General features: G+C 57.6%; 97 protein-coding genes and 4 tRNA genes (2 of these 101 cut by a window edge). 75 read left to right on the plus strand and 26 right to left on the minus strand.

The features are described from left to right. A protein-coding gene (locus HCG46_RS15300; RefSeq protein ID WP_168686742.1) for a pyridoxal phosphate-dependent aminotransferase crosses the window boundary here: on the plus strand, positions 1-218 show its final stretch. Its footprint begins 952 nt before the window's first position; the window shows 218 of its 1170 coding nt (coding positions 953-1170); the start codon falls outside the window, past its left edge; its stop codon occupies positions 216-218. Positions 219-296: 78 nt separating this feature from the next. Here HCG46_RS15300 and HCG46_RS15305 read toward each other — a convergent pair whose 3' ends face one another. Continuing rightward, a complete protein-coding gene (locus HCG46_RS15305) occupies positions 297-3119 on the minus strand; it encodes a ribonuclease E/G (protein ID WP_168686743.1) in 2823 nt (940 codons plus the stop codon). Positions 3120-3807: 688 nt separating this feature from the next. Here HCG46_RS15305 and HCG46_RS15310 point away from each other — a divergent pair. The 3 genes from HCG46_RS15310 to prfB all read left to right on the plus strand — a co-directional run bounded on the left by HCG46_RS15310 (position 3808) and on the right by prfB (position 9037). Beyond that, a complete protein-coding gene (locus HCG46_RS15310) occupies positions 3808-5085 on the plus strand; it encodes an N-acetylmuramoyl-L-alanine amidase (protein WP_152506449.1) in 1278 nt (425 codons plus the stop codon). Between the two features lie 188 nt (positions 5086-5273). Further along, complete coding sequence (locus HCG46_RS15315; protein ID WP_209009534.1) at positions 5274-7745, plus strand: penicillin-binding protein 1A; 2472 nt, start codon at positions 5274-5276, stop codon at positions 7743-7745. A 160-nt stretch (positions 7746-7905) separates the two neighbouring features. Next, a protein-coding gene (gene prfB / locus HCG46_RS15320; RefSeq protein ID WP_139314079.1) for a peptide chain release factor 2 occupies positions 7906-9037 on the plus strand; the annotation gives its coding sequence in 2 pieces (ribosomal slippage) (positions 7906-7971 and positions 7973-9037; 1131 coding nt in all). 72 nt (positions 9038-9109) lie between these two features. On the opposite strand, the gene HCG46_RS15325 is transcribed toward prfB, so the two are convergent. The 3 genes from HCG46_RS15325 to bcp form a co-directional block, all read right to left on the minus strand. Then, on the minus strand, positions 9110-10462 hold the full coding sequence (locus tag HCG46_RS15325; RefSeq protein WP_168686746.1) for a M23 family metallopeptidase: 1353 nt from the start codon (positions 10460-10462) through the stop codon (positions 9110-9112). 90 nt (positions 10463-10552) lie between these two features. Further along, the gene (locus HCG46_RS15330; RefSeq protein WP_055654549.1) at positions 10553-11386 is read right to left on the minus strand and encodes a ferritin-like domain-containing protein; all 834 of its coding nucleotides are present in this window, start codon (positions 11384-11386) and stop codon (positions 10553-10555) included. 35 nt (positions 11387-11421) lie between these two features. After that, entirely contained in the window at positions 11422-11889 is a 468-nt protein-coding gene (gene bcp, locus HCG46_RS15335; RefSeq protein ID WP_031268401.1) for a thioredoxin-dependent thiol peroxidase, read from the minus strand. 245 nt (positions 11890-12134) lie between these two features. Between bcp and HCG46_RS15340 the strand changes: the two genes are divergently transcribed. Further along, positions 12135-15380 (plus strand): AsmA-like C-terminal domain-containing protein, encoded by a 3246-nt coding sequence (locus HCG46_RS15340; protein WP_209009494.1) that lies wholly within the window; start codon positions 12135-12137, stop codon positions 15378-15380. 126 nt (positions 15381-15506) lie between these two features. On the opposite strand, the gene tyrS is transcribed toward HCG46_RS15340, so the two are convergent. Next, on the minus strand, positions 15507-16760 hold the full coding sequence (tyrS, locus tag HCG46_RS15345; protein ID WP_168686747.1) for a tyrosine--tRNA ligase: 1254 nt from the start codon (positions 16758-16760) through the stop codon (positions 15507-15509). Between the two features lie 123 nt (positions 16761-16883). After that, positions 16884-17102 (minus strand): hypothetical protein, encoded by a 219-nt coding sequence (locus HCG46_RS15350; RefSeq protein ID WP_022998411.1) that lies wholly within the window; start codon positions 17100-17102, stop codon positions 16884-16886. A gap of 183 nt (positions 17103-17285) precedes the next feature. On the opposite strand from HCG46_RS15350, the gene HCG46_RS15355 reads away from it, so the two are divergent. Next, positions 17286-17558: a hypothetical protein gene (locus HCG46_RS15355; RefSeq protein WP_031268405.1), complete on the plus strand. Its 273-nt coding sequence runs from the start codon at positions 17286-17288 to the stop codon at positions 17556-17558. 110 nt (positions 17559-17668) lie between these two features. Continuing rightward, on the plus strand, positions 17669-18715 hold the full coding sequence (locus HCG46_RS15360) for a P1 family peptidase (RefSeq protein ID WP_168686748.1): 1047 nt from the start codon (positions 17669-17671) through the stop codon (positions 18713-18715). Between the two features lie 167 nt (positions 18716-18882). Here the strand turns inward: HCG46_RS15360 and glnA are convergent, their stop codons facing one another. Both glnA and HCG46_RS15370 read right to left on the minus strand, forming a co-directional pair. Beyond that, entirely contained in the window at positions 18883-20292 is a 1410-nt protein-coding gene (glnA, locus tag HCG46_RS15365) for a type I glutamate--ammonia ligase (RefSeq protein ID WP_055656579.1), read from the minus strand. Between the two features lie 127 nt (positions 20293-20419). Next, positions 20420-20758, minus strand: coding sequence for a P-II family nitrogen regulator (locus HCG46_RS15370; protein ID WP_168686749.1), 339 nt, complete (start codon positions 20756-20758; stop codon positions 20420-20422). Between the two features lie 466 nt (positions 20759-21224). Between HCG46_RS15370 and HCG46_RS15375 the strand changes: the two genes are divergently transcribed. The 11 genes from HCG46_RS15375 to HCG46_RS15425 all read left to right on the plus strand — a co-directional run bounded on the left by HCG46_RS15375 (position 21225) and on the right by HCG46_RS15425 (position 34497). Then, the gene (locus tag HCG46_RS15375; RefSeq protein ID WP_031268407.1) at positions 21225-21386 is read left to right on the plus strand and encodes a DUF1328 family protein; all 162 of its coding nucleotides are present in this window, start codon (positions 21225-21227) and stop codon (positions 21384-21386) included. 69 nt (positions 21387-21455) lie between these two features. After that, positions 21456-22502 carry a sensor histidine kinase gene (locus tag HCG46_RS15380; protein WP_168686750.1) on the plus strand — a complete coding sequence of 349 codons (1047 nt, stop codon included), beginning with the start codon at positions 21456-21458 and terminating at the stop codon, positions 22500-22502. A 234-nt stretch (positions 22503-22736) separates the two neighbouring features. Further along, a complete protein-coding gene (locus HCG46_RS15385; protein ID WP_055654539.1) occupies positions 22737-24356 on the plus strand; it encodes a CHASE domain-containing protein in 1620 nt (539 codons plus the stop codon). 75 nt (positions 24357-24431) lie between these two features. Continuing rightward, complete coding sequence (locus tag HCG46_RS15390) at positions 24432-25967, plus strand: NAD(P)H-hydrate dehydratase (RefSeq protein ID WP_168686751.1); 1536 nt, start codon at positions 24432-24434, stop codon at positions 25965-25967. Positions 25968-26058: 91 nt separating this feature from the next. Beyond that, a tRNA-Leu gene (locus tag HCG46_RS15395) sits at positions 26059-26143 on the plus strand. 570 nt (positions 26144-26713) lie between these two features. After that, complete coding sequence (gene tig / locus HCG46_RS15400) at positions 26714-28063, plus strand: trigger factor (RefSeq protein ID WP_168686752.1); 1350 nt, start codon at positions 26714-26716, stop codon at positions 28061-28063. A 252-nt stretch (positions 28064-28315) separates the two neighbouring features. Beyond that, the gene (locus HCG46_RS15405; RefSeq protein WP_022998420.1) at positions 28316-28951 is read left to right on the plus strand and encodes an ATP-dependent Clp protease proteolytic subunit; all 636 of its coding nucleotides are present in this window, start codon (positions 28316-28318) and stop codon (positions 28949-28951) included. Positions 28952-29187: 236 nt separating this feature from the next. After that, a complete protein-coding gene (gene clpX / locus HCG46_RS15410; RefSeq protein ID WP_022998421.1) occupies positions 29188-30453 on the plus strand; it encodes an ATP-dependent Clp protease ATP-binding subunit ClpX in 1266 nt (421 codons plus the stop codon). A gap of 332 nt (positions 30454-30785) precedes the next feature. Further along, positions 30786-33215, plus strand: coding sequence for an endopeptidase La (gene lon, locus HCG46_RS15415; RefSeq protein WP_168686753.1), 2430 nt, complete (start codon positions 30786-30788; stop codon positions 33213-33215). Between the two features lie 187 nt (positions 33216-33402). Then, on the plus strand, positions 33403-33678 hold the full coding sequence (locus tag HCG46_RS15420; RefSeq protein ID WP_031268410.1) for an HU family DNA-binding protein: 276 nt from the start codon (positions 33403-33405) through the stop codon (positions 33676-33678). A gap of 162 nt (positions 33679-33840) precedes the next feature. After that, positions 33841-34497 (plus strand): hypothetical protein, encoded by a 657-nt coding sequence (locus tag HCG46_RS15425; protein ID WP_168686754.1) that lies wholly within the window; start codon positions 33841-33843, stop codon positions 34495-34497. Between the two features lie 2 nt (positions 34498-34499). On the opposite strand, the gene HCG46_RS15430 is transcribed toward HCG46_RS15425, so the two are convergent. Then, positions 34500-35864: an FAD-dependent oxidoreductase gene (locus HCG46_RS15430; protein WP_168686755.1), complete on the minus strand. Its 1365-nt coding sequence runs from the start codon at positions 35862-35864 to the stop codon at positions 34500-34502. A 146-nt stretch (positions 35865-36010) separates the two neighbouring features. Between HCG46_RS15430 and HCG46_RS15435 the strand changes: the two genes are divergently transcribed. From HCG46_RS15435 to dnaE, 28 genes are all read left to right on the plus strand, one after another. After that, positions 36011-36086: transfer RNA gene (locus HCG46_RS15435), tRNA-Val, on the plus strand. A gap of 268 nt (positions 36087-36354) precedes the next feature. Then, entirely contained in the window at positions 36355-38013 is a 1659-nt protein-coding gene (locus tag HCG46_RS15440) for a Na/Pi cotransporter family protein (protein WP_168686756.1), read from the plus strand. A 285-nt stretch (positions 38014-38298) separates the two neighbouring features. Then, a tRNA-Asp gene (locus tag HCG46_RS15445) sits at positions 38299-38375 on the plus strand. 55 nt (positions 38376-38430) lie between these two features. Continuing rightward, positions 38431-38507: transfer RNA gene (locus HCG46_RS15450), tRNA-Asp, on the plus strand. Positions 38508-39017: 510 nt separating this feature from the next. Next, entirely contained in the window at positions 39018-39383 is a 366-nt protein-coding gene (locus HCG46_RS15455) for an NADH-quinone oxidoreductase subunit A (RefSeq protein WP_006934719.1), read from the plus strand. Then, the gene (locus HCG46_RS15460) at positions 39374-39952 is read left to right on the plus strand and encodes an NADH-quinone oxidoreductase subunit B (protein WP_006934718.1); all 579 of its coding nucleotides are present in this window, start codon (positions 39374-39376) and stop codon (positions 39950-39952) included. Before HCG46_RS15455 ends, HCG46_RS15460 begins: the two co-directional genes overlap by 10 nt. Positions 39953-40133: 181 nt before the next feature. After that, a complete protein-coding gene (locus HCG46_RS15465) occupies positions 40134-40739 on the plus strand; it encodes an NADH-quinone oxidoreductase subunit C (RefSeq protein WP_022998427.1) in 606 nt (201 codons plus the stop codon). A 14-nt stretch (positions 40740-40753) separates the two neighbouring features. Beyond that, complete coding sequence (locus HCG46_RS15470; RefSeq protein WP_077292762.1) at positions 40754-41197, plus strand: GFA family protein; 444 nt, start codon at positions 40754-40756, stop codon at positions 41195-41197. Beyond that, positions 41190-42374 (plus strand): NADH-quinone oxidoreductase subunit D, encoded by a 1185-nt coding sequence (locus HCG46_RS15475; RefSeq protein ID WP_022998429.1) that lies wholly within the window; start codon positions 41190-41192, stop codon positions 42372-42374. The genes HCG46_RS15470 and HCG46_RS15475 overlap by 8 nt, the downstream gene beginning before the upstream one ends. 81 nt (positions 42375-42455) lie before the next feature. After that, on the plus strand, positions 42456-43730 hold the full coding sequence (locus tag HCG46_RS15480; protein WP_168686757.1) for an NADH-quinone oxidoreductase subunit E: 1275 nt from the start codon (positions 42456-42458) through the stop codon (positions 43728-43730). Positions 43731-43739: 9 nt separating this feature from the next. Continuing rightward, positions 43740-45041, plus strand: coding sequence for an NADH-quinone oxidoreductase subunit NuoF (nuoF, locus tag HCG46_RS15485; RefSeq protein ID WP_022998431.1), 1302 nt, complete (start codon positions 43740-43742; stop codon positions 45039-45041). Positions 45042-45067: 26 nt separating this feature from the next. Continuing rightward, a complete protein-coding gene (gene nuoG / locus HCG46_RS15490) occupies positions 45068-47131 on the plus strand; it encodes an NADH-quinone oxidoreductase subunit NuoG (RefSeq protein ID WP_062488657.1) in 2064 nt (687 codons plus the stop codon). 16 nt (positions 47132-47147) lie between these two features. After that, complete coding sequence (gene nuoH, locus HCG46_RS15495; RefSeq protein WP_168686758.1) at positions 47148-48206, plus strand: NADH-quinone oxidoreductase subunit NuoH; 1059 nt, start codon at positions 47148-47150, stop codon at positions 48204-48206. Continuing rightward, on the plus strand, positions 48203-48439 hold the full coding sequence (locus HCG46_RS15500; RefSeq protein WP_006934710.1) for a hypothetical protein: 237 nt from the start codon (positions 48203-48205) through the stop codon (positions 48437-48439). Before nuoH ends, HCG46_RS15500 begins: the two co-directional genes overlap by 4 nt. 20 nt (positions 48440-48459) lie before the next feature. Continuing rightward, on the plus strand, positions 48460-48948 hold the full coding sequence (nuoI, locus tag HCG46_RS15505; protein ID WP_006934709.1) for an NADH-quinone oxidoreductase subunit NuoI: 489 nt from the start codon (positions 48460-48462) through the stop codon (positions 48946-48948). Positions 48949-49037: 89 nt separating this feature from the next. Then, entirely contained in the window at positions 49038-49652 is a 615-nt protein-coding gene (locus HCG46_RS15510) for an NADH-quinone oxidoreductase subunit J (protein WP_031268414.1), read from the plus strand. Positions 49653-49749: 97 nt separating this feature from the next. Then, the gene (gene nuoK, locus HCG46_RS15515) at positions 49750-50058 is read left to right on the plus strand and encodes an NADH-quinone oxidoreductase subunit NuoK (protein ID WP_006934707.1); all 309 of its coding nucleotides are present in this window, start codon (positions 49750-49752) and stop codon (positions 50056-50058) included. 6 nt (positions 50059-50064) lie between these two features. After that, positions 50065-52068, plus strand: a complete 2004-nt coding sequence (nuoL, locus tag HCG46_RS15520; protein WP_055654518.1) for an NADH-quinone oxidoreductase subunit L — start codon at positions 50065-50067, stop codon at positions 52066-52068. Further along, a complete protein-coding gene (locus tag HCG46_RS15525; protein WP_022998436.1) occupies positions 52068-53594 on the plus strand; it encodes an NADH-quinone oxidoreductase subunit M in 1527 nt (508 codons plus the stop codon). Before nuoL ends, HCG46_RS15525 begins: the two co-directional genes overlap by 1 nt. Positions 53595-53616: 22 nt before the next feature. After that, complete coding sequence (nuoN, locus tag HCG46_RS15530) at positions 53617-55056, plus strand: NADH-quinone oxidoreductase subunit NuoN (RefSeq protein ID WP_062488658.1); 1440 nt, start codon at positions 53617-53619, stop codon at positions 55054-55056. Between the two features lie 8 nt (positions 55057-55064). Further along, positions 55065-55838 carry a biotin--[acetyl-CoA-carboxylase] ligase gene (locus tag HCG46_RS15535; protein ID WP_075282115.1) on the plus strand — a complete coding sequence of 258 codons (774 nt, stop codon included), beginning with the start codon at positions 55065-55067 and terminating at the stop codon, positions 55836-55838. 42 nt (positions 55839-55880) lie between these two features. Continuing rightward, positions 55881-57566, plus strand: a complete 1686-nt coding sequence (locus HCG46_RS15540; protein WP_055654514.1) for a ribonuclease J — start codon at positions 55881-55883, stop codon at positions 57564-57566. Between the two features lie 44 nt (positions 57567-57610). Next, on the plus strand, positions 57611-58015 hold the full coding sequence (gene mce, locus HCG46_RS15545) for a methylmalonyl-CoA epimerase (RefSeq protein WP_006934701.1): 405 nt from the start codon (positions 57611-57613) through the stop codon (positions 58013-58015). A gap of 3 nt (positions 58016-58018) precedes the next feature. Then, positions 58019-58309 carry a DUF1467 family protein gene (locus tag HCG46_RS15550; RefSeq protein ID WP_168686759.1) on the plus strand — a complete coding sequence of 97 codons (291 nt, stop codon included), beginning with the start codon at positions 58019-58021 and terminating at the stop codon, positions 58307-58309. A gap of 561 nt (positions 58310-58870) precedes the next feature. After that, positions 58871-60199, plus strand: coding sequence for a proline--tRNA ligase (proS, locus tag HCG46_RS15555; protein WP_031268416.1), 1329 nt, complete (start codon positions 58871-58873; stop codon positions 60197-60199). Between the two features lie 124 nt (positions 60200-60323). Continuing rightward, the gene (locus tag HCG46_RS15560) at positions 60324-61628 is read left to right on the plus strand and encodes a lipoprotein-releasing ABC transporter permease subunit (protein WP_022998442.1); all 1305 of its coding nucleotides are present in this window, start codon (positions 60324-60326) and stop codon (positions 61626-61628) included. An 11-nt stretch (positions 61629-61639) separates the two neighbouring features. Next, on the plus strand, positions 61640-62356 hold the full coding sequence (locus HCG46_RS15565; RefSeq protein WP_022998443.1) for an ABC transporter ATP-binding protein: 717 nt from the start codon (positions 61640-61642) through the stop codon (positions 62354-62356). Positions 62357-62892: 536 nt separating this feature from the next. Beyond that, the gene (dnaE, locus tag HCG46_RS15570; RefSeq protein ID WP_168687183.1) at positions 62893-66369 is read left to right on the plus strand and encodes a DNA polymerase III subunit alpha; all 3477 of its coding nucleotides are present in this window, start codon (positions 62893-62895) and stop codon (positions 66367-66369) included. An 84-nt stretch (positions 66370-66453) separates the two neighbouring features. On the opposite strand, the gene HCG46_RS15575 is transcribed toward dnaE, so the two are convergent. Beyond that, a complete protein-coding gene (locus tag HCG46_RS15575) occupies positions 66454-67368 on the minus strand; it encodes a LysR family transcriptional regulator (RefSeq protein WP_022998446.1) in 915 nt (304 codons plus the stop codon). A 123-nt stretch (positions 67369-67491) separates the two neighbouring features. Here HCG46_RS15575 and HCG46_RS15580 point away from each other — a divergent pair, with 123 nt between their 5' ends. The 5 genes from HCG46_RS15580 to atzF are packed head-to-tail and all read left to right on the plus strand — an operon-like array spanning position 67492 to position 74515. After that, positions 67492-69096 (plus strand): ABC transporter substrate-binding protein, encoded by a 1605-nt coding sequence (locus tag HCG46_RS15580; RefSeq protein ID WP_168686760.1) that lies wholly within the window; start codon positions 67492-67494, stop codon positions 69094-69096. A gap of 3 nt (positions 69097-69099) precedes the next feature. Next, positions 69100-70125: an ABC transporter permease gene (locus HCG46_RS15585; protein WP_022998448.1), complete on the plus strand. Its 1026-nt coding sequence runs from the start codon at positions 69100-69102 to the stop codon at positions 70123-70125. Then, complete coding sequence (locus HCG46_RS15590) at positions 70122-71012, plus strand: ABC transporter permease (protein WP_055654508.1); 891 nt, start codon at positions 70122-70124, stop codon at positions 71010-71012. The genes HCG46_RS15585 and HCG46_RS15590 overlap by 4 nt, the downstream gene beginning before the upstream one ends. Positions 71013-71023: 11 nt before the next feature. Then, positions 71024-72655, plus strand: a complete 1632-nt coding sequence (locus HCG46_RS15595) for an ABC transporter ATP-binding protein (protein ID WP_168686761.1) — start codon at positions 71024-71026, stop codon at positions 72653-72655. 21 nt (positions 72656-72676) lie between these two features. Continuing rightward, the gene (gene atzF / locus HCG46_RS15600; protein ID WP_168686762.1) at positions 72677-74515 is read left to right on the plus strand and encodes an allophanate hydrolase; all 1839 of its coding nucleotides are present in this window, start codon (positions 72677-72679) and stop codon (positions 74513-74515) included. A gap of 19 nt (positions 74516-74534) precedes the next feature. Here the strand turns inward: atzF and HCG46_RS15605 are convergent, their stop codons facing one another. Further along, positions 74535-76004, minus strand: coding sequence for a PLP-dependent aminotransferase family protein (locus HCG46_RS15605; protein ID WP_168686763.1), 1470 nt, complete (start codon positions 76002-76004; stop codon positions 74535-74537). A 105-nt stretch (positions 76005-76109) separates the two neighbouring features. Here HCG46_RS15605 and HCG46_RS15610 point away from each other — a divergent pair, with 105 nt between their 5' ends. Then, on the plus strand, positions 76110-76472 hold the full coding sequence (locus HCG46_RS15610; RefSeq protein WP_168687184.1) for a cupin domain-containing protein: 363 nt from the start codon (positions 76110-76112) through the stop codon (positions 76470-76472). A gap of 67 nt (positions 76473-76539) precedes the next feature. Here the strand turns inward: HCG46_RS15610 and HCG46_RS15615 are convergent, their stop codons facing one another. Further along, positions 76540-76941 carry a VOC family protein gene (locus tag HCG46_RS15615; RefSeq protein ID WP_197923265.1) on the minus strand — a complete coding sequence of 134 codons (402 nt, stop codon included), beginning with the start codon at positions 76939-76941 and terminating at the stop codon, positions 76540-76542. A gap of 321 nt (positions 76942-77262) precedes the next feature. Here HCG46_RS15615 and rpsB point away from each other — a divergent pair, with 321 nt between their 5' ends. The 14 genes from rpsB to lpxB all read left to right on the plus strand — a co-directional run bounded on the left by rpsB (position 77263) and on the right by lpxB (position 91790). Further along, positions 77263-78063, plus strand: coding sequence for a 30S ribosomal protein S2 (rpsB, locus tag HCG46_RS15620; RefSeq protein WP_031268422.1), 801 nt, complete (start codon positions 77263-77265; stop codon positions 78061-78063). Between the two features lie 144 nt (positions 78064-78207). Then, on the plus strand, positions 78208-79125 hold the full coding sequence (gene tsf, locus HCG46_RS15625; protein WP_062488667.1) for a translation elongation factor Ts: 918 nt from the start codon (positions 78208-78210) through the stop codon (positions 79123-79125). Between the two features lie 68 nt (positions 79126-79193). After that, positions 79194-79913: a UMP kinase gene (gene pyrH / locus HCG46_RS15630; protein WP_022998459.1), complete on the plus strand. Its 720-nt coding sequence runs from the start codon at positions 79194-79196 to the stop codon at positions 79911-79913. Between the two features lie 111 nt (positions 79914-80024). Beyond that, positions 80025-80588 (plus strand): ribosome recycling factor, encoded by a 564-nt coding sequence (gene frr / locus HCG46_RS15635; protein ID WP_022998460.1) that lies wholly within the window; start codon positions 80025-80027, stop codon positions 80586-80588. A gap of 31 nt (positions 80589-80619) precedes the next feature. Beyond that, entirely contained in the window at positions 80620-81387 is a 768-nt protein-coding gene (locus tag HCG46_RS15640) for an isoprenyl transferase (RefSeq protein ID WP_168686764.1), read from the plus strand. A gap of 15 nt (positions 81388-81402) precedes the next feature. Beyond that, positions 81403-82245: a phosphatidate cytidylyltransferase gene (locus tag HCG46_RS15645; RefSeq protein WP_055654495.1), complete on the plus strand. Its 843-nt coding sequence runs from the start codon at positions 81403-81405 to the stop codon at positions 82243-82245. Between the two features lie 16 nt (positions 82246-82261). Beyond that, positions 82262-83461 (plus strand): 1-deoxy-D-xylulose-5-phosphate reductoisomerase, encoded by a 1200-nt coding sequence (locus HCG46_RS15650; RefSeq protein ID WP_168686765.1) that lies wholly within the window; start codon positions 82262-82264, stop codon positions 83459-83461. Between the two features lie 112 nt (positions 83462-83573). After that, entirely contained in the window at positions 83574-84716 is a 1143-nt protein-coding gene (gene rseP, locus HCG46_RS15655; protein WP_168686766.1) for an RIP metalloprotease RseP, read from the plus strand. Positions 84717-84880: 164 nt separating this feature from the next. Further along, positions 84881-87262, plus strand: a complete 2382-nt coding sequence (gene bamA / locus HCG46_RS15660; protein ID WP_031268423.1) for an outer membrane protein assembly factor BamA — start codon at positions 84881-84883, stop codon at positions 87260-87262. A 79-nt stretch (positions 87263-87341) separates the two neighbouring features. Beyond that, the gene (gene lpxD / locus HCG46_RS15665; protein ID WP_168686767.1) at positions 87342-88379 is read left to right on the plus strand and encodes a UDP-3-O-(3-hydroxymyristoyl)glucosamine N-acyltransferase; all 1038 of its coding nucleotides are present in this window, start codon (positions 87342-87344) and stop codon (positions 88377-88379) included. 49 nt (positions 88380-88428) lie between these two features. Further along, positions 88429-88893: a 3-hydroxyacyl-ACP dehydratase FabZ gene (gene fabZ, locus HCG46_RS15670; protein WP_022998467.1), complete on the plus strand. Its 465-nt coding sequence runs from the start codon at positions 88429-88431 to the stop codon at positions 88891-88893. 6 nt (positions 88894-88899) lie between these two features. Continuing rightward, on the plus strand, positions 88900-89697 hold the full coding sequence (lpxA, locus tag HCG46_RS15675; RefSeq protein WP_031268426.1) for an acyl-ACP--UDP-N-acetylglucosamine O-acyltransferase: 798 nt from the start codon (positions 88900-88902) through the stop codon (positions 89695-89697). Positions 89698-89700: 3 nt separating this feature from the next. Next, complete coding sequence (lpxI, locus tag HCG46_RS15680) at positions 89701-90606, plus strand: UDP-2,3-diacylglucosamine diphosphatase LpxI (protein ID WP_168686768.1); 906 nt, start codon at positions 89701-89703, stop codon at positions 90604-90606. Positions 90607-90617: 11 nt separating this feature from the next. After that, complete coding sequence (gene lpxB / locus HCG46_RS15685) at positions 90618-91790, plus strand: lipid-A-disaccharide synthase (RefSeq protein ID WP_286185405.1); 1173 nt, start codon at positions 90618-90620, stop codon at positions 91788-91790. On the opposite strand, the gene HCG46_RS15690 is transcribed toward lpxB, so the two are convergent. The 7 genes from HCG46_RS15690 to gltX form a co-directional block, all read right to left on the minus strand. Beyond that, a complete protein-coding gene (locus HCG46_RS15690) occupies positions 91771-92820 on the minus strand; it encodes an aminotransferase class I/II-fold pyridoxal phosphate-dependent enzyme (RefSeq protein ID WP_168686769.1) in 1050 nt (349 codons plus the stop codon). The two genes, lpxB and HCG46_RS15690, sit on opposite strands and share 20 nt — an antisense overlap. Then, positions 92795-93127 (minus strand): hypothetical protein, encoded by a 333-nt coding sequence (locus tag HCG46_RS15695; RefSeq protein WP_077292780.1) that lies wholly within the window; start codon positions 93125-93127, stop codon positions 92795-92797. The genes HCG46_RS15690 and HCG46_RS15695 overlap by 26 nt, the downstream gene beginning before the upstream one ends. Positions 93128-93213: 86 nt before the next feature. Beyond that, positions 93214-93375: a hypothetical protein gene (locus HCG46_RS15700; protein WP_156912487.1), complete on the minus strand. Its 162-nt coding sequence runs from the start codon at positions 93373-93375 to the stop codon at positions 93214-93216. 68 nt (positions 93376-93443) lie between these two features. Further along, on the minus strand, positions 93444-93860 hold the full coding sequence (locus HCG46_RS15705) for a hypothetical protein (protein ID WP_168686770.1): 417 nt from the start codon (positions 93858-93860) through the stop codon (positions 93444-93446). 399 nt (positions 93861-94259) lie between these two features. Further along, positions 94260-96686, minus strand: coding sequence for a methyl-accepting chemotaxis protein (locus HCG46_RS15710; RefSeq protein WP_168686771.1), 2427 nt, complete (start codon positions 96684-96686; stop codon positions 94260-94262). Between the two features lie 436 nt (positions 96687-97122). After that, on the minus strand, positions 97123-98415 hold the full coding sequence (gene gltA, locus HCG46_RS15715) for a citrate synthase (RefSeq protein WP_022998477.1): 1293 nt from the start codon (positions 98413-98415) through the stop codon (positions 97123-97125). A gap of 236 nt (positions 98416-98651) precedes the next feature. Then, complete coding sequence (gene gltX, locus HCG46_RS15720; protein ID WP_168686772.1) at positions 98652-100076, minus strand: glutamate--tRNA ligase; 1425 nt, start codon at positions 100074-100076, stop codon at positions 98652-98654. A gap of 221 nt (positions 100077-100297) precedes the next feature. Between gltX and HCG46_RS15725 the strand changes: the two genes are divergently transcribed. Next, on the plus strand, positions 100298-102616 hold the full coding sequence (locus HCG46_RS15725) for a ComEC/Rec2 family competence protein (RefSeq protein ID WP_353621826.1): 2319 nt from the start codon (positions 100298-100300) through the stop codon (positions 102614-102616). Between the two features lie 4 nt (positions 102617-102620). Here the strand turns inward: HCG46_RS15725 and lexA are convergent, their stop codons facing one another. The 3 genes from lexA to HCG46_RS15740 all read right to left on the minus strand — a co-directional run bounded on the left by lexA (position 102621) and on the right by HCG46_RS15740 (position 105929). Next, positions 102621-103331: a transcriptional repressor LexA gene (lexA, locus tag HCG46_RS15730; protein WP_022998485.1), complete on the minus strand. Its 711-nt coding sequence runs from the start codon at positions 103329-103331 to the stop codon at positions 102621-102623. Positions 103332-103452: 121 nt separating this feature from the next. Then, a complete protein-coding gene (locus tag HCG46_RS15735; RefSeq protein WP_209009496.1) occupies positions 103453-104256 on the minus strand; it encodes a hypothetical protein in 804 nt (267 codons plus the stop codon). A gap of 92 nt (positions 104257-104348) precedes the next feature. Next, a complete protein-coding gene (locus HCG46_RS15740; protein ID WP_168686774.1) occupies positions 104349-105929 on the minus strand; it encodes an acyl-CoA synthetase in 1581 nt (526 codons plus the stop codon). A 153-nt stretch (positions 105930-106082) separates the two neighbouring features. Here HCG46_RS15740 and HCG46_RS15745 point away from each other — a divergent pair, with 153 nt between their 5' ends. Both HCG46_RS15745 and fumC read left to right on the plus strand, forming a co-directional pair. Continuing rightward, on the plus strand, positions 106083-106892 hold the full coding sequence (locus HCG46_RS15745) for an alpha/beta hydrolase (protein WP_205838566.1): 810 nt from the start codon (positions 106083-106085) through the stop codon (positions 106890-106892). A gap of 21 nt (positions 106893-106913) precedes the next feature. Further along, positions 106914-108299: a class II fumarate hydratase gene (gene fumC, locus HCG46_RS15750; RefSeq protein WP_168686775.1), complete on the plus strand. Its 1386-nt coding sequence runs from the start codon at positions 106914-106916 to the stop codon at positions 108297-108299. Positions 108300-108358: 59 nt separating this feature from the next. Here fumC and HCG46_RS15755 read toward each other — a convergent pair whose 3' ends face one another. The 4 genes from HCG46_RS15755 to HCG46_RS15770 form a co-directional block, all read right to left on the minus strand. Further along, the gene (locus tag HCG46_RS15755) at positions 108359-109510 is read right to left on the minus strand and encodes a fumarylacetoacetate hydrolase family protein (RefSeq protein ID WP_168686776.1); all 1152 of its coding nucleotides are present in this window, start codon (positions 109508-109510) and stop codon (positions 108359-108361) included. Positions 109511-109706: 196 nt separating this feature from the next. Next, positions 109707-110465, minus strand: a complete 759-nt coding sequence (locus HCG46_RS15760) for an FCD domain-containing protein (RefSeq protein WP_168686777.1) — start codon at positions 110463-110465, stop codon at positions 109707-109709. 243 nt (positions 110466-110708) lie between these two features. Then, complete coding sequence (locus HCG46_RS15765; RefSeq protein WP_022998492.1) at positions 110709-111077, minus strand: PilZ domain-containing protein; 369 nt, start codon at positions 111075-111077, stop codon at positions 110709-110711. A gap of 9 nt (positions 111078-111086) precedes the next feature. Beyond that, positions 111087-111632: a hypothetical protein gene (locus HCG46_RS15770; RefSeq protein WP_168686778.1), complete on the minus strand. Its 546-nt coding sequence runs from the start codon at positions 111630-111632 to the stop codon at positions 111087-111089. A gap of 190 nt (positions 111633-111822) precedes the next feature. Here HCG46_RS15770 and flgB point away from each other — a divergent pair, with 190 nt between their 5' ends. The 6 genes in view from flgB to flgI are tightly spaced (at most 48 nt apart) and all read left to right on the plus strand, a layout consistent with a single transcriptional unit that may run on beyond the window. Further along, positions 111823-112203 carry a flagellar basal body rod protein FlgB gene (gene flgB / locus HCG46_RS15775; RefSeq protein WP_022998493.1) on the plus strand — a complete coding sequence of 127 codons (381 nt, stop codon included), beginning with the start codon at positions 111823-111825 and terminating at the stop codon, positions 112201-112203. 12 nt (positions 112204-112215) lie between these two features. Beyond that, a complete protein-coding gene (gene flgC / locus HCG46_RS15780) occupies positions 112216-112632 on the plus strand; it encodes a flagellar basal body rod protein FlgC (protein ID WP_022998494.1) in 417 nt (138 codons plus the stop codon). Positions 112633-112634: 2 nt separating this feature from the next. Then, entirely contained in the window at positions 112635-112967 is a 333-nt protein-coding gene (locus HCG46_RS15785; protein ID WP_022998495.1) for a flagellar hook-basal body complex protein FliE, read from the plus strand. A 48-nt stretch (positions 112968-113015) separates the two neighbouring features. Continuing rightward, the gene (flgG, locus tag HCG46_RS15790; protein ID WP_022998496.1) at positions 113016-113804 is read left to right on the plus strand and encodes a flagellar basal-body rod protein FlgG; all 789 of its coding nucleotides are present in this window, start codon (positions 113016-113018) and stop codon (positions 113802-113804) included. A 13-nt stretch (positions 113805-113817) separates the two neighbouring features. After that, the gene (flgA, locus tag HCG46_RS15795; RefSeq protein ID WP_055654468.1) at positions 113818-114273 is read left to right on the plus strand and encodes a flagellar basal body P-ring formation chaperone FlgA; all 456 of its coding nucleotides are present in this window, start codon (positions 113818-113820) and stop codon (positions 114271-114273) included. Positions 114274-114277: 4 nt separating this feature from the next. After that, on the plus strand, positions 114278-115343 hold the 5' portion of the coding sequence (gene flgI, locus HCG46_RS15800) for a flagellar basal body P-ring protein FlgI (protein WP_055654466.1). It continues 41 nt past the right edge of the window; 1066 of the gene's 1107 nt are visible here — the first part of the coding sequence; it begins with the start codon at positions 114278-114280; the stop codon falls past the right edge of the window.

Raw genomic sequence — 115343 nt, forward strand, 5'->3', positions numbered from 1 at the left:
ATGGGGCCTTTTACATCTATGCAGATATAAGCCAGTTCAGCTCGGACAGTCTCGATTTCGCCAGGAGTATGCTGCTCGAGGCAGGTGTCGCGGCAACGCCCGGTGTCGATTTCGATCCCGTGCACGGTCATGAGTTCTTGCGTTTTTCCTTTGCAGGTGCGCATGACGATATGAAGTTGGCGCTTGAGAAGCTCAGGGGTTTTCTCAAAGCAGTCTGAGCATCGATCGCATCGGACAACAAAAAAGGCGGCACACTGGCCGCCTTTTCCATTTCAAAGCTGGTTGATGTTACCGGTTCAGAAGAACGACCGGCCACGCTGCCACCAGCCGCCGCGTTTCGGCTTGTCTTCCTTGTCGTCGTCTCCAGATGTTTCGCTGGTTACGACAGGCTCGGCCGGCGCCTTGCGCGCAGGTGCTTCTTCTTCGGCATCGGCATCGGCTTCGCTGGCAATCGGCTGTTCGGAAGTTGGCGTTTCGACCACGATGGTGTCAGCTTCAGCCATCACCGGTGTCTCATCTGCCGCATCGGCCTCTACAGGAACGGCGGCACCGTCCTGCTGCGCAGTTTCTTCCGCAGGGCTTTCGCCGCTAGTGTCCGAAACCGTGTCGCCATCGACGGCCTTTGCCTCATCGGCCTGGGCACCATCCTGTGATGCGGCACCCGCAGCTTCTGTTTCCTGACCGCTTTCGGCGACGGCTACGGCTTCAGAACCGGTCTGATCGTCCTGCTGGTCTTCAGAGGAAGCGGCTTCCCGAGTTTCGTCATTGGTCTCGCCGTCGTTTTCAGCGCCACCTTCGGCCTGCATATCTTCACCGTTGCGACGGCCGCGGCGACCACCACGGCGTCCACGGCGGCGCTTGCGACGCGGTTCATCGTCACCGTCCTCATCACCACCGGAACGGGCTTCCTGCGGCTGCTCGTCATCGCCGTCGGCGTCGTCTGCCTCGGCGTTGACCTGACGCGATTCGCCATCGTCCTGCTGGTTATCGGAACCACCCCTCCGGCGCTTGCGCCGGCGGCGCCGGCGGCGGCCGTCATTGTCGTCTTCCTGGGCGAATTCCTCGATGTCCGGCTGTTCGGTGTCTTCGTCGATGATCTCGATCGTATCCGGCTGGACAATCGCAGGAACCGGCATCGGCACACGGTCGCGATCGACCGGTGCACCGCGCTCCAGAACGTAGAGCTGGCCATTGACCATGTCGTCCGCATGCACTTCGACATCGATGGCGAAGCGGGTTTCCAGATCGACCAGGTTCGAACGTTTCTGGTTGAGGATATAGAGCGCTACCTGCGTAGTGGTGCGAATGATCAGGTTGTGGGACGCGCCTTTCAGAAGGTTGTCCTCAACCGAACGCAGCACGTGCAGGGCAACGGATTCCACAGACCGGATCATGCCGGTGCCCTGGCAATGCGGGCAAGGCGTGGTCGAGCTTTCCAGAACGCCGGTGCGGATGCGCTGACGCGACATTTCCAGCAGGCCGAAGTGCGAGATCCGGCCAACCTGGATGCGGGCGCGGTCGTTCTTCAGACAATCCTTCAGCTTGCGTTCGACCGACCGATTGTTCTTCGACTCTTCCATGTCGATGAAGTCGATGACGATCAGGCCGGCAAGATCGCGCAGGCGTAGCTGTCGGGTCACTTCTTCCGCCGCTTCCAGGTTCGTCTGGAGCGCGGTGTCCTCGATATTGTGTTCGCGGGTTGACTTGCCGGAGTTCACGTCGATCGAGACCAGAGCTTCGGTCTGGTTGATGACGATATAACCACCGGACTTCAGCGTTACCTGCGGCGAGAACATTGCATCGAGCTGCGGTTCGACACCGTAGCGGATAAATAGCGGCGAAGGGTCGCGGTAGGGCTGGACGTTCTTCGCATGGCTCGGCATGAGCATGCGCATGAAGTCCTTGGCCTCACGGTAGCCTTCTTCGCCCGCAACAAGGACCTCGTTGATGTCCTTGTTGTAGAGGTCGCGGATCGATCGCTTGACCAGACTGCCTTCCTCGTAGACGAGGCTTGGAGCACTGGATTTCAAGGTCAGCTCGCGAACGTTTTCCCAAAGCCGCATCAGGTATTCGAAGTCGCGCTTGATCTCGGCCTTCGTCCGGCTTGCACCGGCGGTGCGCAGGATCACGCCCATGCCTTCCGGCACATCCAGTTCGGAGGCGATCTTCTTCAGGCGCTTGCGGTCAGTCGGCTGGGTAATTTTGCGCGAAATGCCGCCGCCACGGGCGGTGTTCGGCATCAGCACGGAATAGCGGCCTGCGAGCGACAGGTAGGTCGTCAGTGCGGCGCCCTTGTTGCCGCGCTCTTCCTTGACCACCTGCACCAGAATGATCTGGCGGCGCTTGATGACTTCCTGAATCTTGTATTGCTTGCGCAGCGGGATAATGCGCTCAGGAACTTCTTCCATCGCATCTTCCGCGCCGACGGATTCGACGGCATCGACATCATTGTCGGCATCATCGTCATCGTCGTTCTGACGCTGGCGGCGACGGCCGCGCCCGCGGCCACGCGAGCGAACCGGAGCCTCTTCTTCTTCGTCTGCTTCTTCCTCGGAAGAGGATGCTTCGTCTTCTTCTTCGTCGGAGGCGTCTCCGTCTGTGCTGCGCGCCGATACGCCTTCGCCATCCGTTTCGTCGGCAGAGGTCTCTTCGGAAACTGCGTCAGTATCTTCTGTGGCCTTTACGGCCTCTTCGTCGCCTTCTGCGGTGTCTTCGGAGGCATCCGCCTCAACCTTGTCGCTGGCAACGGTTTCAGCAGCCTCGTTTCGTGCTGCACGGGAGCGGCGGCGGCGCTTTGGTTTTTCTTCACCGTCCGAATCATCACGCTGTCTGTCGGCTGCTTCCGCAGCCAGAAGTGCTTCCCGGTCGGCAACAGGGATCTGATAGTAGTCAGGGTGAATTTCGCTGAAAGCGAGGAACCCGTGGCGATTTCCGCCATATTCGACGAATGCGGCCTGCAGGGACGGTTCGACCCGGGTTACCTTGGCAAGATATATGTTTCCGCGCAGTTGCTTCCGATTAGCTGCTTCAAAGTCGAATTCTTCAACCCGATTGCCACGCACGACGACGACCCGGGTCTCTTCCGGGTGGCCCGCGTCGATCAGCATTTTGTTTGCCATTATTGAACTTCTCCACGGCAGCACTCATGGGCGCATGTGCGAAACGCGCATCGCGCAGCAGGAGGATGTCTGCCGTATTTGTTTTGCTAAGATGAGAAAGAGCGTCTGCGCCCGGCGCGGTCGTATGATCAACGAAGGCAGCCGCTGAAGCGGTACCTTGCTGTATGTTGATCACCATGTGCATCGCGCGGGTCCTTCAGGCAACGCAGGCCCTTTAGTTAAGTCGTTGTACCTTCTGCCGGTATGCAGCCTGGCTTCGCCAATGGGCCTGCATCCGGTTCCGGAATGGGTCCGCTCCTAACGGCCGCCGAAAACCTCGCCGGGGAAACTGCCGTTTTGTAAGGGCAACACGTCGCGAGGCGGGGCGGTCTCAAAGAGGTGCCGATACCAGATCCACTGTCTTCCAGGGCTTGTCTTTAAGCGACAGAACGGCCTCTGTTCTGTCGTTAGAAGGCCTGGGAATGCGATAGCGTTGTGGATAGACACCCATGTCAGCTATCTGGAAAGGTATCGGTTTCAAACCGAAATCCGTAAGGTACTTTTACGTTCCGTCGCAGCGCATTGCAAGCAATGTGAATTGGATATGGCATTTTCCTTGCGTGGCGGATGGCGTATGACAGGGCTGACGGGGGCTCAACACGCGAAGTTTTCGAGCGACATGGCCGAAATAATTGAGTTCAAGGACAGAATGAAACCGCAAGTAGACCAGGGACCGGGCACTGTTTTGAGACTGGCGACGTCTTTCGCAGTGGTTTTGAGCATCTGCGTTGCTGCGATTGCCGGACTGACTTGCGCCGCATCTGCCGAACCGGAAAAGGCCCGGGTAACCGGAGCGCGCGTGGCGGGAGACGAGGCGCGCACGCGATTCGTTCTTGATATGAACCGTCAGGTGACACCGACCATCTCCGGCCTTGCCAATCCGGCCCGGCTGATCATTGACCTTCCTGAAGTGACATTTTCGCTGCCGGCCGATTCTGGCGAGAGCGGGAGAGGGCTTGTCACCGACTGGCGCTTCGGCCTCTTTGCGGTTGGAAGATCCCGTGTGGTGATGGACCTGACGGGACCGGTGAAGGTCGACAAGACATTTTTCCTGCCGGCTGTAGATGACCAGCCTGCGCGGCTTGTTGTTGACCTTGTCAGCGCGACAGCCGACGAATTCGACACCTTTGTCGAGACCTCAAGGCCCAAGCGCGTCGTCGCCGGGAGTGATTCCGCACCGAAAAGTGACCGTTTGACCGCTCCAAAGAACAGAGACAAGCCGCTAATCGTCCTCGATCCGGGGCATGGCGGTATTGACACCGGGGCGACAGGCGTCCACGGAACTCTCGAAAAGGCGATCGTTCTCGACTTCGCTCAGCTGCTCAAGGAAAAGCTGGACGAAAGCGGGCTCTACAACGTTCAACTTACCCGGGATGATGACACATTCATCCCGCTGGGGCGCCGAGTTGAAATCGGTCATGAACTTGAAGCCGATCTCTTCGTCTCCATTCACGCCGATTCTGTCCGGCGCGGGCAGAAATTGGCGCGTGGCGCGACCGTCTACACAATTTCAGACAGGGCGTCGGACCAACTGGCCGAAGATCTGGCCCAATCGGAAAACATGTCGGACGTCATCGCCGGTGTGGATCTGACGGAAGAGCCAACAGAGGTGACAGATATCCTGATCGATCTTGCGCGACGCGAAACGAGGTCGTTTTCGGTCTATTTCGCCAGGTCGCTGGTGGACGAACTCAAAAGCGCTGTCCGGCTGATCAACAATCCGCATCGTTCTGCGGGTTTCCGGGTGTTGAAGGCCCATGATGTGCCCTCGGTGCTGGTCGAGCTCGGCTATCTCTCCAACGAACATGACGAGAAGCTTCTGATTTCCGACGAATGGCGTGAACGCATGGCGAATGCCATGACCGAGGCTGTTCACGGATTTTTCCGGCCGCGGCTTGCGCGGCAACAAGCAGCACCGTCACAGTAAAAATCCTTGCATTGCTTTCAAAATGGCAGGTTAGCACTGGCGATTGCCTCAGCATCGCCATATTGGTGCACGAGGAAGGCAGACAAGTTTGTGCGACTGTCGGCATCGGTGATGCTGAGCAAATGTTTCCGTGTTAAAAAGCTGGAAGCGCTAAGAACGGGGAAAGACGAGCCCGCGGTATGAAATTTTTGGTGAAGTTTTTTGGCTACCTGTTCGGAATCGGCGCGATCTTTGCGCTGCTGATTGCCGCCGGGGTCTGGATGTACCTGCAGGACCTGACGAAGGATCTGCCGGATTATACGGCCCTGAAGAACTATGAGCCACCGGTCATGACGCGTGTGCATGCCGCTGACGGTAGTCTTATGGCCGAATACGCGACTCAGAGGCGCATGTTCCTGCCGATCCAGGCAATCCCGGATCGCGTCAAGCAGGCGTTTGTCGCAGCCGAAGACAAGAATTTCTACACCCACATCGGTGTCGACCCGGAAGGCATTGCCCGTGCGGCGGTGCGTTTCATCCAGAACTATGGGTCCGGCCGTCGTCCGGAAGGTGCTTCGACCATCACGCAGCAGGTCGCAAAGAACTTCCTCTTGTCCGATCTCGTGAGCGAAGAGCGTGAACGCCGTTCCGCCGCGTATGAGCGCAAGGTGAAGGAAGCGGTCCTTTCCCTGCGCATCGAGCAGGCCTACACCAAGGACGAAATTCTCGAGCTTTATCTCAACGAGATCTATTTCGGCTTCGGGGCCTACGGCGTCGCAGCCGCTTCGCTGATCTATTTCGACAAGTCGGTTCACGAACTGTCGCTTGAAGAAATCGCCTATATGGCCGCGCTGCCGAAAGGTCCGAGCAACTATCATCCTTACAGGAAGACAGAAGCCGCCATTGCGCGCCGCAACTACGTGATCGATCGTATGATCGCAGATGGTTACGTAAGCGCTCAGGACGGCGAGGAAGCCAAACAGAAACCGATTGTCGTCAAGCCGCGTGAAACCGGTTCTCGCCTGTTTGCCGCAGAATACTTCACTGAAGAAGTCCGCCGCGAAGTGGCCGACATCTTCGGCGACAAGCGCCTGTACGAAGGCGGGCTTTCGGTGCGGTCGACGCTTGACCCCGAAATGCAGAAACTGGCCCGCAAGTCGTTGATGGACGGCTTGATTGCCTTCGACCACCAACGCGGCAGCTGGAATGGCCCTGTCGACAAGATCACCCTTGGTGCCGACTGGGGCATCGATCTTGCCAAGGTGGAAGCCCTGAGCGATCTGCCGGAGTGGAAGCTCGCAGTGGTTCTGGAAGCCGGTGGTGAAGAGGCCAAGATTGGCGTTCAGCCGGAACGGCAGGTCAGTGGCCAGCTTTCCGATGAACGCAAGACCGGCCCGATGTTCCTGAGCACCATGAAATGGGCCCGGGTCAAGGGCAGGGCACCGAGCGCCGTTTCCGATGTGCTGACGCCTGGCGATGTTGTTTATGTCCAGGAAAGCCCGGTTGCGCCGGGAACCTATGAACTTCGTCAGATCCCGAAGGTGTCGGGCGCTCTGGTGGCGATGGATCCCTATACCGGCCGTGTCCTTGCACTTGTCGGTGGTTTCAGCTTTGCACAGAGTGAATTCAACCGTGCAACGCAGGCCTACCGGCAGCCTGGTTCGTCCTTCAAGCCATTCCTTTACGCTGCCGCTCTCGACAACGGTTACACGCCGTCTTCCGTGATCATGGACGCGCCTCTGGAAATCAGCCAGGGCCCGGGTCTCGGTACATGGCGCCCGCAGAACTACGGCGGCAAATTCTACGGTCCGTCGACCCTGCGCACAGGCATCGAGCTGTCACGGAACGTCATGACTGTTCGGCTCGCTCAGGACATGGGCATGCCGCTGGTCGCAGAATATGCGAAGCGTTTCGGCATCTACGACAACATGCTTCCGGTTCTGTCGATGTCACTTGGTGCGGGGGAAACCACCGTGCTGCGGCTGACAACCGCCTATGCGACCATCGCAAATGGCGGCAGGAAAGTTCGACCGACCCTGATCGACCGTATTCAGGACCGTTACGGCCGTACCATCTACAAGCATGACAGCCGTATCTGTGACGGCTGTACGCAGGATGTGTGGGAAGGCCAGGACGAACCGACCCTGATCGACGACCGCGAGCAGGTACTCGACCCGATGACTGCCTATCAGATCACATCGATGATGGAAGGCGTGGTTCAGCGCGGTACGGCAACGTCCGTTCGTGCGGTTGGTCGTCCGGTCGCCGGCAAGACAGGTACCACCAACGACGAAAAAGACGCCTGGTTCATGGGCTTTACGCCGGATCTTGCGGTCGGCGTGTTTGTGGGGTTCGACAATCCGAAACCGATGGGCCGCGGAGCAACGGGCGGTCAGGTGGCGGCGCCGATCTTCACCGAGTTCGTCAAGACTGCTCTGGCCGACAAGCCGCCGGTGGAATTCCGTGTACCCAAGGGTCTTCAGCTGATCCCGATCAACCGCCGCACCGGTCTTAGAACCGCTGCCGGTGATCCGGGTTCGATCCTGGAAGCCTTCAAGCCTGGCATGGCCCCGCCGGACAGTTACTCCGTCATCGGGTTCCAGGACACAATGGGAGTTCCGACTGCGGTTTCTCCGGAAGCGCAGCAGGCCGTTACGGTCGGCACAGGCGGTCTTTACTGACCCGCCTGGCCTGGCAGGGGCTGGCTGACTGTCAGGTCATCGCGAGATCCTTTTCGACGGTTTACAGCGAAGTCCTGCTTGGGTAATGTCCCGCTCCAATTCTCGGCCCGGTGCCTCTTGCAGGAGACCGGGCCGCTTCACATCAAAAGCGAGGTATCCGATGCGCGCCGAAATGGAAGCGATCGTCGATGAAATCAAGCAGGCCATAAGCCTGCTGAGGAGGCATCTTTGACTGGGATCAGGCCGTTGTCCGACTGGAAGAGCTGAACGCCCTTTCCGAAGACCCGAACCTCTGGAATGAGCCGTCCAAGGCCCAGAAGCTGATGCGCGAGCGTCAGCAGCTTGATGACAGCATTGGTGGCATCAAGTCGCTGGAGCAGGACCTTTCCGACAATATCGAACTGATCGAACTCGGCGAGATGGAAGACGACAAGTCCGTCATTACCGATGCCGAGGAAGCGCTTCGTGGTCTCAAGGGCAAGGTCAACCAGCTGCAGCTCAATTCGCTGCTGTCCGGTGAGGCCGATGCGAACGACACGTACCTGGAAATCAACTCCGGTGCCGGTGGTACCGAGAGCCAGGACTGGGCGTCCATGTTGCTTCGCATGTACCGCCGGTGGGCGGAAAAGCGGGGCTTCAAGGTCGAAGTGCTGGAATATCATGACGGTGAAGAAGCGGGCATCAAGTCTGCGACCTTACTGATCAAGGGCGAAAATGCCTATGGCTGGCTGAAGACCGAATCGGGCGTGCATCGCCTCGTACGGATTTCGCCCTATGACAGCAACGCCCGCCGCCACACCAGCTTTTCCAGTGCCTGGGTCTATCCGGTGATTGACGATTCCATCGAGATCGACATCAACGAGAGTGATTGCCGCATTGATACCTACCGCGCCTCCGGTGCAGGTGGTCAGCACGTCAACACGACCGATTCCGCCGTGCGTATCACGCATCAGCCAACCGGTATCGTGGTGCAGTGTCAGTCCGAGCGCTCACAGCACAAGAACCGGGCAACGGCCTGGTCGATGCTGAAGGCCCGCCTTTATGAAGCGGAGTTGAAGAAGCGCGAAGAAGCGGCCAACGCCGAAGCTGCCTCGAAAACCGACATCGGCTGGGGGCACCAGATCCGCTCTTACGTGCTTCAGCCCTATCAGTTGGTCAAGGATCTGCGCACGGGTGTTGAGAGCACGTCTCCAGGCGATGTTCTCGATGGCGATCTGGATGAATTCATGGAAGCTGCGCTGGCACAGCGCGTCTTTGGTGGAGATCCGGTCGAAGTCGCCGATATCGACTAAAAGCACAGTGGAAAATACAAATGAAAGCGGGGCCATTCGGCCCCGTTTTTTTGTTTCGGCCTTGTTCACCCTTCAAAGGTCGAGTGCCGAGAAGCGATCGCCTGCCGCCAGGAAAGCTGCCGGATTGCCGGGCTTGTCATGCCGGCGGATCTCGTAGTGGAGATGTGGACCTGTGGAGCGACCGGTGGAGCCGACATTGCCGACGAGATCGCCCGCCAGAACATGGTCACCTTCCGATACCTGGATGCGGCTCATATGAGCATAGCGGGTGACGAAGCCGTTCGCATGACGGATCTCCACCATCTTGCCGTAGCCACCGTTACGTCCGGCGCTGATCACTGTGCCGGGCGCCGTTGCGAATACGCGTGCGCCGTAAGGGGCCTTGAAGTCGATGCCAGTGTGCATGGCCAGCCGGCCCAGGAACGGATCAACCCGAGGACCGTAGGTGCTTGACACAGAGCCGTTCCGGACGGGCCGTTTGATCGGCAGACGCAGTGCGGTAAATTTCACGCGACGCAGAGTGTCCAGGGCTGTGTTTGCGCGGTCCAGGCGGTCTGGAAAGTTCTCGTCGTTGATCGGCTGGAACGGGCCGCCGAGGGAGGTCTTTTCACGCAGTGTGGCGTTGAGTCCGGGCGTGATAGAGCGCGTGATGCGGAGGATGTCCTCAATACGGCCTTCCGTCGCGATGGTGATCGCATCGACGGCCGCCGTACTTTCTTCGTCCATCATGGAGATGTCGGCCTTTACCGCGTCGAGGGCAGCCTGTTTCTCAGAGTTTTTTTTTACGTCGGTATCCGGCGTTGCGGTATCGGTTGCCGGCTGCTGCAGAATAGCCAGTGGATCGAAGGACCTTGTGGAACCGTCGCGCAATCCCAAGGCTTTTACCGGTTCCTCGATCAACTCGCTTTCGCCGCCGATTGCAGACTTGTCGCTACCATCCAGGGAAGCGAGGTTGCGCTCGTCGAGCGAAGGTTTCTCCGGGGGCAGGGGCTTGTCGTTGCTGAGGTAGATACCGACGCTTTCCGCCCTGGCAACCAGGTCGGCCACGATGGCATGGCGCTGATTGAGGTCTTGCTGCCGGCGCAGAACGTCCATTACCTGGATCTCGACGGTTTCCCTGTCGACCATCTGGCGGCTCGTCAGATTTGCAATCTCGGTACGCAGGCGGTCGATGTGGTCCTGATACTCCAGCACCAGCTCGGTTCTTTCAGCGCTGGCCTCGGCCATCATGTCACTGCGCAGGGCGTAGTAGCCAATTGTGCCTGCAACCGCCAAGGTTGCCGTCACGCAGCCGATTGCACCGCAAATAAGATGAACCGGCCTTACACTGTACGTGGTCGTCTTCTCGCCCTTTTCCAGAACCGGACGATGTGGCTCTGTCCGGGGGGCTTGATAGGTCCGCGTCGATTCTTGGCGCTGTTGCATTGTCACTCAGTCACTGCCTGCATTCTGCAAAAGATCTGAGCCTGATTAGAATTTGGTAAGGTTAATAATTCGTCTTCACGGTTGTGAAATTTATCCGATGAGAGGCGCAAGAGGCTTGTAAAAACCGGGAGTTAGTCCGGCTTCGGACCGCGCGCGATCGTTGAAGGGAGGTTTTAACGGACCCCTGAAGTGACGGCGCACGTAGGTGTGGAATGCCGACTCAGGCCTGATTCCCTGCCGGTCACACAGAAACCGGAACCACTTTGCGCCAAAGGCGACATGGTTTTTCTCGTCCCGATAGATGATGTCGAGACATTTGGCGGTGTCTTCGTCATCGATTTCGCGGGCTTTTTCGATCATCGGTGGCGTGATGTCGAGGCCTCTTGCCTCGAGTACCAACGGGATGATGGCAAGGCGGGCAGCAAGGTCGTGTCCGGTGTCCTGCGCTGCCTGCCAGAGACCGTCGTGGGCAGGCAGGTCTCCATAAGTGGCGTCCAGTTTCGCCAGGCGCTCCTGCAGCATGGCAAAATGCTTGGCTTCCTCAAGCCCGACTCGCACCCAGTCGTCATAGTAGGACCTGGGCAGCCTGACGTGCGCGAAGCGTCCGATCAGGTCCCATGTCAGGTCCACTGCATTGAGCTCGATGTGTGCCAGGGAGTGAATCAGGGCAAGGCGGCCCGCCTTGCCCTTCAAGCTGCGTTTTGGCATGTCTCGCGGTGCAAGCAGAACAGGTTTTTCCGGCCGGCCCGGCCGATCCGGCATCGCACCATCTCTCGAGGGAGATCCGAGAGCGAGTTCACGCTGAAACCAGGCCCTGGAAACAGCATAGGCAAGCCGCACTTTTTCGGCTGTATCGGAAGCGCACACGATCGCTCGCGCTCCGGCAACCAGAGTGTGCGGCAAGTTGTCCCTTCCGGTCACCATCCTGGTGCTGCCGGTTGCCGTTTCCAGTGGGGAACTCACAGGGCCCGCGCAGCCTCAAGAACGGCATCCGCGTGCCCTGGAACTTTCACCTTGCGCCAGACTTCGGCGATCTTGCCGTCTGCACCGACGAGAAAGGTGGTGCGTTCCACACCCATGTATTTCTTGCCGTACATGGATTTTTCCACCCAGACCCCGTAGGCCTCCGCGACTTCCTTTTCCGTGTCCGCCCCCAGTCTGATCGCCAGATTGTGCTTGGCGATGAACTTGTCGTGTTTGGCGGCTGTGTCAGGCGAGAGCCCGATAATGGTCACGCCAAGTTTGGCGAATGCATCGGACTGTTCAGTGAAGGCAATAGCCTCCTTTGTGCAGCCCGGCGTGTCATCCTTGGGATAAAAATACACTACGACGGGTTTTCCTTTGAGGGCGCTCAGCGACACCCTGTTGCCGCCATCACCTTCCAGTTCGAAATCCGGTGCGACATCCCCGACGGCCAATTCGCTCATCATGCCTTCCTTCTGTCAAAGTTTGTGCGTTAATGCCGGTTTCCGGCTGCGTCTACAATGGCTGCGGTCGCTTTTAGCAAAGCTTTCGCAGTATCATCAATCGCTCAGCGACTCGTCCGGAGCTGTAGTGAGGTAACCCGGCGCTTTGCTCCGAACCCGAACCCAAGCGCCTGTCTTACGCATGCAGGCGAAAGATTGGATTGACGTATTTGCCTAAAACCGGCGGATCTCAGGACACGGCCAAAGTGACGCCGAAAAAACGCAAGCGCTTGCGCTACGTCGTCGCCGCCGTTCTGGTTGGTCTTGTTGCCGGCATCGCCATTCTGTTTGCAACCGGGCCGGTGCACATTCCGCTTCTAGGCAGCCTGCTGGCCTATCAAGGCACCCGAGGGCAGGTCGAACTTTCCATCGGCAGCGCAAGTGTCGATTTTACTGCGCCGGACGGCATCAATATCCTGATTTCGGATGCCAGGGCGGAGATCGCCGGTGGGTCACCTGTAAGCATCAGTCTTCCTGAACTGACTGCGCCGCTGAACCGGGATGCACTGCTCTCCGGCAAGCTTCATTTTTCGTCTCTAATCCTGACAAGGCCCCATGTGCGGATTGTCCTGGCTGGCGGGCCGGCGAAGTTTCCGGAAATGGGGCCGCTCATGGAAGCCGTCGACAGGGTCAGCGATGTAGTGGACGACCAGTTTGCCCGCCGAGGCCTCAGCTTCGTCAAGATCCGTGACGCTTCTTTCGAGTTGGCCGGTTCCATCCCCAGACGATACCGAGGCATTGACGCGGATATCCTGCGTGACGACAACCGTTCGATACGGGCGTTCGCGCGAGTTGCCGGCAATATCTCCACCTGGAGACTGGAGCTGGCGCGCAACGCCCCGCCGGGTGCGAATGCCAAGAGCATCGGGGTCGTGGTCAACGGAATCACCCTTGCCGAACTGCTGGGGCCGAGCGCGAAATCGGTGCAGGGCAAGGGGCTGGGACTTCCGGCCTCCGCCAAAATCGAGAGCAGACTGACAGGCGATGGCAAGTTCGTCTCCGCCAATGCGGTTGCGCGTGTGCGTAACGGCTGGTTCCAGCTTGGCAAGACACTGGTCGCTTTTGACGATGCAGCACTGTCCCTGTTGTTCGAGGCGGGACAAAACGCAATTGAAATTACCAGTTCGCATGTCATTCGCGGCAATTCACGCATCTTCTTCACGGGGTCTGTTTCGCCGGTTGCTGGGGATAGTCCCGAGTGGCAGATCAAGCTGGATTCGGAATATCCGCAGTTCGGTTCAGCCGATGTTCCCGAGGAGCCGCATATGCTGGACGGCGTCCAGATTCGTGCGCGTTTCGATCCGCTTGAAAAATTGCTCTCCGTCGACCGCTTCACGGCTCGCTCTGGCAAGGCCGTCGTGCATGGTGTCGCCTCGCTGCAGATTACACCGGAAGGACCTTATCTGGCGCTGGCCGCTGATGGGGAGTTGATACCGGTTGCAGTGGCAAAGCAGCTCTGGCCGATCACGCTTGTGCCGCCGGCGCGCCGCTGGATCATCGAGCGCCTGAAAGGCGGCTTGATCGAGACCGTTTCCTATACGGGCGCGCTCCGCCCGCCGGCATTTGATCCGCGGGATCCGGACCCGGGCTGGGCGGGGGACGACATGCGCCTGGACATGACGTTTTCCGATGGTGCAGTCACGCCTGTTGGGGACGTTCCGCAGATTGATGGCCTCGACGGTACGCTCACAATTGAAAACGAGACACTGACCGTGACTGCGACAGGCGGAACGGCGACGGCCTCAAGTGGTGGCGAGGTTACTCTGCCGGATGGTGTCTTCGCGATCCAGAACCTGCCTTTGCGGGACGGCAAGATGGCAAGCGTGAAGACCCGCATTGAGGGATCGGCGAGCGACCTTGGTGCGATGGTCAACAGTGCGCCTTTCCGCGTGCTGGACCGGGCTGATCTCAAGAATGATGGCGTCGAAGGGGCGGGAGAACTTGAAATCACGGCTTCGTTTCCCTTGGGCAATGAAATCGATCTTGCCGATATCGACTGGCAGGCGACAGGCCGTCTGACGAATTTCTCGGACAGCAATCCGATCATGGGGCACACGGTGCGCAAGTCGGATGTTGCGCTGGAGGCCAACAAGGATCAGGTCGCGATTACCGGCAAGGGGATACTCGACGGATTGCAGGCCGATATCGACCTTGTGGTGCCCTTGGGCGAATCCGGTGTTGCGGCACGACAGGATGTTGTTGTTGCGCTCAACGCGAAGCAGCTGAAAGAGAAGGGGGTGGATCTGACCGCCTTTCTCCAAGGCAACATGACGTTGAGCGTTGCAAAGGTCAGCGACGGACAGGAATTCGTCATCGACCTGAAACAGACGGATGTCCGGCTGCAGGCGCTCGGCTGGCAAAAAGCCAAGGGTGTTCCCGCAACGGCGTCTTTCAAGCTGGTTGAGACGGACACACAGCGCCGTGTGAAGGACTTCAAGCTGGTATCAGAGGGCGTCGATGTTGCCGGTTCGATGCAACTGTCGATGGCCGGCGATCTTGTCAGCGCATCGTTCAATACATTCAAGCTGCGCCCGGGCGACAATGTCGAAGTCGATATCCAGAAGGCGACGGACGGACGCTATGACATCATCTTCGCCGGATCTTCCTTTGACGGACGCGGCCTGATCAAGAGCATGCGGAGCCCCGGTGGCAGCAAGGGAGCCGGTGATTTTTCGGGCGGTGCAAGAATTGCCGCCAATATTGACCGTGTCACCGGGTTCAATAATCAGGCGATCGAGAAATTCTCGGGCAAGATCGATACCGGTGCCAAGGGACTGGTCTCTGCGGACTTGAAGGGACTTGTGAACGGCCGTGCGAATTTCGAATTCACGGTGACGGACCAGGGCGGCACGCAGGCGGCAATCGGCCGTTTTGCAAACACAGGCGCAACACTGCGTTTCCTTGACCTCTACAAGCGTATGCGCGGTGGAACCGGGGTCCTGAATGTGGCGATGGCCGACGAGAACAGCTGGGTCGGCGATTTCAACGTGCGCTCACTGCGGATCACGGAAGATCCGGCCATTCAGCGTATTCGCGAGCAGAACCGCTCAAATCGCATCCCGGACGGGCGTGCGATCAATACCAACGAAGCTGCGGACACCGCCAGTTTCGAAACGCTGGATATCAATTTCTCACGGGAAGGCGAATTGCTGACCATCAGTCGCGGGGCTCTCCAAGGCAACGCACTGGGAGGAACTGTCAGTGGCTCGGTGGATCTGTCGCAGCAGACGCTCAACCTTACCGGTACCTTCGTGCCGATCTACGCTCTCAACAATTTCTTCGCCAAGATCCCGCTGTTGGGCTTTGCGCTCGGCGGCAATTCCGGAGAAGGCCTGATCGGTGTGACCTATCGCTTGTCTGGTTCGGTGTCCGACCCGGTGCTCTCGGTCAACCCGATTTCGGCGATAGCGCCGGGCATTTTCCGCAAGATGTTCGAGTTTCAGGCGAACTGAGCAATCGCACTAGCCAATGTCTGGCGGACCAGGTTGCTGCCGAAGGCCTTTGTTCCTGTCACTCTTATTGCCGAACAAAAAAGCCGGGCGGTGCCCGGCTTTTTATCAGTTCTGGAGTGCTTCAACTCAGACCGGCTTCAGGAGCACGTGCTTTTTCTTGCCGAGCGACAGTTTGACGATGCCGTCACCGGTCAGGTCAGCAAGCGTGATCTGGCGCTTGTCGTCCTGCTCGCCCTTGTCGTTGATCTTGACCGCGCCACCCTTGATGTTGCGGCGGACGTCTCCATTCGAGGCGCACAGGCCTGCGTTCACGAATGCGGAAAGCACACCGATACCGGCTTCCAGTTCGGCCTTGGCAATTTCCACCGTCGGCAGGCCTTCGGCGGATTGGCCTTCTTCAAATGCCTTGCGGGCGGTCTCGGCAGCAGCTTCAGCGTTTTCCCGACCATGGATCAGGGCAGTCGCTTCCGTAGCCAGTATCTTCTTGGCCTCGTTGATCTCCGAGCCTTGCAGTGCCGCAAGACGGGCGATTTCGTCCATTGGAAGAACTGTGAAGAGCTTCATGAAACGCTCCACATCGGCGTCTTCCGTGTTGCGCCAATACTGCCAGTAGTCATAGGCGGAAAGCTGCTCTTCGTTGAGCCACACAGCGCCTGCGGCAGTCTTGCCCATCTTTGCACCCGACGACGTGGTCAGAAGCGGAGAGGTGAGGGCAAAGGCTTCGACTTCTGCCAGACGGCGAACGAGATCGGTGCCGGACAGGATGTTGCCCCACTGGTCGGAGCCGCCCATCTGTAGCCGGCAACCGGTGCGACGGTAAATCTCCAGATAGTCGTAGCCCTGCAGGAGCATGTAGTTGAATTCGAGGAAGGACAGATGCTGTTCGCGTTCCAGACGCAGGCGCACGCTGTCGCGCTGGATCATCTGGTTGACCGAGAAGTGCCGGCCGATGTCGCGAAGGAAGTCAACGTAATTGAGCTTCAGAAGCCAGTCCGCATTGTCCAGCATGATGGCGTCTGTCGGGCCGTCACCGAAGGTGAGAAGTTTTTCGAAGACCTTGCGGATGCCGGCCTTGTTTTCCTCGATCAGCTCTTCGGTGAGCATCTTGCGGGATTCGTCCTTGCCGGACGGATCACCGACGCGCGTGGTGCCGCCGCCCATGAGGGCAATCGGCCGGTGGCCGGTCTTCTGGAACCAGTGCAGCATCATGATCGGCACGAGAGACCCGGCATGAAGGCTCGGTGCGGTGCAATCGAAACCAATGTAGGCCGTTACGGTTTCTTTCGCGCAAAGCTCGTCCAGGCCCTTCGGGTCCGAGATTTGATGAATGAAACCGCGTTCTGAAAGAACGTTTAGAAAGTCCGATTTGAACTCGCTCATAGTCGCCTGTCCGTCCGTCTTGTGTGCCTGCCGGCATTCCTGCGGTCGTGCTCTAGCGCGTGCCGCAGGACTTGTAAATTGCGCCTGCCGGAAAATCAGGACGCTGCTGCGCTCTGCCGCTGGTTAGTTGCCGACCTGGCCGTTGGCGCGCACCTTCACGCAGACGAATTTCAATTCGCCCCCCTCCCAGGCAAGGCGCATGCCTTCCGAGAGTGTCCGTGGAACGGCTTCGCTCAATGCAGCCTGACATTCCGCTTCATCCTGAAAAGTGCCTTCATCGGCGACCGGCCAGACATTGGGACCGCTCAAAAGCTGAATGGATACGGCCATAATCACCCACATGGATAACTCCTACTTTCTTGTGAGACCCCAGGTCCCCAACGTTTTCCCAACACACTCCGGCACACACTCTGGCGAAAGTGACGCAGCGTGATCACAGTCACAGCCAACATAGCAGGCGGCGCCTACATTCAATTCATCAGCAGCGCAACGAAAGCCGCTGTTCAACAATTGAAAGGAGCCGTCATGTTTCGCAAGTTTGCAATAGCCGCCGTCGCAGTCGCCACCATGGCAACCGCTGCCGTCACCATTACCCCGAACGAAGCTCATGCCAAGAACCGTCATGGTGGCGCGATTGCCGCAGGTGCCATCATCGGCCTTGCTGCCGGCGCTATCATCGCCTCCCAGGCTCAGCCGCGCTACTACCAGCCGGTCCGTTGCCAGAACCGGCCCGTGACCCGGTGGAGCCCTTACCATGGTCGGTACATCGTCGTCGGATACCAGCGCGTCTGTTACTGATCCCATCCACAGCACAAGCGAATGGCCTCCTTCGGGAGGCTTTTTCGTCTTGAGATTTGGTTGAACCTCCTTTTCAACACGGGACAGTGAAATTATTCGTCCGGTGTTCCATGTCTTCCTTTCCCTCGCTCTCTCCCACTCGCGTTCATGGCCTCATATGCGGCACTCTGGAACCCGGCCCCCTGAATACCCTTGCGGACATCGATGGTATTGCGGTTGGGCACAGAACCACGTGCGAGGGCGACCTCAGAACCGGTTTCACGGCAATCGTGCCGCACCCGGGCAATCTCTTTCGCGAGAAACTTCCTGCCGCCGTCGAGGTGATCAACGGCTTCGGAAAGAGTGCTGGTTTGATACAGGTCGATGAACTCGGGACACTGGAAACGCCGATCCTTCTGACCAACACCTTTTGCGTTGGAACCGGTGTGAACGCGCTCATCCGCAGGGCAATTGCCGAAAATCCTGAAATAGGCCGGTCCACAGGCACCATTAATCCTGTGGTGATGGAGTGCAATGACGGCTACCTGAGCGATATTCAGGCAATGGCCTTGAGTGAAGCCGATGCGGAAGCGGCTCTGAAGGCTGCAGGTTCGACGGTGGAGCAGGGCAGTGTCGGGGCAGGGACGGGCATGAGCGCGTTCGGCTTCAAAGGCGGTATCGGTTCGGCCTCCCGCCTCTTTGAGCTAGGAGGCCGTCAGCACAGACTTGCCGCCCTGGTGCTTGCCAATTTCGGTCGCCCCGGAGACCTTGTCCTGCCGGATGGACGCAGACCGCATCCCAAGGAGGCGCGCCAAAGCGAAGAACGCGGTTCGGTCATCGTTGTTCTGGCGACAGATGTGCCTCTTGAAAGCCGGCAATTGAAACGCATTGCCCGCAGGGCCGGGGCGGGTTTGGCGCGGCTGGGTGCCTATTATGGCAATGGAAGCGGCGATATCGCACTTGCTTTTTCAACTGCCTGCAAGATTGCCCATTTCGAGGAGGGCGATTTCATCGTTCGCGATATTCTCAAGGAAGACAAGATCGATGTCCTGTTTCAGGCAGCAGCTGAAACGACGCAGGAGGCTGTACTCAATGCGATGATTGCGTCTCCCGCCATGCGTGGGCGGGGGCGTAGCAAACGGCCGTCTCTTGCCGATTGGCTTGACGGGCATGCCTAGGTCGCTCGCGATTTTCTCGTGGGGCTTGTCAGGCTGGCCAAGGCTGCTTGTGGAATTGTCGGTGGTAACCAACTCACTCTTGCGCTGAGACATGGAAAGCGGGGTGCTTGGAAAACAAAAAGGCCGGGCAAATGCCCGGCCTTTCCGCATGTTTGAACCCGAAGGGATCAGACAGAGTAGTACATGTCGAATTCGACCGGGTGCGGGGTCATTTCGAAACGCTCGACTTCTTCCATCTTCAGTTCGATGTAAGCGTCGATCTGGTCGTCGTCGAACACGCCGCCGGCTTTCAGGAACTCACGGTCTGCATCGACTGCTTCCAGTGCTTCGCGCAGGGAGCCGCAAACGGTCGGGATTTCTGCAAGCTCTTCGGCCGGAAGGTCGTAGAGGTTCTTGTCCATCGCGTCGCCCGGGTGGATCTTGTTCTTGATCCCGTCGAGGCCGGCCATCAGCAGGGCGGAGAAGCAGAGGTACGGGTTCGCGGACGGATCCGGGAAGCGAACTTCAACGCGCTTAGCCTTCGGAGAGGCGGTGAACGGAATACGGCAGGAAGCCGAACGGTTACGCGAGGAATAAGCCAGCAGAACCGGTGCTTCGTAGCCCGGGACCAGACGCTTGTAAGAGTTGGTCGACGGGTTGGTGAAGGCGTTCAGGGCCTTGGCGTGCTTCAGGATACCACCGATGAAGTACAGGCAGCTTTCCGAAAGGTCGGCATACTGGTTGCCGGCAAAGGTCGGCTCGCCGTTGTTCCAGATGGACAGGTGGCAGTGCATGCCGGTGCCGTTGTCACCGAATACCGGCTTCGGCATGAAGGTGGACGTCTTGCCGTAAGCATGTGCGACCTGGTGGACGACATACTTGTACTTCTGCATGTTGTCGGCGCAACGGGTCAGGTGGTCGAACTTCATGCCGAGTTCGTGCTGTGCAGCAGCCACTTCGTGGTGATGCTTTTCTGTCGGAACGCCCATTTCGGCCATGACGGACAGCATTTCGGAACGGATGTCCTGCGCGCTGTCGATCGGCGGAACCGGGAAGTAGCCGCCCTTCGTGCGCGGACGGTGGCCCAGGTTGCCCGTTTCGTACTCGGAACCCATGTTGGACGGCAGTTCGGAGCTGTCGAGCATGAAGCCGGTGTTGTACGGGTCTGCAGTGAAGCGGACGTCGTCGAACATGAAGAATTCAGCTTCCGGGCCGACGAAAATGGTGTCGCCGAAGCCGCCGGACTTCACGTAGGCTTCTGCCTTCTTCGCGGTCATGCGCGGATCGCGGTTGTAGCCTTCACCGGTGACCGGGTCGACGATGTCGCAGAAGATCGCCATGGTGGACTGTGCGAAGAACGGGTCGATGTGTGCGGATTCCGGATCCAGGATCAGCATCATGTCGGACTCGTTGATGGCCTTCCAGCCTGCGATTGACGAACCGTCGAAAGCGACGCCTTCAGCGAACATGTCTTCGTCAACGAGTACTACGTCCATGGTGACGTGCTGCATTTTACCCTTAGGATCGGTAAAGCGCAGGTCGACGAATTTCACGTCTTTTTCCTGAATCTCCTTAAGGATTTCAGCGGCAGTGGTCATAATGTCCATCCCTTTAGTTTTTCATGTGAACGGTTGGGTACTGTTCCGGCCCGGCAGAGTGTCTTAAATTTGGCTCCGTTGCGTGGGACCGGAATTCGGATTGCCGGCGAATGCCGGAATGGGTGGGTCAGATAGCGTCTATGCCGGATTCACCGGTACGGATACGGACTGCTTCTTCGATATTTGAAACGAAAATCTTGCCGTCGCCAATGCGGCCTGTTTGCGCAGCGGCTCTGATTGCGTCAACGGCTTTCTCGACCATGTCGTCGCCAAGTACAATTTCCACTTTCACCTTCGGCAGGAAATCCACGACATATTCAGCGCCGCGATAGAGTTCCGTGTGGCCTTTCTGACGGCCGAAGCCCTTGGCTTCCGTAACGGTGATGCCCTGGAGACCGACCTCTTGCAGAGCTTCTTTGACCTCGTCCAATTTGAAGGGTTTGATGATCGCTTCGATCTTTTTCATCACCTTGTGTCTCTCTCCACTTTTAAGGCCGGATAATTTCGGCGTGCCCTTTTCCGATCCTGCGGGACAAAACGACCCGGTCGGGCCCGGAAGGGACCGTTGCAAGCTATAAAGCACGATGTGTGCCAAACGGCCATGACAACCCGTAAATTTTACCCGCGCTGGGAAATCCGCCACTAAAAGCGGCAAATTCTATCAGCGGGGTGGTGGTCAGTCGCCTATCCCATTTGTCATATGATCACAAAATAAGCAAAGAGCCTAAAAAATAGGCTGAATTTTAGCAATCGGATGAGATTGCCCTGCTCAGTGGTTGCATGATTTTGCACAATCTCAAGTCAATCGACAGTTCCAGCCGGCGCTGCCGGGGGCGTTGCTCCGATGTACGGGCGGTTCCTGGCTGATTTCCGGAATGAGGAACCATCCCCGCCCTTACGCGTTGCAGAAGAACTGGAATATGGAGACGGCTATGCTTTTCTACGCTTTGGCTGTGGTGGCCATTGCTCTCGTCGCAGGTTTGTTCGGGTTTTTTGGAATGGCGGGCATGTCGGCTTCGATTGCACAAATCTTGATCGGGCTGTTCCTTGCAGTTTTTGTGCTTTCCCTGATTGCGGGCATGCTACGAAGGTAGCAACGAATATCCTGGACCCACGAAACGCCATAGGGGTTCGCTTCTTTTGAGTTTAATGTGAGGTTATCCGTGCGCAGGCTCACATGGCACAACGCCAGCCAGTCTGATGAGCAGCTTCGAGAATATCTCATTCTCGCATTGCTTCGTTCGCGTGCCTGCGTCACCTTGCAGGACGACGCGCTTCAATACCTTTATATCGCGAACCTGCCTCACATATGGTCGGTGCCCGAGGGAGAGACCCCGAAGGACGAAACGGTCTTCGGTCATTCCGTGGGCAGGCAGCTCGATGACGCCAAGAAGACAGTGCTGGAGACGGGGCGTTCGGAGAAGCTCGAGGTGATGGCTGAAGGTGGCCACGTTTTCGAGATCCACATCGAAACGATTTCCGGTGTTGAAGGCATCACCCAGGTGCTGACAACCGTTGTCGATGTTACGGAAAGCCGTCGACGAGAGCAGGCGCTCAAGGATTTGCTGCTGGAAGTCAGTCACAGATCGAAGAACCTTTTGGCTGTCATCCAAAGCCTGGCAGGCCAGTCCGCTCGCTACGCCGGGTCGCTCGAGCAGTTTCTTGCCGAGTTTCAGGGGCGGATCTTTTCCCTTTCAAATTCACAGGATCTTGTGACGGAAGCTGACTGGTTCGGTGTTCGCCTGTTCGATCTTGCCCGAGCTCAACGCACGCTGTTTGATTCAAAGCGGGTCATTCCCATCTCCATGACGGGCGAAAACCCTTTGCTGACCCCCAATGCTGCGCTTTACATCGGCCTGGGCTTGCATGAATTGATCGCCGCAACACTGGACGTCGGCTGGGCTTCGACTGACCAGGGAATATTGCTCACCTGCAAATCGGTGATGAGGCAGGGCCGGTTGTGCCTCGTTCTCAACTGGAATGCAGGAGAGAGGGGCAGGTTAGACACCAAAAAGGCGCTTGCCGCAGGTGAAGCAGATGGTGACAGAACCGCATTTTCCGCCTTGCTGCTCGAAACCGTGCTGCCGCAATCCTTGAGCGGGTCTGCCGAATTGAGGATCTCCCCTGACGGAATAGATTACAGCATGGTGTTTCCGAAAACTGAGTACAACGTTCGGCGGGAAGTGGGTGAAGACCTGCTTCGGGCTTAACTTCTGCGTTCAAATTCTTCACTGCTTGCAGTAACTCATTCGGCTGGTCGGCGGTTGTAGAGCGTTCTCGGAATGGTTGTTTTTAAATACTTCAATGAATATTGAAATTAACAAATGTTATGATGATATTTTGAAATTTGTTGTTGGTTCTACAAGTGATTTTTGTTGCTTGCATCGTGAAAACTTCCTAATTCTGTTGTCCCCATACCTTCTTCCCGGATCAGGCCCGCGGCGATGAAAAGACACATTCCCCTTCTTGTGTTCGTGATAAGTGCCGCTATCGGCCTGTCGCTGACCTACGTCATTCTGGACAGGGAGCGAGCGGTTGAACGGCGGGAATTCGAAATACTCGCAGAAGAGGCTGTCGACCGGATCCGCGGGCGCACCGAGCAGAACTTTTCTCTCATTGCTGCGACGCATTCGTTTTTCGAAGCGGATGGCGGAGCCATGTCGAGGGCCAAATTCCAGAGCTTTGCCCTTGGCCTGTTCCTGAAGGGGCATTTGTCCGGCATGCAGGGTATCGGCTTTGCCAAGCTGATGCAGACCGGCAGGGAAGATGAAGCAAGCCTGGCATTGCAGCAGAATTACGAACTGGAACGTCAGGTCTGGCCCGAGACGGACCAGGCGCATCGTACCCCCATCATACTTCTTGAGCCGCTGGACCTGCGAAACAAGGCTGCACTCGGCTTCGACATGTTCAGCGACGAAACCCGCCGCAAGGCCATGCTGGCGTCCGCAGACACCTTCACAGTCAAGGTATCAGCCCCTGTCATGCTGGTTCAGGAAATCACGGAGGAGAAGCAGACGGGGTTCCTGGCGTATCTCCCGCTGGCAAGTGAAGAGGAAGCTGCCGGAGAAAAACTGAACGGCGAAGAAAGCATCCAAGGCTTTGTCTATGCGCCTTTCCGTGCCGGGGACCTGCACAAGGCTGCCCTGACTTCTCCGACCCCGGTACCGGTTCTTGTCAACACGACCGACGTGACGGATGAGCAGCCGGAGCACCTGTACACCTCTGAAGACTATGAGGCGCGTGCCGCGGAAGCTGAAAATCTCGTGACACGGCAGATCGAAGTCGGTGGACGGATTTGGGAAATCTCCGTTATCGAAGCCGCTTCAAAGGACAACGCCTTTCTTTATTGGCGTACCTTCATGCTCGGGTCGATATCTCTGCTTTTCTCCGCTGCGCTCGCGGTTTCGATTCGCTCCCGCCTGCGGGCGAGAGAGGCCAATCAGCGCCTGAAGGAAATGTCTGAAAAGACGATCCAGGAAAAGGATCTGATGCTTCAGGAAATGAAGCACCGGATCAAGAATTCAATTGCCCGCATTCTCGCGATTGCTCGCCAGACCGCCGGTGCCTCCGAAAGCCTGGAGGAATTCAATGATTCGTTCAGCTCTCGCCTGCAGGCCATGGCGAATGCGCAGGATCTGTTGACCCGGTCCAGGTGGTCGAAGGCGGACTTGAAAGCATTGCTTCTGCAGGAACTGGAGCAGGTCTTTGGTGAGGGGGCAAAGGGCATCAAGCTTGCAGGCCCGGCCGTTCAACTGAACGAGACCGGCACCCATGCGCTCGGTCTGGTGTTTCACGAGCTTGCGACGAACGCGATGAAATATTCCGATGTCTTTGCTGATGACGGACGCTTCGAGGTTATCTGGAAGGTCTTGCCGGCCAAAAAAGGCAAGCAGCTTGAGCTCGACTGGCTTGAGGAGACCGGAAAAGTGATTGAAGCTCCGAAAAATTTTGGCTTCGGCAGCAGGCTCATGGAAGCGCTGGTGGCTGGTGAGATGAATGGCAAGATCGATCGGCAGTTCACCGAGAAGGGTGTTGCCATCCGGATTTCCGTGCCTCTGGTCTGAGAATCGGCTGCTGGGCCATGATTTGCCCGAGTGCATTCTCAAGCGCCGTTTGAACATGGAAGGGACTGCCTAAAAATGAGCCAGCATGGCACGGCCCTGGATTATGTGTTGCTGACCCCGCAGGAGATGGCGAAAGCCGATCGACTGACCATCGAGGGTGGTGTTCCAGGTATCGAACTCATGGAGCGGGCCGGCCAGGCTGTGGCACGTGCTGCGGCGCGGATGGTTCCGGCTTCAGGTCGGATAGTCATTCTATGCGGTCCCGGCAACAATGGCGGTGACGGTTTCATTGCGGCGCGTTGTCTGGCGGCAGCCGGATACGGCGTTGATGTCAGGTTGCTCAAAGCGCCCGATTCTCTGAAGGGGGATGCGCTTGAAGCCTTTCGGCGCATGGGGCTTTCTTATGCACTTGCTATTGAGGGCGATCATATCGCGAGCGATCTAGGCGCTTTATTGGATGGCGCCGATCTGATCGTGGATGCTCTCTTTGGGGCAGGGCTGGACCGCGCTTTAGGCGGAGCCGCCGAAGCTTTGGTGAAAGCTGTCAACAAGTGCGGCGCACCTGTTCTTGCGGTCGATCTTCCTTCCGGAGTTCAAGGCGCAGACGGTGTTGTTTGTGGTGAAGCAGTCAGTGCGCAAGAGACGGTCACGTTCTTTCGGCAAAAGCCTGGGCATTTGCTTTATCCCGGTCGTCAAGCCTGCGGCCGGGTTACAGTTGCGCAGATTGGCATCGATGTAACCGTTCTCGATCAAATCGCGCCCGATACTTTTATCAATGGGCCGGACCTCTGGCTTGACCATTGGCCACAAGTCGCGCCGACCGGTCACAAATATTCCAAAGGGCATGCGGTTGTCTTTGGCGGTCCGGTCACGGCAACCGGCGCTGCGCGGTTGTCGGCTGGCGCTGCGCTGCGGGCGGGGGCGGGGCTCGTAACATTGGCGTCACCACCGGATGCGCTCCTGGTCTATGCAAGCCATCTGACGGCGGTAATGCTGAAGAAGATTGCCTCTGAAAACGGTATTCGCGATCTCTTGTCGGACAAGCGCCTCAACGCGGTACTGATCGGTCCGGGTTATGGTGTTGGTGAAAAGACCCGATCTGCGGTAGCGGAGATCCTGGACTGTAACCGGGCAAGCGTGTTCGATGCCGATGGTCTGACGAGTTGCGCCGTTGATCGCGCTCCGTTTTTCGAAAGCATCAGGTCGCATAAGGCGCCGGTCGTTCTGACGCCGCATGAGGGAGAGTTTGCTCGCCTTTTCCCGGAACTTGCAGGTAGCAAGCTGACCCGTGCCAGGGAGGCAGCACGAATGTCCGGCGCTGTCGTGATTCTGAAGGGGCCGGACAGCGTTGTCGCTGCGCCGGATGGGCGTGCGGCAATCAATTGCAACGCACCTCCATGGCTTGCAACGGCCGGGTCTGGTGATGTGCTTGCCGGAATTGTAGTCGGTCTGCTTGCGCAGGGTGTTTACGGCTTCGAGGCGGCTGCCATGGCCGTTTGGCTACATGGCGAAGCAGGCCGGGAGGCCGGGCCGGGGCTGGTCGCAGAAGATCTTGAGAGTGCCCTGAAACCCGCGCTTCGCGCACTTGTGGAGAAATCCAATTTACGGTGAGGCAGGGCAATGCTTTTTCCTTTGACGGGAAAATCAGCGATGCTATAGAGGCCCCGCTTCAATCGCAGGGTGGTTTGCCACTTGTTGCGACGCGGATGTGGTGAAATTGGTAGACACGCCAGATTTAGGTTCTGGTGCCGCAAGGCGTGGGGGTTCAAGTCCCTCCATCCGCACCATTCTTCAAAGTGATTTCCATCCTGTGCGCATTCGGCGCTTGTCGTTCGAACTTACGCTTTTTGTCGAGAACCCTCGTATTTGGTCGCCGGGTTTTGATCACCAAGTGTCAGGCCTGGTGGGGCACCGATGACTGAGCGGAGTTGTTGCGCAGCGCAAATTTGCGTTCCGTGTGGCTTCAGCAGTGCGGGCCGGTCTGGTCAAGTTCTGGTCAAGCTCTGGTTTAGCGTGGTCTGGCATCAGGCTGTCAACATCAGTGACGGGGAGCGGTTCTTTACTGCAGGCCGGCGAGGTTGGCGGAATTGGCTTCCGGCTCCTGGAAGAGACCAAATCCCTTGGTCGAAAGAGCTGATTTTAGGCGATTTACGCCAGCAAAACCCCGCTCTCCCCTTGACACTTTCGGGCCTACGCAGTATCGCGCTCCCATCGTGCGTCTTGGAGTCTCTTCAAGGCGATGCATGGCCGTTTGAACGCTCCCGGCAAAAGGGGGGTGCAGGCGATGTGGCACACGGGATTTTAAAAACGAAACCTCCGGGGCGGATTGCCGCTCGGGACCGAGGACGACAAAACCCATGCAGGTAACCGAAACCCTCTCCGAGGGCCTCAAGCGTGAGCTGAAAATCGACATTCCGGCTGGTGATCTCGCCGCCAAGCTCGACGATTACATGGCCGACCTGAAATCCAAGGCCAACATCAAGGGCTTCCGCCCTGGCAAGGTTCCGCTCGCCCATCTGAAAAAGATGTATGGCCGTCAGGCCATGGCCGAGATCCTGTCGAACACCATCCAGGAAACCACCCAGAAGGCTGTTGAGGAGCGCTCCGAGCGCCCGGCTCTGACCCCGGAAATCGATCTGCCGGAAGAAGATGCTGAAAAGATCATGGCTGGCGACGCCGATCTTTCCTTCAAGATGACCTACGACATTCTGCCGAGCTTCGAGATCGTTGATTTCGCCGGTATCGAAATCGAGCGTCCGGTCGTTGAAATCGCTGAAGAAGAAGTCGACGAGCAAGTTTCCCAGATCGCCAAGAACAACGCACCGTTCGATGCGAAAGACGGCGCGGCTGCAGACGGCGACCGCGTGACCATGTCCTACCTGGGCAAGATCGACGGCGAGCCTTTTGAGGGCGGTGCCGACGAGAACGGCATGCTGGTTCTGGGTTCCGGTCAGTTCATCCCGGGCTTCGAAGAGCAGCTTGTTGGCGTCAAGGCTGGCGACGAGAAGGTCATCGAAGTGTCCTTCCCGGAAGAATATCCGGCTGCACATCTGGCCGGCAAGGCTGCCACCTTCGACATCGTCGTCAAGGAAGTTGCCGCACCGGGTGAAGCCAAGGTCGACGAAGAGTTCGCTAAGAACCTCGGCCTTGAGTCTCTCGACAAGCTGAAGGAAATCGTCCGCGGCCAGATCGAAGGCCAGTTCGGTCAGATGACCCGCCAGCGCGTGAAGCGTCAGCTGCTCGACAAGCTGGACGAGCACTATTCGTTCGATCTCCCGGAAAAACTGCTGAACTCCGAGTTCGACGTTGTCTGGCGTCAGGTCGAAGAAGACATGAAGCGCAACGAGAAGACCTTCGAAGACGAAGAGACCACGGAAGAAGAAGCGAAGGCGGAATACCGCAAGATCGCTGAGCGCCGTGTTCGTCTCGGCCTGGTTCTGTCCGAAATCGGTGAGCAGAACAACATTCAGGTGACCGACGAAGAACTGCAGCGCGCTCTTTACGACCGCGTCCGTCAGTTCCCGGGCCAGGAACAGCAGGTGTTCGAATTCTACAAGAACAACCAGCAGGCTCTGGCTTCCCTGCGTGCGCCGATCTACGAAGAAAAGGTCGTCGACTTCATGCTGGAACTCGCCAAGGTGACCGACAAGACGGTGACCAAGGAAGAGCTGGAGAAGCTGGTCGCCGAGGAAGAAGACGAGGCTTAAGGTCAATCCGCTTTCGGGGGAATGCTCTCGAAAGCGGCCAGATTGGCCGGTTGGTTTTCCCGTCTATCCCCAGATGTGGCCGCAGATTTAACCTTGCATTCACGCCGCATCTGTCATGACTTTGCGTTGAGGGCGACATCCCATATATACGGGGTGTCGCTTTTTTCGAGTCAGGCCCTGAATCGATGCGCTTCATGGCCTGTTTCCTGCCCGGAGACCCTCCGGGCAACATCTCAAGCATATGGATGAGGTATGAAGGATCCTGTCGATATCTACATGAACACTCTCGTGCCGATGGTTGTCGAGCAGACCAACCGGGGAGAGCGGGCCTTCGATATCTATTCGCGCCTGCTGAAGGAGCGCATCATCTTCCTGACCGGCCCGGTCGAGGATCACGTGGCAACCCTGGTAAGCGCACAGCTTCTGTATCTGGAAGCTGAAAACCCGACCAAAGAGATCGCGATCTATATCAATTCGCCGGGAGGTCTCGTGACCTCCGGTCTTGCGATCTATGACACCATGCAGTTCATCCGCCCGGCTGTGTCGACGCTCTGCATCGGCCAGGCAGCCTCCATGGGCTCGCTTCTGCTTGCCGCAGGCGAGAAAGACATGCGCTATATCCTGCCGAACGCGCGGGTCATGGTGCATCAGCCGTCCGGCGGGTTCCGCGGTCAGGCTGCCGACATCATGCTTCATGCACAGGAAATCCTGGCCATGAAGCGCCGGCTGAATGAAATCTACGTGAAGCACACCGGACGCACCCTCGACCAGGTCGAGGAGGCACTGGAACGTGACAACTTCATGACCGCTGACAAAGCTAAGGAATTCGGGATCGTCGACAAGGTGATCACCGACCGCAACACGCTTGGCGGCGACGAAGAGAAGTGAGGGACTTACCCGGCTTTAATCATGGATTGAATTTCCACGCTTAAAGCCGGAAAATCCCCAGGTGATGCCGGGTTTTCATCTTCGCCTTAAACCTATATTGATTTTTAATGGCGAAGCATGATGACATTACATGGTGAGGTGGCGACTGTGCGCCGCTTCAGAACCGGTTCAGTCATAATTTGGCCGCAACCGGAGAGATAAGGGGAAACACTCCCCGTAAACGCGAGGTTGACTACATGACCAAGGCCAGCGGCAGCGATTCCAAGAATACGCTTTACTGCTCCTTCTGCGGCAAGAGCCAGCATGAGGTTCGCAAGCTGATCGCCGGCCCGACTGTTTTCATTTGCGATGAATGTGTCGAGCTGTGCATGGATATCATTCGCGAGGAGAACAAATCCTCGCTGGTGAAGTCACGGGACGGGATCCCGACCCCTCAGGAAATTCGCGACGTTCTGGATGACTATGTCATCGGGCAGGGCAGCGCGAAGAAGGTTCTATCGGTCGCCGTTCACAACCATTACAAGCGCCTCAATCACGCATCGAAAAACAACGATGTCGAGCTGGCGAAATCCAACATCCTTCTGGTCGGCCCGACCGGTTGCGGCAAGACCCTGCTTGCGCAGACCCTTGCCCGCATTCTGGACGTGCCTTTCACCATGGCTGATGCCACCACGCTGACCGAAGCCGGTTACGTGGGTGAGGACGTTGAAAACATTATCCTGAAGCTGCTGCAGTCCGCCGACTACAACGTCGAACGCGCGCAGCGCGGCATCGTATACATCGATGAGGTCGACAAGATCAGCCGCAAGGCCGACAATCCGTCGATCACCCGCGACGTTTCGGGCGAAGGTGTTCAGCAGGCACTTCTGAAGATCATGGAAGGCACCGTTGCTTCCGTGCCGCCCCAGGGTGGCCGCAAGCATCCGCAGCAGGAATTCCTGCAGGTGGACACGACCAACATCCTGTTCATCTGTGGCGGCGCCTTTGCGGGCCTCGACAAGATCATTTCCGATCGTGGCACGCAGACCTCCATCGGGTTCAAAGCGCAGGTCCATGCACCGGAAGATCGCCGGATCGGCGAACTCTTCTCGGTACTTGAGCCGGAAGATCTGCTCAAATTCGGTCTTATCCCCGAATTCGTCGGCCGTCTGCCGGTTATCGCAACCCTGGAAGACCTCGACGAGGAAGCCCTGGTTACGATCCTGACGGAGCCGAAGAACGCTCTGGTCAAGCAGTACCAGCGTCTTTTCGAAATGGAACAGGTGGAACTGTCCTTCCACGAGGAAGCCCTCAAGGCGATCGCTCGCCGGGCCATCGAACGCAAGACCGGTGCACGCGGCCTGCGTTCGATCCTCGAAGCCATCCTGCTCGATACGATGTACGAGCTGCCGGGCCTGAAGGGTGTCAAGGAAGTCGTGATCTCACCGGAAGTCGTGAAGGGCGAGGCACGCCCGCTCTATATTTACGAAGACCGGGAAGAAACGTCGGCTACCAGCGCCTGAGGCACTGAAGGCTGTTTCAAGAAACCGTGAATAAATGCCGCTCAACTTGAGCGGCATTTTGTTTTTGGGCGGTCATGCGCTTGTTCGGGGCCGTTTTCCACCGGTGCAATGAGTCGTCAACAGACAAGACTTGTGGGCAGCAACCGATTGCCTTGACACCGGCAGGTCTGGTGTCCACCTAATAGACCTAAGGACGGCTTATGCGGATTGTCGGCGCGCCCATCTGGGGTGCCGTGATCTGGCCTTCAGGACCTTCCGGTTCGGAGCCGTTTTCCAGTGTTTTGGCTGCCTTTTACCGAGTGGGGCCGGGACACGCTGAGAAAGGAAAAAAAATGAGCGACGCAGAAATTCGCGCCACAGATCAGGACAGCACGTCTGTCTACCCCGTCTTGCCCCTGCGCGACATCGTTGTCTTCCCGCATATGATCGTGCCGCTGTTTGTCGGCCGCGAGAAGTCAATCAAGGCGCTCGAAGAGGTGATGACCACCGACAAGCACATTCTTCTGGCAACACAGATGAATGCAGCTGACGACGATCCCAAGCCTGACCAGATTTACAATGTCGGCACGCTCGCGACCGTGCTGCAGCTTCTCAAGCTGCCCGACAATACGGTCAAGGTTCTGGTGGAAGGCGGTGCCCGTGCACAGATCGGCGAATACACCGACCGTGCCGACTATTTCGAGGCCTCCGCAACGGTTCTGCCGGAGCGTGATGGCGAGAACATCGAAGTGGAAGCGCTTGCGCGCTCGGTCGTGTCCGAGTTCGAGAACTACGTGAAACTGAACAAGAAGGTTTCGCCGGAAGTTCTGGGCGCGATCAACCAGATCGACGATTATTCCAAGCTCGCCGACACGGTAGCTTCCCATCTTGCGATCAAGATTCCGGAAAAGCAGGAAATCCTTGGCGTCGTTTCCGTCGCCGAGCGGCTTGAGCGCGTCCTGGGCATGATGGAGAGCGAAATCTCCGTCCTGCAGGTGGAAAAGCGCATCCGTTCCCGTGTCAAGCGGCAGATGGAGAAGACCCAGCGCGAGTACTATCTGAATGAGCAGATGAAGGCCATTCAGAAGGAGCTTGGCGACAGCGAGGACGGCCGCGACGAGGTCGCCGAACTCGAAGACAAGATCAAGAAGACGAAGCTGACCAAGGAAGCACGCGAGCGCGCTGCAGCCGAAATCAAGAAGCTGAAACAGATGAGCCCGATGTCCGCGGAAGCGACCGTCGTGCGGAACTATCTGGATTGGCTGATCGGCATTCCGTGGAACAAGAAGTCCAAGGTCAAGCACGACCTGGCCTTCTCCGAAAAGGTTCTCGACACCGACCACTATGGCCTTGAAAAGGTCAAGGAACGGATCGTGGAGTATCTGGCGGTCCAGAGCCGGGCCAACAAGTTGCGTGGTCCGATCCTGTGTCTCGTTGGTCCTCCAGGCGTCGGCAAGACTTCGCTCGGCAAGTCGATTGCGAAGGCGACCGGCCGTGAATTCGTCCGCATGTCGCTCGGCGGTGTGCGGGACGAAGCGGAAATCCGTGGTCACCGCCGTACCTACATCGGCTCGATGCCCGGCAAGGTCATCCAGTCAATGAAGAAGGCCAAGAAGTCCAATCCGCTGTTCCTGCTCGATGAAATCGACAAGATGGGCATGGACTTCCGCGGTGACCCTTCATCGGCTCTGCTGGAAGTGCTGGATCCGGAACAGAACTCGTCCTTCATGGACCACTATCTGGAGGTCGAATGCGACCTTTCGGATGTGATGTTCGTGACCACGGCGAACACGCTGAACATTCCGGGCCCGCTGATGGACCGTATGGAAGTGATCCGCATCGCCGGTTACACGGAAGAGGAAAAGGTGGAAATCTGCCGCCGTCACCTCATCCCGAAAGCCGAGAAGGATCATGGCCTGCGCGAAGGTGAGTTCACCATCGAGGATGAAGCGCTTCACTTCATCGTGCGCCGCTACACCCGCGAAGCCGGTGTGCGTAACCTTGAACGTGAAATGGCAACCCTGGCCCGTAAAGCGGTCAAGGACATCCTGATGAGCGACAAGGAAAGCATCACGGTGACCAGCGAGGTCGTCGAGAAATACCTTGGTGTGCCGCGGTATCGCTACGGCGAAGCCGAACTGGAAGACCAGGTCGGTGTGGTTACCGGCCTTGCCTGGACCGAAGTCGGCGGTGAGCTTCTCACCATCGAAGGCGTGATGATGCCCGGCAAGGGCAAGATGACCGTCACCGGCAACCTGAAGGACGTGATGAAGGAATCGATTTCTGCGGCGGCATCTTATGTCCGCTCGCGTGCGATTGATTACGGCATTGAACCGCCGACCTTCGAAAAGAAGGACATTCACGTTCACGTTCCTGAAGGGGCTACCCCGAAGGATGGTCCGTCCGCCGGTATCGCGATGGCTACGGCTGTGATCTCGACCATGACCGGCATTCCGGTTCGCCGGGATGTTGCCATGACCGGTGAAATCACCCTGCGTGGTCGCATCCTGCCGATCGGTGGTCTGAAGGAGAAGTTGCTTGCTGCCCTTCGTGGCGGAATCAAGCTGGTTATGATCCCGGAAGACAACGCCAAGGATCTGGCGGATATCCCGGACTCGGTCAAGAACTCGCTTGAGATCATCCCGGTTTCGGGCATGGAAGAAGTGCTGAAAAACGCTCTTGTTCGCTTGCCAGAGGCCATCGAATGGGATGAGTCAGCTCACGAAGCTGCAACCAAGGCGCGAGAAAAGGACGATGACACCTCCGGTGTTCTTGCCCACTAATCGCGACATTGCAGCGCACAAATTGGAAAGCCCCGGGAAAACCGGGGCTTTTCTTTTGAATAATCGGTCAAAATGGCTGTTTTCTGCGAAAAAACCACTTGCGTTTCAGTTCAATTCAACCGAATTTCGCGCAACGGCGCTGACAGGAATCGTCGGCACTCTGCCGTTTCTTAGAAAGGTATCTGCTATGAATAAGAACGATCTGATCGCAGCTGTTGCAGAAAAGACCGGCCTCACCAAGGCGCAGGCAGGCGAAGCAGTTGACGCAACTTTCGAAGCTGTCACCTCTACGCTGAAGAGCGGCGACGAAGTCCGCATCATCGGCTTTGGTAACTTCACCGTTTCCGAACGTGCAGCAACCGAAGGCCGTAACCCGCGGACTGGCGAAACGATCCAGATCCCGGCTTCTAAGACGCCGAAGTTCAAGGCCGGCAAAGGCCTGAAGGACGCCGTGAACGCCTAATAGCGCTCACGAGCGATTTCTTCGCTCAACCCCGTATCCGGAAACGGATGCGGGGTTTTTCCTTGCCTGTTTTCTATTTTTGATTGAGCTCTGGCGAATTGCCATTGCCACATTATATTGCGTTTGTCGTGAGGTGATGCCAATTGCTCGACAGGAGTTGGAATGTCACTGCAAGCCTTGATCCGCAGGCGCCAACGCGCGCTATTTGATGCCTGGGTCCGTGACCCCCTGGTGCAGGTTCAGGTGGAACACCCTGAGGCACTTGGACGCCTCGTGTTCCTCGATGATTTCGACGAGGACGTCCAGACCGGAAAAGCCGGTAGAAGCAGCCTGAAGAACGTAGCAATCGTGCAGAAACCCGGAAACGCGGACGAAAATGCCAGCGTATGGGTGAGGGCGGGGTATTCGTCCTATCAGAAAGCCTGGCTGCGCTTTGTCGAGCAAGTCTACGGCATCAAGGCCGCGCCGTCGGATCTTGCCGGGTACAATATCGACCACCTGCTCAACAAGGCACGTAGTCCCAATAAAGCCGGGTTCATTCGCATCGAAGCCATCAACGATGCCGTCAATCAGGCGTGGGGCGGTTTGTTCGAGCGAGCAGCCAGCAATCCAGAATTCAGTGCCAATCAGAATCGCCTTCGCCGGACGATGTCCTGGATCATCGCCGCCAAGCTCATGGATCAGCCGCCGCCAAAAGGACCGAACGACCAGCAGGGGATTGCCCGTCTGGTTCAGTTCTTCAATCAGAACGGACTTGCCGCGGACAACCCGCAGCGCGGGCTCACCGACATGCTCCAGTTCGCCTACAAGTTCCAATAGACTTAGCGGGCACTTGCGATCACGTCGCGTGCGGCGCGCTGGCCGGAAAGCCAAGCGCCGTGCACTGTTGCCGGATAGTCCTGGGCGGTGGCTTCTCCCGCAAAGAAGACCCTTCCATTGAGGTCGGCAGCCAGTGCTTTTCTTGCTCGCGGCTCCACCCCGACAGGCAGGAACGAGTAGGATCCTCGCGTTCGTTCGTTTTGCTGCCAGGCGGAACTTATGCTGGCGTCAGGCGGCGGTATGTCGCGGCCGAACATCGTCTGAAGCGCTTCGAAGGCTGCCTGTCTGCGATTCTCTTCACCAAGTTTCTCAAGGTTCTGAGCAAATTCGCCGACGTTCAGCGCACATAGAATCGGTTTTCCGGTCACGGGCGAAAGATTCGGCCAATAGGCAAAAGTGTCGGGCTTGCCGGATATGCGGCCGAAGTTGTGGACAGTTTCATCCCAGAAGGTTTCCGGGAACGAGAGATAGATTTTATCAAGCACGCCCATGCGCAGGGAACTGACGGCGTTGCGCTTGTTGTCAGGAAGACCAGGTGAAAAGACGATGTCGCCAGCCTTCAGGACACCCAGAGACACTGCGCAGATTGCAAAATCGGCCTCCAGTACACCGTTCTCAGTTCTTACCGAAACGCCCCTTTGGGAATGGTCGATTTGGTTCACGACGGTTTCGGTCTGGATGGTCAATCCCTCCGCCACCCCCAATGCAATCTTGTCATAGCCCTGCGGAAGCACGGCGTCGGGTCCCTCAAAGGCACCGCCTTCTTCAACGGCTGCAAGCGAAAGGTCGCTCACTGGGGCTGCAAATTCCTGCTCCAGCAGAATATGCGCCATGAAGCCGAGTTCAGCGTCAGTGAGGCTCGACAGGGCCCGTTGCCGGCGTATCTTTTCAATGGCATTGGCTGCCGATATCCGGGTGAGGGAGGTTTCAGTGTCGTCCAGAAAATCTTCCAGGGCGTTCGCGAAAGTCTCGAAGCGTTCGACTGCTCTGCCACCGTTGCCGGTCAGGTCGAAGACCTCCTCGTTGTCGTAGTCCCACTCGAACATCGGCTGTGCGAAGCGCTGCGCGAGCGCAGTGATGGGGTTGGACCGTGTTCCATGGATCCAGCTTGCTCCAAGGTCGAGAGGCACCCCCAACGATCTGTCCGTGTGCAGACGGCCGCCGATCCGGTTACCAGCCTCAAGCACGGTTACGGAGAAGCCTGCGTCTGCAAGTGTTCTTGCAGCCGCCAGACCGGCGATGCCGGCACCGACAACAACCACTCTTTGTCCGGCCACGGGTTGTGATGAGCTTTTTCTGGTCAACAGCGGCAGGCCGGTGAGGGCAGCCAGAATTCCAGTCAGAAACAACCGGCGGGATGTCACCATGAGTGCGGCTTTCTCACGCTTTTGAAGCGGGCAGTTTGCCTGTTTTCGGAGCCGTCATCCACAGGCTTTATCATTGAAACGGAAATCTGAGATTTTGCTCTTGCCAAGCAGCAAACGAGCCCCTAAAAGGCGTCTCACCTCGTTGAGGGCGATTAGCTCAGTTGGTAGAGCGCTTCGTTTACACCGAAGATGTCGGGAGTTCGAGTCTCTCATCGCCCACCATTCCCCTTGTGAAATCCGTCACTTGTAACCAGGGTGCCTGCGCACCGGGGTGTGTTCTGCTGTTTGCTGCCGCCCTCACATTGCCCGGCGGTTCGCTGTTGCGGAATTTCGCACAATTACAGTCATTTCGCTTTGCCGCTGTTGCTGGGTATCCCGGTGGCGGGTTGATTTCGTTTGGCCTTCGAATGGTGAGTTTTCTTTTTCCTTTTTGTCCGATAAACTTCTGCGGCTAAATAAAAAACTCGTTTAAAGGTAGCTACTTGGCAAGATGGGAATCCTAGTTTTCATCAAGATGTTCGGGGCAGTCATGCTGCTCCTTTACGCGGTTCGCATGGTTCGGACAGGTTTTGAAAGGGCGGCCGGGCCAACGTTGAGACGCGCCATCGGCAAGGCATCCTCCGGACCGGTTGCCGGCGCCTTGTCTGGGACAGCGGTTGCCATTTTGCTGCAAAGTGCGACGGCGGTTGCGATCCTGGCGGCGGGATTTGCGACATCCGGCTTTATTTCCACTGCTGCCGGACTGGCGGTTCTGCTGGGAGCCGATCTCGGGTCGGCGCTTGTCGTGCAGTTTCTGGTATTCGATCTCAGCTGGTTGGTGCCGTTGCTTCTGGGCGGCGGTGCGTGGCTGTTCCTGAAGCTCGACGCTCGATCAGCGAAACAGGTCGGACGTATTCTTCTGGGAATCGCTTTCATCCTGATTGCGCTGCAAATGATCGGTGAAGCGACGACGCCGTTGAAGGAAGCGCGGTTCATGCCGCAGTTTGCCGGCTTCCTTGCGCAGGACACACCGACGGCGATGGCGGTTGGGGCGCTTCTGGCGTTTCTGGTGCATTCCAGCGTGGCGGCCGTGCTGATGATCGCAGCCCTGGTGCAAAAGACCGGCCTGCCGCACGAGGCTGCGATTCCACTCGTTCTGGGAGCGAACATTGGCGCCGGCATCGTCGCGGTCTGGCTGACGCGCGGAATGGATCGCAAGGCCAAGCTTTTGCCGCTTGGCAATTTTCTCTTCAGGTCTACCGGCGCAGTGCTGGTCATGCTGGCGCTAAAATTCCAAGATCTGCCTCTTGCTTCGATCAGCAGTGATCCGGCCCAGCAGATCGTTGCCGTTCATGTGCTTTTCAATCTCCTGCTTGTTCTCGTCTGCCTGCCACTGACAAGACCGGTTGCCTGGCTGGTTGAACGCCTGGTGCCCGACAGAGAGGAACAAGAAGAGGCGGATCGGCTGACACCGCAAAGCGCGCTGGACAAGCAACTGGTCGGCAACCCCAGGCTTGCCCTGGCCAGTGCAACGCGCGAACTCTTGCGTATGGGGGAACTGGTCGAGGTGATGGCAAGACCGGTTCTCATGATGCTGGAGAAGGGCAGTGAGCCGGAAATCAGGCGCTTGCAGCAGTTGGATAAGCAGGTCAATGCGATCCACTCCTCGGTGAAACTCTACATCGCGGAGGTGAATCGTGGGGAGCTGACCGGCGAACAGGCTGAGCGCAGCATGGAACTGGTGGGGTTCGCGGTCAATCTGGAGCGCGCTGGAGACCTTGTGGCAAAGAACCTTCTCGAACTTGCCCTGGAGTTGCAGAAGAACAAGATCAGCTTTTCGCAGGAGGGGCTGAAGGAGCTCACCTGGATGCACGACCGTGTTCTGGCGAACATGGAGCTTGCCCTCAATGTGCTCGTTTCGGCGGATGTCGCATCTGCGCGTGAGTTGATTGCAGAAAAGGACAAGATGCGCACCCTGGAACGCGAAAGTCATAATCGGCATCTGGAGCGGCTGAAATCGAAAACGCTTCAGAGCATGGAATCGAGCAACGCCCATCTGGAGGTCATGCGCAGCCTCAAGGAAATCAATTCGCTGTTCGCAGCTGCTGCGGTGCCTATTCTTGCCAGAGAGGGCCTGTTGCGCGATACGCGGCTGGTGCCGGCTGAATAAAACACGGCTGAAGAACGAGAATCTGCGTGGCTCAGGTCGTATTTATGAGCTGGCGAATGTGTTTGAGGCTAAGGCCATCGGAAAACAGCCCGTGGCAACGCGGATAATTCCGTTACGAAACAGGAAGTTATCCACATTGATCGGCAAGGCGGCTCTGGGGAAAACCTGCGATTGGGCGCTTCTTTGTCAAAAAACGGCAATTCGGACGGAATAGGGTGCTTGACTTCCAAAACCAGCCGCCGTACATCAGCGCCACTTCAGGGCGACAACGCGTTGCCTGACGAAGCGGGTGTAGCTCAGTTGGTTAGAGTGCCGGCCTGTCACGCCGGAGGTCGCGGGTTCGAGCCCCGTCACTCGCGCCACTTCCCATAGAAGTGCTTTGGTACTTTCGGGAATTGGCGCATATACCGTGAATGTGCGGGTGTAGCTCAGTTGGTTAGAGTGCCGGCCTGTCACGCCGGAGGTCGCGGGTTCGAGCCCCGTCACTCGCGCCACTCACGGTACCTCTTGTTTCCCCAGACTGTTCAATCGAAAACATAGAGCCTCGCGCAAAGCGAGCGCTTTGCCGCGCGGACAGGCAACCCCTTGGCATTGTCGCCAAGATGGCTATCATGCGTTCAAGGCAGGGGCGACGCAGTCCATTCAAATTTCAGCTCTTTTGGTGTTTGTCTGGCATTTGCTTCGATTCTGCGAGGGGGGTGGAAAACGAACGCAGGTGCGGCATATTTCCTGAAGGGTTGTGCAAAGTTTTTACCTTCCTGCAAACTGGCTGAAATTAAGGATTTGTCGGGGGTAGGTGCGAAACAGGTGCAAACATGGCAAGAGTTTGACCGCATGTGGGTCTTGCGTTGCACCAAGTCGTAAGCTAAGCGTGCGCTCGCATGTTGGTTTCATAACGCCGACGGGCACAGCGTGACCTGCCGGTATAATGAAGGCAACGGGGCGCGCAGCCCTGGCACCGGATCGCCTCCCGATCCGCCTCCATATGCAAGGACGCGAAAGACATGGAAGAACTCTTGCGGGAATATGTCCCGATCGTCGTGTTCATCGGCATTGCGCTGGTGATCGGCCTTGCGCTGCTGATTTCGCCTTTCATCCTGGCCTACAAGAATCCGGATCCGGAAAAGCTGTCGGCCTATGAGTGCGGCTTCAACGCTTTCGACGATGCACGCATGAAATTTGACGTGCGCTTTTATCTGGTCTCGATCCTCTTCATCATCTTCGACCTGGAAGTCGCGTTCCTGTTCCCCTGGGCAACCGTGTTCGGTGACCTGGGCTGGTACGGATTCTGGTCCATGATGGTCTTCCTCGGTGTCCTGACCGTCGGCTTCATCTACGAATGGAAAAAGGGAGCGCTGGAATGGGATTGACCACGACCGAGCCGCTCGTCGCACCGCAGCCGCAGGGTATTATCGACCCGAATACGGGCAAGCCTGTCGGCGCGGATGACGCATTCTTCCTGGAAGTCAATAACGAGCTGGCCGACAAGGGCTTTCTCGTAACCTCCACCGACAACCTCATCCAGTGGGCCCGTACCGGCTCGCTGATGTGGATGACCTTCGGCCTGGCCTGCTGTGCCGTTGAAATGATGCAGATGTCGATGCCGCGCTATGACGCCGAGCGTTTCGGTTTCGCGCCGCGCGCTTCACCGCGCCAGTCGGACGTGATGATCGTTGCCGGCACGCTGACGAACAAAATGGCGCCTGCGCTGCGCAAGGTCTACGACCAGATGCCTGAGCCGCGGTACGTCATTTCCATGGGTTCGTGTGCCAATGGTGGCGGCTACTACCACTATTCCTATTCTGTGGTGCGCGGTTGCGACCGCGTGGTGCCGGTCGATATCTACGTTCCAGGCTGTCCTCCGACAGCCGAGGCGCTGCTCTACGGCGTGTTGATGCTTCAAAAGAAGATCCGCCGCACGGGCACTATCGAAAGATAAGGATCTGCCGCCGAAGAGGCGGCGGATTTTTGAGGGAGTGGGCGCCTGGCGCCCGTTCAACTGACTCTCCGGGTCGCGTCCAGCGGGGCGCAACAAAGACCCGGCAAACTGGATCGATCGGCAGTCGGCACTCAATCGGAACCGGTTGAACGCTGCAGATCTACGAGTGAGGTCGAACACGATGGACGAGACGTTGAAGGAACTCGCTGAGCATATCGAGCTCGGTCTGGGTGAGTCCCTTGTGTCCTGGAAGGTCGAATACGGCGAGCTGACGCTGACCGTAAACGCGACCGACATTCTCGATGCGATCCGCTTTCTGCGCGACAACAGCTCGTGCAAGTTCGTCAATCTGACGGATATCTGCGGTGTGGATTACCCTTCGCGCGAGAAGCGCTTTGACGTTGTCTACCACTTCCTGTCTCCCGTTCAGAACCAGCGCGTTCGTGTGAAGGTCGCAACCGATGAAAATACGCCGGTTGCTTCGCTGACCCCGCTGTTTCCAGGTGCTGAATGGTTCGAGCGTGAAGCCTACGACATGTACGGCATTCTGTTCTCCGGCCATCCGGACCTGCGCCGCATCCTGACCGACTATGGTTTTGACGGATATCCGCTGCGCAAGGATTTCCCGGTTACGGGCTTTGTCGAAGTTCGTTATGACGACGAGAAGAAACGCGTTGTCTACGAACCGGTACGCCTGAACCAGGAAATGCGCTCCTTCGACTTCCTCTCGCCCTGGGAAGGCACGGACTACGTGCTGCCCGGTGACGAGAAGGCAACGACCAACTGAGGGGCGGGGCAGGGATGAGCGAACGGCTTTCAGGTGGGTGTCTTTGCGGCGAGGTGCGGTTTGCCGCAACGCCGGTAGACGGCGAAATGGGAGTCTGCCACTGCGCCATGTGCCGCCGCTGGACCGGTGGTACCTATATGGCTGTCAGTTGCGGATCGATGGACAGTCTGGACGTTCAAGGCAAGGATGCCCTCGGCGTCTACAAGTCATCCGACTACGGCGAGCGGGTTTTCTGCAGCAAGTGCGGTTCCTCGCTGATGTGGCGCATGGCCGACGGCTCGCACGTGAGCGTTTCCGCGCAAGCCTTTGACGATCCGTCCGTTTTCAAGTTCACGTCCGAAATTTTCGTTGACGAACAGCCGGCAAACTACGCTTTCGCTAATGAAACCCGCAGAATGACCGGTCCCGAAGTCATCGCCTATTTCACGCAAAAAATGCAGGAACCTCAAAATGGCTGAGGCTCAGGTTCGTAACTTCAACATCAACTTCGGTCCGCAGCACCCGGCGGCGCACGGCGTGCTGCGCCTCGTGCTTGAGCTCGACGGCGAAGTGGTAACGCGTGTGGATCCGCACATCGGGCTGCTGCACCGTGGAACCGAAAAGCTGATCGAGCAGAAGACTTATCTGCAGGCTGTGCCGTACTTCGACCGCCTCGACTATGTGGCGCCGATGAACCAGGAACACGCTTTTGCGCTTGCAGTCGAACGTATGCTTGGTGTGGAAGTGCCCAAGCGCGGCCAGCTGATCCGTGTCCTTTACTCGGAAATCGGTCGTCTGCTGTCGCATCTTCTGAACGTGACGACGCAGGCCATGGACGTGGGCGCGCTGACACCGCCGCTCTGGGGCTTCGAGCCCCGTGAAGAGCTGATGGTCTTCTACGAGCGTGCTTGCGGTGCCCGCATGCACGCAGCTTACGTTCGTCCGGGCGGTGTTCACCAGGATCTGTCTCGTGACCTGCTCGACGACATCTGGGACTTCTGTGATCCGTTCCTGCAGACGCTTGACGATATCGAAGGTCTCCTGACCGACAACCGTATTTTCAAGCAGCGCAACGTGGATATCGGCGTTGTCGACCTTGACGATGCCTGGGCCTGGGGCTTCTCCGGCGTGATGGTTCGTGGATCCGGTGCACCTTGGGATCTGCGCAAGTCGCAGCCTTACGAATGCTATTCCGAACTTGATTTCGATATTCCGATCGGCAAGAACGGCGACTGTTACGACCGCTACCTGATCCGCATGGAAGAAATGCGCCAGTCAGTCCGGATCATGAAGCAGTGCCTGGAAAAGCTGACGGTCGAAACTGGTCCGGTCTCGTCCATCGACGGCAAGATCGTGCCGCCGAAGCGCGGTGAAATGAAGCGTTCGATGGAAGCGCTCATCCACCACTTCAAGCTCTACACCGAAGGCTATCACGTCCCGGCTGGTGAAGTTTACGCAGCCGTTGAAGCACCCAAGGGTGAGTTCGGCGTCTATCTGGTCGCGGACGGTACCAACAAGCCGTACCGTTGCAAGATCAAGGCGCCTGGCTACAGCCACCTTCAGGCCATGGACTTCCTGTGCCGCGGGCACATGCTTGCCGACGTTTCGGCAGTGCTGGGGTCTCTGGACATCGTGTTCGGTGAGGTCGACCGCTGATGCGGACGGCACACAACCAATTTTCGACCCTGGCAGCCGCCCGTCCGGCTCCGGTCATTTTGACAGAACGGGGATAACACCATGGCAGTTCGCCGACTTGCCGCGGAACAACCAGAAAGCTTCGCGTTCACCGAGAAGAACCTCGACTGGGCAAAGAAGCTGATCGACCGTTATCCGGCAGGCCGTCAGGCCTCCGCGGTCATTCCGCTTTTGTGGCGTGCGCAGGAACAGAACGAAGGTTGGGTGAGTGAGCCGGCAATCCGCTATATCGCGGACCTGCTCGACATGCCGAAGATCCGCGTTCTGGAAGTGGCGACGTTCTATACCATGTTCCAGCTGCAGCCGGTCGGCAAGAAGGCCCATATTCAGGTTTGTGGCACGACACCGTGTCAGCTGCGCGGGTCGGAAGACCTGATCAAGATCTGCAAGAGCCGCATTGCCAAGCACATGCACGAGATTTCCGAGGATGGCATGTTCTCCTGGGAAGAAGTCGAGTGTCTTGGCGCCTGTGTGAATGCGCCGATGGTGCAGATCTTCAAGGATACCTATGAAGACCTGACTGAAGACAGCTTCAACCAGTTGATCGACGATATCGCCGCCGGCAAGGAAGTAACGCCGGGCCCGCAGAACGGTCGCCGTTTTGCAATGGCCGAAGGCGGTCAGACGTCGCTCACTGAAATCGATGACAACACGAAGGGTGAGCTGCCGGTTCCCCACCTGGTCGACGGTTCGGAAAAGGCGTCTCATGCTTTTGCCGGCGCACCGATCAATGCAGGTGGCAACGACTATGATGGCGTGCCGACCCCTGCAGAAGATGCTGTTGCCAAGGTAAAGGCGGCGCATGCAGCCAAATCGGCCAAGGCAAGTGAAGCGCCAGCGGCAGCTGCGCCCAAGAAGGCTGAGGCAAAGGCTGAACCGACCAAGAAAGCCAAGGCAGAAAAAGCAGCTACGCCTGCAGCGCGCAGTCAGAACAAGGGCAAGCCCGATTCCGACGACCGTGCCGAAGTCGAAGTTGCCCGCACAGCAGACACCAGTGGAAGCACCGACGGTCAGGAAAAAGAACCTGAACTTCTGAAGGAAGCGCGCGGCGGCAAGCCGGACGATCTGAAGAAGCTGAAAGGTGTCGGTCCGAAACTGGAAGCGACACTCAACGAACTCGGGTTTTTCCACTTCGATCAAGTCGCCTCATGGGGACCGCAGGAAGTTGCCTGGGTCGACAGCCGCCTGAAGTTCAAGGGCCGTATCGAACGTGATGGCTGGATTGAGCAGGCCAAGGTTCTGGCATCCGGCGGTGAAACAGATTTTTCCAAGCGCGTGGAAGCCGGTGAAGTGGCCTCCTCCAAGAGCGAAGACTAGGGGGAAGAGATGCTGAAGGATCAGGATCGGATCTTCACCAATATCTACGGTCTCCACGACTGGGGCCTGGAAGGCGCCAAGAAGCGCGGACAGTGGGACAATACCAAGGGCCTCATCGACAAGGGGCGCGACTGGATCATTCAGGAAATGAAGGATTCAGGTCTGCGTGGCCGTGGCGGTGCCGGTTTCCCGACCGGCCTGAAATGGTCGTTCATGCCCAAGGAATCCGATGGCCGCCCGGCATATCTCGTCGTCAACGCCGACGAATCCGAGCCGGGCACCTGCAAGGACCGCGAGATCCTGCGCCATGACCCGCACACGCTGGTCGAGGGGTGCCTTGTTGCCGGTTATGCGATGGGTGCCATTGCTGCCTACATCTATGTTCGCGGTGAATTCATCCGCGAGCGCGAGCGTTTGCAAGCTGCGATCGACCAGGCTTATGACGCCGGTCTGATCGGCAAGAACAACAAGAACGGCTACGACTTCGACATTTATGTCCACCATGGTGCCGGCGCTTACATCTGCGGCGAGGAAACCGCGCTGCTGGAAAGCTTGGAAGGCAAGAAGGGCCAGCCGCGTCTGAAGCCGCCGTTCCCGGCAAACGTCGGCCTTTACGGGTGCCCGACCACGGTGAACAACGTTGAATCGATCGCAGTTGCTCCGACCATCCTGCGCCGCGGTGCTGCGTGGTTCTCGGCGCTCGGCCGTCCGAACAACACCGGCACCAAGCTTTTCTGTGTTTCCGGCCACGTCAACAAGCCCTCGACCTTCGAGGAAGAGCTGGGCATTCCGTTTGCCGAGATGATCGACAAGCATTGCGGCGGTATTCGCGGTGGCTGGGACAACCTTCTCGCGGTTATTCCAGGTGGTTCGTCTGTTCCGTGCCTCACGGCAGAGCAGATCAAGGACGCGCCGATGGACTTCGACACGCTGCGCGGTCTTGGCTCCGGCCTGGGGACTGCAGCCGTGATCGTGATGGACAAGTCGACGGATATCATCAAGGCCATTGCCCGCTTGTCCTACTTCTACAAGCACGAAAGCTGCGGCCAGTGCACACCGTGCCGCGAAGGCACGGGCTGGATGTGGCGTGTGATGGAACGAATGGTCAAGGGCGAGTCCTCCTATGAGGAAATCGACATGCTGTTCAAGGTGACCAAGCAGGTCGAAGGCCACACGATTTGTGCACTCGGGGACGCGGCCGCCTGGCCGATCCAGGGTTTGATCAAGAATTTCCGGCCTGTTATCGAGCAACGCATCGATGACTATGTCGCCAAGTCGAAGTCTTCTTCGACCATGGTGGCGGCTGAGTAAGCGGAACGGGATTTGGAGAGCAACGGATGACGAAGCTCATCATCGACGGCAAGGAAGTGGATGTCCCGGCGGACTACACGCTGCTTCAGGCCTGTGAAGAGGCGGGCGCCGAGGTTCCGCGGTTTTGTTACCACGACCGGCTGTCTATCGCCGGCAACTGCCGCATGTGCCTGGTGGAAGTGAAGGGCGGACCGCCCAAGCCGACCGCCTCCTGTGCCATGGGCGTGAAGGACCTTCGTCCGGGCCCGAACGGCGAGCCGCCGGTGGTCGAGACCAAGTCCGAGATGGTCAAGAAGGCCCGCGAAGGCGTGATGGAGTTCCTGCTCATCAACCACCCGCTGGATTGCCCGATCTGCGACCAGGGCGGCGAGTGTGATCTGCAGGACCAGGCGATGGCCTATGGCGTCGACGGTTCCAGGTTCCACGAGAACAAGCGCGCCGTCGAGAACAAGGAAATCGGTCCGCTGATCAAGACGATCATGACCCGTTGCATTCATTGCACGCGTTGTGTGCGGTTCACCACGGAAGTGTGTGGTGTCACCGACATGGGGCTGGTCGGCCGTGGCGAAGATGCGGAAATCACCACCTATCTCGAAGCGGCCCTGTCGTCGGAAATGCAGGGCAACGTGGCAGATCTTTGCCCGGTTGGTGCCTTGACCCACAAGCCTTACGAATTCCACGCCCGTCCGTGGGAACTGACCAAGACCGAAAGCATCGACGTGATGGACGCGGTCGGTTCCGCGATCCGTGTCGACACGCGCGGCAAGGAAGTCATGCGGGTGATGCCGCGGCTCAACGAAGAGGTCAACGAGGAGTGGATTTCCGACAAGTCCCGTTACATCTGGGACGGTCTGAAGACCCAGCGCCTCGACCGGCCTTACGCCAAGAAGGACGGCAAGCTGCAGCCCGTTTCCTGGGGTGAAGCATTCCAGATCATCGCCGAAAAGGTAAAAGGCGCGAGCGCCGACAAAATCGGTGCTCTGGCTGGACAGATGGCAGGCGTTGAGGACATGTTCGCGCTGAAGGCGCTGATGGACAAACTCGGCGTTGCCAACATCGACAGCCGTTTCCCGGGGTCTCCGCTGCATCCGAAGAACGGCCGCGCAAGCTATCTCTTCAACAGCACGATCCAGGGCATTGAAGACGCTGACGCGATCATGCTGATCGGCACAAATCCGCGTCAGGAAGCTCCGGTTCTGAACGCTCGCATCCGCAAGCGTTGGGTCCAAGGCGACGTGACCATTGGCCTGATTGGTGAAAATGCTGACCTGACCTATCCGGTAACATATCTGGGTGCCGGTCCGGACAGCCTGAAGGAATTCGTGAACCACGCTCCGGCAAAGGCCGAACGCCCGATGTTCATCATCGGCCAGGGCGCGCTGAATCGTCCGGATGGGGCTGAAGTGCTCGCGACGCTTGCTGCAGCCGCCAAGGCGCTTGGTGTCGTCAAGGACGGCTGGAACGGTTTCAACATCCTGCACACCGAAGCGTCCCAGGTTGGTGCTCTCGATCTCGGTTTCGTACCGGGCGAGGGCGGCAAGGACACAGGGTCCATGCTGGAGCCGGGTGCACTTGACGTGCTGTTCCTGCTGGGTGTCGACGAAGTTGAAGTTCCGGAAGGCGCTTTTGTTGTCTACCAGGGAACGCATGGTGACCGCGGTGCACACCGCGCCGACGTTATCCTGCCAGGCGCTGCCTATACGGAGAAATCCGCGATCTACGTCAACACCGAAGGTCGCGTCCAGATGGCCGACCGGGCCGCGTTCCCTCCGGGAGATGCCCGTGAAGACTGGGCGATCCTTCGCGCATTGTCCGCGGTGCTTGGCCAGACGCTTGAGTTCAATTCTCTTGCCGAATTGCGCTCAAAGTTGTTCGAAGCTGTTCCGCACATGACGGGCATCGATGCGATCGAGGCAGGTGATGCTGGTGATATCGCCAAGCTTGGCAACGCCAAGGCCAAGATGGATAGCGCAGGCTTCGCCAACGTGATCCGCGACTTTTACCTGACCAACCCGATCGCTCGCGCGTCCAAGACGATGGCCGAGTGCTCGGCGCTCGCCAAGACGCGAGCGGCAGAAGCAGCAGAATAAGGGGTAGGGGACCGATATGGCTGAGTTCATGACGACCTACGGTTGGCCGTTCCTCTGGATGGCATTCCAGAGCATTCTGCTGATGGTCGTGCTTCTGGTGATTGTCGCCTACGTGCTTTACGCGGATCGCAAGATCTGGGCTGCCGTGCAGATTCGCCGCGGCCCGAACGTGGTTGGTCCCTGGGGCTTGCTGCAAAGTTTCGCTGATCTATTGAAGTTCGTTCTGAAAGAACCGGTGATCCCGTCTGGATCCAACAAGGTTCTGTTCCTGCTGGCTCCACTGGTATCCGTGCTTCTGGCGCTGGCTGCCTGGGCCGTTATTCCGGTTGCCGACGGCTGGGTGATTGCCAACATCAATCTCGGTGTGCTCTTCGTCTTCGCAGTGTCGTCGCTGGAAGTCTACGGTGTGATTATCGGTGGTTGGGCTTCCAACTCCAAGTACCCGTTCCTGTCAGCGCTGCGCTCGGCTGCTCAGATGGTCTCCTATGAGGTTTCCATCGGTTTCGTCATCGTGACAGTGCTGCTGTGTGCCGGCACCTTGAACCTGACCGGAATCGTGCAGGCACAGGAAACCGGCCTTGCCAACATGCTGGGTGTGCCGTGGCTGTCGTTCCTGAACTGGTACTGGCTGCCGCTGTTCCCGATGTTCTTGGTGTTCTTCATCTCGGCACTGGCTGAAACCAACCGTCCGCCGTTCGATCTTGCGGAAGCGGAATCGGAACTGGTTGCAGGCTTCATGGTGGAATACGGCTCAACCCCGTACATGATGTTCATGCTTGGTGAATATGTCGCCATCTGCCTGATGTGCGCGCTTATGAGCATCTTCTTCATGGGGGGATGGCTGCCGCCGTTCGATTTTGCACCGTTCACCTGGGTACCGGGCATCGTCTGGTTCCTGCTGAAGTGTTTCCTTGGCTTCTTCATGTTCGCCATGGTGAAGGCAATGGTTCCGCGTTACCGCTATGACCAACTGATGCGCCTGGGCTGGAAAGTGTTCCTGCCGCTGTCGCTGGCCATGGTCGTGGTCGTCGCCGCAGTCCTGATGATCATGGGCTGGGCACCGGGCGCAGCGTGACGATCTCGCTCGCCGGTGCAATCGGTGCCGCCGTCGGTCTTTATGTCGGCTGGCTCGATTGGAAGATCCTGAAGGGAATGCTTCAGGCGGCGGAGACGAAGAACAGACAAGCTGGCGGCGACGGTGGTGTCGCGGCCAGACACAAGGCGCTCCTGGGCGCACTGGTTTTTGGAGTTCCGGTGTTCGGTTTCCCGATCATCGGCTATTGGGCCGCCAGTCAGCTGGCTGGTTGAGGAAAGAGAGGCTAAAAGCGATGGGACTTAGTCAAGCCGTCAAATCGCTGTTTCTGCAGGAGTTCGTGTCGGCCTTCGTTCTGGCGATGCGTTACTTCTTCAAGCCGAAACCAACGGTCAATTATCCGTTCGAGAAGGGCCCGGTGAGCCCGCGTTTCCGGGGTGAGCATGCCCTGCGCCGTTATCCGAACGGCGAAGAACGCTGCATTGCCTGCAAGCTGTGCGAAGCTATCTGCCCGGCACAGGCAATCACCATCGAGGCCGGACCGCGGCGCAACGACGGCACGCGCCGTACCACGCGCTACGACATCGACATGGTCAAATGCATCTATTGCGGCTTCTGTCAGGAAGCTTGCCCTGTGGATGCAATTGTCGAAGGCCCCAATTTCGAATTCGCCACGGAAACCCGCGAAGAGCTTTACTACGACAAGGAAAAGCTGCTTGCGAACGGCGACCGTTGGGAACGCGAAATTGCCCGTAACATTGAAATGGATGCTCCTTACCGTTAGGAGCATACCCAACAATGGTTTCCAGCCCGGCAATCCGGCCGGGCACCGCACTTCCGGCCGCAAGGCCACACGACAGGCAGGTCTTCGAAATGATCCTGAAAGCCCTCTTTTTCTACCTGTTTGCCGGCGTCACCCTGGCGTCAGCATTCATGGTGATCGCGTCGCGCAATCCGGTGACGTCGGTTCTGTTCCTGATCCTGGCGTTTGTGAATTCCGCTGGTCTTTTCATTCTGCTGGGCGCCGAATACCTGGCCCTGCTTCTGGTGGTCGTCTATGTCGGCGCGGTGGCGGTGCTGTTCCTGTTCGTCGTCATGATGCTTGATGTGGACTTCGTCGAACTGCGGCAGGGCTTCCTGCAGTATCTGCCGGTCGGCGCGCTGGTCGGCGTGATCCTGATGGTCGAGCTTCTGATGGGGCTGGGTGCCTGGATCATTGCACCGGGTGTTCTCGGGCACGGCGCAGAACCGATGCCGGCACTGAGCGACGTGAGCAACATCCAGGCGATCGGGTCTGTGCTCTACACCAAATACATCTACTTCTTCCAGGTCGCTGGCCTGGTTCTTCTGGTGGCCATGATCGGGGCAATCGTCCTGACCCTGCGCCACAAGCCGAATGTCAAACGTCAAAGCATTCCGGACCAGGTTGCGCGAAACCGCGAAGCCTCAGTTGAGGTCCGCAAGGTGGAAACGGGCAAGGGTATCTGACGCAACCTGGTTGCGTTTTCGAGAAAGTCCGGGAACCGGCACGCTCCTCCGTGCTGTTTCCGGTTGGGGTAAACGAGGGGAGCACGGCGAGGCGCCCATGGAAATCGGTCTGTCGCACTATCTGTCGGTCGCGGCGATCCTGTTCACGATCGGGATCTTCGGGATCTTCCTGAACAGGAAAAACGTGATTGTTATCTTGATGTCTATCGAACTGCTGCTGCTGTCGGTGAACATCAACTTTGTCGCCTTTTCGTCGTTCCTCGGCGACATGATGGGCCAGATCTTCACCATGCTGGTTCTCACCGTGGCTGCCGCAGAGGCCGCCATCGGCCTTGCGATCCTGGTGGTCTTCCACCGGAACCGCGGCTCCATCGCCGTGGAAGACGTCAACGTGATGAAAGGGTAGGAGCTGATGTATTCCGCAATCCTGTTCCTGCCGCTGATCGGCTTCCTGATCGCCGGTCTTTTCGGCCGCGCCATCGGCGCCAAGGCCAGTGAATATATTACCAGTGGTCTCCTGATCCTCGCTGCGCTGCTGTCCTGGATCACTTTCTTCGGGTTCTGGCTCGGCGGCTCGGAAATGCAGATCGTCGATCTGTTCCGCTGGATCGATACCGGTGACCTGAAGGTGTCCTGGTCCATCAGGGTCGACACGCTGACCGCCGTGATGCTGATCGTCGTGACCACTGTGTCCGCGCTCGTGCATGTCTATTCCATCGGGTACATGCACCATGACCCGCATCGGCCGCGTTTCTTCGCCTATCTGTCGCTTTTCACCTTCGCGATGCTGTCGCTGGTGACGGCAGACAACCTTCTGCAGATGTTCTTCGGCTGGGAAGGTGTGGGCCTTGCCTCCTATCTTCTGATCGGCTTCTGGTATCAGAAACCGTCCGCAAATGCGGCCGCCATCAAGGCATTCGTCGTCAACCGCGTTGGTGACTTCGGATTTGCGCTCGGCATCTTCGGCGTCTTCTACCTGTTCCAGAGCATCGAGTTCACCACCATCTTCAACGACGCGCCGTCCTTCATCCAGGAGCACGGCGAGGTGATGACCTTCCTCGGCTACCATCTTGATCCGCATGCAGCGATGACGGTTGTCTGCCTGCTGCTGTTCATGGGGGCCATGGGCAAGTCGGCGCAGTTCCTGCTGCACACCTGGTTGCCGGACGCCATGGAAGGCCCGACACCCGTGTCCGCGCTTATCCATGCCGCGACGATGGTGACCGCCGGTGTCTTCATGGTGGCACGTCTGTCACCGCTGATGGAACTTTCGCACACCGCGCTGACGGTCATCGTGTTCTTTGGTGCAACGACGGCCTTCTTCGCTGCAACTGTCGGTCTGGTGCAGAACGACATCAAGCGCGTGATCGCCTATTCGACCTGTTCGCAGCTCGGGTACATGTTCGTTGCACTTGGCGTCGGCGCCTATTCGATCGGTATCTTCCACCTGTTCACCCACGCCTTCTTCAAGGCGCTGCTGTTCCTATGCGCCGGTTCGGTGATCCACGCCGTTTCCGACGAGCAGGACATGCGCAAGATGGGTGGTCTTCGGAAGCATATTCCGATTACCTACTGGACGATGATGATCGGAACGCTGGCCCTGACGGGTGTGGGCATTCCATTCACCCATATCGGTTTCGCCGGCTTCATTTCCAAGGATGCGATCATCGAGGCAGCCTTTGCCGGTTCCGTGGGTGAACACGCCAATCCGATGGCCCTCTACGGCTTCTGGATGACCGTTATCGCTGCTGCGCTGACGTCGTTCTATTCCTGGCGCCTGACGTTCATGACCTTCCACGGCAAGCCGCGTGCGCCTGTCGATGTGATGAAACACGTACATGAATCTCCTTTGGTGATGACCGTGCCGCTGTTCATCCTGTCCATCGGCGCTGTGCTGGCGGGTATGGTCTTCTACGGTTCGTTCTACGGCGAAGGTTATGCAGAGTTCTGGAAGGGCGCACTGTTCAACAGTGAAACCAACCACATCCTGCATGCCATGCACGAAGTTCCTGGCTGGGTGAAGGTGTCCCCGTTCGTCATGATGGTGCTCGGCTTCCTGGTTGCCTACCAGTTCTACATCCGCTCTCCGGAAATGCCGAAGCAGCTGGCGGAGCGCCATTCCGGCCTCTATCAGTTCCTGCTCAACAAGTGGTACTTCGACGAGCTTTATAACTTCATCTTTATCCGTCCTGCCATGTGGCTCGGCCGGGTCCTCTGGAAGAAGGGCGATGGCACCGTGATCGACGGGTATGGCCCGAACGGTGTTGCTTCCCGTGTTCAGAATGTGACCGCCTGGGTCGTCCGCCTGCAGACCGGATATCTCTATCACTATGCATTTGCGATGCTGATCGGTGTGGCTGCGCTTATCACCTGGTCGATGTTCACCGGTGCAGGCACCGGCGGGGGTGCACACTAATGATTGACTGGCCAATTCTGTCACTCACGACGTTCTTGCCGCTGCTGGGCGTGCTCTTCATTCTCCTGGTTCCGGGGAATGACGAGGGCAGCAAGAAGAACATCCGGATGGTCGCTCTTGTGACCACCTCGGTGACCTTCCTCCTGTCGCTGTTCATCTGGGGCAATTTCGACTACGCCAACTCCGGCTTCCAGTTCGTGGAACACCGGGAATGGCTTGGAAGCAACATCAGCTACCGCATGGGCGTTGACGGTATTTCCGTCCTCTTCGTGATCCTCACGACCTTCCTGATGCCGTTCTGCATCCTGGCCTCCTGGGACAGCGTGCAGAAGCGGGTAAAAGAATACATGATTGCCTTCCTCGTTCTGGAAACGCTGATGATCGGCGTCTTCTGCGCGCTGGACCTGGTCGTGTTCTACGTGTTCTTCGAAGCTGGCCTCATTCCGATGTTCCTGATCATCGGTGTGTGGGGCGGTGCGCGCAGGGTCTATGCATCCTACAAGTTCTTCCTGTACACGCTGCTCGGCTCGGTGCTGATGCTGATCGCGATCATGGCGATGTACTGGAACGCAGGCACCACCAACATTGAAGCGCTCCTGGCGCATCAGTTCCCGGGCGGGATGCAAACATGGCTGTGGCTGGCCTTCTTCGCGAGCTTTGCCGTGAAGATGCCAATGTGGCCGGTGCATACTTGGTTGCCGGACGCACACGTGGAAGCACCGACCGCCGGTTCCGTCATTCTGGCGGGCGTGCTCCTGAAGCTCGGCGGCTACGGCTTCCTGCGCTTCTCCCTGCCGATGTTCCCGCTTGCATCCGACATGTTCGCACCCTTCGTGTTCACATTGTCTGTGGTTGCGATCATCTACACGTCGCTGGTGGCGCTCGCCCAGGAAGATATCAAGAAGCTGATCGCCTATTCATCGGTCGCACACATGGGCTACGTGACCATGGGCATCTTCACGATGACGGAGCAGGGTGTGCAGGGTGGTATCTTCCAGATGCTTTCCCACGGCATTGTCTCCGGTGCGCTTTTCCTTTGTGTAGGCGTTATCTACGACCGGATGCATACCCGCGAGATCGCTGCCTATGGCGGTCTGGTCAACCGGATGCCGAAGTATGCGGTTGCGTTCCTGATTTTCACCATGGCCAACGTCGGCCTGCCAGGTACTTCCGGGTTCGTTGGGGAAATCCTGACGCTGATGGGGGCGTTCCAGGTCAATTCGTGGGTGGCGTTCTTTGCTACCACCGGTGTGATCCTGTCAGCTGCCTACGCGCTCTATCTCTATCGCCGCGTCGTCTTCGGCGCGCTGGAGAAGGAAAGCCTCAAGTCGATCCTCGACCTGAACCTCAGGGAAAAGGTTATCCTGATCCCCATGATCATCCTGACGATCTTCTTCGGCTTCTATCCGATGGCGATTCTGGATGTGACCCAGGGTGCGGTCGACAATCTCATCAATCAATACACCGCGGCGCTCGACGCGGCTGGCGTTGTCCAGCACGCAGCGTCTGCCGCGGCGGCCCACTAGGTTTCGAGGACGAGACAGAGCTATGTCTGAATTGACCCTATTGCCAGATCTCAAGCCGGTTCTGCCGGAGATCATCCTGGCCCTCGGAGCCATGGTGCTGCTGATGATCGGCGCCTTTGGCGGCAAGCGCGTCAGCTACGCCGTCTTCGGTGGAGCAATGGGCCTGCTCGGCGGCACCTTCCTGGTGCTTCTGTTCGTGCCGGCCTTTGGTGAAACGTTCGGCGGTTCGTTCGTTCTGGACGATTTCGCCTACTTGCTCAAACTCCTGGTGCTGGCAGGTTCGTTCTTTGCCATCGCCATGTCCTGGGCCTACGCCAAGAGCCAGTCCTTCGACCATTTCGAGTATCCGATCCTGATCGTTCTTGCGACGCTCGGCATGATGCTGATGCTGTCGGCGAATGACATGATCGCACTTTATCTCGGCCTGGAACTGCAGAGCCTTTCGCTCTACGTCGTTGCCGCCATCAACCGGGACAGCGTGCGCTCGACCGAAGCCGGCCTGAAGTACTTCGTGCTGGGTGCGCTGTCGTCGGGCATGCTGCTCTATGGCATGTCGCTGGTTTATGGCTTCACCGGGCAGGTGGCCTTCGAGGGTATCGCGGAATCGCTGTCCCACGATGGCGCTTCCATCGGACTGGTGATCGGCCTGACCTTCATTCTTGCCGGTCTTGCCTTCAAGATTTCCGCGGTTCCGTTCCACATGTGGACGCCGGATGTCTATGAAGGGGCGCCAACCCCGGTTACCGCATTCCTCGCCGCTGCACCGAAAGTTGCCGCTATGGGCATGCTGGTCCGGATCGTGATCGAGGCCTTCCAGCCGGTTACCAACGACTGGCAGCAGATCATCGTGTTCGTGTCGATCGCATCGATGGTACTCGGAGCCTTCGCGGCTATCGGTCAGCACAACCTGAAACGACTGATGGCCTATTCGTCCATTGGTCACATGGGCTACGCGCTCGTCGGTCTTGCTGCCGGCACCCAGACAGGTGTCGAAGGCGTCATTTTCTACATGATCGCCTACATGGGCATGACGCTTGGTGTCTTCGCCTGCATCCTGTCCATGCGCCGCAAGGATGGCATGGTCGAGGAGATCGGCGATCTGGCCGGGCTGTCCCAGACAAACCTGCCGATGGCAATCCTGCTGGGTCTGCTGATGTTCTCGCTCGCCGGTATTCCGCCGCTGGTCGGTTTCTTCGGCAAGTGGTACGTGTTCAGCGCGGCCGTCGAGGCTGGTCTCTTCCCGCTGGCCGTGATCGGCGTGGTCGCGTCGGTGGTAGGTGCCTATTACTACCTGCGGATCGTAAAGGTCATGTTCTTCGACGAACCTGTTGAAGGTTTCGAGGCCATGCCGATGGAGCTGCGCGTGGTACTGGGCCTGTCGAGTGTTTTCGTGATCTTCTTCTGGCTGGCACCGGGACAGATCGTCAGCGCGGCCAGCTCTGCTGCCCAGTCGCTGTTCTGATCGATCGCATGACAAGTTATGGACATGAACGTCCGGCGCCAGGTGCGCCGGACTTTCGCTTTGTGGAGCTGGAAACTGTCGGCTCCACGAATTCGCTGTGTTTCGACAAGGCACGGCAAGGGGACGCCGGTCATCTGTGGATCAGGGCAGACGAGCAGACCACAGGTCGTGGGCGCCGCGGGCGTGACTGGTCCTCACCGATAGGCAACATGTTCGCCAGCCTGCTTCTGATCGACCCAAAACCGGCTGAACGGATCGGCGAATTGCCGCTTGCTGCTGCCGTTGCATTGGCGGAAGCCGTTGACAAAGCCGCAGGTACACTGCAACTGGTAAGCCTGAAATGGCCAAACGACCTGCTTGTAGAGGGCTCGAAACTGTCCGGCATCCTGCTGGAGGCTGAAACGCTTAACGATGGCCGGCAGGCAGTTGTCCTTGGTTTCGGTGTCAATTGTGTTTCCCACCCGCCGTTGTCCTTGTATCAGGCGACGGATCTCAGGAGCTTGGGCTATCAGGTAACAGCTGAACGGTTGTTCGAATGTCTTGCGGAGACGCTGGCGGACAACCTGTCTCGCTGGCAGCAACCGGGCGGCTTTGAAGGAATTCGCCGAGCCTGGCTGAAACGGGCGGCACATCTGGGCAAGACCATAACGGTTCGGACTGCCCAGGAAGAAATTACCGGCACTTTTGCCGATTTGGACGCGCGCGGCCACCTGGTCCTGAAACAGGATGGTGGCGGTGAGCGAACGATTTATGCGGGTGATGTGTTTTTGCCTGGCGCTTGAGCGCCGGGCCGTTGCCCGATCTGACGTTTAAAGGAGCAATCCATGGCTTCGGCCAAGAAAAACAACAACAACAACGACATCGTGTTTCTGCCCCTGGGCGGGGTTGGCGAAATCGGCATGAACCTCGGTTTGTACGGCTATGGTCCGGAAGATGACCGGACATGGCTGATCGTCGACTGTGGTGTGAGTTTCGCCGGACCGGAGCTTCCGGGCATCGATGTAGTCGTTCCGGACATCAAGTTCCTGGAAGATGAAGTCGACAATATCGCCGGCATGGTGATTACCCACGCACATGAAGACCATTATGGCGGGATCCTGCATCTGTGGCCCTTCCTGAAGGTACCGGTCTATGCAACGGCCTTCACTGCCGGTCTGCTCGCAGCCAAGACGGAAAGCGAGCCGGGAGCAGAGGAGGTTCCGGTGACGGTGGTGAAGCAGGGCGAGCGCCACAAGATTGGTCCGTTTGATGTCGAATTTGTTGCGATGGCGCACTCCATTCCGGAGCCCTGCGCGCTGGCGATCCGCACGCCTGCCGGCATGGTGCTGCACACCGGCGACTGGAAGATCGACAGGACGCCTGGCGTCGGCCTTCCCATCGATCTGGACCGGCTTGCCGAGCTCGGCCGGGAAGGGGTGATGGCGCTTGTCTGTGACAGTACCAATGCAATTCGTGACGGTGTCAGCCCCAGCGAGGCAGATGTTGCTGTCGAGCTGAAAAAAGTTATGGCAAAGGCCAGCAAGCGAATTGCGGTCACCACCTTTGCATCCAACGTCGCGCGCATTCGGGCGATTGCGGAAGCAGCCGCCGCGAACGACCGCGACATGGTGATTGTCGGCCGCTCGATGCACCGGGTGATCGAGGTTGCCGGAGAGCTTGGCTATCTGGATGGACTGAAGCCGTTTCACGATGAAGAGGCCTATGGCTACCTGCCGCGGGAAAAGACCGTGCTTTTGTGCACGGGATCGCAAGGCGAAGCCCGCGCTGCCCTTGCCAGGATCGCAGCCGGCGACCATCGCAACATCGCGCTGTCAAAGGGCGATATGGTCATCTTTTCTTCGCGCACGATCCCCGGCAACGAGAAAGCCGTTGGTGAGGTACTGAACAACCTTGCCGACAAGGATGTCGACATCATCACCGACCGTGACGCCCTTGTGCATGTGTCCGGTCACCCGCGCAGGGGCGAGCTGGAGCAGCTTTACAAACTGGTCCAGCCGAAAGTCGTGCTTCCCGTCCACGGGGAACCGTTGCATCTTGCCGCCCACGCTGCGTTCGCAAAGGACCTCGGGGTGCCTGAAGTGGTGCGCGGCAAGAACGGGGACATTATCCGCCTGAGTGCGGGGCGTGCCGGCATCATCGACGAGGCGCCGTCAGGCATCCTGGTGAAAGACGGCGATATTCTGGACGATCCGGAAGTCACCGGCGTCAAGGAACGGCGCAAGCTTTCGTTTGCGGGCGCTGCGGTGATCGCGCTGGTGGTCAACCGATCCGGGGAGCTGCTGGACGACCCAAATGTTGTCCTGTTGGGCTTGCCGGACACGGATGATGAAGGTGATCCGATGGAGGATATCGTCATCAAGGCTGTCAGGGGCGCTGTTACCAGCATCCCGAAGAACCGGCGCAAGGACAAGGATCTGGTTGCGGAGGCTGCGCGCCGTGCAGCCCGGTCCGAGATCCTGAACGTCTGGGGCAAAAAGACGCTCTGCAAGGTGATGGTGACCCAACTATAGTCATCGCGGCGGCCTGAGTGGCCGCTGACAGCGGAGGTTTGCAAATGATCGGACGGCTCAATCACGTCGCCATTGCGGTGTCGGATATCGAAGCAGCAACGGCAGTCTACCGGGACACTCTCGGTGCAGAGGTTTCAGCCAGGGAAGAGCAGCCGGACCACGGCGTCAGCACGGTGTTCATCAACTTGCCGAACACCAAGATCGAGCTGCTTGAGCCGCTTGGCGAGAATTCTCCCATTGCAAAGTTCCTGGAAAAGAACCCCTCAGGTGGCATTCACCACGTTTGCTACGAGGTCGATGACATTATTGCCGCGCGTGACAAGCTGCTGGCAGATGGGGCCCGGGTACTCGGCGACGGTGAACCGAAGATAGGGGCGCATGGCAAACCTGTGCTGTTCCTGCATCCCAAGGACTTTCTCGGTACCTTGACTGAACTGGAAGAGGCTTAATTCATGTCCATCGCGTTTGGCATGGCCATCTATTTCATGCTCTGGTGGATCATTCTGTTTGCCATCCTGCCGTTCGGCATGCGCCGGACGCAGGAGGAAGCAGGCGAGGTTGTACCAGGAACCGAGCCAAGCGCTCCCGAGCAGCCGCGATTCCGTCGGGTAATCATCCTGACCACCATCGTGACCTCTGTGGTTTTTGCCGGATACCTCGGTATGCGCAACTCGGGATTCGGCCTGGACGACATTCCGTTCCTCAACCCGCCAACCGGCAGCTACAGTCACCCGTCCAACTGACGGGTGCGCCTCCCGGGGCATATTTGTTCGGATCCCACGACAAGTCCGCCCGGTTGCAAGAAAACTGACGCTATTCCGCAAAGAAAAAAGGCAGAGCCAAGCTCTGCCTTTGTAAAGTTCCGCGTCTAAATTCGACCCTGTACCCTTACCGTCCGGTATTCCCGTACAGCTGGGCGGCTGCAAACCAAAAGGTGCGCCTGAGGGTCCTTCCTCCCAAGACTCAGACCGCGATGTCCTTGAGCCTCTTGGCATTTCTGCCAAGGCATCTTTTTGTTATGAAGATGGAAACTAGCGGATTGATTCAGCCTTGTCACCTATTTGTCGTGCACAGGCTATTTTTTTTGCTTGCCTATTTCCTTGGCGGCAATTGGTACTAAGACCTTAGTTCTGAAGCTGGCAAAAAATTAGGCGGCAAACCTCAGCAAATACCTGCATTTGCGCGCTATTTTGCCGTCATTTCTGTATAAGGCAGGCATGCCTGCGCAAAGGGCTTGTATTTGGTGGCTGCTTGCGCTTTGACTGCGCACAAAACAGGCGATGCCCAAGATTGAGAGAACATTCATGCGTCTTTCCCGTTACTTTCTGCCCATACTGAAAGAAACACCCAAGGAAGCGGAAATCGTGTCCCACCGGCTGATGTTGCGTGCCGGCATGATTCGTCAGCAGTCCGCCGGAATCTATTCCTGGTTGCCACTTGGGTTGAAGGTCCTGCGCAAGATCGAACGGATCGTGGAAGAAGAACAGGCCAGGGCAGGCGCGATCCAGTTGCTGATGCCGACGATCCAGTCAGCCGATCTGTGGCGTGAGAGTGGGCGGTATGATGCCTATGGCAAGGAGATGCTGCGCATCACCGACCGTCACGAGCGGGACATGCTGTTTGGGCCGACAAACGAGGAGATGATCACCGACATCTTTCGTGGCTACGTGCGATCCTACAAGGACCTGCCGCTGAACCTCTATCACATCCAGTGGAAGTTCCGTGACGAGGTGCGCCCGCGCTTTGGTGTCATGCGCGGCCGGGAGTTCCTGATGAAGGATGCCTATTCCTTCGATCTGGACAAGGAATCGGCCCGCCACGCCTATAACCGGATGTTTGTCGCGTACCTGCGCACATTCGCCCGCATGGGGCTGAAGGCGATCCCGATGAAAGCCGACACTGGCCCGATCGGCGGCGACATGAGCCACGAGTTCATCATTCTTGCCGACACCGGTGAAAGCGAAGTGTTCTGCGACAAGTCGTTGTTGGAGCTGCCGACGCCTGCGGAAGATACGGACTTCTCCTCCGACCTGACGCCGATCGTGACCGAATGGACGACGCCCTACGCGGCAACGGACGAAATGCACGACGAAGCCGCCTTCGGTGCACTCGCTGAAGACACCCGGGTGTCGGCTCGTGGTATCGAAGTCGGTCATATCTTCTATTTCGGTACCAAGTATTCCGATGCGATGGGTGCCAAGGTAGCGACTGCAGAAGGCACGGAAGTGCCGGTCCACATGGGCTCCTACGGTGTCGGCGTTTCACGCCTTCTTGGCGCCTTGATCGAAGCCAATCATGATGAAAATGGAATCGTCTGGCCGAAATCCGTCGCGCCGTTCCATGTCGGGCTGGTCAATCTGAAGCCGGGTGACGAGCTGACGGATCCGGTGTGTGAAGATCTCTATGCCAAGTTTGAAGCTGCCGGCATCGAGGTTCTTTACGACGATACGGACACCCGGGCCGGTGCCAAGTTCGCGACGATGGATCTGATTGGCTTGCCGTTCCAGGTCGTTGCCGGGCCGCGTGGACTGAAAGACGGTTTGCTGGAAGTCAAGGACCGGGCAACTGGGGAAAAGGAAATGCTTTCTCCGGAAGCCACCTTGAACAAGCTGACGGCGGCATTGACGGACTAACCAAGTCCGGTGATCCTCTGTGTGGGGATTCGGTCGCGGCGTCTGCTGCGGCCAGCCGGCCTGCCGGAAATATTTCGGTAGGTGGGCTGTGCTGAATTTGGGGCTGTGCTGAACTGGATGGACAATGACAGCGGTAGATACGGCGGACATTGACGACGGTCGCAAACCGGCAGCCCCGACACGCGCCTTTTCCGCATTTGAATGGATGATTGCAGGGCGCTACCTGCGATCAAGGCGCCGCGAAACCTTCATATCCGTCATTGCAGGCTTTTCCTTTGCTGGCATCATGCTTGGCGTGGCAACGCTGATCATCGTGATGGCAGTGATGAACGGGTTCCGGACGGAGCTTCTCGGCAAGATCCTGGGGATCAACGGTCATATGCTGGTTCAGCCGATCGACCAGCCACTGACGGACTATGATGCGGTTTCCGCCCGGTTGCAGGGTGTGCCGGATGTGGTCAGTGCGATGCCCTTTGTGGAAGGCCAGGCGCTGGTTTCCGGGCCTGCAGGGAATTTCGGAGCGCTCGTTCGCGGCCTTTACGAAAGCGATCTGCGCCGTGTGCCGCTTATCGCGAACAATGTGCGGGCCGGAACCCTTGACGGGTTCGACGAGGGCGAGGGGGTTGCCATCGGTTCGCGCATGGCGCAACAGCTCGGCATCACCCTTGGTGACAATGTCACCATTATCTCACCGCGTGGTAGTGTGACCCCCATGGGCGTTACGCCGCGGTTGAAGGCCTATCCGGTTACCGCCATTTTCGAAATCGGCATGAGTGAATACGACGCGACCTTCCTGTTCATGCCACTGGAAGAGGCGCAGGCCTATTTCAACATGGATACCAAGGCGACCGGTATCGAAGTTTATGTCGCTGACCCCGACAGGGTCGGTATCATGAAGGACACGATCGAGGAGGCTGCGGATCGGCCGGCTTTCGTAACCGACTGGCGCCAGCGCAATGTCACCTTCTTTGCAGCCCTTGAGGTGGAGCGGAACGTGATGTTCATCATCCTGACGCTGATCGTCCTGGTTGCGGCGCTCAATATCGTTTCCGGCATGATCATGCTGGTAAAGGACAAGGGCAAGGACATTGCGATTTTGAGGACCATGGGCGCGACGCGTGGGTCGATTATGCGGATCTTCCTGATAACAGGCGCCAGCATCGGCTTCGTGGGTACTTTCGCCGGCTTCTTCCTCGGACTTTTGGTCTGCCTGAACATCGAGAGCATCCGTCAATTCGTTTCCTGGCTTACCAGGACGGAACTGTTCGATCCGACGCTCTACTTCTTGTCACAGCTGCCCGCGGAGATTGACTCCGGAGAGACGATAACAGTGCTTGTCATGGCGCTTGCGTTGTCACTGCTGGCGACGGTCTATCCTGCGTGGCGGGCTGCGCGGCTCGACCCCGTTGAAGCCCTCAGATATGAATAGGGAGACGGGAGATGAACATGGCCGTTGACCCCAACCAGGCACCGGGACTGGCGCCCGCCGCCCTGCAATTGTCTGGCATTACCCGCAGTTTCGACGAGGGTAATCGCGAACTTCATATCCTGAACGGCGCCGATCTGCGCATCGAGGCCGGTGAGATGGTTGCCCTGGTGGCGCCTTCCGGAACCGGCAAATCGACCCTCTTGCATATTGCAGGTTTGCTGGAGCGCCCGGACGAGGGCGATGTCTTCCTGGGACCGGTCAACTGTTCGGATCTGTCTGATGATGAGCGCACGGCCATCCGGCGTAACGACATCGGGTTCGTCTATCAGTTTCATCACCTGCTGCCGGAGTTTACCGCGCAGGAAAACGTGATGATGCCACAGATGATCCGTGGCTTGCCGCGAAAGATGGCAGCGGAGAGAGCAGACGAACTTTTGAAATACATGCGTCTCGGTGAGCGTGGCAGCCATCGCCCTTCGGAGCTTTCCGGCGGGGAGCAGCAGCGCGTTGCCGTTGCCCGTGCAGTTGCGAATGCGCCTCGTATCCTTCTTCTGGATGAACCGACGGGAAATCTGGACCCCAACACTGCAGGCTATGTATTCGACGCCTTGCAGGCATTGGTGCGGGCGTCCGGTGTTGCGACGCTGTTCGCAACTCACAACCTGGAACTGGCGGGCCGTATGGACAGGGCAATAACGCTGTCCGAAGGCCTGGTCAGGGACCTCTAGGTTTTTCCAGTCAGACAAGCCAAGCCAAAAAATTGTTTCTACCCCATGTGAGCGGGCTCCTCAGGGCTACCGTTCTCCAGAAGAACAAAGCAAAAACCCTAAGTTTTCAGCAAATTTGATTTGCTTGATGACAAGGGGAACAAAAAGGGCTTGCAATAGGAACAAAAATGGAACATCATCCAGTTACGCAATTAGCAACGGTTGGAGGATGTGATGATCCATATCGCTCGTGATTTTGCCGCTTTCGGTGCAATGGTTTGCTTCTGCACGACGCTCGCTGTCTGGGGCGACGTGCTTCTGTCCGTCGGCTGATCAATCTCTGCTGAACGGTCGTTGTTTCGGCAAATGGTGCCAGTGCGTTTTTTGAGTTCCTGGACTCAGTCCACTGCGGTGTGATGCGAAGTCAGGATTACAAAGAACAGCGGTAACAACTCCTTCGGCGTCTCGACACGCTATTCCGAACACGCTTCACTTGAGCGCTGATTCTGGAAGATGTTATGAGAGCCGCCATGTCTGCTACAGATCCCAATAATTCTCTGTCTTCCGGTTCGTCAGAAAATGCCGGCAGTGAGGCAAGCGGTCCCGGCTATGTTCACCTCCGGGTCCATTCGGCGTTGTCGCTTCTGGAAGGTGCGTTGCCGATCAAGAAGCTTCTCGACCTCGCCAAGGCCGATGACCAGCCGGCGCTGGCGATTGCCGATACCAACAATCTGTTTGGCGCGCAGGAATTTGCAACCAAAGCGTGGGGATCCGGAATTCAGCCGATTGCAGCGTGTCAGCTTTCCGTCTTTTTCGACGATGGACTTGAAAGCGGGCGGAGAGGGGAACCTGCGCTTTCGGACGTTGTTCTTCTCGCCATGACAGAGGCCGGTTACGGCAATCTGATGGAGCTGAGTTCTCGGGCCTTCCTCGACACGGAAACCGGTCTAAGGCCACACGTTTCCTCCGGGTATCTTCTATCAAAGTCCGAAGGCGTTATCATTCTGACCGGTGGTGTCGGAGGGCCGATCGGGGCTGCGCTCCTTGCCGGACGCAAGGACCTTGCAAAAAGCCGGTTGGAAACATTGGCGGACCGTTTTCCCGGTCGTTGCTACGTGGAAATCCAGCGCCATGGCATGGAAGCCGAGCGCAAGACCGAAGATGCGTTTCTCGATCTGGCCTACGAATACGGGCTGCCACTGGTCGCCACCAACGAAGCCTTCTTTCCCAAGCGCGAAGACTATGAAGCTCATGACGCACTGATCTGCATCTCCGAGGGCAGGGTGCTGATCGAGGATGACCGCAGACGCCTGACACCGGAGCACTACTTCAAAAGCCGCGCGGAAATGTGCGCGCTCTTTGCGGATTTGCCAGAGGCGCTTGTCTCAACGGTAGAAATTGCCCGGCGCTGCAGCTTCCGCCCGTTGAAGCGCGCGCCGATCCTGCCCCGGTTTGCCGGTGCAGATGCGGATCCGGAAGAAGCGGAGAAGGCAGAAGCGGAAGAGTTGATCCGCCAGGCACGCGAAGGATTGCAGGCGCGCCTTGATGCGCATGGACTGGCGCCGGGTCTTGAGGAGAAGGACTACTGGGACCGTCTCGACTACGAGACCGGCATCATCGAGCGCATGAAGTTTCCCGGGTACTTCCTGATCGTTGCCGACTTCATCAAATGGGCAAAAGGGCAGGATATTCCGGTCGGCCCGGGTCGCGGGTCCGGTGCGGGGTCCCTGGTTGCCTGGTCCCTGACCATTACCGACCTCGATCCCATGCGGTTCTCGCTGCTGTTCGAACGCTTCCTCAATCCTGAACGCGTTTCGATGCCTGACTTTGATATCGACTTCTGCCAGACCCGACGTGAAGAAGTGATCCGTTATGTTCAGGAAAAATACGGCCGGCAGCAGGTCGCGCAGATCATCACCTTCGGATCGCTTCAGGCCCGTGCCGTGTTGCGCGATGTCGGCCGCGTGCTGCAAATGCCTTATGGCCAGGTCGACCGGCTCTGCAAACTTGTTCCTGCCAACCCGGCAAATCCTGTAACGCTTGGTCAGGCGATCGAGGAAGAGCCACGCCTGCGCGAGGCAGCCAAGGAAGAGGAAATCGTCGAGCGGCTGCTGGGCATGGCTCAGAAGCTCGAAGGCCTTTACCGGCACGCTTCCACGCACGCTGCGGGCGTTGTCATCGGTGACAGGCCCCTGGAACAGCTGGTGCCGCTCTACCGAGACCCGCGTTCCGACATGCCGGTCGCCCAGTTCAACATGAAGATGGTGGAAGACGCCGGACTTGTTAAGTTCGACTTCCTCGGCCTGAAGACACTGACGGTTATCGATACGGCGGTGAAGCTGATTGAACGGCGCGGTATCGATGTCGACGTCGCAGCCCTGCCGATCGACGACGAGAAAACCTACAAGCTGCTGGCGCGCGGCGAAACGTTTGGCGTGTTCCAGCTGGAAAGTCAGGGCATGCGCCGCGCGATTGCAGGCATGAAACCCGACCGGTTCGAAGACATCATTGCCCTTGTGGCTTTGTATCGTCCCGGACCGATGGAGAACATCCCGGTCTACAACGCGGTGAAGCACGGCGAACAGGACCCGGACTGCCTGCATCCCCTGCTTGAACCCATCCTGATGGAGACGAACGGCATTATCGTCTACCAGGAACAGGTGATGCAGATTGCGCAGGTTCTGTCCGGCTACTCTCTCGGTGAAGCTGACCTTCTGCGCCGCGCCATGGGTAAGAAGATTGCCGCGGAAATGGAAGTCCAGCGGGCGCGTTTTGTCGACGGCGCGGTGGAACGTGGGATCAACAAGAGCCACGCCGGAACAATCTTCGATCTTGTGGCGAAGTTCGCCAACTACGGCTTCAACAAGTCGCACGCTGCGGCGTATGCACTCGTCTCCTATCACACGGCCTGGCTCAAGGCGAACCACCCGGTCGAGTTCATGGCCGCTTCCATGACACTGGATCTGGGCAATACGGAAAAACTGGGCGACTACCGGCAGGAATGTCGGCGCATGAAGATCGAGATCGAGCCGCCGTCAATCAACCGCGGGCAGGTCTATTTTGACGTTGCCGACGGCAAGATCCTTTACGCGATGGGCGCGATCAAGGGTGTCGGCGAGCAGGCGGTTGAACACATTGTTGAGGTTCGGGGCGACAAGCCTTTCAAGAGCCTTGGCGATTTTGCGCGTCGGATTTCACCCAAGGCCCTCAACAAGCGAACGCTTGAAAACCTGGTGGCCGCCGGAGCATTCGATGAGCTTGAGCCCAACCGGGCACGGGTTTTTGAAGGCCTCGAACGGATCATGGGCCTGGCTCAACGCACCGAGGAAAACAAGACGCTCGGCCAAGACGAGCTTTTTGGCGGCAGCGACAGCGAAGAACCCTTGCAGCTGGATGATGTCCATGGCTGGACAAACGAAGAGAAGCTGCAGCGGGAACACTCGGCGATCGGGTTTTATCTGTCAGCGCATCCGATCGACGAATACGCCTCCGTGCTGGAAAAGATGCGGGCACAGCCGTGGAGCCAGTTTTCGGAAGCAGTCAAGAAGGGGGCGTCTCACGGCCGGCTTGCCGGCACCGTTGTGTCCATGCAGGAACGCAAGACCAAGACCGGCAATCGCATGGGTATCGTTCGCTTGTCCGATGCTACGGGCCAGTATGAGGCGTTGCTCTTCCGTGAGAAACTCGAACAGTTCCGGGATGCCTTGCAGGCTGGACGTTCCGTTGTCGTGCTCGTCGGGGCCGACATGCGCGACGACGAACCCTCCCTTCGAATCGAACAGGTTGATCCGATCGATCAGGTCGCAGCCCGCCTGCAGAAAAGCATGCGTGTCTTTGTTCGTGATGAACGTCCGATCCCGAGCCTTGCAAAGCAGTTGCAGGTGAGGGGTGAAGGCGACGTGACGGTGATTGTGCTTCTGGAAAACGGCGCACGGGAAGTGGAGGTCAAGCTCCCCGGCCGGTTCCGCCTGTCACCGGAAATTGCGGGCGCGCTCAAGGCAGTGCCAGGTGTAACGGACGTACAGGTGGCGTGAGCGTCCAGGGGCGCCAACAATGCGATTTCACTACGGGAGCGCTGGTGCGCTTGGGTTTCAATGGTCCTGAAAATGCTCGCTCTGTCAGTTGCCGATTCGCGCGCTGTGATAGTCCTTGAGCGCAGTGGCCAGCTGCAACGCAAAGCGCGCTGAAGCCACGGGAAGTGTCCGCCCGCGCATCTGGCCCAGAATTAGGTTCCCGGGTGGCAGGTCCTTGCTCGAGATCGGTTTGAAAACCAGCGAGCCGTCATCCTGCTCTCTGAGCCCCAGAGGGATCTGGAAGCCGATCAGTTTCTCACAAAGAACGTAGTGCCGGATCAGGTCGAAGCTTTCGGTTTCGACAGCGGGAGAAACGCGGCGACTGCCGCGCCGGGCAGCAAAGTCCAGCAGATGCCTGACACCATATTTGGTTGTCGGGGCGACGTGGGGCACATCGAGACAATCCCGCAGGCGCACCTCCGCTTTTTTTGCCAGTGGATGGTCGCTTGCCATGACCGCATAAACCTCCTGCGGGATGACATGAAGCACCTCGAAATCCACCAGATAGACTGGCTCGAACACCAGTGCCAGGTCGCTGGAATAGGACACGAGTTCCTGCTCGGCCTGGGTTCTGTCCCTGACGTTGACCGAAAACGTGACGCCCGGATGATCACGCCGGTACCGGGCGATCTGCTCGGGCAGGAAATAAGGAACCATGGCCTGCGAGCAGGCGATGGAAACGTGCCCTCTGCGTTCACCTGCAAGATCCGCGACCTGGCTCTGCACACGAGCAAGGTCTGAAAGGCTTGCGCGGTAGTGGTGGAGAAGAAGCTCTCCCGCAGGGTTGAGACGTACGCCCTTCGGTAGGCGCTCAAACAGCTGTGCGCCAAACTCCTGCTCGAACCTTTGCACCCGACGCGTGAGCGCCGAGGCGGTCAGGTTCATGTCTTCCGCCGCTTTTCTGATGGAGCCCGCTCGGGCGACAGCCTCAATGAGCTGAAACGTGTATAAGTGTCTCATTTCAATAGGCTTTGTTTATAGTGTTGCATTTTTTTCATCGCATCTGTGAATTTATAGCATTTTTCGGAAACAGAAAACACCTGCAAGCTTCGGAAAGCCAATCGCACAGCGGAGTTTCCGAACATGTCCCTACACAGACGCGAATTCCTCAAAGCCGGAGCTGCCGTCGTCGGCGCCCTCCCGTTTTCCCGGTCCCTGTCTGCCTTCGCCGCAAGCGATACACTGGTGGCGGTGACCGGTCAGACCATCAACAGTCTGGATCTTCACCGTACCGGTACCAACAGGGCCAGCTATCAGGTTGCCATCAACAGTTATGACCGGTTGATTACGTTCGGCAGCAAGACCCTGGAAGATGGCAGCGTTTCCTTCGACTATTCGAAGCTGGAACCGGAACTCGCGGAAAGCTGGACAATTTCCGACGACGGTTTGACCATTACCTTCAAGCTGAAGCCGAACGCCGTTTTCTGGGACGGCAGCAAGGTGACCGCTGAGGATGTAAAATGGTCTTTCGACAGGGCAGTGTCAGTTGGCGGGTTCCCGAGCACGCAGATGAAAGCTGGCGGCCTTGTGCGGCCGGATCAGTTTGAAGCCGTCGATGAGGAAACCTTTGTCGTCAAGCTCGACAAGCCATCAAAGCTATCCTTGCCGGATCTGGCAGTTCCTGTGCCGTTCGTCATCAATTCGAAAGTCGCCAAGGAACATGCGACAGCCGATGATCCCTGGGCGACTGAGTATCTTCACACGACACCTGCCGGGTCCGGGGCCTATAAGGTTGCCCGTTGGGATTCCGGCCAGCAGATCGTTTACGAACGCTTTGACGAATGGGCTGGTGGACCTTTGCCCAAGGTTCGCAGAATCATTGTTCGAGAAGTGCCGAGTCCGGCAACCCGCCGCGCCCTGATCGAACGTGGTGATGTGCAGGTGTCCTTCGACATACCGGATAAGGATGCTGCTGAGCTCGCTGAAAAGGTGAAGGTGTATTCCACACCGATTGCCAACACCATGCATGTGGTAGGCCTGAATTACACTTTCGAGCCTTTCCAGGATCCGAATGTGCGCAAGGCTATCGCCTACGCGATTCCCTACAAGGACATCTTCGATACTGCAGCTTACGGCCGCGGCGCACCGTTGTGGGGCGGTAGCGAGACCATTGAAGACACCTCCTGGCCACGTAAGTCGCCCTATAGCCATGACATGGAGAAAGCCAAGGAGTTGCTTGCGGCATCTGCCTATCCTGATGGCTTCGAAGTCCCTCTGTCGATCAGCACAGACCTTGCATCCTGGATGGAGCCAACTGCACTGCTGATCCAGGAAAGTCTCGGCAAACTCGGCATCAAGACGGAAATCGAGAAGATCCCCGGGGCAAACTGGCGCACGGCGGTGCTCGTGGAAAAGCGCCTGCCACTACATCTTGAAAACTTCGGCGGCTGGCTGGACACACCCGACTACTACTTCTTCTGGGCGTATCAGGAAGGCAACCTTTTCAATTCCTCGAATTATCGAAACGAGGAAATCGAGACCCTGACCTCGGAAACGCTTCACATGGCGCAGGACGATCCTGAGTACGCGCCGAAGATCAAGCGGATGTTCGAGATCGCGATGGAAGACCTGCCGAGGATTCCGCTTTATCAGCCGGCGCTCAACGTCGCGGTCAACAGTGCCGACGGTTACGAGTTCTGGTTCCACCGCCAGCTCGATGTCCGCTCTCTGACGAACGTGGAGAGCTAGGTCATGGCGCGTCGCAGCTCAGCTACGCTTAACCGCATTCTGCAGGCGATACCGGTTCTGATAGGCGTTGTGGTGATCAGCTTCATCCTCACCCGTGCCTTGCCCGGTGACCCAGCAGTGCAATTTGCCGGAGCTGCGGCAACGCCTGAATCCATCGAAGAGGTTCGACGGTCTCTGGGCCTCGACAAACCGTTGCCGGAGCAGTTCCTGATCTATGTAGGAGATCTGCTGCAGGGAGATCTGGGCCAGTCGGTTTCAACCGGCCGGCCCGTTGCGACGGAACTTGCGTCCCGACTGCCGGCCTCGCTCGAATTGACGCTGTCCGCCCTGATCCTGTCCTGCCTGATAGCCGTTCCACTCGGCGTTCTGGCAGCGACACGGCCGGGAACCTGGATTGACCAGCTATGCCGGATACTTGTCACCGCCGGCGTATCTCTGCCGACCTTCTTCACCGGCATCGTCCTGATCTACGTTTTCTATTACCTCCTGGGCATCGCTCCGTCGCCCCTCGGAAGGCTCGATTTCATCTATCTTGATCCGCCCAGGATAACCGGGTTCTTCCTGATCGACGCTGCAATTGCCGGAGATTGGGAAACCTGGTTCGGAGCGCTGAAGCAGCTGGTCTTGCCAGCAACGACGCTAGCCCTCTTCACCCTTGCCCCGATCGCGCGCATGACGCGAGCGGCGATGCTGTCTGCACTGGCGGCCGACTATGTCAGGACCGCACGCGCAGCAGGTCTCGGGCCAGGGATGGTGCTTTACGGCTACGCCTTCCGCAACGCCCTGCTTCCGGTCGTGACCACGCTGGGCATGGTGTTTTCCTTTGTGCTTGGGGCGAATGTGCTGGTCGAGAAGGTCTTCGCCTGGCCAGGCATCGGGTCCTATGCGGTCGAGGCGCTTGTGGTTTCCGATTACGCCGCGGTTCAGGGGTTCGTTCTGGCGATGGCATTGCTGTTCGTCATTCTCAACCTGTTGATCGATCTGTCCTATTCGCTGATTGATCCACGTTTCGGGACATCTTCGAAATGAGTGATACGACGTTGCCTCCAACCGTCGCGGAACGGAAGACCGGCTCCGGTGCGCTGGCCCATACGATCTATGTCCTTCGGGAAAATCCGGTCACGGCCCTGTCTTTCGCCATGTTCGCTTTTTTCATCGGATCAGCACTGCTCGGACCTGCACTGGTTCCCTACGATCCGCTGCAGACGAATGCGGCAAATGCATTGCAGGCCCCCAGCTGGTCTCATTGGTTCGGAACCGACAATCTTGGCCGCGATGTCTTTTCAAGGGTGATCGTTGCAACGCGCCTTGATCTGATCATCTCAGTGTCCGCTGTCGCGCTTTCCTTCGTCATCGGTTCGGTCCTTGGTGCCGTGGCGGGTTACCGTGGAGGCTGGCTGGACGTAGTGCTCAACCGGTTTCTCGACACCATCATGGCCTTTCCATTGTTCGTGCTGGCCATGGGCATTGTGGCGGCGCTCGGGAATTCGATTTCCAACATCATTCTGGCCACTGCGATCATCAACATTCCGTTCTACGCCCGTCTTGTTCGTGCGGAGGTCAACATCCGGCGGGAAGCCGGCTTCACGCTTGCCGCAAAGCTTGCCGGCAATTCGGATACCAGGGTGCTGGCGTTTCACATATTCCCGAATGCCCTGCCGCCGATGATGGTGCAGGTCTCGCTCAATCTGGGGTGGGCCATTTTGAACGCGGCCGGATTGTCCTTTATCGGCCTTGGTGTTCGTCCGCCCACACCGGAGTGGGGCATCATGGTTGCTGAAGGCGCGAATTTCATCGTGTCCGGCGAGTGGTGGCTGGCGTTGTTTCCGGGGCTCTGGCTGATGCTGGCAGTCTTTACCTTCAACCTGATGGGAGACGGTCTTCGCGACATCGTCGACCCGCGTCGTCGGACCTGAGGAGCTTTGCCATGCTGACCATCAAGGATCTCAAAGTTGCCTTCAAGACGCGCCGCGGTGACGTTCAGGCAGTCAAGGGTATCAGCTTCGACCTGGCCAAGGGCGAACGTCTGGGCATAGTCGGGGAAAGCGGATCGGGAAAATCCGTTACATCTTATGCCCTGATGCGCATTCTGGACGCCGGTGGCCGGATAAAATCCGGTGAGGCGGTATATGACGGTATCGATCTCAAACAGGCGGCGGAGCGCGACATGCGTGAAATCCGCGGTCGGGAGATCTCGATGATCTTTCAGAACCCGCGTGCCGCACTCAATCCCATTCGGAAGGTTGGGCACCAGCTTGAGGACGTCCTTCGCCAGCATGGCCGGGCGACCAGGCAAAATGCGAAAGCAAAGGCAATCGAGGCACTGGAGGCGGTGAAGATCAACGAGGCTGCTGAGCGTTACGAAGCCTATCCCTTCGAGCTTTCAGGGGGCATGTGCCAGCGCGTCGTGATTGCCATTGCGCTTGCCTGTGACCCCAAGCTTCTCATCGCGGACGAGCCGACCACCGGCCTCGACATCACCACCCAAAAGGCCGTCATGGACCTTGTCGATGATCTTGTTCGGGCGCGCGAAATGTCGTCGATCCTGATTACGCACGATCTCGGCCTGGCGTCCGAATATTGCGACCGCATCGTCGTGATGAAGGACGGTGTCATTGTGGAGGAGGGCAAGCCGGCGGACCTGTTTTCAAACCCTCGACATGCCTATACCAGAAAACTGGTGGACGCGACGCCGCGGCGCGGAGCCAGCATTCGTTCATTGCTGCCGGAAGATCAACGCGCACCGCTGGCCGCACGGACAATCGGCAATTCTCCAATGATGGAAGTCGTCAACCTGACCAAGACCTACCAGGGCAAATCCGGTCCGGTGTACGCCGTCAAGGGCATCAGCTTCACCATTCGCGAAGGCGAAAGCGTGGGACTGGTCGGCGAATCCGGCTGCGGAAAATCCACCACGTCTTCCATGATCGTGCGACTGCTTGATCCAACGTCAGGCCACCTGCTTTTCAGGGGGGAGGATATTGCCAAGCTCCCGTCGGAGAACTTCTCCCGGCATCCACTGCGGCAGAAAATCCAGATGGTCTTCCAGGATGCGACGGACAGTCTCAATCCCAGACATACCGCCCGTCAGTCGATAGCCGAACCCTTGAAGCGTTTGACAGGATTGAAAGGCGTCCACTTGGGCGAACGGGTGGAAGAGCTGGCCGCATTGACAGGCTTGCCGAGCCATCTTCTTGATCGGTTTCCACACCAGCTGTCAGGGGGGCAGAAGGCGCGCGTCGGCATAGCCAGGGCAATCGCCCCGGATCCCGATCTCCTGATCCTTGATGAGCCGACTGCCGCTCTGGATGTTTCCATTCAGGCCGTTGTCCTGAACCTGCTTGCAGACCTGCGGGCCCGGCTTGGCATGAGTTACCTTTTCGTCAGCCATGATCTCAATGTCGTGCGTCTGCTGTGCGACCATGTCGTCGTCATGAAGGGCGGCAAAGTTGTTGAAGCGGGAGCCGTCGAGACAGTCATGGATACGCCCCAGAACCCGTACACTCGCGAATTGCTTACGGCTGCGCCACAGGCTCCGGCGCGCAAAACCGCCGCCTAAGACATTTTGGAAGGACTAGACATGATCCGCGAACTTCCCTTCACGCTCGCCGGGCTCCGGCAGGCCTACGCCGAAGGCTTGTCTGTTGAGGCCGTGATCGAAGAAGCCTTCAGGCGGCTTGATGCCACCGGCGACCCGGGAATCTTCATTCACCAGGCACGAGAAACGGCACTTGCTGAGGCCCGTAGTCTTGGCAATCCCGAGGGTCGGCCCCTTTGGGGAATTCCCTATGTGGCCAAGGACAATATCGACGTGGCTGGCATGCCGACGACTGCGGCGTGCCCGGATTTCGAGTATTTCGCTGATAGCGATGCTTTTGTCGTTGGACGTCTTCGGCAAGCGGGCGCAATTTGTCTTGGCAAGACCAATCTCGATCAATTCGCGACTGGCCTCGTCGGAGTGAGAACGCCATACCCCGTGCCATTGAACGCGGTGGATCCGGAAATCGTTCCTGGTGGCTCTTCCTCAGGCTCGGCCGTTGCTGTTGCCCACGGGTTCGCGTGTTTCTCGCTGGGAACCGACACGGCCGGGTCCGGGCGTGTGCCGGCAGCCCTCAACGGCATTGTGGGGCTCAAACCAAGCCTGGGCGTTCTGTCCGGCTCAGGTCTGGTCCCTGCATGCCGGACCCTCGATACGATCTCGATTTTTGCCATGACTGTTGCGGACGCATGGGCCGTATTCGAGACTGCTGCAGGCTACGACCCGGCAGATGCCTATTCCAGGCAGCTGCCGGTCCAGCAAATGTCTGCCAGTCAGGGAACTGTAAGGATCGCGGCCCCTGACGACGCTTCACTGAAAACCTTCGGTGACATGGCTCAGACGGACCATTTCAGGGCAACGATCGCATCGCTGCGCACGCAGGGGGCCGTTGTGCAGGAAATCGATTTTCAGCCGTTTTACGATGTCGCTAGCCTGCTCTACGAGGGGGCCTGGGTCGCGGAACGTACAGCTGCTGTCGGTAATCGTCTGATTGATGCGCCGCAGACGCTTCATCCGACGACGCGCGCAATTATCGAACCGGGTCTTTCCTTGACTGCTGTCGACGCATTCCGTGGACTTTACAAGCTGCAGGATCTGCGCCGGATATGTGATGAGCTTTTGGCAGAGACCGACTTCCTCTGCGTTCCGACGATACCGACATTCGTCTCGGTAGAAGAAATTACCGCTGACCCCATTGGCCCGAATTCAGGCCTTGGCACCTACACGAATTTCGTAAACCTTCTAGATCTTTGCGGTATTGCCGTGCCAACAGGTTTGCGACAGGACGGCCGGCCTGGAAGCCTGACCGTTCTGGCCCGCTGCGGTCAGGATGCAGCCGCCGCCGCGCTTGCCTCTACAGTCGAAGCGGGGCCGCTTGGAGCAACGACCTGGGCTCGGCAGAAACCTGCGCTGACCACAAGCGAGATCGCTGCCGGTGAAATAGCTGTTGCGGTCTGCGGCGCCCACATGTCGGGACTGCCGCTAAACAAGGAGCTGATTTCTCACGGCGCACGCTTTGTAAAATCCAGCAAGACAGCACCGGAATACCGTTTCTTTGCGCTTGCAGGCGGGCCTCCGAAGCGGCCGGGCCTTGTGCAGGTTGGGGCCGGTGCGGGCGGATCAATCAATGTGGAGGTCTGGGCAATGCCGCTTGAGACCTTCGGCAGTTTCATGACGGGTATTCCGGCACCGCTGTGCATCGGCACGGTCAAGCTGGAAGATGGAACCGACGTAAAGGGATTTTTGTGTGAAGGACATGCAGTTGAAGGGGCTGTTGAAATCACCGAACTGAGTTCCTGGCGAACTTATCTTTCGTCAGTGGTTGCTTCCGTTTCCCAGCCGGATGTCTCGGACGAGAAGCTGACCGCGCATGCAAGCTGAACTTTTGACATACGAGGGTTCAGTCAGTGCGGGAAATTGAGGGTAGGCGTAATGTTTCTTCTGATTGCTGATTGCCAAGCTCTTCGCAGGCCAGCGTCCCCAGGCGGTGAATAGCGGATTCAAGCGTGTCCGACCAAACGTCGCCGCAACTGATGCGAAGGCAATGTGCATAAAGGCCTGAAGCGGTGAAAAGACTGCCAGGAGCAAAGCAGATATTTTGATTTAAGGCCTTGTAATAAAGCTTTGTTGTGTCGATGTTTTTGTCCATTTCTACCCACAAGACGAAGCCGCCGTCCGGATGTGTGACCCTGGTACCCGCCGGAAAGGACTGTGCAATGGCCCGGCGTGCGCGCGCGACATTGGTTTCCATTGTCCGGGCCATGCGAGACACATGGCGCTCGAAGTCCCGGGATGACAGAAATTCAGCCAAAGCCAGTTGAGGTGCCAACGGGTTGCAGATTGAGGCGGAGAACTTGTCCTTGGTGATTTGGGCAATGCGGCCGGGAGCGCGGATCCAGCCGGTTCGGTAGCCTGGGGCGAGGGTTTTCGAGAAAGAGCTGCAATAGAAGATCTCGGTCTCGTGCGGCAGACTGAAAAACGGTGCCGGACGGCATCCGCCAAACCCGAGGCCGCCGTAAGTATCATCTTCGATCAAGGGTGTCTTGTAACGGTCCAGCAGCTTCAGGACAGAACGTTTCACAGGCTCCGGCATCATGGTGCCAAGTGGGTTGGTGAAGCTGGACGACAAGGCAACGGCAGTTACGGTTCCCGATTTCAGAGCCAGCTCGAGTGCGGACGGATCGATGCCGTCCCGCGAGGTTGGCAACTCCCAGGCCTTCAGTTTCAGGCGTTCGAGAACCTGCAGCAGTCCGAAATAGGCGGGCGATTCGACGGCAATCGTATCGCCCGGCTGTGTGAGCGTTTGAAGTGCGAGCCCTAAAGCTTCGGTGCAGCCACTCGTAATGACAATTTCTTCCTGGGAAACTGTGCTGCCATGCAGGCACATAAGCTTTGCGATTTCTCTCCTGAGTTCCGGTAACCCCTGAGCAGACCCATAGGCGTTGAGTTGCTGTCCTTTCGAGCGGAGGAGTCGTGCCTGCAAGGCGTTCAGCGGCTCTGCGGCCAGCAGAGACGGGGCGGGAATGGCGCAGCCAAGCGGCACATATGCCGGGTTTGACGCATGTTCGAGCATCTCCAGGTAAGGAGCCTGAAACACGACACTGCGGCTGGTCTCGGGTGGCGTTGTTTTACTGGGCTCGATGAGCCTATGGCTTGCTGGGCGGGTGACGAAATAGCCGGACTTTGCCTGTGCCCGGATATAGCCTTTGTCCTCAAGATGGGCGTAGGCCTGGTTGGCTGTCGACAGGCTAACGGAATAACTGCGCATGGTGCGCCGGAGGGAAGGGAACCTCTCCCCGGGCTTCAAGGTGCCATTGTCGATCAGCTGAGCCAGGGACTGGGCAACGGACTGGTATTTGAACGAAACCATTTCATCTGTATCGGTTCATTTTCGAGTTTTTGTATCTGTTTTGATTTTAGGAGAGATGTCAAACCGGGCCGGACATTTCATCAGTCAGGAGTGCCGGACATGGCAATGGAACATCCGATCCGTTTCACGGAAAAACTTGCAAGGCTCGAAGGGTTATGGTCGCCTCGCGTCATTGCGGAAATGAACGATTACCAGTTCAAGATCGTCCGCATTCAAGGAGACTTCGTCTGGCATGATCATCCTGAAACGGATGAGACCTTCATCGTTCTCAAGGGCGAAATCCGCATCGATTTTCGCGATCGAGCCATTGTACTGGGCGAGGGGGAAATGTACGTCGTGCCGAAGGGCGTCGAGCACAAGCCTTATGCGGACTCGGAAGCCGAGCTGCTGCTGATCGAACCGAAGGGTATTCTCAATACCGGCCATGCGGGCGGAGACAGGACCCAGGAAAACGATCTCTGGATCTGACAAGATTGTTCGAGCCGGGACTTTTGTGCGTTCCGGCCTGGCCGACGAGGCAGTTCTCGGCGAGCTTTTACTGACCTGCGGGCCAGATAAATTCGATGCGGATACCACCGGGTTCAGCCAGCATCATGTGCCTGCGTGGGCCTCCGCCGAGAGGCTCCGGCATAAATTCGATCTCGACTCCCGGCCAGGCCTTCACCTTTTCGGCAATTTCCAGCAGCTTTTCTTCGCTTGAGACTTCAAGGGCCAGATGGTGGAGGCCGATATTGGTTTTCCTGTCGAAGCCCGTCACAGGCCTTGTGCGGTCTGCCTGCCAGAGCGTCAGGCGGGCGGTGCCGTCGGAAACGGTTGTTCGCGGGTAGTTGTCATCACGTGCCAGCAGTTGCCAGCCGAGCAGCTCGGTGAAAAAGGCGGTGGTCTGGTCCAGGTCTCGGACTGTAAGGCCCAGGTGGTTGATGCCTTTGGTGGTCACGGTGGAGTGTCCTTGCTGTGGCGAGTTCAAAATAGGTATAAATGACATGATTGATCGTCAACACATGTCGCTGCTTATCAAGGTATCGAAACGTGAGCTTGCGCCAGGGCGGGAAAATTCGATTTTCAAACAGCGATTGGGTTGAAGAAAACCGGCCCTTGGGCCTTGAAATAAAATTTCTTCCCAACTATAAGGCGCGCATTCCACACGCAAGGGGCGGAAACCGAGCTTATCGGGGTCCTTCCGGTGGCCGAAGGGAAATCTCTCCGGTCCACATCCTCTTGCGGAGGTCAAACCGGAAAAACTCAGGAGATAAGGGCCATGTCTTTGCCCGATTTCACCATGCGTCAGCTGCTGGAAGCTGGCGTTCACTTTGGTCACCAGAAACACCGTTGGAACCCGCGCATGGGTCAGTACATCTTTGGTGTACGCAACGATGTTCACATCATGGACCTGTCCCAGACCGTTCCGCTTCTGCACCAGGCTCTGAAGGCCGTGTCCGACACGGTTGCCGGCGGTGGCCGCGTTCTGATCGTAGGTACCAAGCGCCAGGCACAGGAATCTGTCGCATCTGCAGCGCGCAACTCCGCTCAGTATTATGTCAACGCACGTTGGCTCGGCGGCATGCTGACGAACTGGAAGACCATCTCCCAGTCCATCCAGCGCCTGCGCAAGCTGGAAGAAACCCTGTCTTCCGACGCTGCCAACGCTCTGACCAAGAAAGAGCGTCTGTTCATGGACCGCGAGCGTGAAAAGCTCGAGCGGAACCTTGGCGGTATCAAGGACATGGGCGGTATTCCGGACCTGATCTTCGTGATCGACACCAACCGCGAAGCCATTGCCATCCAGGAAGCCCGTCGTCTGGGTATTCCGGTTGCCGCGATCCTCGATTCCAACTCCAATCCGGAAGGCATCACCTATCCGGTGCCGGGTAACGACGATGCTGGCCGCGCTCTGTCGCTGTACTGCGACCTGATCGCTCGTGCCGCCATCGACGGTATTTCCCGTGCACAGGGTGCTTCCGGCATGGACATCGGCGCTTCCGAAGAAGCTCCGGTTGAAGAAGTTCTTGCTGAGGCTTCTGAAGAAGCTCCGGCTGAAGCAGCAGCTGCCGAGGCTTAAGCCTCTCCTGCCGCGGTCTGCCGCGGCAGAATACTGTTGAAATTCGCAAGGCGGGCTGCATTTTGTTGCAGCCCCGTCATAAAGGCGCGGAAGGCCATGGGCTAAACCGTGTCTCATCTGAAACCCCCATGCACGAGGCAATCGATGAGCATTACCGCTGCGATGGTAAAAGAGCTCCGCGAGAAATCCGGCGCTGGCATGATGGACTGCAAGACCGCCCTGACTGAAGCAGGCGGTGATATGGAAGCAGCTGTTGACTGGCTGCGCACCAAAGGTCTGGCCAAGGCTGCCAAGAAGGCAGGCCGTGTGGCTGCTGAAGGTCTGGTCGGCGTTGCCGCCGATGGCAACAAGGCTGCCGTGATCGAGCTGAACTCCGAAACCGACTTCGTTGCACGCAACGAAGGGTTCCAGGAGCTGGTCTCCAATGTGGCCAAGGTAGCCGTCGGCACCGATGGTTCCGTTGAAGCCGTTTCCGCTGCAAACCTTGGCGGCAAGCCGGTTGCAGAAGCGATCACCGATGCGATCGCCACGATCGGCGAAAACATGACCCTGCGCCGCACTGCGGTTCTGGCCGTAAACGAAGGCGTTGTCGCGACCTACGTTCACAGTGCTGTTTCCGACGGTCTCGGCAAGATCGGCGTTCTGGTGGCCCTGGAGTCCACTGGTGACAAGGACAAGCTGAATGGCCTTGGCCGTCAGATTGCCATGCACGTTGCTGCAACCAGCCCGCTGTCGCTGAACACCGAAGAACTGGATCCGACCGTTGTCGAACGTGAGAAGTCTGTCTTCTCCGAACAGGCACGCGAATCCGGTAAGCCGGAAAACATCATTGAAAAAATGGTGGAAGGCCGTTTGCGCAAATTCTACGAGGAAGTTACCCTCGTGAAGCAGGCCTTCGTGATCAACCCGGATCAGACGGTTGAGCAGGCCGTAGAGGCGCTCGCTAAAGAAATCGGCGCTGAAGTCAAACTTACCGGCTTTGTCCGCTTCGCAATCGGCGAAGGGATCGAGAAGGAAGAGCAAGACTTCGCCGCAGAGGTGGCAGCAGCCACCGGGCAGTAAGCTCAAGGAAAAGCGCCGGCAAGTCCGGCGCTTTTTTTTAGAAAGACAATTTCAAAAAGGGTGCACCCATGACGAATTCCTTGCGCTGGAAACGGATCCTTCTGAAACTCTCCGGCGAGGCCCTGATGGGATCGCAGGCTTTTGGAATTGACCCGGCCATCGTGCAAAGGATCGCCAAGGAAATCGCCGACGCAGTGGCTCTTGGAGCTCAGGTCGGCGTTGTCGTCGGGGGAGGGAACATCTTTCGCGGTGTTGCTGTCGCCGCCAAGGGTGGCAACCGCGTCACCGGCGACCACATGGGCATGCTGGCCACCATCATGAACAGCCTGACGCTGGCGGATGCCCTGCGCCGCCTGAAGGTCAATGCCCGTGTTCTGTCCGCCGTATCCGTTCCCTCGATCTGTGAAACCTTTTCGCAGCGTGTCGCTGACCGCTACATGGAAGACGGCGATGTGATCGTCTTTGCAGGGGGCACCGGCAACCCGTTCTTCACCACGGACAGCGGTGCGGCTCTGCGGGCTGCTGAAATGAAGTGCGACGCCTTCCTGAAGGGAACACAGGTGGACGGCGTCTACTCCGAAGACCCCAAGGTCAACCCGAACGCGGAGCGCTATGACACCCTTGGTTATGACGAAATCATAACCCGCAACCTGAAAGTCATGGACACGACGGCTATTGCCCTGGCCCGTGACAATTCCATTCCCGTCATTGTGTTTTCCATTCACTCACCCGGCGCCCTCGTCAGTGTGCTTCAGGAAACCGGCACCTACACTGTCGTGGGTGACTGAAAGTTTTAAGAACCAATCCCGGTTCAAGCTCTTGTGTTTCGGTGCGTTTATGCCATGTTGGCGCGCGCCGAGACTCTATTAAGCCAAGCACAAAACAACAGTGAGGATAAAATGTCGGTAGAAGGTGTGGACCTTGATGATCTGAAGCGCCGCATGCAGGGAGCCTTGTCGGTTCTGAAAACGGAATTTGCCGGACTGCGTACCGGCCGCGCCTCTTCTTCCATGATGGATCCGATTACTGTTGATGCCTATGGCCAGTCCATGCCGATCAACCAGGTAGCCACCGTCTCCGTTCCCGAACCTCGCATGCTGGCTGTTCAGGTCTGGGACAAGAGCATGGTGTCGGCCGTTGAAAAGGCGATTCGAGAATCCAACCTTGGTTTGAACCCGGTTGTAGACGGCATGCTTCTGCGGCTGCCGATTCCCGAGCTGAACCAGGAACGCCGCCAGGAACTCATCAAGGTGGCCCACAAATACGCCGAACAGGCAAAAGTTGCGATCCGTCACGTCCGCCGCGATGGCATGGACGCTGCCAAGAAGGCCGAAAAAGACGGTGACATTTCCCAGGACGACAGCCGTGTCGCATCCGATGAAGTGCAGAAGCTGACCGACCAGATGATTGCTGAGGTCGACGGCATGCTGGAGAAAAAAGAGCAGGAAATTTCCCAGGTCTGATCGACCTGGGGAGTGTGAGTTGGGGGAGCACATGAGCGTCAGCCCGGACCGCAACCTGCATGCACCTGCTGCGGATGAAACCGGTGCGAAAATGCCTCGTCACGTTGCCTTCATCATGGATGGCAACGGGCGATGGGCAACTGCGCGCGGTTTGCCACGGACAGAGGGACATCGACAGGGGCTTGCCGCGCTGCGCAAGGTGATCCGCCATGCCGGCCGTGTCGGCATCGAAACCATCACGATCTACAGCTTCTCATCCGAAAACTGGAACCGGCCACAGGCTGAAGTTTCTTTCCTGATGGGGCTGCTGCGCCGTTTCGTGCAGCGCGATCTGAGCGAGCTTCACGAAGCCAATGTGCGTATCCGCATCATCGGCGGGCGCAGTGATCTGGAACCGGGGATTTTGGCGCTTCTGAAAGAAGCTGAAGACCTGACCCGTCACAACACCGGCCTGAACCTGGTCGTTGCGTTCAATTATGGTGCACGGTCGGAAATCGTGCGGGCGGCACAGGAACTGGCTGCAAAGGTTCAGGCTGGAGACATGCAGCCGGCCGAGATAACCGAAGACGCGATCGCGGCGGCGCTGGATACATCCGGTTTGCCGGATCCCGATCTCATCATCCGCACCAGCGGAGAAATGCGTCTTTCCAATTTCCTGCTGTGGCAGGCCGCCTATTCCGAGTTCTATTTCTGCGATCTTTACTGGCCGGACTTCGATGAGGCGGCCTTCGACAAGGCTTTGAGCTGTTTCTGCAGCCGTGAGCGCCGGTACGGCGGCCTTGACGCCAAGGCCAACTGACCCCCGGCTTGAGCAATGGCAGAACCACACCAGAACCCGAAAAAACTGTCCGACCTTCGCCTCAGGTTCATTTCGGCACTCGTTCTGGGGCCTCTTGTTCTTCTGATCACCTATCTGGGCAATCTGCCCTTTGCTGCGCTGACGCTGGTCGCGTCCGGACTGTTCCTGTGGGAGTGGTTCACGATCACCGGGACACAGGCAAAGTCACCCAGTTCACTCACCGGATTTGCAACGCTGTTTGCCATTGGGGTGCTGACAGTAGCCGGACATCCTGACCTTGGTCTTGGGGCCATGGTTGCTGGTGCTTTCATCGCCTATGCGCTTGGTGGTTTCTCCAAGGCTGGACGATGGGCCATCGAAGGGATCCTCTACAGCGGGCTTGCACTGTTCTCGCTGCTTGTACTTCGTGAAGGAAGCAACGGGCTTCTGGTCGCGTTTTTCCTGCTGTTTGTTGTCTGGGCAACCGACATTTTCGCCTATTTTACCGGCCGTGCATTGGGTGGGCCCAAGCTCTGGCCACGTGTATCACCTAAAAAGACCTGGTCTGGTGCCATTGGCGGGCTGGTGCTCGCCACGGTTTTCGGCGCTGGCGTTGCTTTTGTCGCAAATGCGCAAGACCTGATGCTTTGGGCTTTGCTGGCGGCCGGGCTCTCGGTCGTCTCTCAGGCAGGGGACCTTCTGGAGTCTGCCATCAAGCGGCGGTTCGACGTCAAGGATTCCAGCAAGCTGATCCCCGGGCATGGCGGCATCATGGACCGGATCGACGGTCTGGTGGCCGCTGCCATTTTCGCCGTGCTGATTGGCCTTGTCGCTGGCGGCAGCCTTGCAGACCCTATTGCCGGCCTCGGTCTGATTTGAATTTGGAGTAACAGGCATGGCAGCTGCCTCTGCAGCCCGCGACCCTGGCGCGAAAACCCGGATAACCGTTCTAGGGGCCACTGGGTCCATCGGCCAGAGCTTGGCGGATCTCATTCAAAGAAATCCGGACAGCTATGAAGTCGTCGCGCTGGTTGCGAACCGGAACGCCGCAGGCCTCGCCGACATGGCAAAAGCGCTAAAGACCGGTTCCGCGATCCTTGCCGAGGAAAGCTGTTATCCGGAGCTCAAGGAGCGGCTTGCCGGCAGCGGCATTGCAACGGGAGCCGGTGAGGCTGCCGTTCTGGAAGCGGTCACGCAGGATACGGATATTGTCGTCGGTGCCATTGTAGGGTCAGCGGGATTGAAGCCGACCATGGCCGCGATCCGGCCAGGACGCCGCATTGCACTTGCCAACAAGGAATGCCTGGTTTGTGCAGGTGATCTGTTCATGGCCAAGATCCGCGCGACCGAGGCGGAACTCCTGCCCGTCGACAGCGAGCACAATGCCATCTTTCAGGTTTTTGAAACCGACAAGGCCGACATGGTCGAGAAGATTATTCTGACGGCTTCGGGCGGACCGTTCAGGAGTGTCTCGAAAGCCGATATGGCAGGGGTAACTCCGCAGCAAGCGCTCAAGCATCCCAACTGGGACATGGGCGCACGCATTACGATCGACAGCGCAACGATGATGAACAAGGGCTTCGAGGTTATCGAAGCGTCCCATCTTTTTCCGGTTGCCCACGATCAGCTTGGCGTGCTGGTCCATCCGCAATCGACGGTTCACGGACTTGTGCAATACAAGGACGGATCCCTGCTGGCTCAACTCGGCAGTCCGGACATGCGCACGCCGATCGCCCACTGCCTTGCCTTTCCCCGAAGGATGAACGTTCCGGTGAAACGTCTGGATCTGGCGGAACTCGGCACACTCACTTTTGAAGCACCGGATCTCGACCGGTTCCCGGCGCTCCGTCTTGCACTGGAAGCCATGCGGGCAGGGGGAATGGCACCGGCTGTGCTTAACGCTGCAGATGAGGTTGCCGTGGACGCTTTTCTGAAGGGCCGGATCGGCTTCATGGACATTCCGGCTGCCATTGAAGAGGTGCTGGATGCGATGGGGGCAGGCGGCAAGCTGACGGACGCTGCCGGCGTCGAGGATGTTCTTGCCATCGACGCAGAAGCACGGCAGAAGACTGGTGAATGGATAAGAACACGGTAATCGGGGTGTCGAAGACCCTGAATTTTTGGTCTCCCACCATTAACACGCCGTAATTTTCTTTTTAGTACAATCCTTCAAAACAATCCTAGCTGCGCAGGATCGGACACAGTTCATGGACCTTCTCGTTTCCGCCTATTCCCTGATAGTCGGCACAATCATTCCCTTTCTTTTTGTGCTTACAATCGTCGTCTTCTTCCATGAGCTCGGCCATTTCGCTGTGGCTCGTTGGTGCAACGTAAAGGTGGATGCTTTTTCCGTCGGCTTCGGGCGTGAGCTTTTCGGTTTTAATGACCGGAAGGGAACTCGTTGGAAACTCTGCTGGATTCCGCTTGGTGGCTACGTCAAGTTCGCCGGCGATGAAAATGCGGCAAGCGTACCAAGCCGTGAAGCGATTGCGCAGATGAGCGAAGACGACCGGAAAACGGCTTTCATCGCCAAACCGGTCTGGCAACGCATGGCCGTTGTGGCCGCGGGGCCCATCGCCAACTTCCTTCTCGCGATCGTGATCTTTACCGCTCTCTTCGTAACCTCCGGCAAACAGGGTTTCGAGCCTGTCGTCGAACAGGTTTTTGCGGGCGGTGCAGCCGAGCGCGACGGGCTTCTGGCCGGCGATATCGTGAGGGAAATTGACGGCAGGCCTATCCAGACGTTCGGCGAGATGCGTCAGATCGTCCTGATGAATGCCAACACGCCTCTCGTTTTCGAAGTCGAACGGGGCGGGCAAGACGTCACTTTGACCGTTACGCCCGACGCGAAGGAGAAAGAAGTCTTTTTCGGTGAGAGGCAGGTGGCCGGCGATATCAGCCTTCGCGGCGTGTCCGATCCGTCTCATCTCATTCACATCAAATACGGGCTTGGCGAAGCAGCTCTTGAAGGGACTGCGGAAACCTGGCGCATCATCGAAAGCACGGTCAGCTATATCTGGGGTATCATTTCCCAGCGGCAGTCGGCTGACCAGCTTGGTGGTCCGATCCGCGTGGCCCAGATCTCCGGGCAGGTCGCAGATCTCGGGTTCCTTCCGCTCATTTCTCTGGCGGCCGTACTTTCTGTCAGCATCGGTCTCATCAACCTGGCGCCGGTGCCGATTCTCGACGGTGGACACCTCGTTTACTTCGCTGCAGAAGCCCTGCGTGGCAAACCGCTCAGCGAAAGGGTGCAGGACGTTGGTTTCCGGATCGGTCTGGGACTTGTTCTCATGCTGATGGTGTTCGTCACATGGAAGGATATCATGCGGCTCGTGGGAACCAATTCATGACACCCGTGACATTGACGCAACGTCTTCAGACTAAATCGCTTTCCGCCCGGAAGGGCGGTTGCGTTATCGGTAAAAACCTATAAAACACTCGTCGGTTCCGAGAATCTGCTGGGGTGAGTGCGGATTCTCGGGAGGGGTATTAAAAACAAAGGCATAGCGCAATAATGCAGCGATTGCAGAGACTTACACGGGCCGTACTGTTGGCGGTTGCAGTATTTTCGATCGGGACGGTTTTGCCGAAAGCTTTCGGGCCGGTGTCCCTGGTTTCACAGGCACAGGCGGCGGTGGCCAGAAGCATTGACGTGCGTGGCAATACCCGTGTCGAGGATGAAACCGTTGTCAGTTACATGACCATCGTTCCCGGACGCTCCTACAGCGCGTTCGATGTCGACGAGTCACTGAAGGCGCTCTACGCAACCGGCCTTTTTGCAACGGTCGACATCACCCCGCGTGGCAGCGTTGTCGTTGTGACGGTTACCGAGAACCCGATCATCAACAGGGTCTCTTTCGAAGGTAATCGGAAGATCAAGGACAGCGCGCTGGAAACCGCCGTACGGTCTCAGCCGCGCTCGATGCTGTCCCGTGCCAAGGTTCAGGCTGACGTCCAGAATATTCTTGAAGCTTATCGTCGCTCCGGTCGCTATGGCGCGTCCGTCGAGCCGCAGATCATCGATCGTGGTCAGAACCGTGTCGATCTCGTTTTCGAGATCAACGAAGGTGCGAAGACCGGCGTCGAGCGGATCAGCTTCATCGGCAACTCCGCATTCAGCGACGGCCGGCTGCGCGATGTCATCCGTACACGCGAAAGCGGCCTTCTGAGCTGGCTGCGTAGCACCGACACCTACGATCCGGACCGTTTGGCTGCGGACGAGGAGTTGCTGCGTCAGTACTACAACAAGAAGGGCTATGCGGACTTCCGTATCGTCTCCACCAGCGCAGACCTCGATCGCGAGCAGAACATCTTCTACGTGACCTTCACGGTGGAAGAGGGCGAGAAGTACGAGATTGGCGATGTCGAGATCGTTTCCACGATTGCCGACGTTGATCCGGAAGATCTTCGCCGCCTGATCCGTACCAAGAGTGGTCAGACCTTCAACTCTCTGCGCGTCGAACAGTCTGTCGAAGACATCACGCTTCGTGTGTCGGAAGAAGGTTATGCCTTTGCTCGTGTCCGTCCGCGTGGTGCTCGTGACTACGACAACAACACGATCTCCCTGATCTACTACATCGAAGAAGGTCCTCGCGCCTACATCGAGCGGATCAACGTGATCGGCAACGACCGTACCCGTGAGTATGTCATTCGCCGCGAGTTCGACATTGCTGAAGGCGATGCGTTCAACCGTGCGCTTGTCGACAAGGCGGAACGCCGTCTGCGCAATCTCGGTTTCTTCGAGAAGGTTTCCATCACGACGCAGCAGGGCAGTGCACCTGATCGCGTGGTCGTGAACGTTCGCGTCGAAGAAAAGCCGACTGGTGAAATCTCCTTCGGTGTCGGTTATTCGACGGTTGACGGTGTCATTGGTGACATCTCGCTGACCGAGAAGAACTTCCTGGGCCGTGGCCAGTTCGTGAAGCTCGCTGTTGGCGGCGGTACGGACACCCAGTCCTACGAGTTCCGTTTCGTTGAACCGTTCTTCATGGGGCGCCGTGTTGCCCTTGATCTGGACCTCTATCGCAAGGTGGATGATGCCAACGACTACCGTTCCTTCGATCAGAAGAAGACCGGTGGCGGGTTCGGTTTCACTCTGCCGCTTCGGGAAGATGAGCTGACTGTCCGTCTGTTCTACAACATCTTCCAGGAGAAGAACTCCGATCCGGACAACAACTCGACCAACATCAACAACTGTGACACCGCAAGCCTTTCCCTGGCGGTCTGTGACTCCCTCGGCACCTACCTGACGTCTCTGGTTGGCTACGAGCTGCGTTACAACACGCTCGACCGGATCCTGGATCCGTCTGACGGTATCTATGCTTCCTTCGGTCAGGAAATTGCTGGTCTGGGTGGCGACAGCTTCTACATCAAGACCGAAGCTCAGGCTCGCGCCTACAAGGAAATCCTGGCTGACTACGGTCTGATCGGTAGCCTGTCGGTGCGTGGTGGTAACATCATGGCCCTTGGTGATGAGCGTCTGCGTGTGTCCGAACAGTTCATGCTTGGTGGCACTCTCGTTCGTGGCTTTGAGAACCAGGGTATCGGCCCGCGTGACGCAACGACCGAAGACGCTATCGGTGGTCGGTTCTACTTCGCGGCAACTGCCGAAACCCGGTTCCCGTTCCCGGTCATCCCGAAGGAATTCGGCCTGAGTGGTGCAGTGTTTGCCGATGCCGGTTCGCTGTGGGATGCAGACAGCAGCCTGGTGAACCTGGTGGAAACCAACGGTGGCCAGATCGACTCGAACGACTTCAACGTTCGTGCGTCGGTTGGTGCAGGTATCCGCTGGAACTCTCCGTTCGGACCTCTGCGGGCAGACTTTGCTTACCCGATCGTCAAAGACGACTCCGACAAAACGCAGATTTTCCGGTTGAGCGGCGGTACGCGCTTCTAAACTGCGGTCACATAGGATAAAAAACGGCCGCCGACACGTTCGGCGGCCGTTTTTGTTGGCTGGCAAGAAGGATAACATCATGTCCGAGCCAAAATTTTTTGAGTCTCCGGCTCCGGTCTCTCTTTCAGACATCGCAACGTGGGCGGAAGCTGAGATCGCTCGCGGCGAACCTACCCTGGAAATAACGGGTGTAGCGCCATTGGAAGATGCTACGCCCGGTGCTCTGGTGTTCTTCGACAACACCGCTTACCTGAAGCAACTGGACGGGACCACGGCAGCTGCATGCCTGGTCAACCGGAAACACAAGGACAAGGTGCCGGAGGGCGTTGCTGTTCTTGTATGTTCAGATGCCTATCGCTCCTGGGCGAAGGTTCTCGCCAAACTTTATCCAGCAGCCATGGTACCGGTGGAACCTGGCGCCGCAGTCATTTCAGAACGGGCTGTAATCGATCCGGCTGCGTCGCTGGAAGACAATGTCACGGTCGAACCTGGTGTCGTGATCGGTTCGGGGGCAGAGATCGGTGCGGGCACTGTGATCCGGGCCAACGCTGTCATCGGACAGGGCGTCAAGATTGGCCGGGACTGTGTGATCGGTTCGAATTGCACGGTTCAGCACACCGTGCTTGGCAACCGCGTCTATATGCATCCTGGCGTTTGCTGCGGTCAGGATGGCTTTGGCTATGCGATGGGGCCCATGGGGCATCTCAAGGTGCCCCAGGTTGGCCGCGTGATCATTCAGGACGACGTTGAAATCGGCGCCAACACCACCATCGATCGTGGCGCAAACCGGGATACCATCATCGGCGAAGGCACGAAGATCGATAACCAGGTTCAGATTGGCCACAATGTCGTGGTCGGACGTCACTGCGTGATCGTTTCTCAGGTCGGTCTTTCCGGAAGCTGCACGCTCGAGGATTTCGTCGCCATTGGCGGGCAAACCGGTGTGCGCGGTCACGTAACGATCGGCATGGGGTCGCAGGTGGCCGCGGTAAGCGTAGTCAACGATGATTTGCCTGCCGGGGGACGCTACGGCGGCACGCCCGCAAAGCCGGTCAAACAGTGGTTCCGTGAAGTCGCTGCCGTCAGAAAGCTTGCAGAGCGTGGCGGCGGATCGTAAACGGAATACAAACAGGACTTTGCGGCGGTAATTCGCCAAGGGGTATTATATGGAAGACGCAGAAAACAAAACACTTGCCAGCGCAGACATCATGCGGATCATGAAGCTGCTGCCGCACAGGTATCCTTTTCTTCTGATCGACAAGATCATCGAGATGGATGGCGACAACAGCTGCATCGGCATCAAGAACGTCACCATCAACGAACCGCACTTCACCGGACATTTTCCGGAGCGGCCCGTTTTCCCGGGTGTTCTGCTGATCGAAGCCATGGCACAGACCGCCGGGGCCCTTTGCGTTCATGCCCGTGGTGACGATGCGCCGCCGCAGCTTGTCTATTTCATGACCATCGACAAGGCGAAGTTCCGCCGGCCTGTTGAGCCTGGTGATCAGGTTCATTTCCACGTCAAGAAGATCAAGCAACGCTCCAACATCTGGAAGTTCGACGCCGTTGCCAAGGTAGATGGCAACAAAGTCGCAGAAGCTGAAGTCAGCGCCATGCTGGTAGATGCGTGAGGAAATATGACTGACATACATCCAACGGCCATAGTCGAAGACGGGGCCGTAATCGGCGAGGGCGTTCGAATCGGGCCTTATTCTACAGTTGGCCCGAACGTGAAACTTGCTGACGGAGTTATCCTGGAGTCGCATGTCGTCGTCACGGGCCACACGAGTGTGGGTGCCAAAACGCATATCTTTCCCTTCGCCAGCATTGGTCACAAGCCACAAGATCTCAAGTTCGCGGGTGAAGTGAGCTTTCTGGAAATCGGCGCCAACAATCAGATTCGTGAACATGTCACCATGAGCCCCGGTACGGAAGGTGGCGGTGGCTATACCAGGGTCGGTGACAATTGCCTGTTCATGATGAGCTCGCATGTCGGCCACGATTGTCAGGTCGGCAATCACGCAATTCTGGCGAACAACGCCACGCTTGCAGGTCACGTCGAGCTTGACGACTTCGTCATTCTGGGCGGCTTGAGTGCGGTCCGGCAATGGTCTCGCGTTGGTACCGGTGCGATCGTCGGCGGAATGACCGGGGTCGAATTCGACGTCATTCCCTATGGTTCCGTGATTGGTGACCGCGCACGTCTTGCCGGTCTCAATCTGGTCGGTCTCAAGCGCAAGGGCTTGCCTCGGGAGCAGATCCACGCTTTGCGGGCAGCTTATCGCGCGCTGTTTGAGAGCACCGAAGGAACCTTGCGCAGCCGGGCAGAAGCTGTTGCTGCAGAAGGTGCCGATCAGCCCCTAGTCAAGACGGTTACCGACTTCATCCTTGAAAAGGAAGACCGCCGGTTCTGCACACCGCGCAGCGAAGACTGACGGATGAACAGGGCAGATACGGGACTGGAGCCACGCCTTGCCCTGATCGCAGGCAATGGCAGTCTGCCCTGTCAGATCGCTGAAGCGCTCAGCAGCGCCGGACGTGAATTCAGGATTATCGCTATCAAGGGCGAGGCTGATGAACGCACGCGGGCGCAGGCCGATACCGAACTCGGCTGGGGTGAAATCGGCCGGCTTTACAAATTTCTGAAAAAGACCGGGTGCCGGGACGTGCTTCTGATCGGAGGTGTCTCCAAGCGCCCTGATTTCACGTCCATACTTGGCGATTTGGGCACATTGAAGCGATTGCCGACGATTATCCGGGCACTGGCCGGCGGTGATGACAGTCTGTTGACCAAGGTGATCCGGCTGTTTGAAGTTGAGGGGTATCGCGTTGTGGGGATCAAGGATGTGGCGCCGCAACTGCTTGCCTCAAGTGGTGTGCTTGGCAAAGTTCAGCCGAACCAGGGAGACTGGCGGGACGCTGAGCTGGCCTTGCTGGCGACGGAAAAGCTCGGTGAACTCGATATCGGTCAGGCGGCGATTGCTGTTGGTGGGCGGGTTGTTGCGCTTGAGGGGGCAGAAGGGACCGACGCCATGCTGCAGCGCTGCGCAGAGCTCAAGCGTATTGGCAGGATCCGTTCCAAAGGCCGCGCGGGTGTCTTGGTAAAGACAGCAAAGCCGAACCAGGACTTGCGGGTGGATCTTCCAACCGTCGGCCCGATAACTATTGACCTCGCAGCTGCAGCAGGCCTTGCCGGCATTGCAGTTGAGGCGAGTGGCGCACTGATCGCGGAAAAGGAAGAGACGCTCAAGAAGGCGGATAATGCCGGCCTTTTTGTCATCGGTATAGAGCACGGCACCAGTTTCGGGGTCACCTCAAAGGGACAATCGGACGAGCGTTCGTGATGACAGGAAAAATGCCCACGATTTGCCTGGTTGCAGGCGAAGAATCTGGTGACCAGCTCGGGTCGGAATTGATGAAGGCGCTCAACGAACGGTTGGGCGTAGGTGTTCGTTACTGCGGTGTCGGCGGCGAACGGATGATGTCTCTGGGCCTCAAAAGCTTCTTTGACATGTCTGATGTTTCCGTCATGGGATTGACGGCAGTCCTCGCCAGATTGCCGTTGATCATCAGGCGGGTCTACCAGACCGTGGATGCCGTGGTTGCGGCCAATCCGGATATTCTGGTTATCGTTGACAGTCCGGACTTCACGCATAACGTTGCCAAGCGCGTGCGCAAGCGCGCGCCACACATACCCATCGTCGGTTATGTTTCACCTTCTGTCTGGGCTTGGCGTCCAGGCCGGGCCCGCAAGATGAGCGTCTACGTCGACGACCTTCTGGCCTTGTTGCCGTTTGAACCTGATGTGCACCGCAAGCTCGGTGGCCCGCGCACCCATTACGTTGGCCATCCCTTGAGTGAAATCGCATCCGAACTGCGCCCCTCGGTTGGCGAAAGAGCGCCTGTAGAGGCAGACGAGAAGATCCTGCTTGTGCTGCCGGGGAGCCGGCGAAGCGAAATTGACAGGTTGCTAGGCGACTTCGCTAAGACTGTTGCGATCGTCAAAGAAAAGTTGCCCGGGCTCAAGGTTATTCTGCCGGCAGTCGCGCACCTTGAAGACAAGATCCGGCAGGATACGGCCCATTGGCCTGTTCCGGTCGAGATTGTGACCGGCCTGGACGCCAAGCGGGCGGCCTTCCGAAAGGCGCACGCAGCCTTGGCCGCGTCCGGCACTGTTTCACTTGAGTTGGCTCTATCAGGCGTTCCGATGGTCGTTGCCTACAAAGTCGACTGGTTTTTCAGACGGATGAAGGAACTCAACCGGGTCTTCAAATTCTCGAGCGTTGATTCCTTTGTCCTGCCAAACATCATCCTGGGAACAAAAGCCATCCCGGAGTTCCTTGATGAGGAAGTGCAGCCAAAGGTGCTGGCGAACCATCTCGTTGAGCTTCTGAATAGCGGTCCTGAACGCCAGAAACAGATCGAGCATCTGCAAAAGCTTGATGATGTCATGCGCTTGCCGGATGGGCATAGCCAGCGCGGGGCTGCGGCCGATGTCGTGCTTGCTGCTATGAAGACAGAATCCTGACGATGTCGTCGCCTCGCTCAAAAGCGGCGGGGAACAGTTTCACCGCGTCTTCATAGCCGGGCAGCTGTTGATAGGCGAGTGCGGGTATTCCACTGTCATTCATCGTGCGGACGATTTCGCTGCAATCGCTGCGTCCGGTGCGTATCAGAAGAAAGTCACAACTGCCAGAAACCGGATGGCATCGGGTCTCCTGCGCGATCCTGCGTCCAGTGTCGTCGCGCATGCCTGCGAGACGGGCTGCCATGCGCCGGAGCTCATCGTATTTGCCGAACAAGCGTATCGCCATGGCGGCTTGAATGGCACTTATCATACTGCTCACGCGCGACTGGAGGAACTCCACGGCAGTTGTCTCGCAACAAAGCATGTAGCCAAGTCCTATTCCCGCGAGACCGCTCTTTGAGGTGCCGCGCAAAAGAACCAGGTTGGGATGCTTCTTCAAAAAGGCGAGGCGGTGTTCTGGGGCTCTTGAGAAAAGCACGTAAGCCTCGTCCAGGAGCACCAGTCCTTCTCTGGCACTCACCAGGCTCTCCAGTTCACAGGGTGAAAGATCCTGCGTGGTCGGATTGTTTGGGGCACTTAGCAGGACAGCGTGATGCGAAGGAGATTTCCTGATCAGCTCGTCCAGTGTCGGGAACTTCTCCTGTGCGATACCGAGTTTCATCAAGGTCTTGTCGAACAGGAAGAAATCCCTGTTCAAGGTCGACACTGGATGGTTCTCGGATCGGGTGATCAGAACCTGCTCCAGGAGCTGGATAATACTGTGGCCGAAGACAGCCGAGACACCATCCGAAAGTCCCAAGGCAGTGCGCGCTGCTCTCTCGGCTTTTTCCTGAAGGTCCGTTTCAATCCCGGCCAGTACGCTCGCGCTGGCAGCTTCGCCAATGTGGGCAGTTATTGCATGAATGTCAGCTTCGAAGGTTTTGGGCCACCTGAAAAGGTCCTGGCGCTCCTTCAGAAGATGATCCAGCCTGAAGGGAGCAGCAGTTCTCGGGTGTTTGAGACGGTTACTGGCTGGGCAAAACTGGTTCATGGTGCAGATATTGTCCGAAGACCGCTTCGCAGTCCTTGAAGTATTTTCGCGTGAAGAGGATGTGGGTGTGCCAGAAGATATCGACGACGTGGGTTGGCTGCAGGTGCACACTCGTGTCGGCGCCACATTGCATCTGGTCTCTGGCAGATTTGAGGAACGACCTGTAGGCCTCTTCAACCTTGCGGGCCGAAGAGACAGGCCAGTTGTATCCGCCGGCGGTATCCGAGGCAGTCAACTTGGTGATGATGCATTCCAGATCAAGCTCATCGACAGTATCGAAGGGCAAGGCAAATTCAGCTGACGGCATCGCATTCCCTTTCTCCTTGATGACCGATCCCCGGGGCGAACGAAGGCTCACCTTTTCGCCCGGGAAACGGTTAAATGTTGGAAGGGTTACTTCTTTTCTGACGTTTTACGGTCGGCCGTTTCGACCTCGGCAGAGGGATCAATGTGTACAACGCAATGACCGCCGTAGCAGAGAGCCTTGCTGTCGGCCTGGTTGATGTCGTGCGGAAAACGATTTGCTTGCTGGTAGAGTTTCAAGAGATTTTTCATGTGATTTTCTCCCAATTCAATGAATGCGGAAACAAGAAGGAAATTATAGAAGTTGCGGCTTCGCCGGTTCAGGACGCTGACATATCAACGTGGCCGCGGCAGGTGCCATCCGAGAAAGTTCCACGGTACACCGGTTCGCCGGCCAGACCTGTCGCCCACAGCTCAGCTGAAACAGGGTCCGTTTCACCATCAAAGGACATCAGGTAGGTATTGTGAAACGAAACGACCCCCATGTTCTGAGAAACATCGTTGCTGACTACTTTGAAGGAGTGTCCGTTGTCCGTCTCACGGTGCTCAGCGCCTTTGTCAGATGCGCTTGTCTTGTAACCGGATCCATACCTTTTGGTGCACACCGACATGTCACCGTCAGCATCGACAGTTGTTATCTTGTCAAAGGAAAGACTTACGTCGGCTGCGATTGCTGGCAACCCGAAGAGGCTAATTGTTGCCGCAACTGTAAGTGATTTAATACTACGAGCATTCATCATCTTCTCCCTTCATTTCAAAGAAACGAAATGACGAGAGGAGCGTATCAGCAAATTTTTTAAGTGCTAACCGAATAAAATTGATGAATTTATACAAGCTAACTTTAGGTGAATTTCTGCTTAATCGATGGTATTTTAACGAATATTGATTGGAATATTGTGAATATTCTTATCTTTTTCAAGTGATTGTTTTTACACGAGAAAAACTCAGCTTTCGCTGAAATGGCAACTCTGTCGCGACGACATTTTCATGCTGAAAATTAAGACATGAAGCAATCGCGTCCCTGTTTGGGGCACGCTTTTGGAAGTTCCGATGAACACGTGCAGGCCAGACAAACAAAAAACCGGGTGCAGTTCGCCCCCGGTTTTTCCAAGTCTCGTGGGATCAGGTTGCTTCGTTCAGGCGTTGGCTACGTTGTCCAGGAAATGCCCGACTTCATTCTTCAGAATATCGGTTTTCTGCGACAATTCGCTTGAAGCGCCGAGAACCAGATTGGCGTTCTGACTGGTCTGGGCGACTGCCTGCGATAGATCCGACATGTTGGTCTTTACGGAACCTGTGCCCTCGGCAGCCCGCTGAACGTTGACCGAGATTTCGCTCGTTGCAGCACCTTGCTGTTCGACTGCCGCTGCAATGGTTGAGGTGTATTCGTTGACCTCTTCCATAGTCTGTGTGATCGCCTCAATTGCGACAACGGCGTCCTTGGTTGCGTTCTGGATTTCGGAGATCTGCGAGCTGATTTCCTCGGTGGCCTTGGACGTCTGGGTTGCCAGTTCCTTTACTTCGGCGGCAACGACTGCAAAACCCTTGCCGGCCTCGCCGGCGCGTGCGGCTTCGATCGTTGCATTGAGGGCCAGGAGATTGGTCTGCTCTGCGATCGCCTGGATCAGGTTGACGACTTCGCCGATCTTGGTGGCTGCTGTCGAAAGGCTTTGAACCTTTTCGTTTGTGACCTGTGTGCCTTCGGTTGCCCGATCGACAACCTGCGTGGTCTGGTTCACCTGACGGGAGATTTCCTGAATAGAAGCGGCAAGCTCCTCTGCGGCGCTTGCAACCGTCTGAACGTTCTGTGTCGCTTCGTCGGTTACACCATAGGTGCTATCGGCAAGGCTGGAGTTCTGGCTGGCGATAGCGCTGAGATCCTGAGCGGTGCCATCAAGTGTCTGTGCCGTTTCTGCAACGGAGCCCAGGACTTCTGTCGCTTTCTCGCGGAAACCGGAAATCAGCGCCTCAATGCGGGCTTGCCGCTCTGCACGCAGGTGCTGGTCTTGCTCTGTTTCCGACTGCAGGCGCAGTCGCTCAACAGCGTTGTCGCGGAAGACCTGCATGGTTCGGCTCATGTCGCCAATCTCGTCACCGCGCCCGGTGCCGTCGATCTCGACATCCGTGTCACCTTCCGCCAGGCGGGACATGGTTTCGGTGGTCCGGCGAAGAGGGCGTGTTACCGCGAAGTTGAGTGCGATAGCCATCCCAACTCCGGCCAGGATGGCTGTCAGAAGGGCGAGGCTGATAACGCCAAGTGCGCTGGTGCTGGAGGCTTGTGCAGCAGCGCTCTGATTGGTGGAGATGGTGGTGATTTGCGTCTGCACTGTCTGAGACAGTTCCGTCATGGTGTCGATCTGTTCGGCGAGCTGGAGCTGGTTTGAAGCCAGTTCGGAAAAACTCGCAGCGAAGCTGTCGATAGAGCTCTTCACAGCCGGGACGATGTCGGAGATCGCCGGGAAGTCCTTGGCGCTCGATTCGAGCCGGGACGCCAGTTTGTCGAGGCCCTCGATACCGGTCGTCACGGTCTGCTGAGACGTGTCGCTCGGCGAAAGCATGAAGTAGAACGCGGCGGCCTTTACTGCGTTTGCGTCTGCCTCGATCTGCATAACCGTGTCCGCGACACTGTCGACGACATAGAAACGCTGGTTGATCTGGTCAGCCTGTGCATAGACATTGTCGATGGCCACATTTGCCTGTGAACGGATTTCCTTCACATCGGAAACAAGCTGCTCGAACCCCGCCTTGGCGGCATCTGTCAGGTCGAAGATCGCAATGTAGTCCTTCGTCTCGGTCAGTTTGCCGAGTGTCTGCTCCAGTTCGGCCGTTTTGGCAGCAAGCTGCTGGAACTTGCCCGGGTCGACGCCGTCAAAGCTGTTTGCTGCCATCTGCTTGGCAGAAGGCACAAGCAGGGCAACCCGATCCTTGATGTCCGAAAGCTGCTTGGCGTTGTTGGCTGCAGCGTTGAAAAGATTTTGAAGGGTAAGTGCCTCTTCCTGGAAACCGGCGGCAGCCTGGCCGACCTTGTTGGCGAGTACCAGCGTCTTGCGTGCGTTTGTCTCGTCCTGGCTGACGCCGTCTCGCGCCATCAGGGCCTTGCCGAGGATCTCCGAAGAGATCTTCTCAAGATTTTGCACAGCGCCATCAAGTTGCTGTTGCTTTGCGGTCTGTGTCTGCGTCAGGCCGACGACCTCTTCGAAAGCCTCACGGAATTGCTTTACAGCGGTAGCTGCTTCAGCGACGGGAACCTGAGCTTCGGGATCAGTCTTGAGCTGGTTCTGGAGCGTTTCAAGTTCGGCACTCAACACACCGATGTCGGAGATTGTTGCCTCAGCTGTCTGAAGGTCCTGTGAGGACAGGAAGCTTTCCTTCTTGCTTGCCAGGTTTTGCAACTGGGCAATGGCGGAAGTTGACTGTTTGGCAACCTCCATACGCTCCGAGAGGGTCAAGACGCTGTATGCGCCAACACCACCTACAATGCCCGTAAGGGCAACAACGGCAGCAAAACTACCGCCGACTTTTACCCCAAACTTCAAGTCAGAAGCGAACTTCAGGAAACTCATGTTAACCCCTCGAAACCCCAGCGTATTCAATGTGCGCTATTTGTTTGAAAGGGTAAGCAAAAATTCCTTATTATTCGTGAAAATTCTCTATTACGGGAATTTATGGTGTAATTACAACGATTAATTCTTTATCTCATATGTAAATAAGGAAAATTAGAGAAATATCATTTCGATTTTTATAAGCATGCTTTCTATTTTTTTGTTTCATTTTATTTTTTGGAAAATATTCGATATTTTCTATTCTCTTGAGTAATGGCAGGTGAATGCTTTTTTTCTTGCCTCGATTGAGAAGGAAAAATTTTTCTTGGATTTGTTTTGTTTCCGCTGGGTAACAAAATAAAGAAGACGCCCGGCAATAAAGCCGAGCGTCTTCCGTTTTGATATGCATTCAGCTGAAATGCTGCTGCAAATTTCAGGTGCTTGTCTGTGTGCGGCCTTAGCGGCGTTGGTCGATCGGCGTGTAGTCGCGCAGTTTCTCACCAGTGTAGAGCTGACGCGGACGGCCGATGCGCTGGGACGGATCTTCCACCATTTCCTTCCACTGGGCGATCCAGCCGACGGTACGGGCCAGAGCGAACAGAACGGTAAACATCGTGGTCGGGAAGCCAAGCGCGCGCAGCGTGATGCCGGAATAGAAGTCGATATTCGGGTACAGCTTCTTCTCGACGAAATATTCGTCGTTGAGCGCGATTTTTTCCAGCTCCATGGCAACGTCCAGCAGCGGATCGTCCTTGATGCCGAGCTCGCCGAGAACTTCGTGCGTGGTCTTCTGCATGATGCGCGCACGCGGGTCGTAGTTCTTGTAGACGCGGTGACCAAAGCCCATCAGACGGAATGGGTCGTTCTTGTCCTTGGCACGAGCGACATATTCCGGAATGCGGTCCACGGAGCCGATTTCCGACAGCATGTTGAGCGCTGCTTCGTTGGCGCCGCCATGTGCCGGCCCCCAGAGGCAAGCGATACCGGCTGCGATACAGGCAAACGGATTTGCACCGGAAGAACCTGCCAGACGAACCGTGGAGGTCGATGCATTCTGCTCATGGTCGGCGTGAAGAATGAAGATGCGATCCATGGCGCGGGCCAGAACCGGGTTCACCTTGTATTCCTCACAAGGGACCGCGAAGCACATATGCAGGAAGTTTGCCGCATAGCTCAGGTCGTTGCGCGGATAAACGAATGGCTGACCAACGTGGTACTTGTAAGCCATTGCAGCGATGGTCGGCATCTTCGCGATCATGCGCAGGGAGGCAACCATGCGTTGGTGCGGATCGGTGATGTCGGTCGAGTCGTGATAGAAGGCGGACAGCGCCCCAACCGTTCCGACCATGACTGCCATCGGGTGGGCGTCGCGACGGAAACCGGAGAAGAAACGGTTCATCTGTTCGTGGATCATCGTGTGGTAGGTCACACGATTGACGAAGTCGTCCTTCTGGGTCTTCGTCGGCAGTTCGCCGTAGAGCAGAAGATAGCAGGACTCCAGGAAGTCGCCGTGGTCGGCGAGTTGCTCGATCGGGTACCCGCGGTAGAGCAGGGTGCCTTCGTCACCATCAATATAGGTGATCTTTGACTCGCAGGAGGCGGTGGAGGTGAAGCCCGGGTCGTAGGTGAACATGCCGGTGTCCTTGTACAAGGACGAGATGTTCACAACCGACGGTCCGATTGATCCGTCAAGAACGTCGAATGCGTGGTCGTTACCACCGACATTGAGCTTGGCGTTGTTGTCGGCCATTCAGAAACCCCTTTACGTTAAACGGATGTGCTGTCCTGGTTTGACCCTTCAGGCGATGGGTCCCGTTTCCGGTTGCCGGACCAGCACTGGAGACTTTTTCGCGTCTTGCGTAGCCCATTTACTGCACTGCCGCAAGCTGGCCGATATAACGCTTTGGTCAAAGACGGATTTCGCCAACCAGAGCGACTGCCGGAAGCTTGGCTTTTGCCTAAAAATGCATCCGGCAGTGCTTTGTCTCAGGCTGCCTGATCCTGAATTCTGGCAAGGGATTCTTCCCGGCCAAGAGCGATCAGGACGTCATAAATGCCGGGTGACGTGCCTCGGCCCGTCAGCGCGGCCCGTAGCGGCTGCGCCACCTTGCCCAGTTTCAATTCCTTGTCTTCCGCGTAGGCCTTTACAGCAGTTTCCAGCGGGTCCGCGCTCCAGTCAGAAGCGCTGGAAAGAACTTCGTGAAGATCCTTCAGGATCGCCCGGGCCTCGTCGTCCAGGATCTTCTGGGCCTTTTCGTCGGTGTCGAGCGGGCGCTGACGCCACAGATAGGAGGCGCTTTCCGTCAGTTCGACCAGGGTCTTGGCCCGTTCCTTCAGTCCGGGAAGTGCAGCAAGCGTGGTGTTCTCGTTGTCACCGTCGGCAAGCCAGGCGAGAATCTGGTCGCCGCCTTCGGCGTGTGCGAGATAGACCTTCCAATGGCCCAGCAATTCGCCGTCATCGGTCGCGCGCATGTAATGACCGTTGAGGTTCTCAAGTTTCTTGAAATCGAAACGCGCAGCCGACTGACCGACAGCGTCGAAACCGAACCACTTGATCATGTCTTCGAGCGAAATGATCTCCTCATCACCATGGCTCCAGCCGAGACGTGCCAGATAATTCCGCATGGCCTGCGGCAGATAGCCCATCTCGCGATAGGCTTCGGCGCCGGTCGCACCGTGACGTTTGGAAAGTTTTGCGCCGTCCGGCCCGTGAATGAGCGGAATATGCGCCATTGCCGGTACATCCCATCCCAGAGCCTTGAAGATGAGCGTCTGGCGGGCCGCATTCGTCAAGTGATCGACGCCGCGGATGATGTGTGTGATGCCCATGTCGTGATCGTCCACCACAACAGCGTGCATATAGGTCGGCGTTCCGTCGGAGCGCATCAGTACGAAGTCATCAAGGTCCTTGTTCGGGATCACGACGCGACCCTGAACGAGATCGTCGACCACTGTCTCGCCTTCCTGAGGGGCCTTGATGCGGATAACTGGGTCAACGCCGGCCGGGGCTTCGGAGGCGTCTCGCTCGCGCCATGTCCCGTCATAGCGGGGCGGCTTGCCCTCGGCGCGGGCTTTCTCGCGCATGGCGTCAAGCTCTTCCGGGGTGCTGTAGCAGCGATAGGCCGTGCCGTTGGCCAGCATTTCCTCGACCACTTCCTTGTGGCGCTCAACACGGGAGAACTGGGAGATCGGGTCTCCGTCCCAGTCGAGCCCAAGCCAGGACAGGCCGTCAATCAATGCGTCCACCGCTTCCTGCGTGGAGCGAGCCCGATCCGTATCTTCGATCCGCAGCAGCATCTTGCCGCCGTGATGACGCGCGAAGAGCCAGTTGAAGAGCGCGGTGCGGGCGCCGCCGATATGCAGGAACCCGGTCGGGGATGGGGCGAAGCGCGTGACGATGTTCTGTGCCATGGTGCTTTATGAAAGTCTCTGTCAGTATGACGGCGCGGAGCGCGCCGGATTGGTGGCGCGGTCTTAGCACAGGCTTTGGCGAGGCTAAATAGGGGCTCCGGCCATTTCTTGGACCAAAACGAGGAGCTGAAGTGACGTCACGGTCCGGTCCGCTCGATATTTCTGCCGGCCGGTCGCAAACGGCAACCCTTGATGTTGAGCGCGAGGATTTATCACCTGCCGTGCTCACGCCTGAAGTACGTGAGAAACGGAGTTCAAGGCCAGCGGGCGCTGGTCACACTTATTCTGCTCACAATGCGTCAGCAGATCGTCTTTGGGATTCGCAAGGGCTGTTGTGGTGTGCCTTCGCGTTTGCCGGGGGAATTGGTGTCTACGTTTGGTTGCCCGAAGAACCTTCCTGGGTTCTGTTGGGAGTTCTGGTCCTGCTGGTAAGCGCGGTTCTCTGGCGTGTGAAGCGGCGCGGCACGGTGGCGGTTTCCGTCGTTCTCTTCCTGGCATTCTTTGCCGGACTGGCAGCCTCCAGTCTTCGAACGGCATATGTTTCGGCGCCTCGCCTTGCCGAACAGATGAACGCGGATTTGGCTGGCTACATAGAAGAGATTGACAGCGCGGCAGCCGGTCACCGGATCGTGCTGGCCGTATCCTCGGTCAATGGGCGTCCTGTCGAGGAGGGCGAGTTCCCCGCTAAAGTGCGCTTGCGCGTTCCGGCAGGAAGCGACATTGAAGTGGGGCGCACCGTGAGCGTCAGTGCGCGGTTGTTTCCCCCTGCAGGTCCCGTCTTTCCAGGAGGATACGATTATTCCTTCCGGGCCTTCTTTCAGCAGATAGGTGCGACGGGTTTCAGTTTCGGGTCCCCCGAGGTCATCGAGACTGAGGAGGCTGGAAATGAATTTCGCCCTGCCGTTGCCGTTGCCAAGCTTCGAATAGACCTCGCGGAGCGTATTAGGAGCAATCTTTCGGAAGGGCCGGAAACCGCACTGATCGTTGCTCTTCTGGTTGGAGACCGCAGCGGTATAACCGAAGAGCAGGAAGAGATTTTACGGGCCGCCGGATTGGCTCACATTCTTGCAATTTCCGGGCTGCATATGGCGCTCTTTGCCGGTGGCGCCTATGGGGCGGTCTTGCTGCTCTTTTCGTTGGTGCCGATACTGACGCTCAGGTGGCCGGTGCATAAATGGGCCGCGCTTTCAGCCCTTGGTGCTGCTGTTATTTATCTGCTTCTGTCCGGTGGTGCGGTTGCGACGCAACGATCGTTCCTGATGATCGCGATTGTCTTTGTCGGAATTCTGGTGGGGCGACGCGGCCTGACCCTGCGAAGCGTAGCGTTGGCTGGCCTCGTACTCTTGCTGATTGCTCCTGAGCGGTTGTTTTTCCCCGGCTTCCAGATGTCCTTCGCTGCCGTGATCTGCCTGGTCGCCGTATATGACCTGTGGCGGCAGCGAGATCGTTCCCTGTCATCTGGTGAAAGAGTGTCCGGATGGGGCATGGCGACTTGTCTTTACCTCGGCAAGTGGGCTGCAGGGCTGTTCGTAACCGCATTGGTCGCGGGGCTGGCGACCGGCATTATAGGAGCTCATCACTTCAGCCGCATCGCGCCCTATGGCCTTGTCGGCAACTTGCTGGGAATGCCGGTGTTTTCACTTGTTGTGATGCCTATGGGAGTACTTGCATTCGTTCTGATGCCCTTCGGCCTTGCGGCTCTCCCTCTGGCTGTCATGTCTTTCGGAGTTTCACTTCTGTTGAAGGTTGCTTCCTTTACCGCAGCCCTGGATGCCGGCAGCGGAACTTCCGGAAGGCTCGACGGGGCTGCTGCATTGCTGTTGCTATCAGCATTATTTGCCGGATTGTTGGTGCCTGGCAGAAAGCGTGTGCTCGCAGGAGTGCCTCTCGTCGCAGGAATATTGATTGTTCTCACCAGCCGGCCTCCGGATATCCAGATTGCTGCAAGCGGCTCTCGAATAGCTGCCCGCGATGAAACGGGAACTTTGCGTTACGCAGCTAGGGGGAGATCGTTTGCAAGTGATCTCTGGCTGCAGTCGGAAGGAGTGAGGAATGATGCGATCTTGTCGCGCAAGATGAAATCGCCTCAAAGAAATTGCGATGACGACGGTTGTGTCATCAGGGCCTACGTCAATTCAGAGGACGCAGAACGGCTGGATGGCAGGCAATCGTTTCTTGCAATCGCGCAGCCAAAGACATTTGAAGCGTTTCAGCTGGATTGCCGATATGCCGATTTGGTCGTGACCGATCTTGTCGCTCCGGAGAGCTGCGGCGCAGCCCTCGTCCTGGATCACGGTACGCGCACCGAACGTGGTGCCGTCTCCATCTGGCTATCGCCCGGTGATTTCAGCCAGGCCGTAAATGCTACGAGCGGTGCCAGTGCACCGGGCCATCCGCCAAACGAAAATCTGAAAATCGAGAAACTGAAGTTTGCCATCCCTGATCCACCGCGCCCCTGGCATCACCAGGGTACGGTAACGAGAGACAGCCTGCGTCTAGCCGAGCGCGCCTCGGTGGCCGAAGCGCGCGCAGAGGAGTGACTGGTCAATACTGACGAAACAGGGCAACGAGGCGGCCCTGAACACGAACGCGGCCGGGACCGAAGATCCTGGTTTCATAAGCCGGGTTGGCTGCTTCAAGAGCGATGGAAGCGCCTTTCTTGCGCAGCCTCTTCAAGGTGGCTTCTTCATCGTCCACAAGTGCAACAACGATGTCGCCACTGTCGGCGCTGTCGGTCCGGCGGATAAGAACAGTATCACCGTCCAGAATGCCGGCCTCAATCATGGAATCACCACGAACCTCCAGCGCGTAGTGTTCCCCGCGACCAAGCAGGTCCTGCGGCACTGTGATGGAATGGCTGTGTGTTTGAATGGCCTCGATGGGCACACCGGCTGCAATGCGGCCCATGACAGGAATTTCCGTAACACTGGACACCGGCACCGGTGCAGCTTTTTCCGGCTCCGGTTTGCCGAGTGAGCCTTCAATGACTTCAGGTGAGAAGCTGCCTCTTGGTCGTGGAGCACCCAGGCCGGGTGCGATGGAGTCCGGAAGACGAACAACCTCCATGGCTCTGGCCCGGTTCGGCAGGCGCCGGATGAAGCCACGTTCTTCAAGCGCGGTGATCAGGCGGTGAATGCCAGACTTGGAGCGCAGGTCGAGCGCATCCTTCATTTCGTCGAAAGACGGCGGCACACCGGTTTCTTTCAGTCTTTCGTGAATGAACATGAGCAGTTCGTACTGCTTGCGCGTCAGCATGTAGGCGTCCCCTGACCGAGAAAACATCTGGTACAAATCAAGAACATGGTACCTGTTCTCATTGTGTTCTGCAAGGGTAAATGTTCTCTTACTGTTCTTGGCTTCGAACAAGTTGCCGTATTCAATCCGTCTCCGATATCGGATTTAGGTCATCCTTCGATCCGGTCAGGATCAGCAGTTCACAGGTGATCAAAGTCGGCGCGCCACCAGCGGTGAGAATGCCCCGATGCAGTCCACCGTCGAGATCAACGGCGCGGATTGGGATACAAAGCTCTTGTTCCGGATTCGCGCCAGCGTTTTCAGTCAGGAGTATCTCGGAGATCAGACCTGTCATCGGCTGGGCATCGCGAAACGCTGCTCCGGCCAGACTGCCCAGTCCATAGACTTCGTAGGAGGGGGCTTTCAGCTCTTTTGCGAGTTCTTGGATGCTGTCCGTCAGGTCGGCAAACGGAGCGAGTGTGGTGATAAGCGCATTGTAGTCGGTTGTCCGTGACTGTTCGTCATCCTGTTGCACACGAAACAGCGTGAATTCGGTTTCCGGATCCAGCGATGCCACGAAGGCTGCGCCTTGCAGGCCGTACCCTTTGATAGCCCCCTGATGCGCAACCTTCAGCGTATGCGGCAGTAAGTGGCCAAGGTGCTCGACTTCTTCCTCGTGCCAATAAGCGTGTACATGAGCGAACCATTCACCATCTCGTATCCCGAGAATGGCAACTGCGGACTCCAGCGTTGCGCCTTTCGAAGAGTGCGTGTCGCTATACCAGGCTGCATGTCTGTCATCGATTGCACAGGCAGGCATCACAAAGTCGAACGCTTCGAGCATCAGCCCGGAAAGATCGAGAACGGCGGAGCTCAGTCCTTGGTGCGTGGCGAAGCGGCCCAGCGCCTCCAGCAAGGGAGTTTGCTCTGCCAGGGAGATTTCCAATGGTTTCGCCAGACATCTGGCATGGGGGAGCCGATTGATGGCAGAAGGGCCGGGATGACGAATGTCGGACAGAGACCTGGGGGCGGGCCGTCTCACAACAGGCCTTTCTCGGTCAAATGCTCCCGCACCAGTTTCTTGGTGATCTTGCCATAGGCACTTGTCGGCATTGCGGGAATGAAGAGATAACGTGCAGGCATCTTGTAGCGGGCGATCTTGCCGTTCAGATAGTCGCTGAGTTCCTGAGGGTCGGGTGAATTGTCTGGGGCAGCCACACAAACGGCTAGGCCAACTTCGCCCCATTGCCTGTCCGGAATCCCGAGAATTGCGACCTCGGAAATATCCGGATGTGTAAGCAGCACTTCCTCGACTTCCTTCGGGTAGACGTTGGAGCCACCAGAAATGTACATGTCCGACGCTCGGCCTGTCAGGAAGAGGTACCGCTGTTCATCCATGTGACCGATGTCTCCGGTGCGGAACCAGCCGTTCCGGAAAGACTTCTGGTTGGCGTCTTCGTCTTCCAGATAGCCAGCACAGACTGCCGAACCGATGACGCAGACTTCACCCGTTTCATTGGGGGGGAGATGATTGCCATCCTCGTCCTGGATCGAAACCTCTATACCAGTTCGCTCCGTACCGCAGGTGCCGCTGCGTGCCTCAGGTCCATCCTCCAGAAAATGATCCTGTGGCCGCAGCACGGTGATGTTTCCGGTGACCTCGCCAAGTCCGTAGTATTGAACCAGAACGTGCCCCAATTTCTGGAGTGCCAGCTTCTGGTCCTCTCTGTACATGGGAGCCCCCGCATAAATGACGTGACGAAGGCTCGAGTGATCGTACTGATCAACAGAAGGGTCTTCCACCAGGCGTTTGACGATTGTGGGAACGGTGAAGAGATTGCTGACCTTGTGTTTTTCGATCAACTCGAATGCAGTCGAGGGATTGAAGCCACCTCCGGGCAGGAGAACATGTGTAGAACCAACTGATAGCTGGGCAATCAGTTGTAACCCTGCGCCGTGTGACAATGGGGCTATGACCAGCGACGCATCGCGCTCCGTCGTCCCGGGCAACAGGTCTGCCATGTAGTTGACGCAAACGAATCCGATCTGCCCGTGACTAAGGACAACTGCCTTCGGGCGGCCGGTTGAGCCTGAGGTGAAGAACAGCCAACAGGGATCGTTATAGTCCACTGCCTCGTTCTGCAGGACCTGTCCCTGGTAACGGGAGAGGAGATCCTCATAGCTTGTGCCAAAGTCGCTGGCTCCAATTGTAATGCATCCTGTCAGCTGATCTCTGGCGTTTCGCACTGCATCGGCCTGAGCACCAAAATCAGCGTCACACAGGAAAACCTTCGCCTTCGCTTTTACCGCAGCATAGGCCGTTTCGCCCGGAGCCTGTCTGAAATTGCAGGGAACCCAGATGGCTCCCAGACGAAATGCGGCCAACATGATCTCGATCATCTGATGCGAGTTCTGGGCCTGGACCAGCAAGCTGTCGCCCTTGGAAACGCCGAATTCCGATTGGAGACCCTTGGCAAGTGCGGAGACCTGCGAATCGATTTCTGACCAGCTCAAGGTGACCCCATCCTCGACAACTGCGGGACCTGAGGGCCACCGGGCAGCGTTCCTGGACAGAAAATGCGCAAGATTGGCCACGCGATTGGAACAGCGCTCCACCATCTAAGTTTGCCTCCCGACTACTGGTTTTTTCAGACGTTAGGTTGATGGCAGTCCGTTTGACAAGTTGAGATTGGCATTCAGGCCGTTCCGCTTTCTAGGTAAATCGTGCAAGTATGCCGCCGATCGGTTTCGACGTTTGCCTGAGGATTTCGAATGAGTGAGATGACGATTATTGATTGGGACGATGCCTATTCAAATGCTGCCTATATTCCGGGCGCTGACGATTTCATCGTGCGCTGGGCGCAGGAAGCGGAAACCTTCCGGAAAAGCTGGGTCGAAAAGGATCTGGATGTCGTTTACGGGGAAGGGGATCGTCAGCGGTTCGATGTGTTTCGGCCGCAGAGGAAGTCCAAGGGGCTCGTCGTGTTCGTGCACGGAGGCTACTGGCTGAGATTCGACAAAAGTTCCTGGTCGCATTTTTCTAGCGGCTGCCTGGCAAGAGGCTGGACGGTATGCATGCCGTCGTATGAGCTGGCTCCTGATGCGCGGATCGCAGATATCACGCGGCAAATCTCTGTCGCGATTACGAAGGCGGCTGCTCGCGTTGGTGGCCCGATCCGTCTTGCCGGGCATTCCGCCGGTGGGCATCTGGTCACACGCATGATTTGCGAAGACAGCCGGTTGCCGAAAGACGTTCTGGATCGAATCGAGCGTGTTGTTTCCATTAGCGGTTTGCACGACCTTCGCCCGCTCAGAAACACGGTGATGAACAAGTCCTTCCAGATGAACGAAGACGATGCCATGGCCGAAAGTGCGGCATTGATGGTGCCCGCCGTTGACTGTCCGGTTGTCGCCTGGGTTGGCGGAGCGGAGCGTCCGGAGTTTCTAAGGCAATCGAAACTCCTTGCGGATACCTGGCCAATGGCCACCTACAAGGAGGATCCCGGCCGCCATCATTTCGATGTCATAGACGGTTTGAAGGATCCCGATAGTGAACTGACGGAAACCTTGCTGGCCCCTTGAGCCACTCACGAGGAGGCGCATATGCGTACTGAAAGCGACAGCATCGGCGAAATAGACGTGCCGGAGGACAAATACTGGGGGGCACAGACACAGCGCTCCTTGAAGTATTTTTCCATCGGTAGCGACCTGATGCCGATAGAGCTTGTCCACGCTTATGGCGTTTTGAAGAAGGCAGCGGCCCTAGCAAACGAAGAGCTGGGGTTGCTGGATGCAGATCTTGCTCGGTTGATTGTCCAGGCAGCCGACGAAGTAATTGATGGAAAACTTGACGACCATTTTCCGTTGTACGTGTGGATGACCGGCAGCGGAACACAAACCAACATGAACGTGAATGAAGTGATCTCCAATCGCGCCATTGCCCTTGCCGGTGGTGTGCTGGGGTCAAAGGATCCGGTTCATCCGAACGATCACGTGAACCTGTCTCAGTCGTCCAATGACAGCTTTCCCGCAGCCATGCACATGGCCGCTGCACTCCAGGTGACACATCGCCTTTTGCCCGGCGTGCAGATGCTCCACAAGAGCCTGCAAGACAAAGCCGACGCCTGGGACGACATCATAAAGATCGGCAGAACGCATATGCAGGACGCCACGCCTTTGACGCTTGGTCAGGAGTTTTCCGGTTATGCGGAAATGCTGCGTCAGGACATTGAGCGCATCAGTTTTGCCCTAAAGGATGTCTATGGACTGGCGCTGGGCGGAACCGCAGTCGGGACGGGCATCAACGCTCATCCCCTTTTTGCGGAGTTGTCTGCCACCCGGATCGCGGAACTGACGGACTTGCCGTTCTATACGGCTCCGAACAAGTTTGCGGTTCAGGGGGCGCATGATGCTCTTGTCATGTTGAGCGGAGCCTTGAAGACGCTTTCAGTGTCCTTGTTCAAGATCGCAAACGATATTCGCCTCTTGTCCTGCGGGCCCCGCTGCGGTTTCTTTGAGCTGAAAATTCCGGCAAACGAGCCCGGCTCTTCGATCATGCCAGGCAAGGTCAACCCGACGCAGTGCGAGGCACTGGCGATGGTTGCGGCACAGGTGATGGGCAATGACGTCGTCGTCGGGATAGGTGGCGCCAGTGGCTACCTGGAGATGAATGTCTACAAGCCGCTGATGATCAATGCGATCCTGCAGTCGGTAAAGATCATGGGCGACGGTTGCACCAACTTCTCCCTTTTCCTGGTGGAAGGCATGGAGCCGAACGAGAAGCGCATCAGGGAGTTTCTGGATCAATCCCTGATGCTGGTGACTGCGCTAAGTCCGGTGATCGGATATGACAAGGCCAGTCATGCCGCACACCATGCGTTTGAGCATGATCTGACCTTGAAGCAGGCGTGCCTTGACCTTGAATTCGTCAGTGCGGAGGAATTCGACCGGGTTGTTGATCCGGCGAAGATGGTCCAGCCGTCGCTTTAGGTCGGCCGAAAGTTTCCTGATGAGCGCTTTCGTGATGCGCTGGGCAATTCGGCGTACGACTACAAGAGACCCCTTTGCGCGAGATTGCGCATGAGGGAGCTTATGCCGAATGTCCATTGCGGACATTCGGTCGAAAGCCGGACGGTGTTGCTCAATCGACCGAGGCCCGGACTTTCGATTGTAACGACGTCGCCCAGTTTGTGAGTGAAACCTTCTCCGGCAACGTCCCGGTCCTGCGTCGGTGCGAAGAGGGTACCGAGAAACAGCATGATCCCGTCGGGATACTGATGGTGGCGGCCCAGGGTTTGCCGGACCAGATCCAAAGGGTCCCGACTGATTTCCTTCATCGAAGATCTCCCCTTCAGGATGAAGCCGTCCGTTCCCTCCACCGTCAGGTCCAGTTCTGCCAGTCGAACGTCATCCAGAGAATATCCCTGGTCGAATAGTCGGATCATCGGTCCGATGGCACAGGATGCATTGTTGTCCTTTGCCTTGGACAAGAGCAGAGCTGAACGGCCCTCGACATCACGCAGATTGACGTCGTTTCCAAGCGTTGCGCCAACAATCACACCCTTTGAAGAGACTGTCAGAACCACTTCCGGCTCTGGGTTGTTCCAGCTGGACACCGGGTGCAGTCCGACGTCGGCTCCGGTGCCGACAGAGGAAAGAACCTGCGCCTTGGAAAAGACCTCGGCATCCGGGCCGATGCCGACTTCCAGGTATTGGCTCCAGAGCCCCTCGGAGATAAGCGCTTGTTTGACCTTGGCAGCTTCTTCGGATCCGGCTCGCAGGTTACGCAGGCTGTCGCCGATGGTTGCACCTACCCGTGCCCGTATGGCTTCGGCCTTTTGAGGATCTCCTGCCGCTTTCTCCTCGATCACGCGTTCGACCATGGAATTTGCGAAGGTCACGCCACATGCCTTCACTGCTTGTAAATCGCAGGGAGCCAGAAAATGCAGGTTGGCGAGATCGCTGCAGGTACCAGCCGCGATTTCATCCAGAGTGCCAAGATCTTCTCCTTTAGCTGCGGCAACATAGGCAGCCGGTTCCGTTAGTTCGCAAATATCCCGAACGGTGGGGGCGGCTGCGGACGTGATGTCGAAAACGCGGTTTTCTCGCAGTGTGACGACGGCGGGCCCTTTGACATCGGGTCGCCAGACACGGCCCAAAAATGTGCCGGAGGACAATTCGGTTTCTGAATAGAATTTCATGGCGTTCCCAGGTTGGCCGTTAGGCCATCATTGTTGGTTTTCCCTAGTCTGCTGGGAAAATTCTCAGTTGTCCAACAAATGTGGAAACGCAGGCGCCATTCCATAGGTTCGCTAGAGAGAGTGGGTATCTGGTCAGGAAATTACCGGTGTCTCTCTCTGTTAGCCAGACAGACCAACAGGTTTGCCGGCAACCAGGTCACTCCTGGAGGGCTGACGCGACCAGCTTGTCCGCCATGGCCTTGTTTTGCACCAGCATGTCTTTCATGCGTCCACGTGCCAGTTCTGCGTCTCCGGAATCGATCGCTTCAGCAACGCCTACGTGATTGCGACGTGCAATCTTTTCTTCCGGGGGGGTTCGTTGTGAGGCGGCATAGGAAAAGAGCATGACCGCGTAGATCAGATTCTGGAGCTGGGAAAGCATCTGATTGCCACTGGCCTGCAGGATCGTGGCATGGAACATGTAGTCGGCGCCGATCATGCTTTCCTGACCATCCAGAGGATGGATGGCGCGCGCGGCCGCAAGAATGGTGTCGCGTTGCTCCCGGCTTGCGTTGACGGCTGCCAGGGCGGCGGCCTCCGGCTCGAAAATCAGTCTGAGGTCGGTTGCTTCCGCATAAATTCTCGCGGTCTGCGGACTTCTTGGGTCATGCCAGCGAATGACGTCCGGATCGAGAAGGTTCCAGTCGTCAAAGGGGCAGACCCGAGACCCATATCTGCGTGCCGTTCGAACGAGCCCTTTGCCGCAAAGCACCTTGATGGCTTCTCGGACAACAGTTCGCGAAACACCGAGGCTGTCGACAAGTTCGTCCTCACGCGGAAGGATCGCGCCTGTCGGATATTCTCCCCGCGCAATCTTTCTACCGAGATGTTCGACCGTATCTTTGACTGCCCCCGTCGGCAGGGATGTGAGGACCTTGTCCGGAAGTTCGAAGAAATTACGCTTTTTATTATCCATTCAACAGACTCAGGCAGTCGGGTCTTTCCAATCGAACTTGATCGGCGAGACCAGCGTTGTGTCCTGCGCATGTTTTACAAGCGAATTTTATAAAATACTAGATTTAATGAGTTGCCACGACGTTTTGCAAAGCTAATACGTCGCTTCTGGAGTCTCTTTATGTCGCTGCTGTTTGAATTATTGACCATTCAGGCAAGGAAATGAATTCGCTGCTTTGAAATTTGTAGGACAATTACTCGGGGGCTAACCATCCAGAGCATAAAGCCTTTGTGCAAGTTTTCTGACGCCGGTGTTCTTGAAGTGCCGGATACTTGCAGGTGGAACTAAATAGACAACTCCGGCGGCCAGTCCATCGCGCCAGCGCAGCTGCACTTCGGCAACGGTTTTTGGGACGGCATCGAAGACGTAGAACTCTTCCGGCAGGTCGGTAACCTCGTTCAGCACGAGACGGACACCTCCATCGGAAATGTCCCTGATCGTGCAATCGCAAATAAATTCATTGTCCAGACTTGCAAGTTTCGCGGGTCGCAATCTTGTGCGTTGGCGCGGATGCAGGCGACGCTGAATTGCTGCGGCAATGGAGTCCCGTTTCGAAGACAGAAATGAAAACATGGCACAACCTCAGTTGTTGGGTCTTGATGGGGCGAGCGGTCCCGTTGGCCTTAAGGGCTCTGGTCTGCCGGAACCGGGGAGTGCGGGCCGATAGCTGGGATCTCCCAGTGTCGAGGGGCGGTGTGTGACTGGTGATTGTGCGTTCCGGCAAAGGCGATATGCAAGATCGTACAAACCGCGCCAACCAGCCGGTGTGCTGCCAAGGTTGTCCAGCACTGCAAGTGCACCGCCCGTCAATGCACCCCTGCGTGCTCCACTTAGGCCTTCCCAGGCGCCGCCTGCAACGGCTCCTTCCATCGCACCGTCGACGATCGGCATGTCCGATTGATCCGGGTTGATGTGCGCATCTGCATAGGCTCTTGCGTAGGCGTCGCAGTTCGTGGTCTGGGCTGAGGCTTCTGGTGCCAGGCAGGCAACTGAAGCAGCGATTGCAGCCTGCAGGAGCCCGGCCTTCGCCAGCTTGACACGGTGCATCGTGAAGGCGCGACATATGAATGGTTGGACCGAGGGTCTGGCTGCTTTCCTTGCGCGGGTCGGCGGCTGCAGACGTTTCATACGCTTCTCCCAAATACCGAATATTGAAAGGGCAGGGGCGCCCGCACCGGTAATGCATGCACACCGAAGATTGCGCGAAACTTGCGTCGCAGGCTTCCGGGAAGGAACCCTGCCAAATCACGGTCGAACAGTTTCGGGCAAGCTTGGCTGACTATCCCTTGGGGCAACCTGAGCTGATAGGAGGTCTTCTATGGAACCTGTGTTCCTGACCAAACTCGTTTCGAATAGCAATGACTGGCTGTCCGTCCGCCAGGCGACCATTGCCGAAAACATTGCCAACGCCAATACGCCAGGCTTCCGCTCCAAGGACCTGGAACCGTTCACAACCGTGATCAGCAAAACCCAGCTTGCCATGACCGCAACCCATGACGGCCATCTTGGTCAGACCATGGAAGCCGCGCGCAAGTCCGATGTCGAAAAGGCGGACAGCTGGACGGTCACGCATTCCGGTAACTCCGTCAGCCTGGAACAGGAACTCATGAAGGCAGGAGAGGTCGCGCGCGATCATTCGTTGAACGCCAGTATCGCGAAGTCCTTTCACCGCATGTACCTCTCCACAGTGAAATCCTAAAGGAAAACAATCATGTCTGATCCGCTTTCCGCAACCTTGCAGATTTCCGGCGCCGGTCTCAGAGCGCAGTCGGAGCGGTTGAGAGTTGTGTCCGAAAACCTCGCCAACGCCCGCTCTACCGGCGAAGCAGCCGGCGATGATCCCTATCGGCGTAAGACCATCACGTTCGAAAGTGAATTCAACCGCGCCGTCCAGGCCAACCTGGTCTCCGTGAAGGACATCGGCAAGGACAAAGCCGAGTTCGCGGTGGAATACGACCCCGGCCATCCGGCGGCGGACGAGAACGGCTACGTCAAAATGCCGAATGTCAACACGCTGCTTGAACTGGCCGATATGCGCGAAACCAACCGTTCTTACGAAGCCAATCTGAAAGTCATGACGCAGGCCCGCGAGATGGTCATGCGCAACATTGACCTGTTGAGGAACTGATCATGATCAATGAAATCTCCGCGCTGACATCGTCGACCGACGGCGTCCTGAAAGCAGCCTCCACCACCAGGTACACGGCGAGCACGCCGGATCTTGGCGGCACGGGCGCCGTGGGCGAAACCAGTTTCTCCGATGCGATGGCGAAAGTTTCGACCGATGCGATCGACAAGATCAAACAAGGCGAAGCGGTATCGATTGCAGGTGTCGACGGACAGGCTTCGGTTCAGCAGGTGGTCGAGGCCGTAATGGCTGCTGAATCGACCCTCCAGACCGCAATTGCCATCCGCGACAAGGTCGTGAGCGCCTATCAGGAAATCAGCCGCATGTCGATCTGATCGAAGGCTTGGCCTCGATAAGCGATTGTAATTACCAGGAGAAAATCCATGAAAGCCCTTGCTATCGCCGCGACCGGCATGAGCGCCCAGCAGACGAATGTCGAAGTGGTCGCCAACAACATCGCCAACATGAACACCACGTCCTTCAAACGTTCGCAGGCGGAATTCTCAGACCTTCTCTATCAGGCCGAGCGCCTGCAGGGCGTGCCGAACCGGGGTGGTGAAGATCCTGTACCGGAAGGTGCTCAGCTTGGTCTGGGCGTTCGTACCGCCGGGATCCGCAAACTCCATGCCCAAGGCTCGCTGACCAACACCGGCAACCAGTTCGATGTTGCGCTCGACGGGCGGGGATGGTTCGAAATTACCGGTCCTGATGACGAAACACTGTTTACCCGAGCCGGTTCGTTCAACAAGAATGCAGACGGCAGACTGGTGACCATTGACGGCTATGCCGTCGAACCGGCGATCATCATTCCGCAAGAAACCATTGAAGTTGTCGTCAATGAATCGGGTCAGGTCTATGCCAAGGTCGATGGCGAGATGACGCCTCGTGAACTTGGACAGCTGACGCTTTCCAATTTTGCCAACGATGTCGGTCTGGAACCAGTGGGTGGCAACCTTTTCCGTGAAACCGAGGCCTCTGGCACGCCTGTTACCGGTGTTGCGGGTGATCCGGGTTTCGGCGTGGTTCGCCAGGGATATCTGGAAAGCTCCAACGTTGATCCGGTAAAGGAAATCACTGCCTTGATCAGCGCTCAGCGCGGCTATGAAATGAACTCCAAGGTCATGAAAGCCGCCGACGAGATGGCCGGTACCGTCACCAACGGCATTCGCTAACAGGGAGAAGGTGATGACGATCCGATCCCTTTTCCTGGTGCTGGTCATGATCTTCAGCACCGGGGCAGCGAAAGCAGCCGGAGGCATAGATCTGCCGGTTCCGCGCCAGACTATACCGGCTGGAACCGAAATCACTCACCAGGATCTGATCGAACGATCGTTTCCAACGCGGACAGCACAGCAATTCGCGGTGTCTACCAACAGGGGCCAACTGGTTGGCATGGTTGCGCGGCGTACGTTGCTTCCAGGACAGCCCGTACCGATAAATTCGGTCGAAAAGCCGGTCCTTGTTCGTCGTGGTGAGCCGGCGCGACTGGTTTTCCGTGAGCAGGGGCTGGTGATCATCATGCAGGTGGAAGCTCTTCAGAACGGCGGAGCCGGCAACTTCGTACGCGTACGCAATGTCGATAGCGGTCTGGTTGTTTCCGGGCGGGTTCAAGAAGACGGCACCATACGTGTGGAGAACTGATTTTATGACCCGGTTACTCGTTTTTGTTCTGGCTGCACTGTTGGCCTTGCCGGTGTCGGCAATGTCCATGGTGCGGATCAAGGACATCGCCAGTCTGCAAGGGGTGCGCGACAACCAGCTTGTCGGCTATGGCCTCGTTATCGGTCTGAAAGGATCTGGCGACACGTTACGCAATTCCCCATTCACGGAGCAATCGCTGCAATCGATGCTCGACAGTCTGGGGGTGAACGTACGCGATGCGCGACTGCGGACGCGTAACGTAGCAGCCGTTGTCGTGACCGCCGAAATGCCGTCTTTTATCGGTCAGGGATCGACGATCGACGTAAGTGTGTCCTCGCTTGGCGATGCGACGTCACTTGCCGGGGGTACCCTCATCGCTACCCCTTTGCTGGGAGCTGACGGGCAAATCTACGCGGTTGCGCAGGGTCCGGTTGCAGTATCCGGTTTCTCGGAGCTGGGGCAGGCGGAAAGCCTGACCCAGGGGATACCGACCGTCGGTCGGGTTCCAAACGGTGGTCTCATCGAAAGAGATTTGCCGGCTAAATTTTCGCAAATACCCAATCTGGTTCTCGAACTTTCCAATCCGGATTTCCGCACCGCAGTGCGTATTGCCGATGCGATCAATCAGTTCACCAGGGAGCGATACGGCATCAAGGTGGCCAAGGAGCGAGACTATCGCACCGTGGTACTCACGCCTCCGCAAAACATCAGTGTCACGCGGTTCATCGCTGAAATCGAGGCTATTCGGGTGACGCCTGACCAGATTGCGAAGGTCGTGATCGATGAGCGAACAGGGACTGTGGTCATAGGCAAGGATGTGCAGATTTCGACCGTTGCGATTACCCATGGCAATCTGACGGTTCGTATATCGGAAGCACCCGAGGTTTCGCAGCCGTCGCCGTTTTCGCTGAATGGCCAGACAGTGGTCGTGCCACGAACATATGTCGATGCTCAGGAAAGCGGTGGTCAACTGGCTGTCGTCGGTGGAACGGACCTGCCCACACTGGTGCGGGGTCTCAACCGGATTGGTCTGCGACCAACTGGTATCATCGCCATCCTTCAGGCGATCA

The organism is Labrenzia sp. PO1, assembly GCF_012273635.1.
Classification (GTDB): Bacteria; Pseudomonadota; Alphaproteobacteria; order Rhizobiales; family Stappiaceae; genus Roseibium; species Roseibium algicola.

Coding starts and splice junctions, on each gene's coding strand:
- HCG46_RS15375 (WP_031268407.1), top strand. CDS start 21,225: ATGCTTTTCTACGCTTTGGCTGTGGTGGCCATTGCTCTCGTCGCAGGT.
- nuoG (WP_062488657.1), top strand. CDS start 45,068: ATGACGAAGCTCATCATCGACGGCAAGGAAGTGGATGTCCCGGCGGAC.
- HCG46_RS15695 (WP_077292780.1), bottom strand. CDS start 93,127: ATGCCGTCAGCTGAATTTGCCTTGCCCTTCGATACTGTCGATGAGCTT.
- HCG46_RS15605 (WP_168686763.1), bottom strand. CDS start 76,004: ATGGTTTCGTTCAAATACCAGTCCGTTGCCCAGTCCCTGGCTCAGCTG.
- HCG46_RS15475 (WP_022998429.1), top strand. CDS start 41,190: ATGGCTGAGGCTCAGGTTCGTAACTTCAACATCAACTTCGGTCCGCAG.
- HCG46_RS15550 (WP_168686759.1), top strand. CDS start 58,019: ATGTCCATCGCGTTTGGCATGGCCATCTATTTCATGCTCTGGTGGATC.
- HCG46_RS15370 (WP_168686749.1), bottom strand. CDS start 20,758: ATGAAAAAGATCGAAGCGATCATCAAACCCTTCAAATTGGACGAGGTC.
- HCG46_RS15460 (WP_006934718.1), top strand. CDS start 39,374: ATGGGATTGACCACGACCGAGCCGCTCGTCGCACCGCAGCCGCAGGGT.
- HCG46_RS15420 (WP_031268410.1), top strand. CDS start 33,403: ATGAATAAGAACGATCTGATCGCAGCTGTTGCAGAAAAGACCGGCCTC.
- nuoI (WP_006934709.1), top strand. CDS start 48,460: ATGGGACTTAGTCAAGCCGTCAAATCGCTGTTTCTGCAGGAGTTCGTG.
- proS (WP_031268416.1), top strand. CDS start 58,871: ATGCGTCTTTCCCGTTACTTTCTGCCCATACTGAAAGAAACACCCAAG.
- HCG46_RS15580 (WP_168686760.1), top strand. CDS start 67,492: ATGTCCCTACACAGACGCGAATTCCTCAAAGCCGGAGCTGCCGTCGTC.
- HCG46_RS15575 (WP_022998446.1), bottom strand. CDS start 67,368: ATGAGACACTTATACACGTTTCAGCTCATTGAGGCTGTCGCCCGAGCG.
- atzF (WP_168686762.1), top strand. CDS start 72,677: ATGATCCGCGAACTTCCCTTCACGCTCGCCGGGCTCCGGCAGGCCTAC.
- HCG46_RS15385 (WP_055654539.1), top strand. CDS start 22,737: ATGAAAAGACACATTCCCCTTCTTGTGTTCGTGATAAGTGCCGCTATC.
- tsf (WP_062488667.1), top strand. CDS start 78,208: ATGAGCATTACCGCTGCGATGGTAAAAGAGCTCCGCGAGAAATCCGGC.
- HCG46_RS15305 (WP_168686743.1), bottom strand. CDS start 3,119: ATGGCAAACAAAATGCTGATCGACGCGGGCCACCCGGAAGAGACCCGG.
- HCG46_RS15425 (WP_168686754.1), top strand. CDS start 33,841: ATGTCACTGCAAGCCTTGATCCGCAGGCGCCAACGCGCGCTATTTGAT.
- HCG46_RS15585 (WP_022998448.1), top strand. CDS start 69,100: ATGGCGCGTCGCAGCTCAGCTACGCTTAACCGCATTCTGCAGGCGATA.
- HCG46_RS15405 (WP_022998420.1), top strand. CDS start 28,316: ATGAAGGATCCTGTCGATATCTACATGAACACTCTCGTGCCGATGGTT.
- HCG46_RS15360 (WP_168686748.1), top strand. CDS start 17,669: ATGTCTTCCTTTCCCTCGCTCTCTCCCACTCGCGTTCATGGCCTCATA.
- lpxA (WP_031268426.1), top strand. CDS start 88,900: ATGACTGACATACATCCAACGGCCATAGTCGAAGACGGGGCCGTAATC.
- HCG46_RS15330 (WP_055654549.1), bottom strand. CDS start 11,386: ATGGTGACCGGAAGGGACAACTTGCCGCACACTCTGGTTGCCGGAGCG.
- tyrS (WP_168686747.1), bottom strand. CDS start 16,760: ATGAGCGAGTTCAAATCGGACTTTCTAAACGTTCTTTCAGAACGCGGT.
- gltA (WP_022998477.1), bottom strand. CDS start 98,415: ATGGCCGACAACAACGCCAAGCTCAATGTCGGTGGTAACGACCACGCA.
- HCG46_RS15510 (WP_031268414.1), top strand. CDS start 49,038: ATGATCCTGAAAGCCCTCTTTTTCTACCTGTTTGCCGGCGTCACCCTG.
- glnA (WP_055656579.1), bottom strand. CDS start 20,292: ATGACCACTGCCGCTGAAATCCTTAAGGAGATTCAGGAAAAAGACGTG.
- HCG46_RS15700 (WP_156912487.1), bottom strand. CDS start 93,375: ATGAAAAATCTCTTGAAACTCTACCAGCAAGCAAATCGTTTTCCGCAC.
- fumC (WP_168686775.1), top strand. CDS start 106,914: ATGCGTACTGAAAGCGACAGCATCGGCGAAATAGACGTGCCGGAGGAC.
- lpxB (WP_286185405.1), top strand. CDS start 90,618: ATGCCCACGATTTGCCTGGTTGCAGGCGAAGAATCTGGTGACCAGCTC.
- nuoH (WP_168686758.1), top strand. CDS start 47,148: ATGGCTGAGTTCATGACGACCTACGGTTGGCCGTTCCTCTGGATGGCA.
- HCG46_RS15770 (WP_168686778.1), bottom strand. CDS start 111,632: ATGAAACGTCTGCAGCCGCCGACCCGCGCAAGGAAAGCAGCCAGACCC.
- nuoN (WP_062488658.1), top strand. CDS start 53,617: ATGTCTGAATTGACCCTATTGCCAGATCTCAAGCCGGTTCTGCCGGAG.
- HCG46_RS15430 (WP_168686755.1), bottom strand. CDS start 35,864: ATGGTGACATCCCGCCGGTTGTTTCTGACTGGAATTCTGGCTGCCCTC.
- HCG46_RS15645 (WP_055654495.1), top strand. CDS start 81,403: ATGGCAGAACCACACCAGAACCCGAAAAAACTGTCCGACCTTCGCCTC.
- flgC (WP_022998494.1), top strand. CDS start 112,216: ATGTCTGATCCGCTTTCCGCAACCTTGCAGATTTCCGGCGCCGGTCTC.
- tig (WP_168686752.1), top strand. CDS start 26,714: ATGCAGGTAACCGAAACCCTCTCCGAGGGCCTCAAGCGTGAGCTGAAA.
- HCG46_RS15535 (WP_075282115.1), top strand. CDS start 55,065: ATGACAAGTTATGGACATGAACGTCCGGCGCCAGGTGCGCCGGACTTT.
- HCG46_RS15560 (WP_022998442.1), top strand. CDS start 60,324: ATGACAGCGGTAGATACGGCGGACATTGACGACGGTCGCAAACCGGCA.
- HCG46_RS15755 (WP_168686776.1), bottom strand. CDS start 109,510: ATGAAATTCTATTCAGAAACCGAATTGTCCTCCGGCACATTTTTGGGC.
- lexA (WP_022998485.1), bottom strand. CDS start 103,331: ATGCTGACGCGCAAGCAGTACGAACTGCTCATGTTCATTCACGAAAGA.
- HCG46_RS15760 (WP_168686777.1), bottom strand. CDS start 110,465: ATGGATAATAAAAAGCGTAATTTCTTCGAACTTCCGGACAAGGTCCTC.
- HCG46_RS15355 (WP_031268405.1), top strand. CDS start 17,286: ATGTTTCGCAAGTTTGCAATAGCCGCCGTCGCAGTCGCCACCATGGCA.
- HCG46_RS15540 (WP_055654514.1), top strand. CDS start 55,881: ATGGCTTCGGCCAAGAAAAACAACAACAACAACGACATCGTGTTTCTG.
- pyrH (WP_022998459.1), top strand. CDS start 79,194: ATGACGAATTCCTTGCGCTGGAAACGGATCCTTCTGAAACTCTCCGGC.
- HCG46_RS15590 (WP_055654508.1), top strand. CDS start 70,122: ATGAGTGATACGACGTTGCCTCCAACCGTCGCGGAACGGAAGACCGGC.
- HCG46_RS15470 (WP_077292762.1), top strand. CDS start 40,754: ATGAGCGAACGGCTTTCAGGTGGGTGTCTTTGCGGCGAGGTGCGGTTT.
- nuoF (WP_022998431.1), top strand. CDS start 43,740: ATGCTGAAGGATCAGGATCGGATCTTCACCAATATCTACGGTCTCCAC.
- flgG (WP_022998496.1), top strand. CDS start 113,016: ATGAAAGCCCTTGCTATCGCCGCGACCGGCATGAGCGCCCAGCAGACG.
- fabZ (WP_022998467.1), top strand. CDS start 88,429: ATGGAAGACGCAGAAAACAAAACACTTGCCAGCGCAGACATCATGCGG.
- HCG46_RS15480 (WP_168686757.1), top strand. CDS start 42,456: ATGGCAGTTCGCCGACTTGCCGCGGAACAACCAGAAAGCTTCGCGTTC.
- HCG46_RS15650 (WP_168686765.1), top strand. CDS start 82,262: ATGGCAGCTGCCTCTGCAGCCCGCGACCCTGGCGCGAAAACCCGGATA.
- rpsB (WP_031268422.1), top strand. CDS start 77,263: ATGTCTTTGCCCGATTTCACCATGCGTCAGCTGCTGGAAGCTGGCGTT.
- lpxI (WP_168686768.1), top strand. CDS start 89,701: ATGAACAGGGCAGATACGGGACTGGAGCCACGCCTTGCCCTGATCGCA.
- HCG46_RS15740 (WP_168686774.1), bottom strand. CDS start 105,929: ATGGTGGAGCGCTGTTCCAATCGCGTGGCCAATCTTGCGCATTTTCTG.
- HCG46_RS15710 (WP_168686771.1), bottom strand. CDS start 96,686: ATGAGTTTCCTGAAGTTCGCTTCTGACTTGAAGTTTGGGGTAAAAGTC.
- HCG46_RS15525 (WP_022998436.1), top strand. CDS start 52,068: ATGATTGACTGGCCAATTCTGTCACTCACGACGTTCTTGCCGCTGCTG.
- lon (WP_168686753.1), top strand. CDS start 30,786: ATGAGCGACGCAGAAATTCGCGCCACAGATCAGGACAGCACGTCTGTC.
- HCG46_RS15390 (WP_168686751.1), top strand. CDS start 24,432: ATGAGCCAGCATGGCACGGCCCTGGATTATGTGTTGCTGACCCCGCAG.
- HCG46_RS15455 (WP_006934719.1), top strand. CDS start 39,018: ATGGAAGAACTCTTGCGGGAATATGTCCCGATCGTCGTGTTCATCGGC.
- lpxD (WP_168686767.1), top strand. CDS start 87,342: ATGTCCGAGCCAAAATTTTTTGAGTCTCCGGCTCCGGTCTCTCTTTCA.
- HCG46_RS15765 (WP_022998492.1), bottom strand. CDS start 111,077: ATGTTTTCATTTCTGTCTTCGAAACGGGACTCCATTGCCGCAGCAATT.
- HCG46_RS15465 (WP_022998427.1), top strand. CDS start 40,134: ATGGACGAGACGTTGAAGGAACTCGCTGAGCATATCGAGCTCGGTCTG.
- HCG46_RS15325 (WP_168686746.1), bottom strand. CDS start 10,462: ATGCAACAGCGCCAAGAATCGACGCGGACCTATCAAGCCCCCCGGACA.
- HCG46_RS15350 (WP_022998411.1), bottom strand. CDS start 17,102: ATGTGGGTGATTATGGCCGTATCCATTCAGCTTTTGAGCGGTCCCAAT.
- HCG46_RS15745 (WP_205838566.1), top strand. CDS start 106,083: ATGAGTGAGATGACGATTATTGATTGGGACGATGCCTATTCAAATGCT.
- HCG46_RS15565 (WP_022998443.1), top strand. CDS start 61,640: ATGAACATGGCCGTTGACCCCAACCAGGCACCGGGACTGGCGCCCGCC.
- gltX (WP_168686772.1), bottom strand. CDS start 100,076: ATGGCACAGAACATCGTCACGCGCTTCGCCCCATCCCCGACCGGGTTC.
- rseP (WP_168686766.1), top strand. CDS start 83,574: ATGGACCTTCTCGTTTCCGCCTATTCCCTGATAGTCGGCACAATCATT.
- flgB (WP_022998493.1), top strand. CDS start 111,823: ATGGAACCTGTGTTCCTGACCAAACTCGTTTCGAATAGCAATGACTGG.
- nuoL (WP_055654518.1), top strand. CDS start 50,065: ATGTATTCCGCAATCCTGTTCCTGCCGCTGATCGGCTTCCTGATCGCC.
- nuoK (WP_006934707.1), top strand. CDS start 49,750: ATGGAAATCGGTCTGTCGCACTATCTGTCGGTCGCGGCGATCCTGTTC.
- bamA (WP_031268423.1), top strand. CDS start 84,881: ATGCAGCGATTGCAGAGACTTACACGGGCCGTACTGTTGGCGGTTGCA.
- bcp (WP_031268401.1), bottom strand. CDS start 11,889: ATGAGCGAATTGGCCGTCGGGGATGTCGCACCGGATTTCGAACTGGAA.
- mce (WP_006934701.1), top strand. CDS start 57,611: ATGATCGGACGGCTCAATCACGTCGCCATTGCGGTGTCGGATATCGAA.
- HCG46_RS15440 (WP_168686756.1), top strand. CDS start 36,355: ATGGGAATCCTAGTTTTCATCAAGATGTTCGGGGCAGTCATGCTGCTC.
- HCG46_RS15310 (WP_152506449.1), top strand. CDS start 3,808: ATGAAACCGCAAGTAGACCAGGGACCGGGCACTGTTTTGAGACTGGCG.
- clpX (WP_022998421.1), top strand. CDS start 29,188: ATGACCAAGGCCAGCGGCAGCGATTCCAAGAATACGCTTTACTGCTCC.
- flgA (WP_055654468.1), top strand. CDS start 113,818: ATGACGATCCGATCCCTTTTCCTGGTGCTGGTCATGATCTTCAGCACC.
- HCG46_RS15690 (WP_168686769.1), bottom strand. CDS start 92,820: ATGAACCAGTTTTGCCCAGCCAGTAACCGTCTCAAACACCCGAGAACT.
- frr (WP_022998460.1), top strand. CDS start 80,025: ATGTCGGTAGAAGGTGTGGACCTTGATGATCTGAAGCGCCGCATGCAG.
- HCG46_RS15785 (WP_022998495.1), top strand. CDS start 112,635: ATGATCAATGAAATCTCCGCGCTGACATCGTCGACCGACGGCGTCCTG.
- HCG46_RS15595 (WP_168686761.1), top strand. CDS start 71,024: ATGCTGACCATCAAGGATCTCAAAGTTGCCTTCAAGACGCGCCGCGGT.
- HCG46_RS15610 (WP_168687184.1), top strand. CDS start 76,110: ATGGAACATCCGATCCGTTTCACGGAAAAACTTGCAAGGCTCGAAGGG.
- HCG46_RS15705 (WP_168686770.1), bottom strand. CDS start 93,860: ATGAATGCTCGTAGTATTAAATCACTTACAGTTGCGGCAACAATTAGC.
- HCG46_RS15640 (WP_168686764.1), top strand. CDS start 80,620: ATGAGCGTCAGCCCGGACCGCAACCTGCATGCACCTGCTGCGGATGAA.